This is a genomic window from Streptomyces sp. NPDC093149, from assembly GCF_044754145.1.
Classification (GTDB): domain Bacteria; phylum Actinomycetota; class Actinomycetes; order Streptomycetales; family Streptomycetaceae; genus Streptomyces.
Genome location: NZ_JBIVON010000002.1, coordinates 678185 through 791676, shown reverse-complemented (window position 1 = coordinate 791676; position 113492 = coordinate 678185). Strand labels below are relative to the sequence as shown.

Annotated in this window: 104 protein-coding genes, 4 tRNA genes, 3 pseudogenes and 1 riboswitch (1 of these 112 cut by a window edge); of the genes and pseudogenes, 67 read left to right on the top strand and 44 right to left on the bottom strand. The window is 71.0% G+C overall.

The window, feature by feature from the left end; all coding sequences use genetic code 11:
* Nucleotides 1-86: 86 nt before the first annotated feature.
* The 3 genes from ACIQCZ_RS10070 (at nt 87) to ACIQCZ_RS10060 (ending at nt 2779) form a co-directional block, all read left to right on the top strand.
* The gene (locus ACIQCZ_RS10070) at nt 87-539 is read left to right on the top strand and encodes a hypothetical protein (protein WP_402281146.1); all 453 of its coding nucleotides are present in this window, start codon (nt 87-89) and stop codon (nt 537-539) included.
* 327 nt (nt 540-866) lie between these two features.
* Nucleotides 867-1466 (top strand): ArsR/SmtB family transcription factor, encoded by a 600-nt coding sequence (locus tag ACIQCZ_RS10065; protein ID WP_402281144.1) that lies wholly within the window; start codon nt 867-869, stop codon nt 1464-1466.
* On the top strand, nt 1463-2779 hold the full coding sequence (locus tag ACIQCZ_RS10060; RefSeq protein ID WP_402281142.1) for an MFS transporter: 1317 nt from the start codon (nt 1463-1465) through the stop codon (nt 2777-2779). The genes ACIQCZ_RS10065 and ACIQCZ_RS10060 overlap by 4 nt, the downstream gene beginning before the upstream one ends.
* A 311-nt stretch (nt 2780-3090) precedes the next feature.
* Here the strand turns inward: ACIQCZ_RS10060 and ACIQCZ_RS10055 are convergent, their stop codons facing one another.
* Nucleotides 3091-3324, bottom strand: a complete 234-nt coding sequence (locus tag ACIQCZ_RS10055; protein WP_402281140.1) for a ferredoxin — start codon at nt 3322-3324, stop codon at nt 3091-3093.
* Nucleotides 3324-4784 carry an aldehyde dehydrogenase gene (locus ACIQCZ_RS10050; protein WP_402281139.1) on the bottom strand — a complete coding sequence of 487 codons (1461 nt, stop codon included), beginning with the start codon at nt 4782-4784 and terminating at the stop codon, nt 3324-3326. Before ACIQCZ_RS10050 ends, ACIQCZ_RS10055 begins: the two co-directional genes overlap by 1 nt.
* Nucleotides 4785-5100: 316 nt before the next feature.
* On the opposite strand from ACIQCZ_RS10050, the gene ACIQCZ_RS10045 reads away from it, so the two are divergent.
* The 9 genes from ACIQCZ_RS10045 (at nt 5101) to ACIQCZ_RS10005 (ending at nt 14122) form a co-directional block, all read left to right on the top strand.
* The gene (locus ACIQCZ_RS10045) at nt 5101-5526 is read left to right on the top strand and encodes a lipocalin-like domain-containing protein (RefSeq protein ID WP_402281137.1); all 426 of its coding nucleotides are present in this window, start codon (nt 5101-5103) and stop codon (nt 5524-5526) included.
* Nucleotides 5527-5809: 283 nt separating this feature from the next.
* Nucleotides 5810-6865 (top strand): MBL fold metallo-hydrolase, encoded by a 1056-nt coding sequence (locus tag ACIQCZ_RS10040; RefSeq protein ID WP_402281136.1) that lies wholly within the window; start codon nt 5810-5812, stop codon nt 6863-6865.
* A gap of 174 nt (nt 6866-7039) precedes the next feature.
* A riboswitch (cobalamin riboswitch) is annotated at nt 7040-7175 on the top strand.
* Between the two features lie 107 nt (nt 7176-7282).
* Entirely contained in the window at nt 7283-8557 is a 1275-nt protein-coding gene (locus ACIQCZ_RS10035; protein ID WP_402281134.1) for a prenyltransferase/squalene oxidase repeat-containing protein, read from the top strand.
* Entirely contained in the window at nt 8554-9228 is a 675-nt protein-coding gene (locus tag ACIQCZ_RS10030; RefSeq protein WP_402281132.1) for an SCO2322 family protein, read from the top strand. Before ACIQCZ_RS10035 ends, ACIQCZ_RS10030 begins: the two co-directional genes overlap by 4 nt.
* Nucleotides 9225-10400, top strand: coding sequence for an energy-coupling factor transporter transmembrane component T (locus tag ACIQCZ_RS10025; protein ID WP_402281130.1), 1176 nt, complete (start codon nt 9225-9227; stop codon nt 10398-10400). Before ACIQCZ_RS10030 ends, ACIQCZ_RS10025 begins: the two co-directional genes overlap by 4 nt.
* Nucleotides 10397-12118: an ABC transporter ATP-binding protein gene (locus ACIQCZ_RS10020; RefSeq protein ID WP_402281128.1), complete on the top strand. Its 1722-nt coding sequence runs from the start codon at nt 10397-10399 to the stop codon at nt 12116-12118. Before ACIQCZ_RS10025 ends, ACIQCZ_RS10020 begins: the two co-directional genes overlap by 4 nt.
* Entirely contained in the window at nt 12115-12966 is an 852-nt protein-coding gene (locus tag ACIQCZ_RS10015) for an ECF transporter S component (RefSeq protein ID WP_402281127.1), read from the top strand. Before ACIQCZ_RS10020 ends, ACIQCZ_RS10015 begins: the two co-directional genes overlap by 4 nt.
* 39 nt (nt 12967-13005) lie before the next feature.
* On the top strand, nt 13006-13272 hold the full coding sequence (locus ACIQCZ_RS10010) for a hypothetical protein (protein WP_402281125.1): 267 nt from the start codon (nt 13006-13008) through the stop codon (nt 13270-13272).
* A gap of 244 nt (nt 13273-13516) precedes the next feature.
* Nucleotides 13517-14122, top strand: a complete 606-nt coding sequence (locus tag ACIQCZ_RS10005; protein WP_402281124.1) for a hypothetical protein — start codon at nt 13517-13519, stop codon at nt 14120-14122.
* Between the two features lie 76 nt (nt 14123-14198).
* Here ACIQCZ_RS10005 and ACIQCZ_RS10000 read toward each other — a convergent pair whose 3' ends face one another.
* Together ACIQCZ_RS10000 and ACIQCZ_RS09995 are read right to left on the bottom strand one after the other, a co-directional pair.
* Nucleotides 14199-15482 (bottom strand): alpha/beta hydrolase, encoded by a 1284-nt coding sequence (locus ACIQCZ_RS10000; protein ID WP_402281123.1) that lies wholly within the window; start codon nt 15480-15482, stop codon nt 14199-14201.
* A 141-nt stretch (nt 15483-15623) separates the two neighbouring features.
* A complete protein-coding gene (locus tag ACIQCZ_RS09995; protein ID WP_351086656.1) occupies nt 15624-16793 on the bottom strand; it encodes a steroid 3-ketoacyl-CoA thiolase in 1170 nt (389 codons plus the stop codon).
* Nucleotides 16794-17074: 281 nt separating this feature from the next.
* Here ACIQCZ_RS09995 and ACIQCZ_RS09990 point away from each other — a divergent pair, with 281 nt between their 5' ends.
* Together ACIQCZ_RS09990 and ACIQCZ_RS09985 are read left to right on the top strand one after the other, a co-directional pair.
* Entirely contained in the window at nt 17075-18352 is a 1278-nt protein-coding gene (locus ACIQCZ_RS09990) for a cytochrome P450 (RefSeq protein ID WP_402281121.1), read from the top strand.
* A gap of 134 nt (nt 18353-18486) precedes the next feature.
* A complete protein-coding gene (locus ACIQCZ_RS09985; RefSeq protein ID WP_402281120.1) occupies nt 18487-19497 on the top strand; it encodes an AEC family transporter in 1011 nt (336 codons plus the stop codon).
* A 374-nt stretch (nt 19498-19871) separates the two neighbouring features.
* Here ACIQCZ_RS09985 and ACIQCZ_RS09980 read toward each other — a convergent pair whose 3' ends face one another.
* Nucleotides 19872-21857, bottom strand: coding sequence for a bifunctional glycosyltransferase 87/phosphatase PAP2 family protein (locus tag ACIQCZ_RS09980; protein WP_402281277.1), 1986 nt, complete (start codon nt 21855-21857; stop codon nt 19872-19874).
* 374 nt (nt 21858-22231) lie between these two features.
* On the opposite strand from ACIQCZ_RS09980, the gene ACIQCZ_RS09975 reads away from it, so the two are divergent.
* Both ACIQCZ_RS09975 and ACIQCZ_RS09970 read left to right on the top strand, forming a co-directional pair.
* Complete coding sequence (locus ACIQCZ_RS09975) at nt 22232-23323, top strand: DUF2330 domain-containing protein (RefSeq protein ID WP_402281275.1); 1092 nt, start codon at nt 22232-22234, stop codon at nt 23321-23323.
* 209 nt (nt 23324-23532) lie between these two features.
* On the top strand, nt 23533-24027 hold the full coding sequence (locus ACIQCZ_RS09970) for a GNAT family N-acetyltransferase (protein WP_402281119.1): 495 nt from the start codon (nt 23533-23535) through the stop codon (nt 24025-24027).
* 63 nt (nt 24028-24090) lie between these two features.
* Here the strand turns inward: ACIQCZ_RS09970 and ACIQCZ_RS09965 are convergent, their stop codons facing one another.
* The gene (locus tag ACIQCZ_RS09965) at nt 24091-26157 is read right to left on the bottom strand and encodes an MDR family MFS transporter (protein WP_402281117.1); all 2067 of its coding nucleotides are present in this window, start codon (nt 26155-26157) and stop codon (nt 24091-24093) included.
* 280 nt (nt 26158-26437) lie between these two features.
* Here ACIQCZ_RS09965 and ACIQCZ_RS09960 point away from each other — a divergent pair, with 280 nt between their 5' ends.
* From ACIQCZ_RS09960 to ACIQCZ_RS09950, 3 genes are all read left to right on the top strand, one after another.
* The gene (locus ACIQCZ_RS09960) at nt 26438-27580 is read left to right on the top strand and encodes a peptidoglycan-binding protein (protein ID WP_402281116.1); all 1143 of its coding nucleotides are present in this window, start codon (nt 26438-26440) and stop codon (nt 27578-27580) included.
* A gap of 933 nt (nt 27581-28513) precedes the next feature.
* A complete protein-coding gene (locus tag ACIQCZ_RS09955; protein WP_402281115.1) occupies nt 28514-29164 on the top strand; it encodes a hypothetical protein in 651 nt (216 codons plus the stop codon).
* Complete coding sequence (locus tag ACIQCZ_RS09950) at nt 29139-29807, top strand: HAD-IA family hydrolase (protein ID WP_402281113.1); 669 nt, start codon at nt 29139-29141, stop codon at nt 29805-29807. Before ACIQCZ_RS09955 ends, ACIQCZ_RS09950 begins: the two co-directional genes overlap by 26 nt.
* Nucleotides 29808-29824: 17 nt before the next feature.
* Here the strand turns inward: ACIQCZ_RS09950 and ACIQCZ_RS09945 are convergent, their stop codons facing one another.
* Nucleotides 29825-30559 carry an ABC transporter permease gene (locus tag ACIQCZ_RS09945; RefSeq protein WP_402281111.1) on the bottom strand — a complete coding sequence of 245 codons (735 nt, stop codon included), beginning with the start codon at nt 30557-30559 and terminating at the stop codon, nt 29825-29827.
* Between the two features lie 352 nt (nt 30560-30911).
* On the opposite strand from ACIQCZ_RS09945, the gene ACIQCZ_RS09940 reads away from it, so the two are divergent.
* The 3 genes from ACIQCZ_RS09940 to ACIQCZ_RS09930 all read left to right on the top strand — a co-directional run bounded on the left by ACIQCZ_RS09940 (nt 30912) and on the right by ACIQCZ_RS09930 (nt 34383).
* A complete protein-coding gene (locus tag ACIQCZ_RS09940) occupies nt 30912-31556 on the top strand; it encodes an HNH endonuclease family protein (protein WP_402281110.1) in 645 nt (214 codons plus the stop codon).
* 1294 nt (nt 31557-32850) lie between these two features.
* Nucleotides 32851-33306, top strand: coding sequence for a DoxX family protein (locus ACIQCZ_RS09935; RefSeq protein ID WP_402281108.1), 456 nt, complete (start codon nt 32851-32853; stop codon nt 33304-33306).
* Between the two features lie 390 nt (nt 33307-33696).
* Complete coding sequence (locus tag ACIQCZ_RS09930; protein WP_402281106.1) at nt 33697-34383, top strand: DedA family protein; 687 nt, start codon at nt 33697-33699, stop codon at nt 34381-34383.
* Here ACIQCZ_RS09930 and ACIQCZ_RS09925 read toward each other — a convergent pair.
* The 3 genes from ACIQCZ_RS09925 to ACIQCZ_RS09915 all read right to left on the bottom strand — a co-directional run bounded on the left by ACIQCZ_RS09925 (nt 34364) and on the right by ACIQCZ_RS09915 (nt 36746).
* Nucleotides 34364-34594, bottom strand: coding sequence for a DUF2277 domain-containing protein (locus ACIQCZ_RS09925; RefSeq protein ID WP_351075848.1), 231 nt, complete (start codon nt 34592-34594; stop codon nt 34364-34366). The genes ACIQCZ_RS09930 and ACIQCZ_RS09925 overlap by 20 nt on opposite strands.
* Before the next feature lie 117 nt (nt 34595-34711).
* Complete coding sequence (locus ACIQCZ_RS09920; RefSeq protein ID WP_402281104.1) at nt 34712-36085, bottom strand: DUF1254 domain-containing protein; 1374 nt, start codon at nt 36083-36085, stop codon at nt 34712-34714.
* Nucleotides 36086-36311: 226 nt separating this feature from the next.
* Complete coding sequence (locus ACIQCZ_RS09915) at nt 36312-36746, bottom strand: hypothetical protein (protein WP_402281102.1); 435 nt, start codon at nt 36744-36746, stop codon at nt 36312-36314.
* A 332-nt stretch (nt 36747-37078) separates the two neighbouring features.
* Here ACIQCZ_RS09915 and ACIQCZ_RS09910 point away from each other — a divergent pair, with 332 nt between their 5' ends.
* From ACIQCZ_RS09910 to ACIQCZ_RS09895, 4 genes are all read left to right on the top strand, one after another.
* Nucleotides 37079-38074 (top strand): MerR family transcriptional regulator, encoded by a 996-nt coding sequence (locus ACIQCZ_RS09910; RefSeq protein ID WP_402281101.1) that lies wholly within the window; start codon nt 37079-37081, stop codon nt 38072-38074.
* A gap of 39 nt (nt 38075-38113) precedes the next feature.
* Nucleotides 38114-38188: a 50S ribosomal protein bL37 gene (locus tag ACIQCZ_RS09905; protein WP_373302405.1), complete on the top strand. Its 75-nt coding sequence runs from the start codon at nt 38114-38116 to the stop codon at nt 38186-38188.
* Nucleotides 38189-38308: 120 nt separating this feature from the next.
* Nucleotides 38309-39733 (top strand): sensor histidine kinase, encoded by a 1425-nt coding sequence (locus ACIQCZ_RS09900; protein ID WP_402281099.1) that lies wholly within the window; start codon nt 38309-38311, stop codon nt 39731-39733.
* Nucleotides 39734-39767: 34 nt separating this feature from the next.
* Nucleotides 39768-40454 (top strand): response regulator, encoded by a 687-nt coding sequence (locus tag ACIQCZ_RS09895; protein ID WP_402281097.1) that lies wholly within the window; start codon nt 39768-39770, stop codon nt 40452-40454.
* 87 nt (nt 40455-40541) lie between these two features.
* Here ACIQCZ_RS09895 and ACIQCZ_RS09890 read toward each other — a convergent pair.
* Nucleotides 40542-40760 (bottom strand): annotated as a pseudogene (locus ACIQCZ_RS09890) (phosphatase PAP2 family protein); the annotation flags it as partial.
* A 52-nt stretch (nt 40761-40812) separates the two neighbouring features.
* Between ACIQCZ_RS09890 and ACIQCZ_RS09885 the strand changes: the two are divergent.
* The 5 genes and pseudogenes from ACIQCZ_RS09885 (at nt 40813) to ACIQCZ_RS09865 (ending at nt 43679) form a co-directional block, all read left to right on the top strand.
* Complete coding sequence (locus ACIQCZ_RS09885) at nt 40813-40980, top strand: hypothetical protein (RefSeq protein WP_402281289.1); 168 nt, start codon at nt 40813-40815, stop codon at nt 40978-40980.
* 417 nt (nt 40981-41397) lie between these two features.
* Entirely contained in the window at nt 41398-41673 is a 276-nt protein-coding gene (locus ACIQCZ_RS09880) for a hypothetical protein (RefSeq protein ID WP_402281095.1), read from the top strand.
* Nucleotides 41674-41951: 278 nt separating this feature from the next.
* On the top strand, nt 41952-42458 hold the full coding sequence (locus tag ACIQCZ_RS09875; protein ID WP_402281093.1) for an RICIN domain-containing protein: 507 nt from the start codon (nt 41952-41954) through the stop codon (nt 42456-42458).
* Nucleotides 42459-42568: 110 nt separating this feature from the next.
* Nucleotides 42569-43190 (top strand): annotated as a pseudogene (locus ACIQCZ_RS09870) (hypothetical protein); the annotation flags it as partial.
* Nucleotides 43191-43382: 192 nt separating this feature from the next.
* On the top strand, nt 43383-43679 hold the full coding sequence (locus ACIQCZ_RS09865) for a GYD domain-containing protein (RefSeq protein WP_402281091.1): 297 nt from the start codon (nt 43383-43385) through the stop codon (nt 43677-43679).
* Nucleotides 43680-43846: 167 nt separating this feature from the next.
* Here ACIQCZ_RS09865 and ACIQCZ_RS09860 read toward each other — a convergent pair.
* Nucleotides 43847-43921 (bottom strand) — tRNA-Val (locus tag ACIQCZ_RS09860).
* A 230-nt stretch (nt 43922-44151) separates the two neighbouring features.
* Here ACIQCZ_RS09860 and ACIQCZ_RS09855 point away from each other — a divergent pair.
* From ACIQCZ_RS09855 to ACIQCZ_RS09840, 4 genes are all read left to right on the top strand, one after another.
* A complete protein-coding gene (locus ACIQCZ_RS09855; RefSeq protein ID WP_402281273.1) occupies nt 44152-44922 on the top strand; it encodes a DUF4097 family beta strand repeat-containing protein in 771 nt (256 codons plus the stop codon).
* Between the two features lie 71 nt (nt 44923-44993).
* The gene (locus ACIQCZ_RS09850; protein ID WP_402281089.1) at nt 44994-46481 is read left to right on the top strand and encodes a hypothetical protein; all 1488 of its coding nucleotides are present in this window, start codon (nt 44994-44996) and stop codon (nt 46479-46481) included.
* 123 nt (nt 46482-46604) lie between these two features.
* Entirely contained in the window at nt 46605-47195 is a 591-nt protein-coding gene (locus ACIQCZ_RS09845; protein ID WP_402281087.1) for a DUF4383 domain-containing protein, read from the top strand.
* Between the two features lie 65 nt (nt 47196-47260).
* Nucleotides 47261-47491, top strand: a complete 231-nt coding sequence (locus ACIQCZ_RS09840) for a zinc ribbon domain-containing protein (protein WP_351075827.1) — start codon at nt 47261-47263, stop codon at nt 47489-47491.
* 141 nt (nt 47492-47632) lie between these two features.
* On the opposite strand, the gene ACIQCZ_RS09835 is transcribed toward ACIQCZ_RS09840, so the two are convergent.
* The 4 genes from ACIQCZ_RS09835 to ACIQCZ_RS09820 all read right to left on the bottom strand — a co-directional run bounded on the left by ACIQCZ_RS09835 (nt 47633) and on the right by ACIQCZ_RS09820 (nt 53414).
* Complete coding sequence (locus ACIQCZ_RS09835; protein ID WP_402281085.1) at nt 47633-48292, bottom strand: O-methyltransferase; 660 nt, start codon at nt 48290-48292, stop codon at nt 47633-47635.
* A gap of 259 nt (nt 48293-48551) precedes the next feature.
* Nucleotides 48552-49415: an HAD family hydrolase gene (locus ACIQCZ_RS09830; protein ID WP_402281083.1), complete on the bottom strand. Its 864-nt coding sequence runs from the start codon at nt 49413-49415 to the stop codon at nt 48552-48554.
* On the bottom strand, nt 49412-52150 hold the full coding sequence (locus tag ACIQCZ_RS09825; protein WP_402281082.1) for a phosphoribosyltransferase: 2739 nt from the start codon (nt 52148-52150) through the stop codon (nt 49412-49414). Before ACIQCZ_RS09825 ends, ACIQCZ_RS09830 begins: the two co-directional genes overlap by 4 nt.
* A gap of 100 nt (nt 52151-52250) precedes the next feature.
* Nucleotides 52251-53414: an HpcH/HpaI aldolase/citrate lyase family protein gene (locus ACIQCZ_RS09820; protein WP_402281080.1), complete on the bottom strand. Its 1164-nt coding sequence runs from the start codon at nt 53412-53414 to the stop codon at nt 52251-52253.
* A gap of 219 nt (nt 53415-53633) precedes the next feature.
* Here ACIQCZ_RS09820 and ACIQCZ_RS09815 point away from each other — a divergent pair, with 219 nt between their 5' ends.
* Nucleotides 53634-54536 (top strand): TerD family protein, encoded by a 903-nt coding sequence (locus ACIQCZ_RS09815; protein WP_402281078.1) that lies wholly within the window; start codon nt 53634-53636, stop codon nt 54534-54536.
* 103 nt (nt 54537-54639) lie between these two features.
* On the opposite strand, the gene ACIQCZ_RS09810 is transcribed toward ACIQCZ_RS09815, so the two are convergent.
* The 6 genes from ACIQCZ_RS09810 to ACIQCZ_RS09785 all read right to left on the bottom strand — a co-directional run bounded on the left by ACIQCZ_RS09810 (nt 54640) and on the right by ACIQCZ_RS09785 (nt 59580).
* The gene (locus tag ACIQCZ_RS09810; RefSeq protein ID WP_402281076.1) at nt 54640-55374 is read right to left on the bottom strand and encodes a Tellurium resistance; all 735 of its coding nucleotides are present in this window, start codon (nt 55372-55374) and stop codon (nt 54640-54642) included.
* A gap of 203 nt (nt 55375-55577) precedes the next feature.
* Nucleotides 55578-56717 carry a DUF475 domain-containing protein gene (locus tag ACIQCZ_RS09805; RefSeq protein WP_402281074.1) on the bottom strand — a complete coding sequence of 380 codons (1140 nt, stop codon included), beginning with the start codon at nt 56715-56717 and terminating at the stop codon, nt 55578-55580.
* A 71-nt stretch (nt 56718-56788) separates the two neighbouring features.
* Complete coding sequence (locus ACIQCZ_RS09800; RefSeq protein ID WP_402281072.1) at nt 56789-57364, bottom strand: TerD family protein; 576 nt, start codon at nt 57362-57364, stop codon at nt 56789-56791.
* Nucleotides 57365-57680: 316 nt separating this feature from the next.
* Nucleotides 57681-58256: a TerD family protein gene (locus tag ACIQCZ_RS09795; protein WP_351075881.1), complete on the bottom strand. Its 576-nt coding sequence runs from the start codon at nt 58254-58256 to the stop codon at nt 57681-57683.
* Nucleotides 58257-58403: 147 nt separating this feature from the next.
* Nucleotides 58404-58862, bottom strand: coding sequence for a peroxiredoxin (locus tag ACIQCZ_RS09790; protein WP_072483486.1), 459 nt, complete (start codon nt 58860-58862; stop codon nt 58404-58406).
* A 280-nt stretch (nt 58863-59142) separates the two neighbouring features.
* On the bottom strand, nt 59143-59580 hold the full coding sequence (locus ACIQCZ_RS09785; RefSeq protein ID WP_351075805.1) for a DUF3052 domain-containing protein: 438 nt from the start codon (nt 59578-59580) through the stop codon (nt 59143-59145).
* A 469-nt stretch (nt 59581-60049) separates the two neighbouring features.
* On the opposite strand from ACIQCZ_RS09785, the gene aceE reads away from it, so the two are divergent.
* Nucleotides 60050-62791 (top strand): pyruvate dehydrogenase (acetyl-transferring), homodimeric type, encoded by a 2742-nt coding sequence (aceE, locus tag ACIQCZ_RS09780; protein ID WP_402281070.1) that lies wholly within the window; start codon nt 60050-60052, stop codon nt 62789-62791.
* Between the two features lie 65 nt (nt 62792-62856).
* On the opposite strand, the gene ACIQCZ_RS09775 is transcribed toward aceE, so the two are convergent.
* Nucleotides 62857-63273, bottom strand: a complete 417-nt coding sequence (locus ACIQCZ_RS09775) for a peptidase inhibitor family I36 protein (RefSeq protein WP_402281068.1) — start codon at nt 63271-63273, stop codon at nt 62857-62859.
* A gap of 175 nt (nt 63274-63448) precedes the next feature.
* Entirely contained in the window at nt 63449-64936 is a 1488-nt protein-coding gene (locus ACIQCZ_RS09770) for an MFS transporter (RefSeq protein WP_402281271.1), read from the bottom strand.
* A gap of 240 nt (nt 64937-65176) precedes the next feature.
* Between ACIQCZ_RS09770 and ACIQCZ_RS09765 the strand changes: the two genes are divergently transcribed.
* From ACIQCZ_RS09765 to ACIQCZ_RS09735, 7 genes are all read left to right on the top strand, one after another.
* On the top strand, nt 65177-65869 hold the full coding sequence (locus ACIQCZ_RS09765; RefSeq protein WP_402281066.1) for a TetR/AcrR family transcriptional regulator: 693 nt from the start codon (nt 65177-65179) through the stop codon (nt 65867-65869).
* A gap of 232 nt (nt 65870-66101) precedes the next feature.
* Complete coding sequence (locus ACIQCZ_RS09760) at nt 66102-67325, top strand: alpha/beta hydrolase (protein WP_402281064.1); 1224 nt, start codon at nt 66102-66104, stop codon at nt 67323-67325.
* A gap of 83 nt (nt 67326-67408) precedes the next feature.
* The gene (locus ACIQCZ_RS09755) at nt 67409-68395 is read left to right on the top strand and encodes a DUF4429 domain-containing protein (protein ID WP_402281062.1); all 987 of its coding nucleotides are present in this window, start codon (nt 67409-67411) and stop codon (nt 68393-68395) included.
* A gap of 117 nt (nt 68396-68512) precedes the next feature.
* Nucleotides 68513-69859: a sensor histidine kinase gene (locus tag ACIQCZ_RS09750; protein WP_402281061.1), complete on the top strand. Its 1347-nt coding sequence runs from the start codon at nt 68513-68515 to the stop codon at nt 69857-69859.
* Nucleotides 69856-70539 carry a response regulator gene (locus ACIQCZ_RS09745; RefSeq protein ID WP_402281060.1) on the top strand — a complete coding sequence of 228 codons (684 nt, stop codon included), beginning with the start codon at nt 69856-69858 and terminating at the stop codon, nt 70537-70539. The genes ACIQCZ_RS09750 and ACIQCZ_RS09745 overlap by 4 nt, the downstream gene beginning before the upstream one ends.
* Before the next feature lie 173 nt (nt 70540-70712).
* Complete coding sequence (locus ACIQCZ_RS09740) at nt 70713-71759, top strand: alpha/beta hydrolase (protein WP_402281058.1); 1047 nt, start codon at nt 70713-70715, stop codon at nt 71757-71759.
* Nucleotides 71756-72964 carry an acyltransferase gene (locus tag ACIQCZ_RS09735; RefSeq protein ID WP_402281056.1) on the top strand — a complete coding sequence of 403 codons (1209 nt, stop codon included), beginning with the start codon at nt 71756-71758 and terminating at the stop codon, nt 72962-72964. Before ACIQCZ_RS09740 ends, ACIQCZ_RS09735 begins: the two co-directional genes overlap by 4 nt.
* 209 nt (nt 72965-73173) lie before the next feature.
* Here the strand turns inward: ACIQCZ_RS09735 and ACIQCZ_RS09730 are convergent, their stop codons facing one another.
* Together ACIQCZ_RS09730 and ACIQCZ_RS09725 are read right to left on the bottom strand one after the other, a co-directional pair.
* A complete protein-coding gene (locus ACIQCZ_RS09730) occupies nt 73174-74190 on the bottom strand; it encodes an aldo/keto reductase (protein ID WP_402281055.1) in 1017 nt (338 codons plus the stop codon).
* The gene (locus tag ACIQCZ_RS09725) at nt 74190-74651 is read right to left on the bottom strand and encodes a MerR family transcriptional regulator (protein ID WP_402281053.1); all 462 of its coding nucleotides are present in this window, start codon (nt 74649-74651) and stop codon (nt 74190-74192) included. Before ACIQCZ_RS09725 ends, ACIQCZ_RS09730 begins: the two co-directional genes overlap by 1 nt.
* A 117-nt stretch (nt 74652-74768) precedes the next feature.
* Between ACIQCZ_RS09725 and ACIQCZ_RS09720 the strand changes: the two genes are divergently transcribed.
* Nucleotides 74769-75590 (top strand): serine hydrolase domain-containing protein, encoded by an 822-nt coding sequence (locus tag ACIQCZ_RS09720; RefSeq protein ID WP_402281052.1) that lies wholly within the window; start codon nt 74769-74771, stop codon nt 75588-75590.
* 6 nt (nt 75591-75596) lie between these two features.
* Here the strand turns inward: ACIQCZ_RS09720 and ACIQCZ_RS09715 are convergent, their stop codons facing one another.
* Nucleotides 75597-76034, bottom strand: coding sequence for an ATP-binding protein (locus ACIQCZ_RS09715; protein WP_402281050.1), 438 nt, complete (start codon nt 76032-76034; stop codon nt 75597-75599).
* Nucleotides 76035-76121: 87 nt separating this feature from the next.
* Here ACIQCZ_RS09715 and ACIQCZ_RS09710 point away from each other — a divergent pair, with 87 nt between their 5' ends.
* Nucleotides 76122-76946: a helix-turn-helix transcriptional regulator gene (locus ACIQCZ_RS09710; RefSeq protein WP_402281048.1), complete on the top strand. Its 825-nt coding sequence runs from the start codon at nt 76122-76124 to the stop codon at nt 76944-76946.
* Nucleotides 76930-77196, top strand: a complete 267-nt coding sequence (locus ACIQCZ_RS09705; RefSeq protein WP_402281047.1) for a DUF397 domain-containing protein — start codon at nt 76930-76932, stop codon at nt 77194-77196. The genes ACIQCZ_RS09710 and ACIQCZ_RS09705 overlap by 17 nt, the downstream gene beginning before the upstream one ends.
* Nucleotides 77197-77279: 83 nt before the next feature.
* Here the strand turns inward: ACIQCZ_RS09705 and ACIQCZ_RS09700 are convergent, their stop codons facing one another.
* The gene (locus ACIQCZ_RS09700) at nt 77280-77789 is read right to left on the bottom strand and encodes a signal peptidase II (protein ID WP_402281045.1); all 510 of its coding nucleotides are present in this window, start codon (nt 77787-77789) and stop codon (nt 77280-77282) included.
* A 128-nt stretch (nt 77790-77917) separates the two neighbouring features.
* Here ACIQCZ_RS09700 and ACIQCZ_RS09695 point away from each other — a divergent pair, with 128 nt between their 5' ends.
* Nucleotides 77918-78508, top strand: a complete 591-nt coding sequence (locus ACIQCZ_RS09695) for a GNAT family N-acetyltransferase (protein WP_402281043.1) — start codon at nt 77918-77920, stop codon at nt 78506-78508.
* Between the two features lie 173 nt (nt 78509-78681).
* Here the strand turns inward: ACIQCZ_RS09695 and ACIQCZ_RS09690 are convergent, their stop codons facing one another.
* A complete protein-coding gene (locus tag ACIQCZ_RS09690; protein WP_402281041.1) occupies nt 78682-79326 on the bottom strand; it encodes a dihydrofolate reductase family protein in 645 nt (214 codons plus the stop codon).
* 110 nt (nt 79327-79436) lie between these two features.
* Entirely contained in the window at nt 79437-80093 is a 657-nt protein-coding gene (locus tag ACIQCZ_RS09685; protein WP_402281040.1) for a pirin family protein, read from the bottom strand.
* A gap of 149 nt (nt 80094-80242) precedes the next feature.
* Between ACIQCZ_RS09685 and ACIQCZ_RS09680 the strand changes: the two genes are divergently transcribed.
* From ACIQCZ_RS09680 to fabF, 5 genes are all read left to right on the top strand, one after another.
* Nucleotides 80243-81442, top strand: coding sequence for a helix-turn-helix domain-containing protein (locus tag ACIQCZ_RS09680; RefSeq protein ID WP_351075729.1), 1200 nt, complete (start codon nt 80243-80245; stop codon nt 81440-81442).
* Nucleotides 81443-81531: 89 nt separating this feature from the next.
* Nucleotides 81532-82446 (top strand): ACP S-malonyltransferase, encoded by a 915-nt coding sequence (locus ACIQCZ_RS09675; protein ID WP_402281039.1) that lies wholly within the window; start codon nt 81532-81534, stop codon nt 82444-82446.
* Between the two features lie 13 nt (nt 82447-82459).
* On the top strand, nt 82460-83491 hold the full coding sequence (locus ACIQCZ_RS09670) for a ketoacyl-ACP synthase III (protein ID WP_402281037.1): 1032 nt from the start codon (nt 82460-82462) through the stop codon (nt 83489-83491).
* A 65-nt stretch (nt 83492-83556) separates the two neighbouring features.
* On the top strand, nt 83557-83805 hold the full coding sequence (locus tag ACIQCZ_RS09665; protein WP_351075721.1) for an acyl carrier protein: 249 nt from the start codon (nt 83557-83559) through the stop codon (nt 83803-83805).
* A 76-nt stretch (nt 83806-83881) separates the two neighbouring features.
* A complete protein-coding gene (gene fabF, locus ACIQCZ_RS09660) occupies nt 83882-85144 on the top strand; it encodes a beta-ketoacyl-ACP synthase II (protein WP_402281036.1) in 1263 nt (420 codons plus the stop codon).
* Nucleotides 85145-85283: 139 nt separating this feature from the next.
* Here fabF and ACIQCZ_RS09655 read toward each other — a convergent pair whose 3' ends face one another.
* Nucleotides 85284-85778: a DUF3145 domain-containing protein gene (locus ACIQCZ_RS09655; protein ID WP_402281034.1), complete on the bottom strand. Its 495-nt coding sequence runs from the start codon at nt 85776-85778 to the stop codon at nt 85284-85286.
* Between the two features lie 351 nt (nt 85779-86129).
* Here ACIQCZ_RS09655 and ACIQCZ_RS09650 point away from each other — a divergent pair, with 351 nt between their 5' ends.
* Entirely contained in the window at nt 86130-87050 is a 921-nt protein-coding gene (locus tag ACIQCZ_RS09650; protein WP_402281033.1) for an SGNH/GDSL hydrolase family protein, read from the top strand.
* 11 nt (nt 87051-87061) lie between these two features.
* Nucleotides 87062-88060 carry an aldose epimerase family protein gene (locus ACIQCZ_RS09645; protein WP_402281031.1) on the top strand — a complete coding sequence of 333 codons (999 nt, stop codon included), beginning with the start codon at nt 87062-87064 and terminating at the stop codon, nt 88058-88060.
* Between the two features lie 65 nt (nt 88061-88125).
* On the opposite strand, the gene ACIQCZ_RS09640 is transcribed toward ACIQCZ_RS09645, so the two are convergent.
* On the bottom strand, nt 88126-90597 hold the full coding sequence (locus tag ACIQCZ_RS09640; RefSeq protein WP_402281030.1) for a glycoside hydrolase family 3 protein: 2472 nt from the start codon (nt 90595-90597) through the stop codon (nt 88126-88128).
* A 153-nt stretch (nt 90598-90750) separates the two neighbouring features.
* Between ACIQCZ_RS09640 and ACIQCZ_RS09635 the strand changes: the two genes are divergently transcribed.
* Together ACIQCZ_RS09635 and ACIQCZ_RS09630 are read left to right on the top strand one after the other, a co-directional pair.
* Nucleotides 90751-91347, top strand: a complete 597-nt coding sequence (locus tag ACIQCZ_RS09635; RefSeq protein WP_402281028.1) for a TetR/AcrR family transcriptional regulator — start codon at nt 90751-90753, stop codon at nt 91345-91347.
* Between the two features lie 119 nt (nt 91348-91466).
* The gene (locus ACIQCZ_RS09630) at nt 91467-93419 is read left to right on the top strand and encodes a flavin monoamine oxidase family protein (RefSeq protein ID WP_402281026.1); all 1953 of its coding nucleotides are present in this window, start codon (nt 91467-91469) and stop codon (nt 93417-93419) included.
* 21 nt (nt 93420-93440) lie between these two features.
* On the opposite strand, the gene ACIQCZ_RS09625 is transcribed toward ACIQCZ_RS09630, so the two are convergent.
* The 4 genes from ACIQCZ_RS09625 to ACIQCZ_RS09610 all read right to left on the bottom strand — a co-directional run bounded on the left by ACIQCZ_RS09625 (nt 93441) and on the right by ACIQCZ_RS09610 (nt 96703).
* Complete coding sequence (locus tag ACIQCZ_RS09625; protein WP_402281025.1) at nt 93441-94049, bottom strand: LysE family transporter; 609 nt, start codon at nt 94047-94049, stop codon at nt 93441-93443.
* Nucleotides 94050-94263: 214 nt separating this feature from the next.
* On the bottom strand, nt 94264-95058 hold the full coding sequence (locus ACIQCZ_RS09620; protein WP_402281023.1) for an EI24 domain-containing protein: 795 nt from the start codon (nt 95056-95058) through the stop codon (nt 94264-94266).
* A gap of 106 nt (nt 95059-95164) precedes the next feature.
* Nucleotides 95165-95593 (bottom strand): organic hydroperoxide resistance protein, encoded by a 429-nt coding sequence (locus ACIQCZ_RS09615; protein WP_402281021.1) that lies wholly within the window; start codon nt 95591-95593, stop codon nt 95165-95167.
* A 90-nt stretch (nt 95594-95683) separates the two neighbouring features.
* Nucleotides 95684-96703, bottom strand: a complete 1020-nt coding sequence (locus ACIQCZ_RS09610) for an NADP-dependent oxidoreductase (protein WP_402281019.1) — start codon at nt 96701-96703, stop codon at nt 95684-95686.
* A 150-nt stretch (nt 96704-96853) separates the two neighbouring features.
* Between ACIQCZ_RS09610 and ACIQCZ_RS09605 the strand changes: the two genes are divergently transcribed.
* The gene (locus tag ACIQCZ_RS09605; protein ID WP_402281017.1) at nt 96854-97297 is read left to right on the top strand and encodes a MarR family winged helix-turn-helix transcriptional regulator; all 444 of its coding nucleotides are present in this window, start codon (nt 96854-96856) and stop codon (nt 97295-97297) included.
* A gap of 148 nt (nt 97298-97445) precedes the next feature.
* Here the strand turns inward: ACIQCZ_RS09605 and ACIQCZ_RS09600 are convergent, their stop codons facing one another.
* The gene (locus tag ACIQCZ_RS09600; protein ID WP_402281015.1) at nt 97446-98246 is read right to left on the bottom strand and encodes a hypothetical protein; all 801 of its coding nucleotides are present in this window, start codon (nt 98244-98246) and stop codon (nt 97446-97448) included.
* Between the two features lie 78 nt (nt 98247-98324).
* On the opposite strand from ACIQCZ_RS09600, the gene ACIQCZ_RS09595 reads away from it, so the two are divergent.
* From ACIQCZ_RS09595 to ACIQCZ_RS09585, 3 genes are all read left to right on the top strand, one after another.
* Complete coding sequence (locus tag ACIQCZ_RS09595) at nt 98325-98891, top strand: hypothetical protein (RefSeq protein ID WP_402281013.1); 567 nt, start codon at nt 98325-98327, stop codon at nt 98889-98891.
* A gap of 147 nt (nt 98892-99038) precedes the next feature.
* The gene (locus ACIQCZ_RS09590; RefSeq protein WP_402281011.1) at nt 99039-100076 is read left to right on the top strand and encodes a rod shape-determining protein; all 1038 of its coding nucleotides are present in this window, start codon (nt 99039-99041) and stop codon (nt 100074-100076) included.
* A 21-nt stretch (nt 100077-100097) separates the two neighbouring features.
* On the top strand, nt 100098-101708 hold the full coding sequence (locus ACIQCZ_RS09585) for a GAF domain-containing protein (RefSeq protein ID WP_402281009.1): 1611 nt from the start codon (nt 100098-100100) through the stop codon (nt 101706-101708).
* Here ACIQCZ_RS09585 and ACIQCZ_RS09580 read toward each other — a convergent pair.
* Nucleotides 101686-102117 (bottom strand): Lrp/AsnC family transcriptional regulator, encoded by a 432-nt coding sequence (locus ACIQCZ_RS09580; protein WP_351075681.1) that lies wholly within the window; start codon nt 102115-102117, stop codon nt 101686-101688. The two genes, ACIQCZ_RS09585 and ACIQCZ_RS09580, sit on opposite strands and share 23 nt — an antisense overlap.
* A gap of 75 nt (nt 102118-102192) precedes the next feature.
* Here ACIQCZ_RS09580 and ACIQCZ_RS09575 point away from each other — a divergent pair.
* The 3 genes and pseudogenes from ACIQCZ_RS09575 to ACIQCZ_RS09565 form a co-directional block, all read left to right on the top strand.
* Nucleotides 102193-102477, top strand: a pseudogene (locus ACIQCZ_RS09575) (hypothetical protein); the annotation flags it as partial.
* Between the two features lies 1 nt (nt 102478).
* Nucleotides 102479-103939: an acyl-CoA synthetase gene (locus ACIQCZ_RS09570; protein ID WP_402281008.1), complete on the top strand. Its 1461-nt coding sequence runs from the start codon at nt 102479-102481 to the stop codon at nt 103937-103939.
* Nucleotides 103932-105293 carry a carboxyl transferase domain-containing protein gene (locus ACIQCZ_RS09565; protein WP_402281007.1) on the top strand — a complete coding sequence of 454 codons (1362 nt, stop codon included), beginning with the start codon at nt 103932-103934 and terminating at the stop codon, nt 105291-105293. The genes ACIQCZ_RS09570 and ACIQCZ_RS09565 overlap by 8 nt, the downstream gene beginning before the upstream one ends.
* 232 nt (nt 105294-105525) lie before the next feature.
* On the opposite strand, the gene ACIQCZ_RS09560 is transcribed toward ACIQCZ_RS09565, so the two are convergent.
* From ACIQCZ_RS09560 to ACIQCZ_RS09535, 6 genes are all read right to left on the bottom strand, one after another.
* A complete protein-coding gene (locus ACIQCZ_RS09560; protein ID WP_402281005.1) occupies nt 105526-106800 on the bottom strand; it encodes an MFS transporter in 1275 nt (424 codons plus the stop codon).
* A gap of 111 nt (nt 106801-106911) precedes the next feature.
* Nucleotides 106912-108795, bottom strand: coding sequence for an ABC transporter ATP-binding protein (locus ACIQCZ_RS09555; protein WP_402281003.1), 1884 nt, complete (start codon nt 108793-108795; stop codon nt 106912-106914).
* Nucleotides 108796-108922: 127 nt separating this feature from the next.
* Nucleotides 108923-109111 carry a hypothetical protein gene (locus tag ACIQCZ_RS09550; protein WP_402281002.1) on the bottom strand — a complete coding sequence of 63 codons (189 nt, stop codon included), beginning with the start codon at nt 109109-109111 and terminating at the stop codon, nt 108923-108925.
* Nucleotides 109112-109544: 433 nt separating this feature from the next.
* Nucleotides 109545-109618 (bottom strand) — tRNA-Ile (locus tag ACIQCZ_RS09545).
* 233 nt (nt 109619-109851) lie between these two features.
* Nucleotides 109852-109924 (bottom strand) — tRNA-Asn (locus tag ACIQCZ_RS09540).
* Nucleotides 109925-109929: 5 nt separating this feature from the next.
* Nucleotides 109930-110002 (bottom strand) — tRNA-Asn (locus ACIQCZ_RS09535).
* A gap of 193 nt (nt 110003-110195) precedes the next feature.
* Between ACIQCZ_RS09535 and ACIQCZ_RS09530 the strand changes: the two genes are divergently transcribed.
* The 3 genes from ACIQCZ_RS09530 to ACIQCZ_RS09520 form a co-directional block, all read left to right on the top strand.
* Nucleotides 110196-110495: a YtxH domain-containing protein gene (locus ACIQCZ_RS09530; protein WP_376216979.1), complete on the top strand. Its 300-nt coding sequence runs from the start codon at nt 110196-110198 to the stop codon at nt 110493-110495.
* 125 nt (nt 110496-110620) lie between these two features.
* Nucleotides 110621-112066 (top strand): FGGY family carbohydrate kinase, encoded by a 1446-nt coding sequence (locus ACIQCZ_RS09525; protein WP_402281000.1) that lies wholly within the window; start codon nt 110621-110623, stop codon nt 112064-112066.
* Between the two features lie 169 nt (nt 112067-112235).
* On the top strand, nt 112236-113492 hold the 5' portion of the coding sequence (locus tag ACIQCZ_RS09520; protein WP_351075662.1) for an ABC transporter ATP-binding protein. The gene runs 477 nt beyond the window's last position; 1257 of the gene's 1734 nt are visible here — the first part of the coding sequence; its start codon is at nt 112236-112238; its stop codon lies beyond the right edge, outside the window.

Below are 113492 nucleotides of genomic sequence, written 5' to 3'. Positions count from 1 at the left end.
GTGCCGGGATCCACGGCCCCCCACATTCGGCTTGTTTTGCGTTTATTCATGTTCGTGTGCGCCATGGTGCGTGACACCCTTGGGCGGTGCTGCTCACGGATCAGGAACACCGCATCGAATTGCGCCCGCTGCGCTATCAGTTCCCGGTGGTCGTCGGCGACCGGTACGACGACAACTGGTTGGTCGTCGAGGGCGAGGTGACCACGCCCGAGGCCAGTTGGTCCTTCACCGACCCGTGCCTGCTGACCGGCGAGGCGCGTCAGATCTCGCCGTGGCTGCGCGCGGCCGGTGGCGAGACGCTGACGGGCACGCTGCCGGATCTCGCCTTCCTGGAGCCCGTTCTGTCCTTCAGTCACGCCGCGGGGGGCCACGGCGCCGGGGCGGTCCGCGTGCACCTCTGCTACGAGGCGTCGCCCGTGTGGCGGGAAGGCGACAAGGGAGAGGACGAGTTCGTCATCGAGATCAGGACCAGCACCGAGGAGCTGCGCCGGGCCGCGGACGAATGGGACCGCCGCCTGGCTCCCTTCCCCTCCCGCTGACCCGGGCGCGCCCGCCCGGTTCCGGGCCGGCTCGCAGGCCGTTTCCCGCAATGCCCCTCGGACGACGTCGAGTCGGGTGCACGGACGGACCGGGTCCCCGGATGCCTTCGTGCACCCGGGCGACGGCACGACGACCGCGGGCCCGGCGTCTCCCCCCGGAGACCGGATCGCCGTCCGGGGCGAGGTGCCGGGCCGGGGAGGGGACGGGGTGAAGTGCCGGGCCGGGGAGGGACGGGGTGCGGTGCCGGGCCGGGGAGGGACGGTGAGCGTACGCACATTCAATGTGAGAGTTGACTCTCACATTTTATGAGAGGACACTCTCACGTCATGGATTCCAGGAATCGGCTGGGCGATGTCGAGATCACCGATCCGCAGGCGATGCGGGCGTTGGCACATCCGGTGAGGCTGGCGATCCTCGACCGCCTCCACCGGCACGGGCCGGCGACGGCCACGCAACTCGCGCCCCATGTCGGAGCGACTCCCTCGGTGACCAGTTGGCATCTGCGGCACCTGGCAGGCTTCGGACTGGTCCGGGATGCCGAGGCCGGGGCGGACCGTCGGCAACGGCGGTGGGAGGCGGCAGCGCGCGGTTTCCGGTTCGAGGCGCCGGAGGGCGAGGAGGGCAGGTCGGCCGCGCGGGCGTTGTCCCGGGAGATGTTTGTGCGCTACGGAGATCTGCCGAGCAGGTGGGTGGCCGAAGTCGAGCCCGGCCTGGACCCGTTGTGGCAGAGGGCTGCCGGTCTGGCCAACACCCGTGTGGTCGTTTCGGCGGAGGAGCTTGCGGCGATCCAGGACGCCATCGAGCAGGTGCTCGCGCCTTACGTGACACGCAACCCTGCCGAGCGTCCGGCCGGAAGCCGCGGTGTCCAGCTGATGCGCTATGCCCTGCCGGAGCAGGACGAGGAGCAGGCCGGCGGGACACCGTGAGCGCCCCGGCGGCGGGCGCCCCGATATCCCTGTGGCGTGACCGGCGCTTTCGCCGGTTCTGGGCGGGGCAGTCGATCTCGGAGTTCGGCGACCGGATCACCGAACTGGCACTGCCGCTGATCGCCGTGACAGCGCTGAGCGCCTCGGCCAACCAGGTGGCGTGGCTGACCGCGCTCGTCTGGACTCCGAATCTGCTCGCGATCGTTCTGGGGGCTTGGGTCGACCGCCGGGTCCACAAGCGCCGCCTGATGGTCTTCGCCGATCTGGTGCGCGGCGCGGTGCTGCTCAGCCTCCCCGTCGCATACCTGCTCGACGCGGTGAGCCTCGGTCAGTTGTATGCCGTGGCGGTGTCGACCGGCACCGCGGCGGTGCTCTTCAACACCGCCTATCCGCCCTTCTTCGCTCATCTCGTGCCCCGCTCGTCCTACGTCGAGGCGAACAGCAGGCTCAGTGCCAGCCGGTCGGTGTCGCACGTGGTCGGCCCGGCGGTCGGCGGCGGTCTCGTTCAAGCGTTGACCGCACCCTTTGCTGTCGTCGTCGATGCCTTGTCGTATGTGGCGTCCGCGTTCCTGATAGGGCGGATCCCGCTCGATGAATCGCCCGCCGGCACCGACGAGGCAGCGGTTCCTTCACTGCTACGACGTGCCCGGGAGGGGATGACCTTCGTCACGCGGCACCCGGTGCTGCGCGCCGGGCTCTGCTGCGCGATGACTGTCAACTTCTTCACCTTTGTCGCAGGCAGCGGGCTGATGGTCCTGTTCGCCAGCCGCGTCCTGGGGCTGTCCGCCGGAGTGATCGGACTGGCCCTGGGGGTCGGTTCGACCGGCGCCTTCCTCGGCGCCGTCCTCGCCCCGAGGATCTCGCGACGTATCGGAGTGGGGCGCAGCATCGTCGTGGGAGCCGTGCTGTTTCCGGCGCCCATCGCCGTCGCGGCCGGCGCGGGAGGCCCGCTCTGGGCCCGCGCCGGAGCACTGGCCGCGGCGGAGTTCCTCTCCGGGATCGGCGTCATGCTCTTCGACGTCAACCTCAACTCCCTCCAGACCAGCGTGATCCCTGATGGCATGCGCAGCCGTGTGGCGGGCGCGTTCAGCACCGTCAACTACGGCATACGTCCCCTCGGAGCCGTCGTCGGCGGGTTGCTCGCCACCACCTTCGGCCTGCGGACGACACTCCTCATCGGCGCCGCCGGGGGAACGCTGTCCGTGCTCTGGCTACTGGCTTCACCGATACCGCGCATCCACTCCCTGACTCCGGATGACATGGCCGCTCCGAGCGGCGACGCCGGACCGGACCATCGCCCGACGCCGTGCTGACCCGTTGACCATTCCGGCCGGCGAGCGCGGGCGGGCCGTCCCACAGCGGCCGGTGCGCATCGGGTACGCCCGCACCTCGACCGCCCGCCGGGAACCGTCGAGCCCGAAGCCCTCAATTGCTGACAAGTACCTTTGCCAAGGGCTGTCCCGTAACCCCTGGTGGAGAGCGCGCGGCGTCGGATGCGGTGCATCGCGAGGCGGAGGGACGTCCGCATACCGGATGTATGCGGTTGTTCCGACAACGCGGCGAGGTGCCGTAGCTGTCGTCGTGCGCCCGCCAGGGGTTACGGGACAGCCCTTGGAACACCATTTCAGTCCTCCGGCGGGAAGACGACCTCCCCCGAGCCGATCAGCGTGATCGTGATCGCCTCGACCGGGCATCCCTCGGCCGCCGCGAGCACCTGCTCGTTGGCATCGGTCTCCGGGGCCGACGGACGGGACTGCCGGGCGGAATCCAGCGCGAACCCTCCCGGGGCGTGGTTCACACACATTCCGGAACCGATGCAGACCCCGCGGTCGACCTCCACGGCCCAGCGGTCCCCCATCACGCCCCCTCGTATCCGGCCGGCAGATGAATCATCTTGTGCTCGAAGTACTCGGCGTACCCCTCGGGCCCGAACTCCCGCCCCAGACCGGAGTTCTTGTACCCGCCGAAGGGACCGAGCATGTCGAGGCTGAAGGTGTTGACGCTGTACGTGCCCGTTCTGACCCGGCGCGCGATGTCGATGCCGCGCTCGGTGTCGGCGGTCCAGACGCTGCCGCTGAGGCCGTACTCGGAGTCGTTGGCGATCCGTACGGCCTCGTCCTCGTCACCGTACGGCAGGAGGCAGATGACGGGACCGAAGATCTCCTCGCGGGCGACGCGCATGGAGTTGTCGACGTCACCGAAGAGGGTCGGCTCCACGTACCAGCCCCGGTCCTGGGACGCCGGACGTCCGCCGCCCGTGAGGATCTTGGCGCCCTCGTCCTGGCCGATCCTGATGTAGTCGAGCGACCGCTGCTGCTGGCGCCGCGCGACGAGGGGGCCGAGTTCGGTGGCGGGGTCGAGCGGGTCGCCGACCTGCAGCGCGCTCGCGGCGGCGGCGAACGCCTCGGCCGTCTCGTCGTAGCGGGAGCGCGGGACGAGGATGCGGGTCTGGGCGACGCACGCCTGGCCGTTGATCATCCAGGCGAAGGGAACGATCCCGGCGACGGCCGTCTCCAGATCGGCGTCCGGGAGGATCACGGCGGCGGACTTGCCGCCCAGTTCCAGTGTGACCCGGGTGAGGTTGCGGGAGGCGACCTCCATCACCCGTCGCCCGGCGGCCACGGACCCGGTGAACGACACCTTGTCGACGCCGGGGTGCCCCACCAGGTACTCGCTGACCTCGCGGTCGGCGGGCAGGATCGACAGCACCCCCTCCGGCAGCCCGGCCCCGGCCACGATGTCGGCCAGGACGTAGGCGTCCAGCGGGGATTCGGGCGAGACCTTGAGCACGGCGGAGCAGCCGGCCAGCAGCGCGGGCGCGAGCTTCGCGGCGGCGGTGAACTGCGGAACGTTCCACGGCACCACGGCCGCGACCACCCCGACCGGCTCCCGGCGCACCAGCAGCGGCCCGAGAGCCCCGTCCCGGCGCTCCTCGTACGGGAAGGTGCGGGCGACGGTGATCGCCGCGTCCCACACCATCATCGCGGCGAGCGCCTGCACCATGACGCTCGATGTGTACGGGGTGCCGTTCTGCGAGCTGACGACCCGGGCGATCTCCTCGTACCGCACGGCGAACGCGTCCTTGATCCGGGTGATCACCACGATCCGCTCGTCCAGGGTCATCCGCGGCCAGGGCCCCTCGTCGAACGCCCGCCGGGCGGCGGCGACGGCCCGGTCCACATCCCCCTCGCAGGCGTGCGGCACCCGGCCGATGACCTGTTCGGTGTGGGGCGACACGACCTCGATGACATCCCGGCCCAGCGGATCGACCAACTCCCCGCCGATGAACAGTTTTCCGTGTTCGACAAGCTCGGTCATGGCTGCTGCCTCCCGCGACCCGGCACGTTACCTGACTCCGTGTCAGAACTGATACCAGTTCCAGTTCCAGGAGTCCACGGCTTCGACGACGCGCGCGGCCGGACGGCCGCCGTCGCACCACCCGGGCTTTCGCGGCACGCCCCTCGCTTCCACGGTGTGCCGCACGGGTAGGGACGAGAACGACCCCGTCCCCCACGCACCCGCTCCAGAGGTTCCGAATTCCGCCGGCTCAGAAGGGAAACACGTGCGCACCCCATCCCGCACCGAACCGAATCACCCATCCACCCCGGGGCCAGGCACCTGGGAACACCCCCTCGTGGGTGCCTGGTTGCTGAGCACCTTCGCCATCATGGACGCCTCCGGCGACACGCTCGAACACCCCCTCGGGCAGAGTCCGACAGGACTGATCACCTACACCGCCGACGGCCACATGTCGGTGAGCGTGCTGAACCCGGACCCCGAGCCCTCCCCGGAGGAGGGGACGGCCGGACCGGTCGACACCGCGACCCTGTTCAGGACTTCTCCGTACCTGGGATACGCGGGCACCTACGAGGTGACGGGCGACCTGGTCGTCCACCATCTGCGGATAGCGTCCTTGCGCCCATGGGTCGGCACCACGCAGGAGCGCCGGTGGCGGGTGGAGGGGGACCGATTAACCCTGCTCCCCCCGACCGAGGGAGCCGGCGACGGCGCGCGCGCCCCGCGACTCGTGTGGCACCGGCCGGCCGCGGACGCCGCATGAGCGACGAGTGATCCGGGTCACCGGCCGCCCGGCCGGTGACCCGGCCCCACCGCCCGGCGCGGGGCTCCGGCCGTACGGACCGCCCCGCGCCCGGTACCCACCGGCACGGCCGTCCCGTGATCCCGTGCACCCCGAACTCCCCGGGCACGCCGGGCAGATGGACGTACCGACAGATGGTCGACCGGGGCTACTACTGTAACAAGTTCTCGTTACAGTGGGCGCGGTGCGCCGCACGCCGTACGTCCGGTGCGCCGACCAGGCCTCGAAGAGAGATGGGGAGCCCATGACGCAGGTGACCGACCATGGCGGGGGCGTGCACAGCATCAAGGTCCCCATCCCTGACAATCCGCTCGGCCACACCCTCGTCCATGTCCTCGACACCGATCGCGGGCCGGTCCTGATCGACACGGGCTGGGACGATCCGGAGGCGTGGGACACCCTCACCGCGGGGCTCGACGCCATCGGTACGGGCATCGGCGACATCCACGGTGTGGTCATCACCCATCACCACCCCGACCACCACGGCCTCTCCGGCCAGGTGCGCGAGGCGTCCGGGGCCTGGATCGCCATGCACGCGGCGGACGCCGCGATCGTGCGCCGCACCCGTGAGGCCCGGCCCAGCACCTGGCTGTCGTACCTCTTGACGAAGCTCACGGCGGTCGGTGCGCCCCAGGAGCATCTCGCGCCGCTGCGGGCCGCGGTCGAGGGCGGCCGGATGCGCACGCTGCCGGGGCTGCGGTCCGCGCTCCCGGACCGGGAGATCGTTCCGGGTGAGCTCCTCGGCCTGGCGGGCCGCCGACTGCGGGCGATCTGGACTCCGGGGCACACGCCCGGTCATGTCTGTCTGCATCTGGAGGAGGAGCATCCGCGGAATCTGCCGGGCCGGGGGCGGCTGTTCTCCGGGGATCATCTGCTGCCGGGGATCAGCCCGCACATCGGGCTGTACGAGGACCCGGACGCCGCGCCGGGCACCGCCCCGTCCGCCGGGGGAGACCCCATCGGTGACTACCTCGGCTCGCTGGAGCACATCGGCCGGCTCGGCGTGGCGGAGGTGCTGCCCGCCCACCAGTACGCGTTCACGGACGCCGCGGGGCGCGTACGGGAACTCCTGGACCATCACGAGGAACGGCTGACCGGACTGCTCAAGCTGCTGGCCACCCCGCTCACGCCGTGGGAGCTGGCCGAGCGGATGGAGTGGAACCGGCCGTGGGAGCAGATCTCGCACGGTTCGCGGAACATCGCCGTCTCGGAGGCCGAGGCGCATCTGCGGCGTCTGGTCAGGCTGGGGCGCGCACAGGCGGTGGCGGGGAGCGAGCCGGTGACGTACATCGCGGTGTGAAGGGCGCGGCGGGCCGTCGGGCAGGGGGCTCGTTTCGCCCTCTCCCGGCCACCCGGGCACCGGCACGGGCCGGACTTCCGGCGAGCGCGGTGCGACGTCGCCCGTCGGGCCCCCGGGGCCGCGCCCGTCCCGTGGGGGACGAGCCCCCGGACGGCCCCGGAACCCGTCCGACCCCGCCCGGTAGAGTGTGCGGGTCGTCATCATGCCCGTTCAGGGGGAAGCCGGTGCGAATCCGGCGCTGACCACGCAGCCGTGAACCGTCGTCGCAGACGGTGAGCCGGAATGCCCTGTCCGCGGTCGTGACCGGCTCGCGACCTCCGGAACCCCGGTGGTCGGCACCGTCGAGGTATACGGAGCCGGAGCCTGGTGCCTGAGCGTGCCTGTGCCCGGTTCCCCGCAGGAGAGGCCCCGCCCGCCATGACCGTACGCCGCAGCGCGGCAACGCTCGCCGCCATCGCCACCGTGCTCTGTGCGGCCGCTGCCCCGGTCGCGGTGGCGGCGCCGTCCCCCACCCCTTCGCCGTCCATCGCCCTGCCGTCCGGGCTGTACGGCACGAAGGACCCGACCTACGACGGTGTCTGGCGGCAGTCGCTGGCCTTCCTCGCCCAGCGGCTGGAGGGCGTCACGCCCGCCACGGAGTCGGTGGACTGGCTGATCGCCCAGCAGTGCGAGAACGGCGCCTACGCCGCGTACCGGCCCGACGTGTCCCGGCCCTGCACCGGGAAGACGGTGCTGGACACCAATGCCACCGCGGTCGCCGTGCAGGCGTTCGTCGAGGTGGGCGGGCACCGGGACACCGTGAACAACTCGGTCCGCTGGCTGAAGTCCGTACAGAACGAGGACGGCGGCTGGGGCTACACCGCCGGCGCGCCCAGCGACGCCAACTCCACCTCGCTGGTGATCGGCGCCCTCGCCCGGCAGGGCCAGCGGCTCGCGGACATCACCACCCCGAACGGCAAGACCCCCTACTCCCCGCTGCTCGCGCTCGCGATCCCGTGCGGCGGCAAGGACGGCGGCGCCTTCGCCTACCAGCCCGACAAGGCCGGCAAGCTCGCCGCCAACGCGGACGCCACCGCCGCCGCCGTGCTCGGCACGATGGGCAAGGCCCTGGCCGTCGGGAACAACGCCGCAGCCAAGGGGACCAGCTGCCACCCGGGGTCCGGTCTCACGCCCGAGCAGGCCGCCCAGAACGGCGCCCACTACCTCGCGAACGCCCTCGCCACGAGCGGCCACCTCGACCTGGCCCCGATGCCCGGCGCCACCGACACCACCCCGCAGCCCGACTTCGGCAACACCGCGGACGCGGTCGTCGCCCTGTCCGCCGCGGGCCACCAGGACAAGGCCGCCAAGGCCGTGGCCTGGCTGAAGAAGAACGCCGGCCCCTGGGCCGAGCAGAACGGTCCCGCCGCCTACGCCCAGCTGGTCCTGGCCGCGCACGCGACCGGCTCCGACGCCCGCGACTTCAACGGCGTCAACCTGGTCGACCGGCTGAACGCGACCGGTCCCGCGCCCGCAGCCGTCACGACGCCCGACCCGTCCGCCGACACCGGGTACGAGGCCACGGAGAAGGACCAGGTGCACAGCGGCGACGACGTGATCGGTGGCGTGTGGTGGTTCATCGGCATCGGTCTCGTCGTCGCCGCTGCCGCGGCCTTCCTGATCAGCGGCCGGCGCAAGAACCGGCAGCTGTGAGGCGGGCGGGAAGGGCCACCGCGCTGCTGGTGGCCCTGGCTGCCGTCCTGGCCGTGCTCGGCGCGGGGACGGCCCAGGCGGCCGGGTACCGGTACTGGTCGTTCTGGGAGGGTTCCGGCACCGGCTGGACGTACGCCACCCAGGGCCCGTCCCTGGTCCGGCCGGACGACGGCACGGTGCAGGGCTTCCGGTTCTCGGTCAGCGAGGACTCCCAGGACTCGGCGAAGCCGCGCCGCTCCCCCGACTTCGCGAAGATCTGCGCGGACACCCCGGCCCAGGGCGGCACCAAGCGGGTCGCGCTGGTCATCGACCCGGGCACGGCGGCGGACGCCCCGGCCGGCGAGACGCCGCCCGCGCCGCGTACCGCGTGCGCGCGGGTCGCCCCGGACGCGAGCACCGCCGAGGCGCTCGCCTCGGTGGCCAAACCCTTGCGTTACAGCGGCGACGCGCTGCTCTGTGCCATCTCCGGCTATCCGGGCTCGGGCTGCGGCGAACAGGTCTCGGGCGACGGGCACGCGACGCCTTCGGCGACGGTGTCCCCGGGCGCCGCCGCCTCCGCCGGTTCGGGCGGCTCCGGCGGCGGGCCGTCCGCCGGGGTGCTCGTCGGCGTCGGCGCCGTTCTCCTCCTCGGCATCGCCGCAGTCGTGCAGGCCCGCCGCCGCCGCGGATGACCGCCCCGACCAGCGGCCCGGTGACCGGCGCCACCGGCACCGTCCGGCCGCGCCGGCCGCTGCGCGCCCCCGGGGCGACCCGGAGCAACGCCCTGCCCGCCGGGGCCTGGTGGCTGTGGGCGCTCGGTCTCGCCACCGCCGCGTCCCGGACCACCAATCCACTGCTGCTCGGGCTGCTGGTCGGGGTCGCCGGCTACGTGGTCGCGGCGCGCCGCACGGACGCGCCGTGGGCCCGTTCGTACGGGGCGTTCATCAGGATCGGGCTGTTCGTCGTCGGTGTGCGGCTGGTCTTCTCGGTCCTTCTCGGTTCGCCGATCCCCGGGACGCATCCGGTGTTCACGCTCCCCGAGGTGCCGCTGCCCGACTGGGCGAAGGGCGTCAGGATCGGTGGCCGCGTCACCGCCGAGCAACTGGTCTTCGCGCTGTACGACGGGGCGAAGCTGGCGACCCTGCTGATCTGTCTCGGTGCGGCGAACTCGCTCGCCAACCCGGCCCGGCTGCTGAAGTCGCTGCCGGGTGCGCTGTACGAGGCGGGGGTCGCCGTCGTCGTCGCCATGACGTTCGCGCCGAACATGGTCGCCGATGTGGTGCGGCTGCGCACCGCACGGCGGCTGCGGGGCCGTCCGACCGGCGGCGTCAAGGCGGTGCTCCAGATCGGACTGCCGGTCCTGGAGGGCGCGTTGGAGCGCTCGGTCGCGGTGGCGGCCTCGATGGACGCGCGCGGATACGGGCGCACGGCCCAGGTCCCGCCCGCCGTCCGGCACACCACGAACGTCCTCACGCTCGGCGGGCTGCTCGGGGTGTGCGCGGGCACGTACGGGCTGCTGGCCGCGCAGGGCGCGGTGTACGGGCTGCCGCTGCTGATCGCCGGGCTGGTCGCCGCGATGGCCGGGCTGCGGCTCGGCGGGGCCCGCTCGGTCCGTACCCGCTACCGGCCCGACCGGTGGGGTGGGCGGGCCTGGCTGGTGGCGGGTTCGGGGGTCGCCGTGGCCGTGGCGATGGTCTGGGCGGGCGGTGTCGACGCGGAGGCACTGCGGCCGGGCGTCGTACCGCTGGCCGCTCCCGTGCTTCCGCTGTGGCCCGCGGCGGCGGTGCTGATCGGGCTGTTGCCCGCCGTGGTGGCGCCCGTGCCGCCCCCGGTGGGCGCCCCGCATTCCAAGGAGAGCCAGTGATCCGGTTCGAGCATGTCTCGGTGCGCTACGAGGGCACCGGGCGCCCCACCCTGTCCGGGGTCGATCTGACCGTTCCGGAGGGCGAGTTGGTGCTGATCGTCGGCCCGTCCGGGGTCGGCAAGTCGACGCTGCTGGGTGCCGTCTGCGGTCTGGTGCCGCACTTCACCGGCGGCACGCTCAGCGGCCGGGTCACGGTCGACGGGCGCGACACCCGTACGCACAAGCCGCGCGAACTCGCCGATCTGGTCGGCACGGTGGGTCAGGACCCGCTCTCCCACTTCGTCACCGACACGGTCGAGGACGAGCTGGCGTACGGGATGGAGTCGCTGGGCCTGCCCCCCGACGTGATGCGGCGGCGGGTCGAGGAGACCCTCGACCTGCTGGGCCTGGCCGGGCTGCGCGACCGGCCGATCGCCACGCTCTCCGGCGGCCAGCAGCAGCGGGTCGCGATCGGCTCGGTGCTCACCCCGCACCCGAAGGTCCTGGTCCTCGACGAGCCGACGTCCGCCCTGGACCCGGCGGCGGCCGAGGAGGTCCTCGCCGTGCTCCAGCGGCTGGTGCACGACCTCGGTACGACGGTCCTGATGGCGGAGCACCGGCTGGAGCGGGTGGTGCAGTACGCGGACCAGGTCGTCCTGCTGCCGTCACCGGGCGCGGCACCGGTCATGGGCGCGCCGGCGGACGTCATGGCCGTCTCCCCGGTCCACCCGCCGGTCGTCGCGCTGGGCCGGCTGGCGGGCTGGGAACCGCTGCCGCTCTCGGTCCGCGATGCCCGGCGCCGCGCGGCCGGTCTGCGCGAGCGGCTGGCGTCGGCACGGCCGCCCGCCGCGCCGTCCGGACCGGCCGGGGCCATGGTGGCCCAGCTGCCCGCAGTCCCGGCACCGGCGCGGCGCGGCGCCCTCGCCCGGCTGCTGGGCCGCGGCGCCCCGACCACCGCCGCTCCCGGTCCTATGGGCGACATCCCGGCCCGGGTCGAGCGGCTCGGCGTACGGCGAGGGCGCGTCGAGGCGCTGCACGGGGTGACGTTCACCGTCGCCCCCGGCGAGACGGTCGCCCTGATGGGCCGCAACGGTGCGGGCAAATCCACCCTGCTGGCCACGCTCGTGGGCATGGTCGAGCCCACCACCGGCACCGTCCTCGTCGGCGGCCGGACCCCGCACCGCACGCAGCCGCGCGAGATGGTGCGCCGGGTCGGGCTCGTACCGCAGGAGCCGCGCGATCTGCTGTACGCGGACACGGTCGCCGCCGAGTGCGCCGCGGCCGACGCCGACGCGGGCGCCGCGGCGGGCACCTGCCGGGCCCTGGTCTCCGAGCTGCTGCCCGGTGTGCCGGACGACACCCACCCCCGTGATCTCTCCGAGGGCCAGCGGCTCGCGCTCGCCCTGGCCGTCGTGCTCACCGCGAGGCCCCCACTGCTGCTCCTGGACGAGCCGACCCGTGGCCTGGACTACGCGGCGAAGGCCCGGCTGGTCACGGTTCTGCGCGCGCTCGCGGCCGAGGGCCACGCGATCGTCCTAGCCACGCACGATGTGGAGCTCGCCGCCGAGCTGGCACACCGCGTGGTGATACTCGCCGACGGGGAGATCGTCGCGGACGGGGAGACCCGGCAGGTGGTGGTCTCCTCCCCGGCGTTCGCTCCGCAGACCGCGAAGATCCTCGCCCCGCAGGAGTGGCTGACCGTGACACAGGTGCGTCGCGCACTGGGAGCCGGGGCATGAGCGGAAGGACCGGCGGGAGGGGCCGCGCCGCGGACCGGCGCCCGGTACGGCCGATACGTCTGGGGCCGCGCGCGATCGCCGCGCTCGTCCTCATCAGCGCGATCGGCGTGGTCGCGTTCGGCTGGCCGCTGCTGGCCGGCTCGGGTTCCGGTCTGGCGCACTCCCAGGACGCGCCGTGGCTGTTCGCCGCGCTGCTGCCGCTGCTGGTCGGCGTGGTCGTCGCGATGATCGCGGACTCCGGTCTCGACGCGAAGGCGGTGGCGATGCTGGGGGTGCTGGCGGCGGTCGGCGCCGCGCTGCGTCCACTGGGCGCGGGCACGGCGGGGCTGGAGCCGATGTTCTTCCTGATGGTGCTGAGCGGCCGGGTGCTCGGGCCCGGCTTCGGTTTCGTGCTGGGCTCGGTGACGATGTTCGCGTCCGCGCTGCTCACCGGTGGAGTGGGGCCGTGGATGCCGTTCCAGATGCTGTCGATGGGCTGGTTCACGATGGGCGCGGGCCTGCTGCCGGGGCCGGACCGGCTGCGCGGGCGGGCCGAGCCGCTGATGCTCGCGGCGTACGGGTTCGTGGCGGCGTTCGCGTACGGCACGGTGATGAACCTGTACGGCTGGACGATCGTGCCCGGTCTCGGTTCGGGGATCTCGTTCCACGCGGGTGACCCGTTGGCGGAGAACCTGGTCCGTTTCCTCGCGTACTGCACGACGACCTCGCTCGGCTGGGACCTGGGCCGGGCCGTACTCACCGTGGTGCTGACCCTCACCATCGGCCCGACGCTGCTGAAGGCGCTGCGCCGGGCCACACGCCGGGCCGCCTTCGAGGCCCGGGTCGCGTTCGACGCCTCCGGTGAGTGAGGACTCCCACAGGGCGTCGGTCCTCCACGATGCCGGGCAGTGGCCGCGCAGTTCCGGTGCTTCAGCGACATCGTCCGGCGCGAGAGCGGCTGGAACCCCGGTGCGACCGACGCCTCGTCCGGCGTGTACGGCCTCGCCTTGGCCCTGCCCGGTTCGAAGACGGCCTCCGCGGGCGCCGACCGGAGGACCGGCCCCACGACCCGGATCAGGTGGGGCATGGACTGCATGAAGTCGCGCTGCGGCAGCCCGTGCGCCGCCTGGTCGTTCCGGCAGGTCAACCACTGGTTCCGAGCCGACGGCTCCTGAGCCCGCCCGAAGGCCCCGCCCACCGGTCGGGGCCTTCGCCACGCCGCAAGACCCTTCAGGACTTGAAAAATATTCAAGTTCATATAACTTGGCGAGATTAATTACTCGTTGGTCCATCTAGGCGCATTTTGCTCGGCCGTCCGTTCCCGATGGCCGCGGGAGCGTTGTCACCTACGTGGAACCTCGTGAATTCTGGGATCGGAACACCGTCCTGGCGGAAGCTTTCTGTGCCAGTGACGAACGCATGCGTCAGGCACAGGCGTTGCTGGACGAGGCGCAGGCCGAGCGCAGCAGGACTCTCGCGGCATTCGCCGTCACGGTCGGCGACGACGGCTCGATCGCGGACTTGATGGGCCTCAACGAACGCGAGGTGCGATTAGCACGTCGCACGGTGGGCCGCACCGACGCGCGCTCCCTCGCCGAGGAGCTCCTGAGGCGGCCCCCGCAGGTGGTGCCGGAGCCGATCGAAGAACCCCCCGTCGTACCCGAGATCCCGTTGCCGCACCCGCGTGAGGAAACGGTCGTCCCGCCGCCGGACATGGCACCGCCCGCCCCTGCCGCGGCAGCGCCCGTCGAGGTGGAGAACACGGTGTTCTGGTCGCCCAGCATGGACTCCGTGCTGCTGTGGAGCTGGGAGTCCGGCCTCGACCTGCAGACGGTCGCCGCCGAACTCGGCCTGGAGGTGAGGACACTGCTGATGCGCGTGCAGGAACTCGCCAACGACGGGCTGCTCACGCTCGCGACCCCGGTCGCCGAGGTGAGCCGGTCCGGGCGGCACCGCCGCCACGAGGACGGGTACGCGACACTGTTCAGCCCCACGGCCACCTTCCCCACCCACGTGCCGTACTGAGCGGGCGTCCTTGCCCGCCGCCCCACGGCGCGGAGCCGGCCGGGATCCGGCCGGCTCCGCCCCGCCGGTACCGGGTTCAGTGCCGCGCGGCGACCGTGTCGAACCAGCGCACGACTTGGGGCCCCGACTTCATGTACGTGGCGTTGTGGCCGGTCGTCCCCTGGTCGACCACCCGGGCCCTGACACCGTGCTCCGCCAGGTCGGCCGCGCAGTTGCGGGCGTTGGCGATCGGCACATCGGTGTCGCCCGACGAGGAGTACAGGCGCACGGGCACGTCCGGCTTCCAGGCGCAGTTGCCGTCCTGGGCGCGCACCGCGGCCAGCAGGGCACCGGTGGGGTGCTGGACCTGCCGGTAGTAGTCGTCGGTGAGCAGTCCCTTCAGAGTGCCGGGCAGCGCCGGGATGATCTGCTCCTCGACGTGGTTGGTGTCGAACAGGTCGTCGACGATTCCCGCGTACGGCTCCCGGAACGCTTCGGAGGGGTCCTTGTAGAGCGGGTGGATCCTGTTCTGCGCGGTGAGGAAGTACGTCATGTAGAAGATGCCGCTGATGTCGTTGACCCGGCCGTCGAACAGGGCGGGCATCTCGGCGTGCTCGATGTCGTACGGCCCCGAGACGGGGGCGAGGGCGCGGAGTTTGAAGTGCCGGTCGGCGCCGTTGTCGAGGGCTCTGCCCAGGGCCATCGCGACCTGGCCGCCCTGGGAGAAGCCGCTCGCGTACACATCACCGGTGAGCGGGCGGTTCAGCCGCTGCGCGGCGGTGCGGGAGGCCCGCAGCATGTCGACGGCGGCGGTGACGGAGGACTTGGTGTCCATGTACGGGTGGCGGCCCGGTCCCTTGCCGAGTCCGAGGTAGTCGGGGGCGGCGACGGCACGGCCCGCCGAGGCGTGGAGATAGGGGGCGAAGCGGCCGAAGTCCTCGCTGACGGAGGGCGCGTAGTCGCGGTGGGCCATCGTGCCGTGGGTGTCGGAGACCAGGTCCAGTCGGTGCGGGCCGCCCTTGGGGAGGACGAGGAGTCCGGTGGCGGTGGTGGGGGCGCCCTGCGGGGTGACGGTGCGGTAGGTGAGGCGGTAGGCCCGCAGGCCGTGGCGGACGGTGTCGGTCGCCATCCCCCCGGAGGCGAGGAAACGGGCCACGTCGGCGCGGCCGAGGTCGGCCACGGGGGTGAGGGACAGGAGGTCCCCCCTGTCTCGCGCCGCGAGCGTGTGGGAGGACTCGGCCGCACCGACGGGCTGCTGGGCGACGGCGGGCGCGGTGCCGAGTGCGGCCAGGACCACCACGGTGGCGGCGGCCAGTCCACGGCGGGCGGTGCGGCGTCGCTTGTTCCGAGTCGACTGGTTCGTAGCGCTGTTCTTTTCCATGCCCATGACGCTATGCAGCCGGGCACGGCACGGGTATCGGCCTGGACACCCGACCGGAGGTACACCTGACGACACCCCGGCCAGGGGTCTTTCCCGTGGGTGCGGTGCCAGAGCCGCCGAATCCTGCCCGCCGACCCGCCGTCAGAGCCGCTGGATGATGGTGCCCGTCGCCAGCGCGCCACCCGCGCACATGGTGATCAGCGCGAACTCCTTGTCCCGGCGTTCCAGTTCGTGCAGCGCCGTGGTGATCAGACGGGCACCGGTGGCGCCCACCGGGTGGCCGAGTGCGATGGCCCCGCCGTTGACATTGACCTTTTCGAGGTCCTGCCCGAAGACCTGGGCCCAGCTCAGCACCACCGAGGCGAAGGCCTCGTTGATCTCGACGATGTCGATGTCCTTGAGTGACATGCCGGCCTTGCCGAGCACCGCGCGGGTCGCGTCGATCGGTCCGTCGAGGTGGAAGTGCGGGTCGGAGCCGACGAGCGCCTGGGCGACGATCCGGGCGCGCGGCTTGAGCTTGAGCGCGCGTGCCATCCGCTTGGACGCCCACATGATCGCGCAGGCACCGTCGGATATCTGTGAGGAGTTGCCCGCGGTGTGGATCGCGGTGGGCATGACCGGCTTGAGCCGGCCGAGGCCCTCCATCGTGGTGTCCCGCAGCCCCTCGTCCCGGTCGACCAGGCGCCACATCCCCTCACCGGCCGCCTGCTCCTCCTCGGTGGTCGGCACCTGGACCGCGTACGTCTCCCGTTTGAACCGTTCCTCGGCCCAGGCGACGGCGGCCCGCTCCTGCGAGATCAGCCCGAGCGAGTCGACGTTCTCCCGGGTCAGGCCGCGGTTGCGCGCGATGCGCTCGGCCGCCTCGAACTGGTTGGGCAGGTCGACGTTCCACTCGTCGGGCCAGGGCTTTCCCGGTCCGTGCTTGGAGCCGCTGCCCAGCGGCACCCGCGACATGGCCTCGACACCACAGCTGATGCCGATGTCGATCACTCCGGCCGCGACCATGTTGGCGACCATGTGCGAGGCCTGCTGCGAGGAGCCGCACTGGCAGTCCACGGTGGTGGCGGCGGTCTCGTACGGAAGGCCCACGGTGAGCCAGGCGTTGCGGGCCGGGTTCATGGACTGTTCGCCGGCGTGGGTGACCGTGCCGCCGACGATCTGTTCGACGCAGTCGGCGTGGATGCCGGTGCGACCGAGGAGTTCCCGGTAGGTCTCACCCAGCAGATAGGCGGGATGCAGATTGGCGAGCGCGCCTCCGCGCTTGCCGATGGGGGTGCGTACGGCTTCGACGATGACGGGTTCCGCGGCCATGAGCTCGTCCTCTCCTCGCCCTTCCGCAGGGGCGTCCCGGCGCCCGCGGAGGTAACTAGTACGCGTTCTAGTTCTTCGAGCAGTCTTGTGGGGCTTACCCCGGGTACGCAAGGGTCTTGCACGCACCTTGCGCCCGCTTCATGCCTGCCTCACCCACTCTCCACGCAACAGATCGGGCCACCCCTCTTGCCAGTTGTAGAACTCGTTACTACGTTTCGGGCAACTTCTGATGGGTCGTCAGACATCGTTCGGGCGGCTCTCGGACCGACCTGGAGTTGCCGATGCCCTGCCCCCATCTGCCCGAAGGGTTCGACTTCACCGACCCCGACCTGCTCCAAGCCCGCATTCCGCACCCGGAGTTCGCACAGATGCGGCAGACCGCGCCGGTCTGGTGGTGCACCCAGCCGGCCGGTATCTCCGGTTTCGACGACGAGGGCTACTGGGTCGTCACCCGGCACGCGGACGTCAAGTACGTCTCCACCCACCCCGAACTGTTCTCCTCGCACACCAATACGGCGGTCATCCGCTTCAACGAGTCGATCAGCCGCGACCAGATCGACGTCCAGAAGCTGATCATGCTGAACATGGACCCGCCCGAGCACACCCGGGTCCGCCAGATCGTCCAGCGGGGCTTCACCCCCCGGGCGATCCGCTCCCTGGAGCAGGCCCTGCGCAGCCGGGCCCGCTCGATCGTCGAGACGGCTCTCGCCTCCGCCGACGACGACGGTTCGTTCGACTTCGTCACCAACATCGCCGTCGAACTGCCGCTCCAGGCCATCGCCGAACTCATCGGCGTACCGCAGGAGGACCGGTCCAAGATCTTCGACTGGTCCAACAAGATGGCCGCGTACGACGATCCCGAGTACGCGATCACCGAGGAGGTCGGCACCGAGGCGGCCATGGAGATCGTCTCGTACTCGATGAACCTGGCGGCCGCCCGCAAGGAGTGTCCGGCCAAGGACATCGTCTCCCAGCTGGTCGCCGCGGAGGGTCAGGGAAATCTCTCCTCCGACGAGTTCGGCTTCTTCGTGATCCTGCTCGCCGTCGCCGGGAACGAGACCACCCGTAACGCCATCAGCCACGGCATGCACGCCTTCCTCACCTACCCCGACGAGTGGGAGCTGTACAAGCGCGAGCGGCCCGAGACCACCGCCGAGGAGATCGTCCGCTGGGCCACTCCCGTGGTCTCCTTCCAGCGGACCGCCACCCAGGACCTCGAACTCGGCGGGCAGCACATCAAGAAGGGCGACAGGGTCGGGCTGTTCTACTCCTCGGCCAACAACGACCCCGAGGTCTTCGAGAACCCGGAGACCTTCGACATCTCCCGCGATCCCAACCCCCACCTCGGCTTCGGCGGCGGCGGTCCGCACTTCTGCCTCGGCAAGTCGCTCGCGGTGATGGAGATCGACCTGATCTTCAACGCGATCGCCGACGTGCTGCCGGACCTGCGACTGGTCGGCGACCCGCGACGGCTGCGCTCGGCCTGGCTCAACGGGATCAAGCAGCTGCAGGTCAGCACCGCCGCACGCGGTGCGGGCGTCGGTACCGCCGGGGACTGACGGCCCCGCGTCGGCTTCGGACGGCGGGGGCCGTCTCCCTCACGCCCCGGCCCCCGCCACCCGTACCGGCAGCCCCGGCTCCCGCCCGAACCCCCGTGCGAAATGAGCACATCGGCGCGTGGATCATGGCGGGAATGCACGCTCTGCTCTCCGCCTTCTCCCCCATCTGGATCCTCACCGCCATCGGCTGCGCGGCGGGCCGCTGCGGCCTCCTCGGCGCCCAGGCGGAAGCGGTGCTCGGCCGCTTCGTCTTCCATGTGGCCATGCCGGCGGCCCTGTTCGCCATGGTCTCCGGGGCGCGGCCGGCCGACTTCGCCAACGCGTCGATGGTGGCCTTCGCGGCGGGTACGACGCTGGTCTGCGGTCTCGGCTTCGTGGCGGCCGGCCGGTTCTTCGGCCGGGGCACGGCCGACCGCGCGATCGGCAGCATGACGGCCGGCTACGTCAACTCCGCCAATCTCGGCATCCCGGTGGCGGTCCAGGTGCTCGGTGACGCGTCGTTCGTCGCCCAGATCATCCTGTTCCAGGTGCTGTTGGTCTCGCCCGTGATCCTGACGCTGCTGGACGCGGGCACCGGGCAGGGGCCGGGGACGGGCACCCGAAAGGGCGTCGTGTTCCGGCGGATGCTGACCATGCCGGTCCGCAACCCGGTCATCATGGCCTCGCTGCTGGGTGTCGTCGTCTCCGCGCTCGGACTCCGGCTGCCGCACGCCCTCGCCCACTCCTGCGACCTGCTCGGTGCCGCCGCGGTGCCGACGGCCCTGATCACGCTGGGCCTCTCCCTGAACGGCCGTCCGGCGACCGACGGTCCGGCCACGGAACCCGCGAAGGGCGGTGCGCGCGAAGGAGGAGCGGGGCGTACGGGGCACACACGGCGCGCGGAGGTCGTGGTGGCGGTTGCCCTCAAGACGCTGGTCCAGCCCCTGATCGCGTTCACCGTCGGTGGCCCGCTGCTGGGTCTGCCGGACCATCAGCTGCTGGCCGTCGTGCTCTGCTCGGCGCTGCCGACCGCTCAGAACGCCTTCATCTACGCCCAGCAGTACGGCCTGGACACCCGGGTGGCCCGCAACTCGGTGGTGGCCTCGACAGTGGTGTCCATGGCCACGCTGTCCCTCGCCGCCTGGGCCCTGGGGTCGGCCCCCTGAGAGCCTGTCGGGCGACCTCTGATCGGGCGGCCACGGCGTGGCACGCACTCCCCCAAGGCCTTGAGAGCCGGGGCCCCCTCCGGCGTTGCCGAAATGCCCTGGCAGCTCCTTCCCCGAGCTCTCAAGGCGCAGGGAAGACCCCGTCCGAGGCCGTCCCGGCGCCTTGGAATCGCACGCACCACGCCGCGTCCGCTCTCCGATCGAACGTCACCCGACAGGTTCTGAGCCGTTCGAGTGGCGGACCGGAGCGGATGGACGGATGCTGGTCGAGCGACGATCCATGCCGAAGGGGTGCGGGGAACGACGAGTTCGGCCCCCGCACCCCTTCGGCGCCTCCGGGTTCCGTCCCCGGACGGCACTCCTCGCGGACATGGTCACCTGCGTTTGCCGCCCACCGCGTCGCCGGTCGGCCTCGCGGCCGGACGGGGAGCCGGAACCGCCAGGTCGTCCAGGGGTTTTGCCGCCGCCGGAACGGTCGGCGACCGCAGTTTCCGGGGCCCTGACAGCACGTAGGTCAGTCCGAAGCCGAGCGCCACGACGACCGCGCCACCCACCGCGTCCAGCACCCAGTGATTGGCCGTGGCCACGATCGCGGAGACCGTGAACAGCGGGTGCAGCACCCCCAGCGCCTTCATCCACGTCTTCGGGGCCAGCATGACGACGACCACTCCGCACCAGAGCGACCAGCCGAAATGCAGCGAGGGCATCGCCGCGTACTGATTGGTCATCGAGGTCAGCGTTCCGTAGTCCGGCTTCGCGAAGTCCTGGACGCCATGGACCGTGTCGATGAAACCGAGCCCCGGCATCAGCCGTGGAGGGGCCAGCGGGTAGAGCCAGAAGCCGACCAGCGCGAGGAGTGTGGCGAAGCCGATGGAGCTGCGGGCCCAGCGGTAGTCCGCGGGACGCCGTACGTACAGCACGCCGAGGACGGTCAGCGGCACGATGAAGTGGAACGTCGAGTAGTAGAAGTCGAAGAAGTCCCTCAGCCGGACGACCTCGACGACCGCGTGGTTGGCCCAGTGCTCGATGTCGATGTGGAGCCACTGCTCCAGGGAGTGGATCTGGCGGCCGTGGTGTTCGGCGGTGCCGCGACCGGCCGTCGCCGCGAGCCTGACCTCCCCGTACGCGGAGTACACGACCCTGATCAGCAGCAGTTCCAGCAGCAGGTTGGGGCGGCTGAGCACCCGCCGCCAGAACGGCAGCAGGGGGACGCCGCTCCAGCGGGCCGGGGCCGGGACGGCGTGGTTCGCGGGCATCGGCTGCTGCCAGTACGGCGAGGTGCGCGACAGGAACGGCGCGGCACAGGCCGCACCGAGCGCCGCGAGCAGCAGGGCGTTGTCGCGTACGGGGGAGAGCACTGCCATGCCCGGCAGCAGCATCTGCGCCGGCAGCGTGCTCACCAGCACCACGACCGCAGGCCACATCAGCCGGTCGGAGGCCCGTTTGCCGACCCGGCCGACCACGGCGAGCAGCAGCCAGAGCAGCTGGTGCTGCCAGGCGGTCGGGGAGACGGCGACGGCGACGCAGCCGGTCACGGCGACGGCGAGGAGCAGCTGCCCGTCGTGCGCGTACCGTACGGCGCGGCGCAGTCCGAGACAGCAGACGGCGGCGGCGAGCACCACGAACAGCACGATCTCGATCGGTCCCGTCAGTCCGAAGCGGAGCAGCGCGCCGTGCAGGGACTGGTTGGCGAGGCTGTCGGGGTCGTCGCCGAGCCCGGCGCCGGCGACATGGTGCACCCAGTAGGTCCATGAGTCGCGTGGCATCGCGGCCCAGGCCAGCGCGGTGCAGGCGGCGAACGCGGCGCCGCCGGTCACGGCCGCCCGCCTGCGGCCGGTGAGCCGGAACAGGACCGCGAAGAGCAGCACGGTCGGCTGGAGCGCGGCCGCGAGGCCGATCAACAGACCGGAGGCGCGTTCTCCGCGCACCGTGAAACAGGCCAGCAGCACCAGCAGGACCGGCAGGATGCTGGTCTGCCCCAGGTGGAACGCGTCACGGACCGGCAGGGAGAGCATCAGCAGGCTGATCGCGACAGGGGCGGCCAGCAGAGCGGTGCGGCGGGTGACCGGGCCCGGCAGCGCGCGGGCCGCGATGATGCCCAGGGCGGCGACGAGCAGCAGCGAACCGAAGGTCCAGGCGACGCCCAGGCCCTGTTCCGCCGCCCTGGCCAGCGGCTTCAGCACCAACCCGGCGAACGGCGTGCCGGTGAACCGGTCGGTGTCGTACAGCGAGCCCGTGACATGCAGGACACCGTTCTCACCGATCCAGGTCTCCAGGTCGGTGAGCCGCTCGCCCGGCGGCTGCCGCAGCACCACCGCCATCTGCCGTACGGCCAGTGCGGCCACAACAATCCAGAGCAGGGCCCGAGCAGCCCTGATCCTCGCCCCCGTCGCCGCGTCTGTGCTCACACTGTGCTCCGCATTCGCCACGCTGCGCCGACCCTCCCGTCGTTCCGTACCCGTCCCTCGACCTGGGCGTGCTGTGAAACCTTCGCATTGCGCAATGAAGTAGACACAATCCACCCCCTCTTCGCCTGTCCTCCTTTTTCGCAAGAACGTCCGGAAGGACATATCGGTCGGGCGACCGGGCCGGAACCGGGCCGGTGGTTCCCACGTCCTCCCCCGTGTTCGTCGATCACGGGGGAGGAAGACCGGACATGCGGTGCGCAGACGGGAAGCGGAGAGCCGGGGACGAGGGGCGCCCATGGGCGGTGCGTGCGCTGTCGCTGGTGCTGATGCTGGTGTCGCTGCAGCTGGGATCGCTGATCAGCCCGGCGTACGCGTGCGGCTGCGGGGCGATGGTCCCGAGCAGGACGACGCAGGTCTCGGTCGACCGGGAGACATCGGTGGTGGACTGGGACGGCCGTACCGAGCAGATCGTCATGCGGCTCACGGTGCGCGGGAACGCCCCCGAGGCGGCCTGGATCATGCCGGTGCCGCACCGGGCGAGCGTGGAGCTCGGTGATCCGTCGCTCTTCTCCGAGCTGACCACCCTGACCGCGCCGGTTCGGGCGACCAGGCACTACTTCTGGCCGCGCTCCGGCGACTGGCCGTTCGCCGATCCGGGCGACGGCGCCCGGGTGGGCGGCCCTTCGGCGGGCGCCCCGCCGGTCCAGGTGGTAGGCCGGGAACGGCTCGGCCCCTTCGATGTGGCACGACTGGCCGCGACCGACCCCGAGGCGCTGCAGAAATGGCTGAAGGACAACGGCTTCGAGCTGCCCGACCGGCTGGCGACGGCGCTCACGCCCTATGTCGACCAGAAGTGGGAGTACGTCGCGATCCGCCTGGCCCCCCGGGACGGGAAGAGCCCGCTCGTCGGCGACCTCGATCCGCTGCGGCTGCGCTTCGCCAGCGACCGGCTGGTGTACCCGATGCGGCTCTCGAAGCTCGCCTCGACGCCGCAGCGGCTGGGCCTGTACGTCCTGGCCGCGCATCGCATGGAGCCGCGCGGCGCGATCGGCGGCGATGCGCCGCAGGTGACGTACGCGGGCAGGCTCGACACCCGGTCGGCAGGGGGCGACACCGGGGCGCTGGAGGCGATGACGGGCGGCAAGCCGGTGTTCCTCACCGCGATCGAGCAGTCGTTCCCGTACCCGGAACGGATCGACGGCGACCACGAACTGCGCGCGGCCGGGGCCGACACCCCGTACCGGACCATGGTGTACACCGACAGGCTGCTGACCGTGGGCGGCATCCCCGTCTGGGTGCTGTCGCTGCTCGGGGCCGTACTGGTGGCGGCCGGAGCGGCGCTGCTGGTGCTGCGGGTCCGACGGCGGCGGCCGGTGGCGCCTCCGCCTCCGGTCGTGGTTCCGCCGCCACTGGGGTGAGTGCCCGCTCACCATCCGAACGCTTGCATGAGGGGTGAAACGCCGCCTCCACCGATCCGTCCCGTCGTCGATCCGGTCGCCGTCGGCCGTGTCTCCTCGTGGATCCCGTCCCGCTCACGGCCCGGTGCACGGCAGGGGCCCGCTCGCTGCCGTGCACCAGGCCGTCATCCGTTCGATCCCGTGTTCCCACCCGCGTCACAATGACCGGCATGACCTGGACCACGGCCCCCGAACCCTTCGACTCCCCCGATGCCGCGCTGCTGCGTCGTGACTACTACGACGAGGTCGCCGGCCGCTACTGGGGGCGGCCCGCTACCGCCGAGGAGATCGACGAGGGGCTCACCGACGACGGCGCCGACCGGCTCGTCCCGCCCACCGGGCAGTTCGTCGTCGGCCGGTTCTGCGGGAAGCCCGCGGCCTGCGCCGGACTTTTGGTGGTGGACGCGGACATCGCGGAGCTGACCCGGGTGTTCGTGCGCCCGGAGTTCCGCGGCACGGGCGGTGGCGGACTGCTCCTGGCGGCCGTCGAGAGCGCGGCGCGCGGCTTCGGCGTACGCACGGTCAGGCTCGACACCCGCAACGACCTCGTCGAGGCACGGGGGCTCTACGCCAAGCACGGCTATCGGGAGGTCCCGGCGTTCCACCGGCGCCAGTACGCGGAGCACTGGTTCGCCAAGGACCTCCGGCTCCAGGACGGGCCGTAGCGGCTCACGCACGCCACACGGGCCACACGGGCCACACGGGCCGCACCGGCCGGGAGAAGCGGCTCAGACAGGCCACGCGGGTCCGGCCGCGTGGTCCCGTCTCGGCTCGGGGCTGTGGGGCCGTTCCCTGCTCGACCCGTTCGTCTCGGCGGTCAGTTCCGCCACGAGTCCGACCAGGTCGGTCGGCCGGTCCGGCCCCCACCAGTCGCCCAGCAGCTCGGCCATCGACTCCTCACGGGCCGTCGCGAGCTTCACCACCGCTTCCGCGCCGGTCTCGGTGAGCACCAGTTGCACGCCTTCGCGGCGGACCAGTCCACGCACCTCCAGTTGCCGCGCCGCCTCGTTGATCACCCGTAGCGGCACCGGGGCGGCCTCGGCGAGCGCGGCCGGCTCGACCGTGCCGTGACGCTTTATGCGCAGCAGCATCCAGCTCGCCGCGGGCAGCAGGTCGTACCCCGCCCTCGCGGTGATCTTCTCGTAGACCTTGCGACGCCCTTCGCGGGTGGCGAGCACGGAGAGGGCTCGGGCGCATTCGTCGTACGAGGACCGCTCGACCGGATTCGACGCCAGGGTCTCGCTGGGCTCCGGGGCGGTCACCGAACCGCGCAGCCTGTCCTCCTTGAGGAACCAGGCGAAGACGAAGGCGACCAGGACGACGGGTGCCGCGTACAGGAACACGTCGGTGATGGAGGTCGAGTACGCGTGCAGGACCGCCGGCCGCAGCGCGGGCGGCAGCCGGCCGATGGCGCGCGGGTCGGCGGCCAGCCCCTGGGCACCGGCCCCGGTGGGCAGGGTGCGGCCGGCCAGCGCCGCGGTCAGTTCGGCGGTGAGCCGGTTGGTGAAGATCGTGCCGAAGACGGCGACACCGAACGAGGCGCCGATGGAGCGGAAGAAGGTGGCACCGGACGTGGCGACACCGAGGTCCTCGTACGTGACGGCGTTCTGCACGACCAGGACGAGAACCTGCATCACCAGACCGAGGCCGGCTCCGAAGACGAAGAAGTAGACGCTCATCTCCAAGGTGCTGCTGGTCTCCGTGAGCCGGTGCAGGAGCTGCAGGCCGATCGCGGTGACGCCGGTGCCCGCGATCGGGAAGACCTTCCAGCGGCCCGTGCGGCTGACGATCTGCCCGGACACGGTCGAGGTGAGAAGCAGACCGAACACCATCGGGAGCATGTGCACCCCGGACATCGTCGGCGTGATGTCGTGCACCACCTGCAGGAACGTCGGCAGATAGGTCATCGCGCCGAACATCGCGAAGCCGACGACGAAGCTGATGACGGCGACGAGGCTGAAGGTCCTGATCCGGAACAGCTTCAGCGGGATGACGGGCTCCGCGGCGCGGCGTTCCACGTACACGAAGGCGATCAGCAGCAGCACGCTCAGAGCGGCGAGGGCGACGATCTGCGCCGAGCCCCACGCCCAGGTGGTGCCGCCGAGCGAGGCGACGAGGACCAGGCAGGTGGCGACGGAGGCGATGAGGAAGGTGCCGAGGTAGTCGATGGCGTGCCGCTTGCGGTGGACCGGGATGTGCAGCACGGCGGCGATCACGAGGAGTGCGACGACGCCGATCGGCAGGTTGATGTAGAAGACCCAGCGCCAGCTGAGATGTTCGGTGAAGAACCCGCCGAGAAGCGGCCCGAGGACGCTCGTCGTACCGAAGACCGCACCGAACAGACCCTGGTACTTGCCTCGTTCGCGCGGCGCGACGATGTCGCCGACGATCGCCATCGAGAGCACGATCAGGCCGCCGCCGCCGAGACCCTGAAGGGCCCGGAAGACGATGAGCTGTGGCATGTTCTGGGCGATGCCGCAGAGCGCCGAGCCGATGAGGAAGATGACGATCGCGGTCTGGAAGAGCTTCTTGCGCCCGTACTGGTCGCCGAGCTTGCCCCAGAGCGGAGTCGCGGCGGTCGACGCCAGCAGATAGGCCGTGACCACCCAGGAGAGATGTTCCAGACCGCCGAGGTCGCTCACGATGGTCGGCAGCGCGGTGGAGACGATGGTCTGATCGAGTGCGGCCAGGAGCATTCCGAGGAGCAGCGCACCTATGGCCACCATGACCGACCGCGTGGAACGGCCTTCACCGGGGGCCGGGGCCGCGGCCTGGGGGCTCAGGTGCTGGGCCATAGAACATCTCCTCGGGTCCACTACCTCCCCATCCTGGCCGTTCTGTGCGGTTATGGCCTGCCGAGCAGTACCTGAGAGGAACGGCCTGGGGGACCGGGACCGGCCGGGACGGCCCCGCGGGGAAACGGCAGGACGGATCGGGGGCGAGCGCCACGGTGCGACATGGACCGGATACCGCATTTCGGTACGGCATTGGGCATCTCGGCGGCGGGCTGCATAATCGCAGGCAGTTCAAGGGGAGGGGCCCACAATGACCGGACATATGTGCCCGGAGTGCGGTATGGACAGAAGACCGCCGGACGAGGGACGGAGACCCGGCGGGGAACCGACCGGAAGACCCGGGTCCGGACAGCGCTGCAGGTGCGGGGAGCAGGGGACGCGGCGCGACGACGAGCTGCGCGGAGCCGCCGAGCAGCAACGGATCGCCGAGCGGTCGGCGGCCGACAGGGCAGAGATCGCGGCGGCGGAGGACTTCGATCCGCTACGGATCCGGCCGTACGTGACACTGGGGGTCGACGAGACTCCGGCCGCCGACGACGAGCCGCAGCGGCAGGACTCGCACCGCCACCCGGCGGGAGACGCGGCCACGACGATGCCGCTCCTTCTCGGCCGGCAGCCGGCGGGGCCACCGCAGGACGCCGCCGAAACGGCCGAAGCGGGCGGCGCGACGGCCGCCCTGCGGCCCCTCGCGCCGAACTCCGCGCACTGTCCCGCGCCGCCCTTCGCCCCGACCCCCGCCGCGGGGGCCGCATCGGCCCCGGGACCGCCCCCCGCCGCACCCTTCGCGCCCGACGCCGATCCCGTTCGGCCTCGCCGGCGACGGCCCTTCGCGGCACTCGCCGTGGGTACGGCCGTGATCGCGGTGGTGGGCACGGCGGCGTTCGCAGGGGGCCTGTTCGACGGAAGCGACAACGGGGACGCAGACCGGGAAACGGCCCTGCCGACCACGGTGGCGAGCATCCCCGGGGCGAGCACCCCTGCGGAGGAGTCGGCAACGGCCTCCGTGTCGCCCTCGCCCTCCGGAACGGCGTCCACGTCACCGTCCGCGCCCGCCTCCGCATCCCCCTCGGCGAGCACCTCACCGTCATCGTCCACGTCCGCCACCTCGCAACCCGCCACGACCGCGCCCCCGGCGTCCACGCCGTCCGCGAGCCGTCCGGCGTCGGTCGCACCGCCCGCGCCACCGGCAGGCCCCACGCTGCGCCTCGGCGACCAGGGACCCGAGGTGGCCGAGCTGCAACGTCGACTGGAGGAGATCTGGCTGTTCCACGGACGGGACGACGGCGACTACACGGGGCAGGTCGAGCACGCCGTGAGCGTCTACCAGTCGTACAAGGCGATCGAGGGTGATCAGCCCGGGGTGTACGGACCCCGCACGCGCCGCGCGCTGGAGGCGGAGACGACGGGACGGGGCCGCTCCTGAGCGCCGTACCGAAAGACCCCGTCCGGCGCGGAATTGGCTTTCGGGGACAGCTTTTTGTATCGTGATGGAACAAAGTAGCCTCCGCCCGCCACCCCCTGACCGGCGGGCGAGGCTGCTTGTTCTCTTCACCTGCGTTCTCACCCCCGGGCTCGACGCCGCCGAGTCCGAGCAGTCCGAGGCGACCGCGCCGGAACCGCTCACACGGGCCGGGGCCGTCATCACGGCCACGAAGACCGGGCACCGATCCCTGGACATGGACGGACACGGCGGCGAAGGCGGAAGTCGCGGCGATCCCCGCCGAGACCGGCGCCCGACCCCGGCGACACCCGCCCCCCTGCAAGCCGAAGGGGGCCGCTCCTCCGGAAGAGCGGCCCCCAACTGTCTTTGATTACTTGATAGTTGAGTCTGACTCGATGGGCGCTACGCCCGCAATATGGCAAATAGTCTCAGCGGCAGGAACGTTGTGTGCCGATTCGCATCCCCGGTCGACAGCGAGGATGCCGGTAATGACATAAAAAGCGACGGCTGCGGTGGATGCGGCAACGGCCGCTACAACCTTGACACGGCGGCCCCAGCTCGGCGCCCCGCGGTTCACACAGGTAGTGGATTCGGAAACGATGGTCGAAAGGTCAAACTCTGCTAGCGGCGCAGCGCCATTGGTACTTCGCTCATGTGACTGACGGCATATCTTATTTTCTCCTTATGGATGGAAAAGTTGCCGAGCTTCGTGCTAGGCAACTCCAGCGTACGCACCGGATCAGGGTACGCAAGGGTGGTCTACGGGCGTAGATGTTCCGTTACCGTTCCGTTGTCTTCAGTTCAACTGAACATACGGATGACCCCAGTTGACGCCTAAAAGGTTGGGACTCCAACCACCTCTGGGGAAGGTGGCTACGCACCGATCCATCCGGCCCGGTCGAGGACCCGGCCCGGATGGATCGGAGCCCGGTCGACGATCGGGCCGCCGGTACGCGGGATCTGCACGCCGCCGCCGAGGCAAGCCAACTCGACGTCACTGCACGGCAACTGACGGACGAATACGACTCACCACAGCGGACCGGGCGAAAGCTCTCCGCAGTGCAGGCACTGAGACGCTCCGCTCAGGACGTGGTCGACGAACTCGGCCGGGCCGCGAGCCTTGAGGTGTTCGAGGTGACCGCCGAGGCGTACGACGCGGGTCACCGTGCCGAAGTCGCCGAACTCGGCGCACCGTCAGACGACACCTGCCGGCCGGTCGACGACATCACCCCGCAGGCACAAGTCGTCCACCGCCTCGCGCAGGAGACCGCAGACCGTGTCACCGCCGCCCACCGCACCGTCCCGCGCGCCGCCATCGACCGCTTCCGGGCGATCGTCGGGCAGGTGGCCGCGATTGCCGATCCTCGGTACCAAGACGCGCCGCCAGGCCGTACAGGCCGCCATGCAGACGTTCGCGGGCAGGGCATCACGGCCTTTCGCGACCGGTCCGGCCGGCGGCCCGCATCCCTGGATTGGCCAGAGCGGCATCCTTCTTTGTATCGTGGCGAAACAAATACGCCACACGTAGAGGACGGCCCCCTTGCCCAGGTCAGAGACCATTGGTGATTTCAAGGCGTTGCTCCTGGACATGGACGGCACCCTCGTGAACTCCGACGCCGTCGTGGAGCGCTGCTGGCGGCGCTGGGCGCTGCGGGAGGGGCTCGACCCGGAGGCGGCGCTCAAGGTGGTTCACGGACGGCAGGGGTACGCCACCATGGCGGCGCTCCTCCCGGACCGTCCGATGGAGCAGAACTACGCGGACAACCGGGTGATGCTCGCAGAGGAGACCGCCGACACCGACGGCGTCGTCCCCGTTGCCGGCGCCCCCGCCTTCATGGACGCGATCGCCGCGCTTCCGCACGCCCTGGTCACCTCGGCCGACGCGGCGCTGGCCCGGACCCGGATGACCGCGTCCGGCCTGCGGATGCCGGCCGTCCGCGTCACCGCCGAGTGCGTCGGCGCCAGCAAGCCGGACCCCGAGGGTTTCCTGAAGGGAGCGGCCGAGCTGGGCTTCGCCCCGGCGGACTGTGTCGTCTTCGAGGACTCGGAGGCGGGCATCGCGGCCGGCCGGGCGGCGGGCATGCGCGTGGTGGGCGTCGGCCCTCGGGCCGCGGCGCTTTCGCCCGACGCGCACATCGATGATCTGACACAGCTCCGGGTGGAGGCGGCGGCCGACGGATCGATCCGGCTGCACATCAGCGCGCGATGACCCCTGCCCGGCGGACGTCAGTCCCGGTGCAGCCGTCCTCGCGCCACCAGTTCGAGCACGACCGTGACGGCCACCGCCTGCACGGCCATCAGCGCGACCAGCACGAACAGTTGCACGGCCCCCGCCTGGACCGGTGAGGCGCCGCCCAGCAGCATGCCCACGAAGGCGCCCGGCAAGGTGACGAGCCCGACCGTCCGCGTCTGATCGAGCCCCGGCAGCAGCGCGTCCGCCGCGGCGGGCCGGGCGATCTCCAGCCTCGCATCACGGTCGAGCAGCCCGAGCGCCATCGCGGCCTCGACCTCCCCGCGCCGGGTCGTCAGCTCGTCCAGCGCCCGCCGACCGCCGAGCACGGTCGCGGTGAGAGCACCCCCGATGAGGATGCCGGTCACCGGGATCAGCGCGATGCCCCGGACCGGGACGAGTCCGGTGGACAGCAACAGGGCGATCATCGGCGCGACCCCCGCCCCGATCGGCAGAGCCGCCCACCACCAGGTCCGATTGCGGGTGACCCGGCGTCCCGCGGTCACCGTCGCCACGGCGTACATCAGCGCCACGAACCCGAGCAGTGGCGGCAGCGAACCGACCACCCAGCCGATGAGCAGGGAAACCGCTGCGAGTTGGACCGCGGCCCGCAGCCCGGCCAGCAGGATCTCCCGCGACCGGCCGAGCGAGGCCAGTGCGGCGACGCCGGCCGCCGCCGCCAGCAACAGGGCGAGGACGACCCCGAGCGTGATGTCGACGTGTAGCAGCACGCCGTAACCCTATGACCGGGCCGGTTCGACCGGTAGCAGCACGCCGTAGCCCTATGACCGAGCAGGTTCGACCGGCAGCAGCACGCCGTAGCCCTGTGACCGAGCAGGTTCGACCGGCAGCCATCAACCGGCACTCGCCACCGGCCGGTTGCCGATGCGTCAGCACATACGCCCGCGCAGATGCGGACGTACGCCCCCATTGCGTCGGCATCGTTCGTCAGAACTCTTGATGTGACGTGCCCATGTCGCCACTCTGTTACCTGGCGCCCACCCCACGGAAACCCGGCGCCGTCACGATGGCCGGGCCCCACAGGTCACCCGTCCAAGGTCCCCCCACGCACAAGGAGTTCGCATGTCAGGTGTCTACGCGCGTCGCATCGCCGTCCTCGCCGCATCCGCCGCCCTCGCCGCAACGACCGGCCTGCTCACCGCCCCCACCGCCCAGGCGGCCATGCCCACCCCGGTCTCGGCGTCGACCGCCCGCACGTATCTGAGCCAGTTGACCGTCTCCGCAGAGGGCTCGTCGACCGGCTACAGCCGCGACAAGTTCCCGCACTGGATCACCCAGTCGGGCACCTGCAACACGCGTGAGGTCGTCCTCAAGCGGGACGGAACGAACGTGACGCAGGACGCCAGTTGCGCGGCTGTCAGCGGCAGTTGGTACTCGGAGTACGACGGCGCCACCTGGACCGCCGCCTCCGATCTGGACATCGACCACATGGTCCCGCTCGCCGAGGCCTGGCGATCGGGTGCCAGCAGCTGGACCACCGCCCAACGGCAGGCATTCGCCAACGACTTGACGCGCCCGCAGCTCATCGCCGTCACGGACAACGTCAACCAGTCCAAGGGCGACAAGGACCCGGCCGGCTGGCTGCCCCCGCTCACCTCGTACCGCTGCACCTACGTGCGCGCCTGGGTGCATGTGAAGCACTACTACAACCTGAGCGTCGACTCGGCCGAGAAGAGCGCCCTGCAGTCCGTCCTCAACAACTGCTGAACACGGCGGCGTTGAACAGCCCCTGAACACTGCGGCGGGCGCCGCGCCGGACACCGCACCGAGCAGGTCGGCGAACAGGCCGGTCAACGGAGCGGCGAACGGAGCGGCAGGGGGCGCGAAGCCGAACAGCCCGCCTCTCCCCCGTCGTTCGTGGCCGGCCAGGGAGCCGTGCACACCGCACGGCTCCCTACCCGTGCGCGGTAACGGCGCGAGAGCACGACGCAGCGGCCGGGACCGGCCGGGACCACCGCCTCGGGTACGTCACCCACCGGGCGGGCCGGCCGGGGGGCGGGGCCGGCCGGGGGGCGCTTTGCGCGGAAGCGCGCCGACCGTGTCGGCCGCGCCGGGACGCCGCTCCACTCCGTCGCGGAGCCGGATGCGCGGCGGCGCGCACGCACTGGAACCACCGGAGTGTTTTCGGCCGAGTACGACTGCCGACGAGGTCTCCTCTCGCGGCCCGCACGCTCGACGAGCGGCGGCCATCGGCACTCGACGCCGACGCGGCCCACCGGGCGCGCGAGGAGACCTCCGCCGGCCCCGGTTCCTGCCGCCATCCCTTGATCGACACCTCGCACCGCATCCCCGCTGTCGACGCCCGCCCACGATGCTGCGCAGCGGAACGCCGCGCAGCATCGTGGGCGAGCGCCGCGGACCCGAGGGAAGCCGGACCGGCCCCGGCGGGAAGCCGTGCCGGCGCTCCCACCTGGAACATCGGACGCTCTTCCCCCGGCTCCTTCCAGGAACCGGGGGAGCCGGTCCGGCGACGGGACCGGGAGGCCGCCCTGCCTTGCGGCGGTTTGCGCACTGTCAGGTGATGTGCACCATGCGTACACCACGGGCCCCCGCGCTCCCTGGGCATCCGATGGCACCCTCGACGCACGCGCCCGTCGCCTGACCTGCCCCCTCACGCACCACTCGACCCCCCGGGACCCCTGGAACCACCTCCGCCCCGACCGACAGCCGTCCGTCCGGCGCTTCGGGCGGCCCGCAGCACGACACGGGCGGGCGGGCGCGGTTCCGGCACACCCCCGCAGGGCGGCGCACCCCGGTTCGAAGATCTCCTCATGCCACTCGTCCCGCGTGGCCGGAAAGTTGCGCCGACATTGGTTCAGGCCAAGGCGACGCAGGAAGGTGCGCAGCTGGAGACGGTGCCGACGCAAGCATCGATCAACAACCGCAGGGCAACTTTCAGCCAGTCGACAGAATGTTGAACTTGCAAGCATTGGTGAGGTTTCCCTAATCTTTAGCACTCAATCGGTTCACGTCCCCACCAGACCGAAGGAGCCCACCCCCCATGCACGCACGTTTGAATCAGGCCCAGCCCTACGCTCTCGGCCTGTTCCGGATCGTCGTAGGTCTGCTCTTCGCCTGCCATGGCGCCTCCTCGCTCTTCGGCGTCCTCGGCGGCGCGATGGGCGGCGGCTCCATACCCGCCGGGACCTGGCCCGGCTGGTACGCGGCAGTCATCCAGCTCGTCGGCGGCGGCCTGGTGGTGCTCGGCCTGGGCACCCGTGTCGCCGCGCTGATCTCGTCCGGCTCCATGGCCTACGCGTACTTCAAGGTCCACCAGCCCGAGGCGCTCTTCCCGCTGCAGAACGGCGGCGAGCCCTCGGCCGTCTACTGCTGGGCGTTCCTCCTGCTGGTCTTCACCGGCCCCGGCGCGCTGGCACTCGACCGGCTGTTCGGCCGGGGCGGCGCGGAGCGCGGGGAGGAGCGCGCGCACGAGCAGGCGCCGGCCGTAACCGTCTGACGCAAGGGAAGCCGGAGCCTGCGACAGCCGGCAGACCGCCGCAACGGCCAAGCGGGCCACGGCAGCCGTGACGGGCCGATCCGTGCGGGCCCGGCCCCACCGCCCGGGGGCCGTTCCGCACGGTCGCCCCCTACGTTCGCGAGCGGCTCCGCACACGACGGATCCCGCGCGCGGGCCGCTCCGAGGACGGCACAGCCCGCAGCCGGTGGGCAGCGGCGCACGTACGCCCGGAACCAGAGCTTCCCATTTCCGGGCGTACGTGACCTTCCCAACATCGCGCGTATTTGTAGATCACCGGATGAGCGTCAGGCGTACGCTGTACAGCTGGCCCTGCCGCTCCTGCCGCTCCCCTGCGACGTCGCGGCGTTGTTCCGGATCGGGGAGTAGTAGGTGCTTGAGAGTGTGGGCGCGCTGACCGGCAGCCCATGGATCTACGCCGTGGTCGCCCTCTCGGTGCTCCTGGACGTCTTCCTGCCCGTGCTGCCCAGCGGGGTTCTGGTGATCACCGCTGCCACGGCCGCCGCCGCCGGTTCGACGACCGTCGCCGGGGCGACCTCCGCGGCACGCGCCGCCGAGCAGGTGCCCCAGGTCCCCTCGCTCCTCGCGCTGATCCTGTGCGCTGCCTCCGCCTCGGTCCTCGGCGACCTCGTCGCGTATCGGCTGGCCTGGCGCGGCGGCGAGCGTCTGGACCGGGCCATAGCCCGCTCCCGCCGCCTCACCTCCGCGCAGGAACGCCTCGGCGCCGCCCTCGCCCGGGGCGGCGGCATCCTCGTCATCATCGCCCGCTTCGCCCCGGCCGGGCGCTCCGTCGTCTCCCTGGGCGCGGGCGCCGCGCATCGCAAGGCGACGGAATTCCTGCCCTGGTCGGCCCTGGCGGGCGTGGCCTGGGCCGGTTACAGCGTCGGCCTCGGCTACTTCGGCGGCCAGTGGCTCGGCGCGACCTGGGTGGGCACGGCCGTCTCGGTCCTCGCCCTGTTCGTGGCGGGAGCCCTGGCCGCGTACGTCATGCGCCGCCCGGCAGCGGCGGCCGCCCAGGCATCGGCGGCTGCAACGGCGACTACGGCGTCGGCGTCCTGACCGCACCCCGTATCTCCAGACCGTCCAGCAGCCTGGCGGTCGCCTCGGCGATCTCGTCGACGGCCCGGTCGAACACCTCCTGATTGTGCGCGGCCGGAGCGCGGAAGCCGGACACCTTGCGTACGAACTGCAGGGCGGCGGCCCGGATCTCCTCCTCGGTGGCCTCTTCGGGCAGGACGGGCGGGCGAAGGGTCTTGATGCTGCGGCACATGCCCCCAGTGTGGACCGGGCCACTGACAACGGCCGGGACGGGCATCGGCCCGACGGCCGGGACGGGCAGGGGTTCGACGGCCGGGACGCGCGTCGGCCCGACACCTTCGTCCCCGCCTCATCGCTCCGTTCGCCGTGAGCCGTCCCCTCCCCAGGTCCGTTCGATGGCGGGGATCTCGTACCCGCCGTCGAGGATCTCCCGCCCCGGCTCGTAGAGCGCGAGCACCGGCCGGAAGTCCCCGGCCGGCGCGGGCAGCCAGTTCGCCACCGCGGCCAGGTCGTCCGGCCGCTCCCGCCGGATGTGGATCGTCAGCGAACCGTCCTCGCCGTGCACGAGGCCCGGGGTGCGGTCACCGATCGAGTACCTCCCGAGCGGATTCCCGACGAGGCGGTGGTCCGGCACGTCGTACATCGTCATGGACCAGAACGCCCCGACCGGAGGCTGCCGGTCGAAGCGCAGCACGTAGGAGCGGGCCCCGTTCAGCCGCTCGCCCTCGGCGTCGCGCAGGGTGTGGGCGTACACCGCCTCGTAGCCGTGGACACCCCACAGCCGGGTCCGTGCCGCCACCGCCCTGGTCAGGTAGGAGCTCTCCCGGTCCTCGATCCGCCATTCCGGCGAGTCGAGGGCCCCGACACCGTATTGGTCCAGGTTGTAGTCGAAGAGGTGCGGATCCATCTCCCAGCCCCCGCCCGCCGCCTGGGACCGGCCCGCCTCCTCCACCCACGCCCTGCCCCGGACCAGGCCCTCGGTCAGCGCGTGCACGAGAGCGGGATCGGCGGACACGTACGGCGACGGCCCTTCCTCCAACAGCCCCAGCGGCTGGAACCGGTCCTGGTACGCCCGGTCGGCCGCGGACGGCGGAAAGTCGGCCATCCAGACCCTGAGCTGTTCGAAGAACCGCAGCGGCTCGGGTACATCGGGGTCGGGTGCCGGGAGGCCCGTGCGGTGGGTGCCCGGTTCGAGATGGGTGAGGGTGAGCTGTGCCTGGAGCGCGCGGACCCGGCCCAGGTCGTCCGGGCCGTCGCAGACGTTGCGGCCGATGACGGAGACGACGGAGGTCGGAGCGTCGATCACGCCGCGCACCGAGCCGGGCACGCCGCCCGACCAGCCGGGCGGCGCGACGAGCCAGTCCCCGGCCTCCGTGCCGGTGGCGCGGTGGCCGACGTACGCGAAGTTGTTGGTCCAGGCGTCCACGAACTGCAGCACGTAGTACGCGCCGTGCGTGTCGGGGACATGGAGCAGCACCGGCCCGCCTGAGAGGTCGAGATGGGCGACGGAGTGGACCGTGTCGTGGTCGACGGTCACGCAAGCTGTTCCGGGGGACGCCTGTTGTTCGGAGTGGGCGAAGTGGTTGAACGGGGTGGGCGGCAGCAGCCCGATACCCGTCTGCATGAAGTCCTCGACCGTCGACAGGCCATGGACCAGCGGACAGCCGTAGACATACGCCTCGGTGGCGAGGGCGACGAGTTCTTCCGTGCTCTGCTCCGGCATCGCGGTCCTCCCCTCACCCGTTCAGGACGCGGGTCGCGACGGAGCGGCGGGGCGTCCCGGAACACATCCCGGAGCACGTCCTGGAGCACGTCCTGGAACAGCGGGCCGCCATGCGTCGACCGCCGTGCGCGCGGACCGGGTCGGACCCGTACGCCCGGACGGCGGCGCTGAGGAGCCGTCCGGGCAGGGGCAGTCGGCACCGGGTGGTACCGCGATCGGCACCCACTCAGATGACCGCCTTCGCGTCCTCCGTGCACAGGGCCCAGATCACGAATGTGTCGATGGCGATGGAGATGATCGCCCAGATCGGCTGGTACGGAAGCCACATGAAGTTGAGGACAAGGCTGATGGCGGCGATCACCACACCCGTGGCCCGGGCCCAGGTGGCGCCCTTGAGGATGCCCCAACCGACGAATCCGAGCACTATGCCGAGAACGAGATGGATCCATCCCCACGCGGTCACGTCGAACCTGAACGTGTAGTTGCTCATGCGCGCGTAGACCTCATCGGACGCGATCCCGCTGATGCCCTTGATCACTCCGAAGACGCCGTCGACGAGCAGCAGCACACCGGCGAACATGATTCCGCCGGCCGCCCAGGGGTTGATGTCCTCCTGGTCCGCGGAACGGGTCGGGCCGGGCGTGGACGCTGAGTGTGCCATGGGGACTCCTTGGCCGAAGCGGGACTGCGGATCAGAACCGACCCTGCGGGGCCCTCCGCGGCAGGACCACTCGGACGCACCCGTACGGGTGACGCCTCGGACGCGCGACGGTCGCGCGGCGGCGGCCGTACGGCGCGCGGAAGCCGTACGGATGCGTCCGGGACCACGACGCCGGGATCCGCCACGACTTCACCACCCTGCGGATGGGCCTGCCCGGGAACTCGCCCACCTGTACGACTCGACCCCCAGGGGCCGGGTGCGAAGGTGAGGGGGACACGTAATGACGTACCGGGCTTGAGTCTCCCGTGGGGGGAGATGTGAGGGTGGGGGACATGGACGGCGACGCGCTCCACTCGATCGGCGATCTGGCCCGGCGGACCGGACTGACGGTCAAGACCGTCCGGTTCTACGCCGACCGCGGGATCGTGCCGCCGACCGACCGCAGCCCGGCCGGCTACCGCCGCTACGACACCGAGGCCGTCGCACGTCTGGAACTGGTGCGGACGCTGCGCGAGCTGGGGCTGGATCTCACCACGATCCGCAAGGTCATGGACCGGGAGCTCTCGCTCCCCGAGGTCGCCGCAGCTCACGCCGAGGCACTGACGACGCTGATCGGCACGCTGCGCACGCGGCACGCGGTGCTCACCGCGGTGGCCAGGCGCGGGTCCACACCCGAGGAAATGGATCTCATGCACAGACTGGCCACGCTCTCCGAGGACCAGCGCCGAAACCTGATGGGCGAGTTCCTCGACGCCGCGTTCGGCGGTCTCGACACCGACGCCGCGTTCACCGGAATCATGCGCTCGATGACCCCGGAGCTGCCCGACGACGCCGGCACCGAACAGGTCGAGGCCTGGATCGAGTTGGCCGAACTGTCCCAGGACCCCGATTTTCGCGCCGTCGTGCGCCGCCTGGTCGGATACCACGCGGCCATGCGCGCCCAAGGCGATTCGACCGGTCCGCGCCGCGACCCGGCGGCGACGGTCCGCGACCACGTCGCGCCGGCTCTGGCGGCCGGCATCGCGCCGGCGTCGCCCGGGGCGGACCCGGTCGTCGAGGCCGTCATGACCCGCTGCGCGCACGATCTCCGCCACCCGGACGACACCGACCTGCGCCGTCGGCTGCTGACCGTGCTGGAGACCGCGAACGACCCCCGTCGCCTGCGGTACGCACAACTGCTCGCGGTGATCAACGCCTGGCCTCCCCCGGACGACCCGACAGCGGCCTTCACCTGGTTCGCCGAGGCGTTGCGCGCCCGGCTGCCGGACGTGGGCGCGCCACGCCCACCGCACCTCCGGTGCAGTCGCACCGGGCCGATCCTAGACTGACGAAAGCCCGAAAAGTCCCGAATGAGGGAGATGTACAGCATGGCCAAACGAGGAAACAAGCGCCGCGGCCGCAAGAAGAAGAACGCCAACCACGGCAAGCGTCCCAACGCCTGAGCAGGCCGAACGGGCAGCCGGGGGGCGCGGTCTCCGCGCCCCCCGGGTAGGGGTTCGAGCGGGCGAAGAGGTTACTTTCGGCAGTACCGGGCCGCCCGTGGGCCGCATACCGTCGTCCGGGTGTACAGAACGATGATCAGCGGCGCGGTCCGGCGGGCCGTCGACCTGGGGAGTCTGCTGACCGTTGCGGCGGCATGCTGTGTCGGGCTGAGCGCCGTCAGCATGTGGTGGGCCCTGCCCGCGGCCGTGTCGGCCTTCTTCGCCGGCCGGGAACCCGGAAGAACCGGGCCCACGGTACTCGCGCTCATGGCGGTCGTCGCGGGCGGAGTGGTGGCGGTGGCGCTGGTGCCGTCCTGGCTGCTGATGGCCGGGCGGTTCGTCGCCGTCGTGGTGATGGCCGCGATGCTGCCCTGGTTCGCCGGGCGCTTCTGGCGCCAGTACCAGGAACTCGTACGGGCGGGCTGGGAGCGCGCCGCCCGGCTGGAGCGCGAACAGCGGCTCGTCGCCGAGCAGGCGCGGTCCCGGGAACGGGCCCGGATCGCCCAGGACATGCACGATGTCCTCGGCCACGACCTCAGCCTCATCGCCCTGTCCGCGGGCGCCCTCAAGCTCGCCCCCGGACTCGACGAGGCCCAGCGGACGGCGGCCGGGGAGATCCGGGCACGGGCGGCGGCTTCGGTGGAGCGGCTCGGCGAGGTGATCGGCATCCTGCGCGAGGAGGCGGACGACGAGACGCCCCACCCGCCCGGCACGGGCATCCCCCGGCTGGTCGACGAGGCCGCGGACGCCGGTCTCGCCGTGCACCTGCGGATCGAGGGCGACGCCGACGAGGTGCCGCCGACGGTCGCGCGGGCCGCCCACCGGGTCGTACAGGAATCGTTGACCAACGCCGCCAAGCACGCGCCGCACGCGCCAGTGCGTGTGCGGGTGACCCACACGGCCGCGGAGACGACGATCCGGGTACGGAACGGACCCTCGCCCGCCCGAGGACGGCCCGAGGACGTACCGGGCACCGGGAGCGGGCTGATCGGACTCGATGAACGGGTGCGGCTGGCGGGCGGTACCTTCGAGCACGGCCCGTACGCGGGTGGCTTCGCGGTCGCCGCCCGGATACCGCACACGCCCTCCGCCCGCCGTCCGGCCGCACCGTCCCGGACACCGGCCCCGGCGTTGCCCCCGGAACACCGGCACGCCCGCAGCCGCGCCCGCCGGGCGCTGGCCACCGCGGTCGTACTGCCCCTGGTGGCGTGGGCGGTGCTGAGTGCCGCCCTCATGGGCTGGGACATCCGCTCGGCACGGCAGTCCGTACTGGACCCGGGTGACTACGCACGGCTGCGGGTGGGACAGGATCGGGACGAGGTGCGGCGGCTGCTGCCCGAGCGACAGACCACCCAGCGCACGGCGGCCGGGGAACCGAAGGGGGAAGGCACCACGTGCGAGTACTACGCGATGACGGCGGACCGCTTCGACGACCGTTCCGGGGACTTCTACCGGCTCTGCTTCCGCGAGGGCAGGCTGATGTCCAAGGAGGCCCTGACCACATGATCCCGCTTTATGGGGAAGGGACGGTGAGCGGCCGGTGATCCGGGTGCTGATCGCCGACGACGAGCCGATGATCCGCAAGGGTGTGTGCTCCGTTCTGGCCACCGACCCGGGCATCGACGTCGTCGCCGAGGCCGGCGACGGGCACGACGCCGTGGAACTGGTCCGCCGTCACCGCCCGGCCGTCGCCGTGCTAGACATCCGGATGCCCGGGATGAACGGCATCGAGGCGGCGGCCGAGATCCGGCGCACCACGCCCGAAACGGGCGTCGTGATGCTCACGACGTTCGGTGAGGACGACTACATCCTCCAGGCGCTCGGAGGCGGCGCCGCCGGATTCCTGATCAAGTCGGGCGAACCCGAGGAGCTCATCGCGGGGGTACGCGCGGTGGCCGACGGCGCCGCCTATCTGTCACCGAAGGTCGCGGCGCGGGTCGTGGCCCACCTCTCGGCGACGGGCGCGGGCGCTCTGGCCGGCCGTCGCTCCGCGGCCCGGGAACGGGTCGGTGCGCTGACCGGCCGGGAACGCGACGTGCTGGCCTTCCTCGGCAGCGGGCTGTCCAACGGGCAGATCGCCCGGCGGCTCCATGTGGTGGAGGGGACGGTCAAGGCGCACGTGAGTTCCATCCTGGCCCGGCTGGGAGTCGACAACCGCGCGGCCGCGGCGGTCGTCGCCCACGAGGCCGGCATCGTCGCGCCCACGCAGCCGTCTCCCGAGCGCTGACGCCGCTGTCCGGGCAAGGGGCAGGAACGCGAGCAGTACGGCCGCGACCACGGCGCCCCCGAGGACCGCGCCCGCCAGCACGTCGTGCGGGTAGTGCACTCCCACCATGACGCGCAGCGCTGCCGCGGCTCCGGCCAGCGGCAGGGCGACGACGGCGAGACGGGGTCGCAGCACGGCCAGGCCCACGGCGAGGCCGGCGGCCAGGGTGGCGTGGTTGCTCGGGAAGGACCAGTCGCCCGGGGGCGGGCATGCGGCAACGGCCTCCGCGCCGCCGTGCAGGACCCGGCAGGGGCGTGCCTCGTCCACCACCGTCTTCACGGTCTCGCTGATGCCGTAGGCCAGTACGGTGCCGAAGCCGGTGAGCACGGTTCCGGCGGACAGCCGGGTGTCGCCGTGCCGCACGGCACCCCACCAGACCCACACCAGCAGCAGCCCGAGCGCCACCAGGGTGCCCTCGGTGGCCAGCTCCAGCAACGACCGTGCCCAGGAAGGGGCGTCGGCGACCACCCCGGTCACCGAACGGTAGGCGGATGCCGAGGCGCCCGCCGTCACCTCCACGGCGCCGGCCCTGCCCCGTCCGCCCGGAGCGAGCCCCATGACGGCGACCGCCCCGGCCCCCAGGACGGCACAGGCGAGCAACGGCCGCCCGTTCCCGGTCCGGTTACTTCCGGTTTCTCGTTTCATGAGAAGCGAACCTAGGAGCGGAGAGAGCGGAAGACCCGGGTCGAAGGACACGGGCCCACCCCTGACGATCGTCGGGGGTGGGCCGGGCCCACGATGAACACCGCGGTCGCGGGCGCCGCCCGTCGCTTACCACTGCGAGCCCCGAGCCGTCGGCCAGGGCTTCTTCCATGCCTCCAAGCCGAGTGCGACCAACATCGTTTGCCTTACGCTCACTTGGGATCGCAGTCTCAGTCGAATTTCCTTCGTCAGGAGATCAGATATGTCCGTTCCGGAAGGCGCCTACGCCGTTCACTTCACGTTCACGGCCTACGCAGACGGTGTCGAGATCGGCACCAGCTTCGAGATCCCGTTCAGCGCATCCCTGTCGCAGCTGCCGCACGAGGACGCTGCTGCACAGGCCGCCGCCGAGGCCTACAAGGCCGCCATTGCTGCCGCCTATCCGGGGGTGACGGTGTACGCGGACCGCGTATACCTGTGCCGTCGGCGCGGCGACGCCTGGCCGGCGGCTTCCGCAGAAGGCACAGCTTCCGCCTGACCACATCCGCCGGAGGTCTCGCGGGAGGGGAAGCCCACCTTCCGGGCACTCTCGCGGGAGCCCCTGCCCGACCAGAGCGGGAGCCCCTGCCCGACCAGAGCCGGAACAGGGGGCGTGGTTCATGGGCGGCGATTGCCGCTGCTGGGGGCTGCCTGATCGGACGAGTCGAGTCACCCCCATCGTTGCGGTGCGTTGGCGGGGGACCTCCAAGCCAACGCTATACATTGCGTAATCAATCGGACACGCAATGTGACCGCTTTGAAGTGGAGGAGTCCTTCATGCGCATTCGATCTGCTTGCGCCGTGCTCGCCGTAACGCTGAGTGCGACCGTATTTGGGGTGGGCACCGCCGACGCGACCGGGCCGCTGAGCGGCACCAAGGTCCGCAACTGGCAGTCCGGCTTCGTCCTCGGCGTTGCCGGTGGCTCGACGGTCGGCGGCGCCCAGGTCCAGTACGAGGTCGACACGGACAATTTGGCTCAGAAGTGGGCCATCGACCCGGTCACCAGCAGCACCTTCATGCTTCGCAATCTCAACAGTGACATGTGCGTCACCGCAGTGGGTGGAGGCGACGCTGAAGCCCTCCAGCAGCGTCCGTGTGACGCCCGGTGGGACGAGCAGATCTTCAGCATGGAGCTCTCCAGCAAGGCCAATCGATACCAGCTGAAGAACCAGGCCCATAGCAAGTGCATGAACCCCGGCACTGTCAACGCCCCCGCCTACGCCCGAGTTATCGCCTGTAACGCCACCAACAACTACAACACCCACTCGTTCGACGTCCGCTGACGGCTTCAGGACGATCGGGCTCACCGATACGAAGCAGCATCACGAAAGCCCCCTGCCCGGCTTCACTTCCGTTCTAGTGGTCGTTACAACACCCCAGCTCAAGGGGTGCGATGGACTTCAGGATTCGCGAGAGCCGTAAGGAACAAGGGGCCCGCAAGCTGAGCCGGGAACGGGAGGAATACTTCCGGCTCATGCGGCTTGGGTTCAGTAACGGTGAAGCGTGCAGACGTGTCGGGATCAATCCCCGGACCGGCCGTGAGCGGCGCAACGGCCGGCCCGAGGGCGGCAAGAAACCTCCGAGGCCACCCGCCATCGCGCGGGTGGCCTCGGGGCCGTCCCGGTATCTGACGGAGGACGAGCGGTTGCACATCGCTGACCGGCTGCGGGAGAAGGCAACGATCCGGGCCATCGCCGGCGAACTGGGGTCGGCGAAGCTCTCCGAGTGGCTGCCGTACTGGCTGGACAGCATCATCAAGCCGCGCCGCAAGTGCACGACGTACGCGAAGTGCGAGACGCACATCCGGCTCCATCTCGTGCCCCTGCTCGGGTCCAAGCGCCTCGAATCACTGAGCGTCTCTGACGTCCGACGCTTCCTCGTCCGCCTGGAGAAGCAGACCACCGGGGCCACCACCAAGGAATCCCACCGCGTCCTGCGCACCGCTCTGACCGCCGCCTGCCGTGAGGAACTGGTCATGCGCAACGTGGCCACCCTGGTGGAACCTCCGCCCGCCGCGCCCCGGGACCTCTCCCCCTGGTCCGCAGAGAACCGCGGCGACCGTCGGTGTCCGCTGTCGTCGATGTCGGCCTGCCCCTCGATACCTGTGGTCGCTCGTGTTGCTCGTTCGGGTGCATATCTCGTGCGGGTTCCAGCCCAGATGTCCAGGCTTGACCTCACGATGTGTCTCCTCGTGAAGGTGAAAGAACATGCCGACGTACGTCACCTTGCTGAGCTGGACCGACCAAGGGGCCCGAAACTACAAGGACACCGCAAAGCGCTCCGAGGCCTTCGGGTCAGCGGTGCAGAAGCTCGGGGCGAAGCTCCTGAGTATCTACTGGACCGTCGGTCCGTACGACCTCGTGGCCGTCGTCGAGGCGCCCGACGACGAAACTGCCACGGCAGCACTCCTGCAGCTCGGTGGGGTGGGCAACGTCCGTTCCACGACTCTGCGGGCCTTCGGCCCAGAGGAGATGGAGCGCATCATCGCCAAGACGGCTGGCTGACGACCCACGTCGTCCAGGACACCCAGCGCGAGGCAGTGAGTCACCTGGACCGCATGCTCAAGCGGCGTCCCGGCCGTGAATGACCACGCCCATGGCTGACCGCACCCGTTGACGTCAGAAGTGGATGTCAAAGGCCCCCAACCATGATCGGTTGGGGGCCTTTGTGCTGGTGGGCGCGGACGGTTTCGAACCGCCGACATCTGCTTTGTAAGAGCAGCGCTCTACCCCTGAGCTACGCACCCGTGGATGAGGCAACAGCGTACATGGCCCACGGCCCACGGGCACAAACGGTTCGGAGGGGTGGGGGGGCAGGGCGGCACGGTCCCTGGGGCGGCGCGGGCGGGCCTGGTGGGTTTCCGGGGGATATCCCCACCCTTTTTCCGGTAGCCGGCCGGATTCTGGCGGGTGAGCCCGTCTCCGTACGGTGAAGCCACACCGTCGGGAACCACCCGTCGTACAACCTGGGGGAAAGATCACCGTGGCACTCCGTAGCCGCACTCTCATCGCGTCCGGCGGGGCCGCGCTGCTCGGGCTGGTCCTCACCGGCTGCGGCAGTTCGGACACCGCCGACGCGCCCGCCGAGCACAAGTCGTTCGCGCTCAGCGGGAAGACGCTGACCATCCGCTCCGGGAACACGTCCCTGGAGCTCGTGCCCGCCGATGTGCGAAAGGTCGAGGTGACACGCCGTGCCGACGGCTGGGTGGTCTTCGGGAACGGCCCCGATCCCCAGTGGTCGATGCAGGACGACACGCTCACGCTGCGAGTGAAGTGCAGGGCGATCATCAGCGACTGTTCCGCGCAGCACCAGGTGAAGGTGCCGCGCGGGGTGGCCGTGGTCGTCAAGGGGGACAACGGAAAGGTCGTCGCGTCCGGCTTCGATACGCCCCTCGACCTGCACGCCGACAACGGGAAGGTGACCGTCCGGGATTCCAGCGGGCCGCTCAAGCTGGAGAGCGGCAACGGTTCCATCGCCGCCGAAGGGATCTCGGCCACATCCGTGTCGGCGCGGTCCGACAACGGCAGGGTGCAACTGGGGTTCACCGCCGTGCCGGATCTCGTGGAGGCCAAGAGCGACAACGGAAGGATCTCCATCGATCTGCCCGCCGGGTCCGTGAGGTACGCGGTGAGCGCCACGGCCCGTAACGGAAGAATCTCGGTGGACGCGCCGCGCAGCGATGACAGCCCCCACGTCGTGAAGGCCCACAGCAACAACGGCCGGGTCACGGTGCGAAGCGTGAACTGACCGGCCCGTGTGTTCGTCCTTACCTGGTGGGAGAATGTTCCGGGCAGGGCGAATCGGCACGGGAGAGGGATGTGACGGCGACACACGCGCGGCCGCGGGCGAGAGCGGGTGGGAGTTCCGCCGCCAGGAATGCCACTGCCAGGGATGTCGCCGCCAGGGATGTCCGAGGCCTCAGGGGGGCCAGGGATGTCCGAGGCCTCAGGGGAGCCAGGGGTGCCCGAGGCCTCAAGGGTGCCAGGGGTGTCGGGGACGCCCTCCTGCTGATGTTGCTGCCTGTGCCGCTGCTCGCCGCCACGTTGCCGGCCGCGTTCGCCGGTGGCGGTACACGGCGCTGGTTCGGCGGGCGCGGGGAGAGTCAGCGCGCCGAGGCACAGGCCGCGAAGGACGCTGCCGCGGCCGCTTTCTACGAGCTGGACACGGCTCAGCGCGATCTTCGGATCTCGATCGAGACGATCACCGCTGTGGACAGTTCGCCCGGTGCGCGCAAGGCCGTGGACGACTTCGCCGCTCTCGGGCGGCGGATCGACGAGGCCAGTCATGCGTACATCACCGCGGTCGATGCGCACGACCTGGACCGGGACGATCTGGAACCGGCGGTCGCGGTTCAGGCCAGAACCGAGCTGACCAGGTCCAAGGACGAGCTGGTACGGGTCAAGGGCGAGCTCGACCGGTTCGCTCAGGGCCTCGGGCCGCTGCTGGGCAACGCGGAGACGCAGCTCGCCCGGCTCGCGCCCGCCGTGGAGCGAGCCCGGCAGGCGCTCCTCGGCGCGAGCAACGCTCTCGACGCGGTGCGGGCGTCCGGGCTGCGGGCGGACGATCTCGCCGCGCGGCTGGCAGCCCTCGCTCCTGAGCTGACCAAGCTCAACCAGGGCGCCGGCCGGCACGGTGTTCCGGAGACCTTGCAGCGCGCCGACCGCGTACTGCGCGATGCCGAGGCGGTACGTGCGGAGGCCGCTCAGCTGCCCGAGCGGGCCGCCGAGATCGATCACCGGCTGGTGTCGCTGCGGACCCGCGCGCAGGCGCTGACGACCCGGGCCGACTCGGTGGAGCCGGTGCTGAGCGAGCTGAGGCGGCGCTTCTCGGCGGCCTGCTGGCAGGACCTGCAGCCGGTGCCGGAGCAGGCGGCCACCAATGTGCGGCAGGCCGAGGAGAAGCTGAAGGAAGCGGCCAGGGCACGGGACGAGCAGCGGTGGGCCGATGCGACGTCCCGGCTGAGCACGGTCCGCGCCCTGCTGAACGCCACCGACGAGGCGGTGTCCGCGGCCGGCGACCGGCTGCACCGGCTCAACGACGTGGCCAAGGACCCTCAGCAGGAGATCCAGCGGACCCGATTCACGCTCCGGGACGCCCAGCGCCTGGCCATGGCCGGGCGCAACACTCCCGACCCCCGCCATGCCCGGCCGCTGGACGACGGCGTGGCCCGGCTGGAGCGTGCCATCGCCGGACTGGAGGGGCGCCACCCGGACTACTGGCACTTTCTGACCGAGACCGAAGCCGTGCGTCGAACAGCTGCGCGGGTGGTCTCCGAGATCCGTGAGGAGCGCGGGACGGGCGGCTGATGTGCGGGCGGGACGGCCGGGGCGCCACGATGCGCCGGGCCGGTCTCCGCGGCCCTTCTGATGTGCGGGGGCGAGGTCGCGGGCGGATCCTGGTAGTACGCCCGCCGGAGACCGGAGACCGACATGGCCAGCCATGTACTGCACGCCACCGGACGACACACTTCCCGACGCCCTCGTAGGGCCACCCCGCTCGACAGGCACCTGCCGATCGATCACCGGCTCAGCAGGGTCTACCGGGTCGGGGCAGGGCTGATGGGGCTGGTGCTGCTGGCCTTCGGGATCCTGGGAGTGATCGACGAGATCGGTTTCTTCAGCACCGGCGGCGCCACCGTCGCGGGCCTCAACACCAACGGCGCCCTCAGCGTCCTGTCCATCTGCGTCGGCCTGCTGCTGTTCATCGGGATGGTGATCGGCGGCAACTTCGCCTCGACGCTCAACATGGTTCTGGGCATCGCCTTCATCCTCAGCGGCTTCGTCAACCTCGCGCTGCTCGACACCAACTACAACTTCCTCGCCTTCCACCTCCAGAACGTGCTCTTCAGCTTCGTGGTCGGCCTGATGCTGATGGTCTTCGGGATGTACGGGCGGGTGAGCGGCGGCCTTCCCCACGACAACCCGTACTGGCGGGCCCGCCACCCCGAAGAGGTCGAGCGGGAACTGCGGATGGGCCGGAAGGCGACGAACGCGGCGATGCCGGTCGTTCGCCGTCGCTGACCCGGTCGCCCGCCCTTTCGCCCGGCTCCCGGCCTCCTCCGGCCGGTGCCGGATAGCCTGGGCACATGCCTCGTTACGAGTACCGCTGCCGCTCCTGCGGAGACACGTTCGAACTCAGCCGCCCGATGGCCCAGTCCTCGGATCCGGCCTCCTGTCCCGCCGGGCACGCCGACACCGTGAAACTGCTGTCCACCGTGGCCGTGGGTGGTTCGTCGGCCAAGTCCGCGCCCGCCGCACCGTCGGCAGGTGGCGCAGGGGGCGGTGGCGGCTGCTGCGGCGGAGGTTGCTGCGGCTGAGAGCCGACAGGCGCTGAGAGCCGACAGGCGCTGAGAGCCGACAGGCGCTGAGAGCCGGGGCGGGACGTGGGGAAGGTCGCGCCTGCCGACCCGTGTGTCCGGAGTTCTCCGAACCGCCCGGTCCCCGCCCACGAGCTCTTCTCAGCGCTTGCGGGACAGCGTCAGCCCGTCCGACACGGTGAGCAGCACGCTGTCCATCCGCTGATCGGCGGCCACGTGATCGTTGAACTCCTTGATCGCCGCCGCTCCGCCGGTCGCCCGCGGGTCGGTCACCCCGCCGTGGAAGAGCACGTTGTCCGTGACGACGAGACTGCCCTGCCGCATGCGGGGCACCAGCTCTTCCCAGTACGGGATGTAGTTGCCCTTGTCCGCGTCGAGATAGGCGAGATCGATGTGCGGCTCGGCCGGCATCGCCCGCAGGGTGTCGAGCGCGGGGGCGATGCGCAGCTCGATCCGGTCGGCGACGCCCGCCTTCTCCCATGCCTGCCGACCATAGGCGGTCCACTCCTCCGAGATGTCGCAGGCGATCAGTCGCCCGTCGGCGGGCAGCGCCTGGGCCATCGACAGGGCGGAGAAGCCGGTGAACGTCCCGACCTCCACGATGTGCCGGGCCCCGGTCAACCGGACGAGGAAGGCGAGCAGTGGTCCCTGTTCCTCGGCCGACTGCATGCCCGCGTGCTCGGGCAGGCGGGCATACGTGGTCTCGACGAGCTCGCGCTGCACCGCGTCGAGCGGCGGATTGTGCGCCAGCATGTACGCGTACAGCTCGTCCGTGATCTTGGTTTCGTTGCCCTTGGTCATCACATGCTCCTCATCGGTCCTGCCGGGGCCGCGCCGCCCGTCCCCGCAGGCCGCGGGGCGTGCGGGCGAGAACGCGGTGACTGTAGTCGCTGATCATCACCGGTCACGCAAGGTCGGGCGCGCGTCGGGCACCCGGTCACGCGAGGTCGGCGCGTGCCGGGCGTCGGGCGTCGGGCCCGCTTCGGGCGTCGGGCTCAAGGCGTCGAGCGCGTGTCGGATCCGGAGCGGTCGCGGATCCGGCGCGCGTCCGTGGGAGGTGTCAGAACGCCTGTCCCCGGCCCGAAGCCCGCAGGAGGTGCCGCAGAATTTCCTCTCCCGCCACCACACCGCGCCCGGCCGTCGTCTCGACGTGCGGGGCGCTCCAGCCGGTGTCGGCGAGTTCGCCGTGGGCCGGACGCCAGGCGCGGTCGGCGGCGAGGAGCAGATCGGCGTCGAGGAGGCTGTCACCGGCGGCGAGGGTGCGTGTGGCGCCGGTGCGCCGGGCGACCTCGTTCATGGCGGCACTCTTGGTCAGCGGGCCCGGTACGGCGTAGATCTTGCGGCCCTGGAGGGAAACCGTCCAGCCGCGGGTCTTCGCCCACTCGCCCAGTTCCTCCACCCAGCCCTCGGGCAACAGCGGGCGTTCGACGACGAGGTAGGCGAAGAGGTCCTCGGCGATGCGCTCCTTGAGCAGCCAGGCGGGGTCGGCCGCCGCCAGGAGATGGGCGCGGACCTCGGCGAGCGAGGCGCATTCGTCGGCGAGCCTGCGGGAGACCCGCGCGTGCCAGTCGCGGTCGGATTCACCGTTGACGAGCAGGTGTCCGCCGTTGGCGCAGATCGCGAACCGTGGTGCGGGGCCGGGGAGACGGATACGCCCGTACTGCTCGCGGGTGCGGGTGGTCGTCGGGACGAACACCGTGGAGCGGGCGAGTGCGTCGAGCAGTGTCGCGGCCGCCTCGGTCAGGTAGGAGAGCGGTTTGTGGTCGTACACCTCCACGCAGAGCAGCCGGGGGGCCTCGGCGTCCGGCATGGGGAGCTGGAGCGCCGCCGTCGAATAGATGAGAGTACGGTCGAGGTCGCTGGCGACCAGTGTCAGGGGGGCGGGCGAAGTGGCGGGGGCGGGCGGCGTGGCCGGGCTCGTCACTTCGACTCCACCGCCTTGCCGTCCGCACCCGTCGCGCCTCTGGTGTACTTCGGGTGGATCAGACCGACACAGGTGTAAGGGAGTGAGTCGACCTCCTCGACCGGGACGCCCCGCTGTTCGGCCAGCAGGCGGATGTGCTCGAGGTCCGCGCCCGCATCGCGCTTGGCGAGGATCTTCCACGGGACGCGGCGCAGCAGCACGCGGGTCGTCTCGCCGACGCCCGGCTTGACCAGGTTCACATCGTGGATTCCGTACTCCTCGCTGATGCGCTCCACGGCGGCCCAGCCCTCCCAGGTCGGGGCGCGGTCGGCCGCGAGCAGCTCCTTCACCTCGGCGTCCACGGCGTCGACGACCTCGTCGAAGTGGGCGGCGACGGTGTCCAGGAAGTGGCCGGACACATCGCTGTCCGCGAGCTCCCGGTAGAACTTCGCGCCGTGGAAGTCGTCGGGTCCGACCAGGTCGGAACGGAGGACGGTCCGCGAGATCAGCCCGGAAACGGTGGAGTTGAGGCAGGCGGACGGGATGAGGAAGTCCTCACGGGTGCCGTAGGTGCGGACGCAGCCGCCCGGGTCGGCCAGGACCGCGATCTCGGGGTTGAATCCGTCGAACTCGGCGAGCGCGGCGGACAGTTCACGCGTGATCGCCCCCTTGCCGGTCCAGCCGTCGACGAAGACGACGTCCGCCGGATCGTGGTGGGCGGCCAGCCAGCGCAGGGCGTTGGCGTCGATGCCGCGGCCCCGCACGATGGAGACGGCGTAGTGCGGCAGGTCGAGTCCGTGCCGGTGCCGGGCCCAGCGGCGCATGAGCACGCCGACGGGGGTGCCGGCCCTGGCGAGGGAGACCAGGACGGGGCGGGGAGTCCGCTCGGCGAGAACCGTCTCGGTGACGGTGCCGACGGCGCGGGCGACGCGGGCGGCCGACAGCTCCAGCGCCGCCTTGAACAGGCCCTGGTACTGGGCGGACGGCTGGTACTCGACCGGCAGCGACTCGGCGTAGTGCGCGCCACCGCTCTGTATCGCCTCCTCGCGCTCCTCGGTGGGCGCCTCCAGTTCGACGTCCGAGAGGTCCTGGAGCAGCCAGCCGACGTCGTCCGGTGCGTAGGAGGAGAAGGCGGGGCCGCGGAGGGGCTCGGGCAGCATGGGGGGTTCCTGCCGTTCGGAGGCGTACGCGGGGAGGCCCGACGCGGTGCGCGGGGCGGCGCACGACGGGACGTACGAGGGGACGACGACGAGCAGCACGCGGTCGGCGTGCGCGCCGAGCTGCGCCAACAGGCCGCCGGGTGAGTGGAGTTCGGGAGTGTCGGCGGTGGAGTCGACGGCCACGACGACGGCGTCGAAGCCGGCGCCCGCGACGTTGTACGCGTACCGGTCACCGGGTCCGTCGGCCGGGTTGTCATGGGCCGGGAAGACCAGCCGGGTCCGTATCGCATAGCCGGGGTCGTCCACCGCGAGGACGGGGGAACGTGTGGTGGTGGAGTACCGCACCTCGGCGTCGGTGTGGTCCTCCAGGGCCGTGCCCAGGCGGAGAGGGGCGTACATCAGCTCCTCGAAGCCGAGGACGAGCACGCGTCGGGCGTCGCCCAGTGCTGCGGCGATCCGGGCGGCCATGGCCGGAAGGACCGGCTCAAGGGCGGCCCGGTGGGCGGGGGTGAAGCCGTGCCGTCCACCGTCGGGCACACCGGCGGGCCACTGGAGGTCCACCCGGGTACAGAACCCGCGCCCGGGGGCGACACCCGCCTCCGCGGCGGCGGAACCGGCTGCTGAAGGAACGGCGGAACCCGTTGCGACGTCGGCCTCCGCGGCGGCGGAACCGGTTGTCCGCGGCCTTGCGGAGGCCGTCTCATCGGAGGCCGCTTCCTTCGGGCTCGGTGGACCGGCCGCTCCCGGCCGCGCGGAGCGTGCCTCCTCCTGAGCGGCCACCAGCGCCTGCCCCTTCTCCAGAACGCCCTCGGGAAGGGTGACGGTGCCCGAGCTCCTCGTCACCAGGTCGACGCGTGCGCCGATCTCCGCGGCGAACTCGGTCAGCCGCCCGTGGTCGGCCGTCGACCGCATGTCCACCAGGGCGACGACGACGTACCGGCTCCGCGGGTACCGCTCGTGCAGCGCGCGGATGGTGTTGAGCACGGTGTTGCCCGTGGAGAACTCGTCGTCCACGAGCACCAGCGGCGCACCGGCGTCGGCGCCCGGACCCGCGCCAGCGCCCGCGCGCACCTGCGTGCCTGTGTCTGCGTCTGCGTCCGTCGGGTCGTGATCGCCCGCCAGCAGGGCCGGGTTCTCCGGGAGCAGGAGATGGGAGGTGGCGTGCGAGTGCGACTCCTCGAAGCCTCCCGCCCGCTCCACGCCCTCGACGGGGCGGCGCGTCGAGTGGAGGTACGGCGCCACCCCGAGCCCGTCGGCGACCGCGTGCCCGAGACCGGTGGCCGTCTCCGCATAGCCGAGCACGACCGCCCGCCGCGCCGCGGCGTCACCGAGGAGTTCGCGCACCCGTCGGCCGAGCTCGAAGCCTGCGGCGTACACCACGGAGGGCTTCTGCGGCACGTGCTTGCCGAGCACGTTCGACACGAGCAGATGGGCCCGCTTGGGGTTGCGGCGCAGGGCGAGGCCGAGCAGATCCCTCAGCTCCTTGTCGCCGTCGGGGCTCCCGTCGCCGACGAGCTCGACGCCCAGTCGCTCCGCCACCCAGCTGCCCGACCACACCACGTTCGCCGCCTCTTTCCCTGCTGCGCGCTCGCTCATCGAGACACACCCGTTCCGCGGAGCCCGCTCATCCCATGGCGTCGCCCCACCCGGCGGGGCCCTCGCACCTCTTGAAACCCGTTCGATCCCCGAGCCGCGCTCATTCCGCGAGGCCTGCGGCCAGCAGTTCCACGAAGCCGACATCCTCCCTCGCGACGCCGAAGACCTCGGCCCGCTGCAGGGTCCGCTCGGCCCAGGCGCGGTGCGGCTTCACTTCATTCATCTTGTTCGTGTACGCCGACCGCATCACGCCGCCGCCGTCACGCTCCGGCCGCAGGATGTCCTGTGCGTCGCTGAACTCTTCATGACTGACCACGGACAGTGCATGCACGGGTGCGACGTGCGACGGATGGATACAGGTCTTGCCGAGCAGGCCGTTGGCCCGGTCGAGCTCGATCTCGCGCAGCAGGCCGTCGAGGTCGTGCTCGATCAGTGCCGTACGCAGTTCCTCGGCCCGCCCCTCCAGGAAGGGACTGCGGCGCAGCTGCGGTTTGAACATGCGCTCCTGGAGCCGGAAGTACTCCCACACCGGCCCGGTGATCGTGAAGCCGGTACCGTCCGCCCGGCCCAGGACGTTGACCACGTCGCCGATGACGGCGGCAACGATCTGTACGTCGTAGGCCGTCATGTCGGGCGCCCTGCGGAGCCCGTACGCCGAGCAGAAGTCGGTGACGCCGAGCCGCAGCGCGAGGACCCGCTCGCGGTACTTGTCGACGGTGCGGGCTATTCCCCGGAGCGCTTCGCCACGGGTCTCCAGATGCAGCAGCTCGGGCGATTCGAGAACGGGCATCGCGAACAGGCGCTGCCCGCACGCCTTCTCGGCATTGGCGAGTGCCTCCAGGTACGGCACGCCGCACTCTTCGGTGAATTTCGGAAGTACAAAACCAGACAACAACCGGACGGTGCGACCGAGCCGGCCCACCAGGTCCGCTATCTGGCCGGGCTCCCGGACCCGTATGAAGAGCAGGGGCACATCGACACCGCGCGCGTCGAGGTCGGCGAACTGTCTGACCAGGTTCTCCTCGGCACCGACGACCTCGGAGTCGTCGATCGAATCCTCCAGGCACAGCACCATCGAGACGACACCGCGCCCGACCTGCTTGATGACGTCGTCAGCAAGCCTCGGCCTGGTGGCAGGGCTGTACAGGGTCGCTCCCAGGGCGGCCGAAAGCACGCGGGCCGGCGAGCCGGCGCCGAATTCGCACGGCTCCTGGAAGAACAGACCCTCTCTCGCAGCGGGCGCGATATGCCCGAAATGACGCATGTGATTCCCCGAACTGCCTGACCGGCCGGACGACGTATGGCCGGTAATAGTACGTACGGACGGGTGTCAACAGTTCCCCGCAGGCATGAACTCCAGGTAACTCGTCCATTTCCCGACGGGTCGCCGCACCGCGGACGACGTGGTTCCGACGCACCGCCGAGACACCCGGTACGACCCCCGCGTTGTCCACGCGGGTGGCCAGCAGGCAGGATGACGGGCATGACGCACGCGATGGTGAAAGGCTCGAACGTCCCTCTGAACGCCTTGGCCGTACGGGCCGTTCTGCGCTGGACCCCGGGGGCCGGGGTTCCGGATGTGGACGCCTCGGCCCTGTTGCTCGGAGCCGGTGGCCGCGTGCGCTCGGACGAGGACTTCGTCTTCTACAACCAGCCCCGTCACCCCTCCGGCCTGGTACGACGGCTGCCGAAGCGCAGCGTGCCCGAAGGGCTCACGGACAGCATCGAGGCGGACCTCAACGCGCTGGACGCCTCGGTCGAGCAGGTGGTCGTCGCCGCGTCCTCCGACGGAGCCGCATTCGCTCAGGTGCACGATCTGCGCATCCTGCTGTACGACGCGGCATCGGCGGGCGGGGATCCGCTCGCCGTCTTCGACGTGCGGCCGGAGACCGGCGAGGAGACGGCGATCATCTGCGGCGAGCTCTACCGGCGCGGCGATGGCTGGAAATTCCGGGCCGTGGCACAGGGCTATCCCACCGGTCTGGTGGGTCTGGCGACCGCCTTCGGCATCTCGGTGGACGAGTCGGAGGCCGCGGCGGAACCCGGCCCGTCTCCCTCGTCCGTGACATCTCCCTCTCCCGTGGCCGCACCCCCGTCGGCGGCGCCGCCCGCGTTTCCGCCGCCCGCGCCCCCGTTCCCGCCCGCACCGGTCTTCGGCAACGACTCCCAGGTCACGGTCCAGCACCAGCAGCCGACCTACGGGTACCCGCAGCCCGCGGCGGCCCAGCCGGCTCCCCAGTACGCTCCCCAGCCCGCGTACGGGTATCCGCAGCCGACCACCGCTCAGCCCGCCTACGGCTATCCACAGCCCGCCCCGGCCGCCGCGCCCGCCCCCGACCCGAATTTCGTGCTGCCACCGCAGGGGCCGCAGTTCATACGGTCCTGAGGCGGTCCCGCACCGGCCGAGCGGGCGCCCCGCGGCGGTCGAGGGGCGGCCATCGGCCGCCCGAGCCACCCATGATCACGGCCCCGCCACCGCCGACGGGCCCTCAGGCCCGGGACTTGTAGCCGCGTCCCCACTGCATGCCCCAGCCGTACAGCCGGTCCAGCTCCGACTGGAATCCGTACACGAACTTCACCTCGCGCCGCACGATCAGCTCGTTCTTGACGTTCTCCACCGTGAACACGGCGCAGGAGCGGGCCTCCGGGGCGTGCTCGTCGAGTTCGATCTCGATCCGCGGGCCGTTGCCCGGGTAGAGCGTCACCTTGGCGTGCGTACGGTCGAAGGCGGGCGTCTGGTCGTAGATGTAGACGAAGAACAGCAGCCGCTTGAACTGTTCGTGCTGGTCGAGATTGACGTAGACGGTCTCGCCGGACGGCGCCCCGAAGCGGTCGTCACCGCTGAGCCGGATGTACGGCGGTGCGTTGAGGTCGCCGAGAAGGTTGCCCAGCGGCTGGACCACGCCCTTGGTGCCGTCCTTCAGCTCGTACATGCAACCCAGGTCCAGGTCGACGTTGACCATGCCCTGAGTGTGCGCCTGGACCACGTCGGGTTTGAAGAGCTTCATGGGCCGCAGCAGCCGGCCGCTCTGCCGCGACCTGCCCTCGATGTCCGACGTACGCATCCGCCAGGAGAGGTTGACCCGCAGATTGCCGGTCAGCGCGCCCTGCTTGTTGAGCGAGACCGTGGCGTGCCGCTTGGAGAGCACGATGGAGTTGGTCGACGCGTTGCCCGACTCGAACTGTGCCTCACGTCGTGGCCACAAGCTGTCCCAGAACGCCATCCCCAACCCCCACACGTATCGGTAGAAAAAGTTCCCCGGCCCGGTGGCCGTCCCATGCGTCGCACGGGTCACCCACATCACTGCGGGGCGGCCGCCGGGCCGGGTCCCGGTGATACCGGAGAACCGTCGCCGTGCGGACCGCCCCGCTGAGAGCGTTCCTCAATTCCCCCCGGGTCACACCCCGGGCGGACATTACCGCCGGGTCACACCCCGGACGGAACCTCTTCCCTGGAATCCGCGTCGTCGCCCGCGGCCTCCAGCGCCTTGTTGCGCCGGACCGAGGACCAGAAGGACCAGGCGATCAGCACGACGCCGACAAGCCCGGTGATGATCTCGTTGATCTGGTACTGGACGGTGACGAGGAGAATGACGGCCAGCGCGCCGATGGCGTAGTGGGCGCCGTGCTCCAGGTAGACGTAGTCGTCGAGCGTGCCCTGACGGACCAGGTAGACCGTCAGCGAACGGACGTACATGGCACCGATACCGAGGCCGAGGGCCATCAGCACGATCTCGTTGGAGATGGCGAAGGCGCCGATGACACCGTCGAACGAGAAGGAGGCGTCGAGCACTTCCAGGTAGAGGAACATGAAGAACGCGGCCTTGCCGGAAAGCGCGATCGCGGAGATCTTCTTGCCGCTCTTCCTGGCCTCCTCCTCGGCCTCGGCCTCCCGCTCCTCCTCTTCCTCCAGCTTGTTCTCGAAGAAGCCGGAGAGCCCACCGACGATGAGGTACGTGATCAGACCCGCGACTCCGGCGAGCAGGACGGTCTCCGCCTTGTCCGCGTGGCCGCCGCCGTGCTGGTGCGCGTTCGTCGCGAAGGTCAGGGCCGTGATCAGCAGCACGATCAGCGCGATGCAGACCGACAGCATGTCGACCTTGCCGAGCTTGGCGAGCGGGCGCTCGATCCAGCGCAGCCACTGGATGTCACGCTCCTCGAAGATGAAGTCGAGGAAGATCATCAGAAGGAACATGCCACCGAAGGCGGCGATCGCCGGGTGGGCGTCCGTGACCAGTTCCTGATAGCGATCGGGCTGACTGAACGAAAGATCAATTGCTTCGATCGGGCCCATCTTGGCGGTGATGGCCACGATCACGACGGGGAACACCAGCCGCATGCCGAAGACCGCGATGAGCACGCCGACCGTGAGGAAGATCTTCTGCCAGAAGGCATTCATCTTCTTCAGGATTCCGGCGTTGACCACCGCGTTGTCGAAGGACAGCGAGATCTCGAGGACGGAAAGGATCGCGACTACGCCGAAGGCTTCCCACCCGCCGTAGATCACCGCTGCGACCAGGCCGAGCGCGGTAATCGCGAACGACCAGCCGAAGGTTTTCAGAAGCACTGGCTACCCCATCGTGTGTGTAACGGGTCTCCCCCGGGTGTGTGCGGGGCTCCCCCGCGCCGTGCGCGGCTTTACGAAACGTTGACCCCAAAGTCTAGAGCGATACCGCGCAGTCCCGACGCGTACCCCTGTCCCACTGCACGGAACTTCCACTCGCCGTTGTACCGATAGAGCTCGCCGAAGATCATCGCGGTTTCCGTCGACGCGTCCTCGGTGAGGTCGTAACGCGCGAGTTCCTGGCCGTCCGCCTGGTTCACCACGCGGATGAACGCATTGCCGACCTGGCCGAAGGTCTGCCCCCGGTTGTCCGCGTCATGGATCGAGACCGGAAAAATGATCTTGTCGCAGTGCGCGGGCACCTGCGTGAGGTTCACGATGACCGACTCGTCGTCGCCCTCGCCCTCACCCGTGAGGTTGTCACCGGTGTGCTCCACGGAGCCGTCGGGGCTCGTGAGGTTGTTGTAGAACACGAACCAGTCGTCGCCGAGCACCCGGCCCGACCGGCACAGCAGCGCGCTGGCGTCGAGGTCGAAGTCGGCGCCCGTGGTGGATCGTGCGTCCCAGCCGAGCCCGACCAGCACCTGGGTGAGGTTGGGTGCAGCCTTGGAGAGGGAGACGTTGCCTCCCTTGGCGAGTGTGACGCCCATGGTGTGTCCTCCCCGAGTCGATGAACCGTCTGTTGAGCCGGTGAGCCGGTGAGCCGGCTGTTGAGCGCGTCCGGCGCCGCACGAGGTGCGGCGCCGGACGGAATGCGTGACCCGGGCCGCCCCTCGACGGCTCGGCCCGGTCGCGCTTTCTCAGAGCCTGTCGGGCGACCTCTGATCGGGCAGCCACGGCGTGGCACGCACACTTCCGGCGTTGCCGAAATGCCCTCGTAGCTCCGCTACGAGGCCATCCCGGCGCCTTGGAATCGCACCCGCCACGCCGCGTCCGCTCTCCGATCGAAGGTCACCCGACAGACTCTCAGACGTTGACGCCGAAGTCCTGCGCGATGCCGCGCAGCCCCGAGGCGTAACCCTGGCCGATGGCGCGGAACTTCCACTCCGCCCCGTTGCGGTACAGCTCGCCGAAGACCATGGCGGTCTCCGTCGAGGCGTCCTCGCTCAGGTCGTAGCGCGCCAGCTCGCTGTTGTCGGCCTGGTTGACGACGCGGATGTACGCGTTGCGCACCTGGCCGAAGCTCTGCTGGCGGGTCTCGGCCTCGTAGATCGAGACCGGGAAGACGATCTTGTCGACGTCGGCGGGAACGCCGGACAGGTTCACCTTGATGACCTCGTCGTCGCCCTCGCCCTCACCGGTGAGGTTGTCACCGGTGTGCTCGACGGAGCCGTCGGGGCTCTTGAGGTTGTTGAAGAAGACGAAGTTGCCGTCGTTGCCGACCTTGCCCTCCGCGTTCGTCAGCAGGGCGCTGGCGTCGAGGTCGAAGTCACCACCAGTGGTGGTGCGGGCGTCCCAGCCCAGACCGACGGTGACCGCGGTCAGGTTGGGCGCGGCCTTGGTCAGCGAGACGTTGCCGCCCTTGCTGAGGCTGACTCCCACGAGTCCTCCCATTGGTTTCCTTGGGGGCCGGCGGGCGCCGGCGCCTCCACGTTGCGTTGGCATCCGAATCAACGAGTGGATCCTAGTGACCGGTTCCCGGCCAAAGCAGGCTTTTGTTCAGGACGCCCGCAGATCCGCCGCTCGCGGTCAGAGCGCGTCGAGCGCCTTGACGTAGTCGTTGAGGTCCCGCGCGTCGGGCAGGCCGTTGACGACGGTCCAGCGCACCACGCCCTCCTTGTCGATGATGAAGGTGCCGCGCACCGCGCAGCCCTTCTCCTCGTCGAAGACGCCGTACGCCCGCGAGGTCTCGCCGTGCGGCCAGAAGTCCGAGACCAGCGGGTACTCGAGACCTTCCTGCTCGGCGAAGACACGCAGGGTGTGGATGGAGTCGTTGGAGACGGCGAGCAGCTGCGTGTCGTCGTTCTCGAACTTCGGCAGCTCGTCCCGCAGCGCGCAGAGCTCACCCGTGCACACGCCGGTGAAGGCGAACGGGTAGAACAGCAGCACGACATTCTTCTCGCCGCGGAAGTCGGAGAGCTTCACGGTCCGGCCGTGGTTGTCCTTCAGCTCGAAGTCCGGGGCCTTGGTACCGACCTCGATCGCCATGAGACGCGTCCCTTCGCTACGTTCACCGGGCTGGGCTGTCCGGGTGGCTCCCACCCTACGCAGGGCCCGCAGCGGGCCGCGCAGCACCCGCACGGGGCGTCCTGCGCCTCCGCCAGGCCCGCACGGACGCGGGGCCTCGCCCCGCGTGGGCCGGCGCGGCGTGCACGGGCGGGCCCCGCCGGCCGTACCACGCGGCAGGACTCCGCTCACGCGGAAGGCCCCCGGCAGCACGTGCTCATGCCGTCGGGGGCCTTCGGGGCGGGTGCGTGGCGAAAGCCGTTCAGCGCTTGGCCCGGGCCGCCTTCGGTGTGACCAGACGGCTGCCCGTCCAGTCCTTGCCCGCATTGATGCTCTTGGTCTGGGAGAGACCGGCGGTCTGCGCAGACTCGTTGATGTCGCTCGGTTCGACGTATCCGTCACGGCCGGTCTTCGGCGTCATCAGCCAGACCGCGCCGCCGTCCTCGATCAGACCAATGGCATCCACCAGCGCGTCCGTAAGGTCGCCGTCCTCGTCGCGGAACCACAGCAGGACGACGTCTGCGACGTCGTCGTAGTCCTCGTCGACGAGTTCCTGGCCGATAGTGGCCTCAATGCCCTCACGGAGCTCCTGCTCGACGTCGTCGTCGTAGCCGATCTCCTGGACCACCTGTCCGGGCTCGAACCCCAGGCGTGCTGCCGGGTTGGTCCGCTCCTCCGCGTGGTCCGCGGTCGCGCTCACGGGTTGCCTCCTGATCATGTTTCGGAAAATGCTTCAGCCACGCGCGTGCGCGGGGCGTTGGCCGTAGTCCACACGGGAGCGGCGGATCGCGCAAGTACCCAGCGTCCGAGACCGCCTAAACGGTGACGTTCCCTGCCACGTCGCCGCCCTGTCGGCAGGTCCCCTGCGGGGGCCGCGCCACCGTCCACACCCTTTACGTCCTTCCACAGCTTATGCCGTTTCGGTCCGCCATTCGGAGTCGAACATCCTTTGGGAACGCTTGGACGGGTTGGGCGTATGGTTGCGGTTTGGACCAGCCCATCCCCGCGCTCCGGACGTGATGTCTCGCAACACGGCGGTTACCCCTCGGTAGAGATGACGTTTACGCCCTCGCGGTACACGATGGTGATGGCGTACATGCATACACCTCGGGGGCATGTCCTCCCGTGGCCAGGCCCTGTAGAGCAGCACCGAACAGCGAAGGAACAGCGTGGCTTCCGGATCCGATCGCAACCCGATCATCATTGGCGGCCTGCCGAGCCAGGTCCCGGACTTCGATCCCGAAGAGACCCAGGAATGGCTCGACTCGCTCGACGCCGCGGTCGACGAGCGAGGCCGTGAGCGGGCCCGTTACCTGATGCTCCGGCTGATCGAGCGTGCGCGCGAGAAGCGCGTCGCCGTGCCGGAGATGCGCAGCACGGACTACGTGAACACGATCGCCACGAAGGACGAGCCGTTCTTCCCCGGCGACGAGGAGATCGAGCGCAAGATCCTCAACGCGACCCGCTGGAACGCGGCCGTGATGGTGTCGCGCGCCCAGCGTCCGGGGATCGGTGTCGGCGGTCACATCGCCACCTTCGCCTCCTCGGCCTCGCTGTACGACGTGGGCTTCAACCACTTCTTCCGGGGCAAGGACGACGGTCTGGGCGGCGACCAGATCTTCTTCCAGGGGCACGCGTCCCCGGGCATCTACGCCCGCGCCTTCCTGCTCGACCGGCTGAGCGAGGCGCAGCTCGACGCCTTCCGCCAGGAGAAGTCGAAGGCGCCGAACGGTCTGTCCAGCTACCCGCACCCGCGGCTGATGCCGGACTTCTGGGAGTTCCCGACGGTCTCGATGGGCCTCGGCCCGCTCGGCGCGATCTACCAGGCCCGGATGAACCGCTACATGGAGGCGCGCGGCATCGCCGACACCTCCGCGTCCCATGTCTGGGCCTACCTGGGCGACGGCGAGATGGACGAGCCCGAGTCGCTCGGCCAGCTCTCCATCGCCGCCCGTGAGGGCCTGGACAACCTGACCTTCGTGGTCAACTGCAACCTGCAGCGCCTCGACGGCCCAGTGCGCGGCAACGGCAAGATCATCCAGGAGCTGGAGTCGCAGTTCCGGGGTGCCGGATGGAACGTCATCAAGCTGGTCTGGGACCGCTCCTGGGACCCGCTGCTCGCGCAGGACCGCACGGGCATCCTGGTCAACAAGCTGAACACCACGCCGGACGGCCAGTTCCAGACGTACGCCACCGAGTCCGGCGCGTACATCCGTCAGCACTTCTTCGGGGACGACCCGCGGCTGCGCGACATGGTCAAGGACATGACCGACGACCAGATCCTGCACCTCGGCCGCGGCGGTCACGACCACAGGAAGGTCTACGCGGCCTACGCGGCGGCCAAGGCCCACAAGGGCCAGCCGACGGTGATCCTGGCGCAGACCGTCAAGGGCTGGACGCTGGGGCCGAACTTCGAGGGCCGCAACGCGACCCACCAGATGAAGAAGCTCACGGTCGAGGACCTCAAGCGGTTCCGCGACCGGCTGCACATCCCGATCACGGACAAGCAGCTGGACGAGGGCTACCCGCCCTACTACCACCCGGGCCGTGACTCGGAGGAGATCCAGTACATGCACGACCGCCGCAAGGGCCTGGGCGGTTACGTCCCGACCCGTGTGGTGCGCGCGAAGCCGCTGGTTCTCCCCGAGGACAAGACCTACGCGACCGCGAAGAAGGGTTCGGGGCAGCAGTCGATCGCCACCACCATGGCGTTCGTCCGCATCCTGAAGGACCTCATGCGGGACAAGGAGATCGGCAAGCGTTTCGTACTGATCGCACCCGACGAGTACCGCACCTTCGGCATGGACGCGTTCTTCCCGAGCGCGAAGATCTACAACCCGCTCGGCCAGCAGTACGAGGCGGTCGACCGCGATCTGCTGCTCGCGTACAAGGAGTCGCCGACCGGTCAGATGCTGCACGACGGCATCTCCGAGGCCGGCTGCACGGCCTCGCTGATCGCCGCCGGTTCCGCGTACGCCACGCACGGCGAGCCGCTGATCCCGGTGTACGTCTTCTACTCGATGTTCGGTTTCCAGCGCACCGGCGACCAGTTCTGGCAGATGGCCGACCAGCTCGCGCGCGGCTTCGTGCTGGGTGCGACCGCCGGTCGTACGACGCTGACCGGTGAGGGTCTCCAGCACGCGGACGGCCACTCGCAGCTGCTCGCCTCGACCAACCCGGGCTGCGTCGCGTACGACCCGGCGTTCAGCTATGAGATCGCGCACATCGTCAAGGACGGTCTGCGTCGGATGTACGGCGGGACCCCCGAGGAGAACGAGGACGTCTTCTACTACCTCACCGTCTACAACGAGCCGATCCAGCACCCGGCCGAGCCCGAGAACGTGGATGTCGAAGGCATCCTCAAGGGCGTGTACCGCTACAAGGCCGCCGAGCGGGGCGAGATCCCGGCCCAGATCATGGCGTCCGGTGTGGCCGTCCCGTGGGCGGTCGAGGCGCAGCGGATCCTCGCCGACGAGTGGAACGTGCGGGCGGACGTCTGGTCGGCGACCTCCTGGAACGAGCTGCGCCGCGAGGCCGTGGACGTGGAGCGGTACAACCTGCTGCACCCGGAGGAGGAGCAGCGCGTCCCGTACGTCACGCAGAAGCTCTCCGGCTCGGAGGGACCGTTCGTGGCGGTCTCGGACTGGATGCGTTCCGTGCCGGACCAGATCGCACGCTGGGTGCCCGGTGCGTACCAGTCGCTGGGTGCGGACGGTTTCGGCTTCGCCGACACCCGTGGCGCGGCCCGCCGGTTCTTCCACATCGACGCGCAGTCGATCGTCCTCGCGGTGCTCACCGAGCTCGCGAAGGAGAACCGGATCGACCGTTCGCTGCTGAAGCAGGCGATCGACCGGTACGAGCTGCTGGATGTGACCGCGGCCGACCCGGGCGCGGCCGGCGGCGACGCGTAAGCACGGCGGATCATGGCCGAAGGGCGGCGGAACCCTTGTTCCGCCGCCCTTCGGCGTGTCCGGCGTCAGTTCTCCCAGACCTTGAAGGCCCTGATCTGGTACGGGGACCGGGGCACCCAGGTGCCACCGCCCGGGTAGGTCTCGAACTCACCGGTCTCGGCGCACTCCGCCGACTGGTACGTGGTGACCGGCCGGCCGGTGCGGTTGACGAGCGCCTGGGCCTTGCCGCCCTTCGGCAGCGGGACGCAGCTGTCGATGTCGACCGTGGACAGCTCATGGATCTGCCGGGCTCCGGTGAAGTCCGGCTTCGCCCAGAGGCAGAGCTCCCCGCTTCCGCAGGCACCGGGGCGGGCGGGCGCCGAGTAGGTCACGGCCCGCGGCATCGCGGAGTGGGCGGTGGCCCGCGGCATCGCGGAGTGGGCCGCGGTCTGCGGGATCAGGGCGGTTGCGGCCAGGGCGGCGGCAAGAACGGTCATGCGCATGAAAATCGACCCCCGTGGTGATGCGAATCAGTTGCTCGCACCCTGACCTGCGGGGCAGCGTCCGGGGAAGGGGCCGCGGACCACACCACCCGGATAGGCGACAGCCCCGCCGGAACGGTCCGGCGGGGCTGTCGTACGCGCTGTGTTGACGCCCTGGCGGCGTCGTGACGGGCGATCAGATGTGACCGGCGCCCGCGCCCGCCCCGGCATTCGCACCGCGCTTGGTGAGCGTGGCGACCAGTGCGGCGACCACCGCGACAATGCCCGCGACCATGAACGCCGTGCTCATGCCTGACACGAACGTGTCGTGGGCGACGCCCGCGATCTTCCCCGCGACCTCCGGCGGCACGTTCCCGCCCACCGGCGGGATGCCGACCTCGACGGCCGAGGACGCCTGGTCCAACTGCTGCGGGCTGAGCGGCGGAAGCTCCGCGGCCTTCCAGTTGTCGGGCAGCTTCGAGCTGACCTGCGAGGCCATGACCGCGCCCAGCACCGCCGTACCGAGGCTGCCGCCGACCTGCATGGCGGCCTGCTGCAGGCCGCCCGCGACGCCGGAGAGCTCCATCGGGGCGTTGCCGACGATGACCTCGGTGGCGCCGACCATCACCGGGGCGAGGCCGAGACCGAGCAGACCGAACCAGATCGACATGGTCAGGGTGCCGGTGCCGGTGTCCAGCTGGGACATGCCGAACATGGCGACCGCCGTGCACACCATGCCGCCGACCAGCGGGACCCGCGGGCCGAACTTGGTGATCATGGCGCCGGCGAGCGGCGAGGCGACGATCATCATCCCGGTCAGCGGCAGCAGGTGCAGACCGCTGTCGACCGGGCTCAGACCGTGCACGTTCTGGAGGTAGAAGGTGACGAAGAACAGCCCGCCCATGAAGGCGAAGGCCATCAGGACCATCAGGACCACACCCGCCGAAAGCGGCACGGACCGGAACATCGCCAGCGGGATCAGCGGCTCCCTGACGTTCTTCTGGGAGAGGGCGAAGACCACGAACAGGACCACTGCGCCGCCCAGGAAGCCGACCGTCCGGTAGTCGCCCCAGCCCCACTCCGAGCCCTTGATGAGGGCCCAGATCAGGCAGAACATCGCCTGCGACAACAGCACGATGCCGCCGATGTCGAAGGAGCGCGGCGCGTTCTCGGCGCGGTGGTCCTTGAGGATCACCAGGCCCAGCAGGAGGGCGATCACACCGACCGGCACATTGATGAAGAAGACGGACTGCCAGCTGACGTGCTCGACGAGCACCCCGCCGAGGATCGGTCCGCCCGCGGTCGAGGCACCGATCACCATGCCCCAGATGCCGATCGCCATGTTCAGCTTCTCGGCCGGGAAGGTGGCGCGCAGCAGGCCGAGCGCGGCGGGCATCAGCAGGGCACCGAAGAGGCCCTGGAGCACCCGGAACACGATCACCAGCGCGACGCTGTGGGAGAGGCCGATGGCCCCCGACGCCGCCGCGAAGCCCACGACACCGATGAGGAAGGTCTGACGGTGGCCGAACCGGTCACCGAGCTTGCCCGCGGTGATCAGGGAGACCGCGAGGGCGAGCATGTAGCCGTTGGTGATCCACTGGACATCGGCGAGCGATGCCCCCAGGTCCTTCTGGATGGCGGGGTTGGCGATCGCGACGATCGTGCCGTCGAGCGCGACCATCATCACGCCGATGGCCACGGAGAAGAGCGTCAGCCAAGGGTGGCCGCGCAGCCCCTTGGCAGGTGCGGGCACGGCGCTGTTCTGCGGCTCCCGCGACGCCTTCTCGACGGTGGTCTGACTAGTCATGCCCGGGAGATTAGTGTCAGCCTCTGACAGTTGACAAACCATTTCACAAGTCAGTAACTGTCACGTAGCTCACAGATACGCTGAGCTGGGAAAAGCGGGAGAAGGAGGACCACTTCAGTGACCGATGGGCAGCGGGCCGCGCATCCGACCGGACGGTGCGTACGGCCGACCGGGCTGCGTGAACGGAAGAAACGACACACCCGGGACGCCCTGCTGCACGCCGCCCTCGATCTTTTCATCACCCAGGGGTACGAGGAGACCACCGTCGACCAGATCGTCGACGCGGTCGAGGTCTCCCAGCGCACCTTCTTCCGCTACTTCGCCAGCAAGGAGGAGGTCGCCTTCGCCCTCCAGGAGATGGTGGAGTCGCGCTTCCTCTCGGAGCTGCGCCGGCGCCCCGCCGCGGAGGCCCCGTTCGAGGCGATGCGCCGCGCGGCGCTCTGCGCCTGGAGCAGCATCGCCGAGGCGATCGAGGCGATCGTCACGGTCGAACTTCACATGCGTACGTACCAAATGATCGAGTCGACGCCGTCGCTGCTCGCCACCCACCTGCGGCGCAGCATCGATCTGGAGAACCAGGTCGCCCTGCTGATCGCCGAGCGCGAGGGGCTCGACGTGGAGACGGACCCCCGGCCGAGGGTCGCCGTGGCCGCGTTCAGCGGGGTGATGCGGGTGACCGGACAGCTCTGGGGGCAGGGGCACGACGCCAGCGTGGACTCGCTGCGCGCGCTGACCGAGGTGTACCTGGACCAACTCGTACCGGCGCTGGCCGGGAACTGGCGGGCGGGATCCGGCGCCGGGCCCGGGTGACGCCATGGAAGCTCCGTCCGATGTGCTGTACGCCTCAGTGTCATGACATGACCGACTTCACAACAGCCGTGCCCCGGCGGCCATATGCGACGCTCCGAGGGCGCTCCGCGCGCCTGAGTGTGCGTGCCGCACCAACACAGCGTGAAACAAACGACCTTGAATTCCCGACAGCCGGGTGATGTGCGTCACCCTCTTCACGGCATCCGCCGCGCGTCTCCTAATGTGGGCCGGAGTGACTTCCTTCGACTCCTCTCCCACGCTCACCGCATGGCGCGCGCTGCTCGCCGTCGCGGTCGTGTTCGTGATGCTGGCGACCACGGGCTGGACCGCCGTGCGTCACCAGCGCACCGACGAGCCGCGCACCCTCGCACTCGCCGCCTGGGCACGGGGCCACGTGGCCGGGCACGCGCTGCCCGACGTCGACGCGCCGCCGTACCGCCTGGCACAGTTCTTCGCCTCGCTGACGGCCGCGCAGCGCACCGCCCTGGCCGACAAGTACCCCTTGGTCGTCGGCAATCTGAACGGTGCCCCGGTCACCCTGCGCTATCACGCCAACCAGCGGGCCCTGGTGGCGGCACGGACGGTCGAGCGGAAGCGCATGCACGACTCCAGGCTCTCCCCGGACGGCCGCGCCGAGGCGCTCCGCCGGATGGACCGCTTCGACTCCATGCTCGACCGCGGCCGGCACATCCTCGCGTTCGACCCGTCCGGAAAGGGCCGCGCCGCGGAGGTGTTCGGCGATCTCGACCGGGCCCAGCGAATCTCCGTGATCGTCCCCGGCGTCGACACCAATCTGCTGACGCTGGAGCGGTCCGCGCCCAAGGTGAACGCCGCCCCCGTCGGCATGGCGAAGTCGCTGTACGCGGCGGAGCGCGCGGCGCGCCCCGGCACCCGGACCGCCGTCATCGCGTGGGCCGACTACACCACGCCCGCCGGGATCGGTGTGGACGCGGCCCTGGGGAATCTCGCCGAGCGCGGGGCGGTCCGGCTGAACGCCCTGGTGGGCGCGTTGCCCGGCACCGCGCCGGTCTCCCTGTTCTGCCACAGCTACGGCTCGGTGCTGTGCGGTGTCGCCGCGCATGAACTGCCGTCCAGGGTCACCGACATCGCGGTCGCGGGCAGCCCCGGCATGCGCGTGGAGAACGCCGGGCAGCTGCGCACCCGAGCCAGGGTGTGGGCGACGCGGGACCACGGCGACTGGATCGAGGATGTTCCGAACCTGGAGCTCGGCGGGCTCGGTCACGGAGCCGACCCGGTCGACCCGGGCTTCGGCGCGCGCGTCGTCTCGGCGGGCGACGCGGTCGGGCACAGCGGCTATTTCGAGCCGGGCACCGGGAGCCTCAGCAACTTCGCCGCCATCGGCGTGGGGGCCTACGACTCGGTGAGCTGTGCGAGCTCCGACAGCACCTGCCACGAACAAATCACCGGCAGCCAGGAGCCCGTCCTGAAGATCTGAGGGCTCAGCCGCCGCAGCCGACCGGAAATTGCGGTCTACGCCGAAGGGGGACGTGCGGGCAAGTGCCGCATACGATGAGGCACATGGGTGATGTGCTGGCCGGAATTCATGCCACCTGGGAGTTCGACACCGACTCCGTGCTCATCCGCTTCGAACGGGGTATACGCACACCGAAGCTCTTCCAGAGCCTGCGTGAACGCCGCGTCCCGCACGTGGCGCTGTCGTCGGTGACGCTGACCCCGGGCAAGCGGGGCACGGTGGTGCTGCACGCGGTGCCGAGACCCGGTGCCGACCCGTTGCTGGAGGCCGCGGCCGGACAGCTCAAGGACGGCTGCGATCCGTACCGACTGGTGCTGCCCGCCGAGCGCGAGACGCTCGCCGAGTACTACGCGGACGAACTGCGCGCCCTGCTCCCTCCCGACGCCGCGGAGCCCGCCGAGCGGTTCCTGGTCGCGGCCCCCGAGGCGCCGATGCAGTTCAAGGCGTACGACGGCCGGGCCAGCTTCGACGGGGACCGGATCTCGTTCCGCTGGTTCTGGACGGGCGCCTCCACGGCGAAGTGGAAGGCCGGTGACCAGACGTTCGCGGTGACGGAGCTGAGCGGCGTCGAGTGGCGCTCGCCGGAGGCCTTCGACGGCTATCTGCGGCTGGTTCCGAGAGGTCTGGAGGGTGCGGCTCCGGGGCCGGGCGGCGGCCTCGCCACGACCGCCGGCCCCGGCATGACCGCGGGCGCGGAGACGGGCGCGGGGCTCGGCACGGGAACGGTGAGCAGCGCGCAGCCGACGGCTCCCCACCCCACCCGGGCCGACCAGGACCCGGCGGCGGTGATCTTCGGCCTCGGCTACGGCCCGGTGCACGAGTCGCTGCCGTTCGCCGCGGCCGTACTGGAGTCCGTACGCAGGAAGCAGCCGGCGCCCGCCGCGCAGGCCGCCGTCCTGGCGGGCGCGGGACGGCGCGATCCCGCGGACATCGCGGAGCGGATCCGGCACCTCGGGGAACTGCACCGGGCGGGGCTGGTGACGGACGACGAGTTCAGCGCGAAGAAGGCCCAGCTGCTCGCCGAGCTCTAGTGCCGTGACGACCGGGCTCCGGCCCGCCGGTAGTACTCCCGTACGAGAAGCGCGGCGGTGGACCGGGACCCCGGTATGACGCCCGCCGGGCCGCGCCGCGCCTACGCTGATCGGGCCATGTCCACTTCCCCGCCGCCCATGCCGTCCACGCCGCCCCGGACGCCCCCGCCGCCCGTCGACGGCCTGCTGAGCGCCGCCCGGCGCAATCTGCGCGAGCTCGCCCACGGGCTGTCCCACCCGTCCCATCCCGCGACCCCCCTCCTGGCGAACGCGCCGAGGCGGTGGCAGCGACTGCTGCCGTACGTCGTCGTCCTCGCCCTCTTCGCGATCTTCGTCCCGGTCACGATCAATGTCCTGATCCATGGGTACGGCGTGAACGGAGGACTGGCGGGCGCCCTGGCCGTCGCGCAGGCGGCGCCGCTCCTGATGCTGGCGCACCGGCCGCTGCAGGCCTGGTGGATCGTCTTCCCCGCCGACATCCTGGGTGCGGTCGCGTTGCTCGGGCATCCGGTCGGCACGTTCCACATCTGGCCGTGGCCCCCGCCCACCCTGATCGGCTACCTCTTCCTGCTGCTCGCGCTGGCCCTGCGCGAGACCCGGCGGACCCTGGTCGCGGTCTGGGTGGCGACGGGCGCGGCGAGCCTGGTCCTGCACCTGATCTCGCCGGCGCGCAGCAACGGCAGCGCGCTGTTGCTCGTGATCCTCGGCGCGGTGGTCCTGGTGATCGGCGCGGCGCTGCGGGAACGGGGCGACGCCCAGCGCCGGCTGGCCGAGCAGGAGACCATCAGCGAGGCCGAGCGGGCGCAGCGGACGCTGCTGGAGGAGCGCACCAGGATCGCCCGTGAGCTGCACGACGTGGTCGCGCACCACATGTCCGTCATCACGGTCCAGGCCGATTCCGCGCCCTACCGGATCAGCGGGCTGCCCGGGGAGGCGGTCGAGGAGTTCGGTGCGATCGCGGCGAGCGCGCGGGAATCGCTCACGGAGATGCGACGGCTGCTGACGGTGCTGCGCAGCGAGGGCACGGAGGGCGAGCGGGCGCCGCAGCCGGGGCTCGACCGGCTGCAGCAGCTGGTGGAGGCGACCGTGCGGGCGGGGCTGCCGGCCGAACTGTCGCTGGCCGCCGATGTGTCGGACGTACCGCAGGCGGTGGATCTGTCGGCGTACCGGATCGTGCAGGAGGCCCTGGCGAACGTGGTCCGGCACGCGCCCGGTGCGCGGACCCGGGTGTCGGTCACGTCCGACGGCGCGCATCTGACCGTGCTGGTGGTCAACGACCGGGCGGAGAAGCCCGGTTCGCCGCTGGAGACGACCGGGACCGGGCACGGTCTGGTCGGTATGCGGGAACGCGTACGGTTGACGGGCGGCACGCTGGACACCGGACCGCTGCCCGACGGCGGCTTCCGGGTGGCTGCGCGGCTGCCGCTCGCCCCGGTTCCGCCCCCGACCTCGGAGGACTCTTGACCATCCGCGTGATCATCGTCGACGACCAGGCCATGGTGCGGGCGGGTTTCGCGGCACTGCTCGCGGCACAGAGCGACATCGACGTGGTCGGTGAGGCGCCGGACGGGCGCCAGGGCATCGACGTCAGCCGGCGGGTCCACCCGGACGTGGTCCTGATGGATGTCCGGATGCCCGAGATGGACGGCCTGGCGGCGGCCCGCGAGCTGCTGAACCCACCCGCGGGCGTGGTGCACCTGCCCAAGGTGCTGATGCTCACCACGTTCGACGTGGACGACTACGTGTACGAGGCGCTGCGCGCCGGGGCGTCCGGCTTCCTGCTGAAGGACGCGCCGCCCGCGGACCTGATCTCGGCGGTACGGGTGGTCGCGGCGGGCGAGGCGCTGCTGGCGCCGTCCGTGACCCGGCGGCTGATCGCCGACTTCGCCCGGCAGGGCCCGTCCGGGGCGGCCCGGAGCGGGCAGGCACTGCGGCTGAACGCGCTGACTCCGCGCGAGCGGGAGGTGCTGGAGCTGATCGCGCGGGGCCTGTCCAACCAGGAGATCGCCGGGCGGCTGGTGCTGGCCGAGCAGACGGTGAAGACCCACATCGGGCGGGTGCTGACGAAGCTGGATCTGCGGGATCGCGCGCAGGCGGTGATCTTCGCCTACGAGGCGGGCGTGGTGGTACCCGGGGAGCAGTAGGGGGGTCTTCCCCCGCCCGCGCCTGCGGCAGGCCCCCAGTACACCCCCTACCCCGGTAGCACCTCGCACTTGGCTCCCTGGTGCGATGCCCCCGCACCCACCGCCTTCCTACCTTCCTCTCCGTCGCGCCGAACGGCGTGCGGGAGCCGGGTCAGCCGGAGAGGGAGGGCGGGATGCGCCGTTACGCAAGGACTCTGGTCGCGGTCGCGCTGGCGACCACCATGGTGGTCGGGACGGCCGGCTGGGCGTCCGGGAACGCGCAGCACGCCCTGACCGGGCCACCGCCCGGGACCGCGGCCTGGCGCGCGGATCAGGTGCTGGGGCGCGAGCTGCCGGACCCGGAGCGGACCACCCCCGCCGAAGTGAGCCGATTCTTCCGGGGGTTGACGGCAGCACAGCAGAAGACCCTGGTCGTACGGCATCCGCTCGTCGTCGGAAATCTGGACGGCGTGCCCGTCGCACTGCGCTACCGGGCCAACGCCCGTTCCCTGCGGGCCGGTCACGACCCCCGATACACCCATCTCACCGGATCGGGACACCGCCAGATCCTCGCCTTCGACCCGCGCGGACGCGGCCAGGTGGCCGAGGTCTTCGGGGACTTGAGCACCGCGCGCCATGTGGCGGTCGTGGTGCCGGGTTCGGACATCGACGCCGGGACCTTCGACCGTACGAACGATGTGTACGGCACTCCGGCGGGCATGGCGAAGTCCCTGTACGCGGAGACCGGACGCGGCAGCGCGGTCGTCGCCTGGGCCGGCTACACCACTCCCGTCGGCATCGGCATCGATGCCGCGACGGGCTCGCTCGCCGAGGCGGGCGCCGACCGGCTGACCCGGTTCACGGACGGGCTGGCCGCCGACGGCGTGCCCGCGCCCGCCGTGTTCTGCCACAGCTACGGCTCCGTCGTGTGCGGACTCGCCGCGTCCCGGCTGCGCGCCACGGACCTGGTCGTCCTCGGCTCGCCCGGGATGCGCGCCGACGACGTCGGGGATCTGCACACCACCGCCCGGGTCTGGGCGGCCAAGGACGCCACGGACTGGATCGACGACGTGCCGAACGTCGAGGTGGCGGGCCTGGGACACGGCCCCGATCCGACCGGCCCGGAGTTCGGCGCACGCCGTGTGCCGACCCATGACGCCCACGGGCACACCGGCTACTTCGCCCCCGGCACGGACTCGCTCCGCGCCTTCGCCTCGATCACGGAGGGGGAGGCCCGATGAGCCTCACCACGCTCGCCGAGCGCATCGACGCCCGTACCCCCGCCCATCGCGACCGCGCCGTCGACGGCCTGCGCGCCCTCGCCCTGCTCGCCGTCCCGACCGGCCACTGGCTGCTCGGCGGCTTCCGCCTCGACGGCGACGGCGCGCTGCACAACGCCAGCCCGCTCTCCACGTTCGGCGGCCTCGCCCCGGTGAGCTGGGTGCTTCAGATGCTGGGCATCTTCTTCCTGGTCGGCGGGTACGCCTCCGTGCTCTCGTACCACCGGAGGAAGTCCACCACCGGGGCCTGGCTGCGCGGGCGCGTCGCCCGCCTGGGCAGGCCGGTGCTCGGGGTGACCGCCGTCTGGGCGGCGATGATCCCGGTGCTGAGCACGCTCGGCGTGCCCGGAGACACCCTGCGGACCGGGTCGACGCTGGTGATCCAGCCGTTGTGGTTCGTCGGGGTGTACACGGTGGTCACGGCGCTCACCCCGTACTGCGTCAAGGCCGCACGGAAATCGGGCGGCTGGGCCGCCGTGCCGCTGCTGGGCTCGGTCGCCGTCGTCGACTTCCTGCGGTACGGGCCGTTCGCCGACGCCATGCCGTCCTGGCTGAGCGTGCTGAACATCCTTCCGGGCTGGCTCTTCGCGTACCAGCTCGGCGTCTCCTGGGGCGAGGGCCGGATCGGCCGTCGGGGCGCCCGGCTGTTGCTGATCGGCGGGACGGTGTTGTTCGCCGCGCTGCTGCTCGCCTTCCACTACCCGGCGTCGATGGTCGGCGTACCGGGCGAGGCGCGGACGAACTCGCACCCGCCGTCGCTGCTCGTCCTGGCGCTGGCCGCCGCGCAGAGCGGTGCGGCGATCCTGCTGCGGGACCGGATCGGCCGGCTGCTGCGCAAGCCGCTGCTGTGGGCGCCGGTCGTCGTCATCAATCTGTCCGCGATGACGATCCTGTGCTGGCACCAGACGGCGATGCTGGCCGCGGCGGTCCCGGCGTCGTTCGCCGGTGCGGTGCCGGGGCTGACGACCGGACCCGACACGGTCGGCTGGATCCTGGCCAGGATGGCGTGGATGCCGTTGTTCGCGGGGCTGCTGGTGCTGATCGCCCGGTATGCGCGCCGGTTCGAGGCCCCGTGGCAGACCGGTACGCGCGCGGCGAACGCCCGCCGGGCGGTGGCGGGTCTGCTGGCGACGGGGTTCGCGGTGTACGCGCTGGGGCTGGCCTAAGGGCTGTCCCGTAACCCCCGGCGGGCACGCGACGACAGCTACGGCACCTCGCCGCGTTGTCGGAACGTCCACATACATCCAGTATGCGGACGCCCCTCCGCCTTACGATGCACCGCATCTGACGCCGCGCGCTGATCCACCGCGGATTACGGGACAGCCCTTAGGGGTGCGGGCCGGGAGACCCGGCCCCGCACCCGAACCGGGAACGACTACTCGCGCGCGGCGGAGGTGGAGCTCATGTCCGGGTACCGGTCCCCCGCCACCTGTCCCGCGATCGGCTCCAGCAGCGCCAGCTCCTGGTCCGTCAGCGTGATCCGGGTGGCGGCCACGTTCTCCAGCAGCCGGCTGCTCCTGCGGGTGCCCGGGATCGGCACCACGGTCAGGCCGTGCACCCGGGCCCGCTGCTGCACCCAGGCGAGCGCCACCTGCGCGGCCGACACCCCGTGCGCCGCCGCGATCTTGTGGACGGGCTCCAGCAGGGCGGCGTTCACCTTCGCGTTGTCGCCCGTGAAGCGCGGCTGGAACTGTCGGAAGTCGCCCTTCGGCAGGTCCTTGGCCGCGTCCGTGAACGCCCCGGTCAGAAAGCCGCGGCCGAGCGGCGAGTACGGCACGAACGTCACCCCGAGCTCGACGGCGGCGGGCACGGCGCTGCGCTCGACGTCCCGGCTGAAGAGCGACCACTCGGACTGCAGGGCGGCGATCGGATGCACGGCGTACGCCTCGCGCAGCTCCGCGCCGGTCACCTCGCTCAGCCCGAGCTGCTTCACCTTGCCCTGCCGCACCAGCTCGGCCATCGCGCCGACGGACTCGGCCAGCGGGACGGCCGGGTCGCGGCGGTGCATGTAGTACAGGTCGATGACGTCGGTGTTCAGTCGGCGCAGGCTGTTCTCGACGGCCTGGCGGATGTACGCGGGGTCGTTGCGCACGCCTCGGTAGTGCGGGTCGTCGCGCCTGCGCTCTATGGCGAACTTCGTGGCGAGCGTGATCTCGTCCCGGTGTGCCCCGACGAACGGGGCGAGGAACTCCTCGTTGGCGCCGAGACCGTACACATCCGCGGTGTCGAAGAGCGTGACGCCCGCCGCCAGCGCCGTCTCCAGCGTCTCGCGCGCCGAGGGCTCGTCGGTGTCCCCGTAGAACTCGCTCATGCCCATGCAGCCGAGTCCCTGCACACCGACCTGCGGGCCGCCGTTGCCGAGCTCCACCGTGGCGATCTTGTTGTCAGTCATCAGGCACAGGGCCTTTCCGGCGCCCGTCGGGCACCCGCATAGAAGTCGATCTTGTGGTCGAGGACGGCGAGGGTGTCCTGGAGCTCCGCGATCCGCGTCTTCACGTCGCGGCGGGTCGCCTCCAGCAGCTCCTGCCGTTCCTCGAAGGTGTGCTCGCCCTCGCGCAGCAGCTCCGCGTACCGGACCATGTCGGCGACCGGCATCCCCGTCAGCCGCAGCTTGCCGACGAACGCCAGCCAGTCCAGGTCACGGTTGGTGAAGCGGCGCTGCCCGGTGTGCGACCGGTCGACATGCGGCATCAGCCCGATCCGCTCGTACCAGCGCAGGGTGTGCGCGGTGAGCCCGGTGAAGGCGACGACCTCGCTGATGGTGTAGCGGTCCTGCCCCTCGGGGCGCGGATGCGCCCTGGGCGGCGCCGCGCATACGTCCGTCCTTGCGGAAGAGCTCTCCATCACCGTCATGACCTCCACGCTAGAACCTTGGAGTGCACTCGAAGCAAGCGCAATCGGGGACGGGTTTCGGCGGCGGCCGGGCCACCCCCTCCGAGCCGTCCCGGACGGCCCTCTACGCTCGTATGCATGCAAAGCCTGGCGATGATCGACAACTGGCCCGTCCCCACCGCGGCTGCGGCCGTCGTACGAGCGGACGGCACGGTCGTCGGTACGCACGGCCCGACCGCGCACCGTTTCCCGCTCGCCTCCGTCACCAAGCCGATCGCGGCCTATGCGGCGCTCGTGGCGTACGAGGAGGGCGCGGTCGAGCTCGACGAACCGGCCGGGCCCGAGGGCTCCACCGTCCGGCATCTGCTCGCGCACACCAGTGGCCTCGCCTTCGACGAGCACCGGACGACGGCCGCACCCGGCACCCGGCGGCTCTACTCCAACGCGGGCTTCGAGGTCCTCGGCGACCACATCGCCAAGGCCACCGACATCCCGTTCCCGGAGTACGTGCGCCAGGCGGTGCTGGAGCCGCTGGGGATGACGGCGACGGCGGTCGACGGCTCGCCCGCCAAGGACGGCGTCTCGACCGTCGACGATCTCATACGGTTCGCGGCGGAGGTACAGGCGCCGCGACTGCTCGACCCGCGTACGGTGCTCGCCGCGCAGACCGTCGTACACCCCGGCCTGAAGGGCGTGCTGCCCGGCTACGGCCACCAGAACCCCAACGACTGGGGGCTCGGCTTCGAGATCCGGGACCACAAGTCGCCGCACTGGACGGGCGGTTCCTCGTCCCCGGCGACCTTCGGGCACTTCGGCCAGTCCGGGACGTTCCTGTGGATCGACCCGGTCGCGGGCGCGGCCTGCGTCGCGCTGACCGACCGCGCCTTCGGCCCGTGGGCGGTGGAGGTGTGGCCGTCGTTCACGGACGCGGTGCTCGCGGAGCTCCGCTCCGGCCGCTGAAAGGCGTCACCCGTCAGCCGCTTTCGTGGCCAGACACTCGAACCACACCGTCTTGCCACGGCCGTCGCGGCGCGGTTCCGCGCCCCAGCGGTCGGTGACGGCGTCGACGAGGACCAGCCCCCTCCCGCCCTCGTCGAGCACATCACCCATGACCGCGCGGGGCAGTTCCGGGCAGCCGTCCGCGACCTCGACGCGCACGCCCCGGACCGGGAGCAGGAAGATGAGCGTCTGGCAGCGACGGCCGGGGACGTGCCGTACGACATTGGCGATCAGTTCGGTGAGCGCCAACTCCGCCGCGTCGGCCACATCGAGGAGATCCCAGCCGGTGAGGTAGAGCCGCAGGATGCGGCGCAGATGCCGGGCCGAGTGCTCACCGATCGCGAAGTCGGCGCGGTAGGTCGCCTCCACCGCATCTCCAGCGCTCGGATCAATTACGTGATTCATGTCACCAGCGTGCAGTGGGTTGATTACGCTCGGCTACGTACGGAAACGAACGCCGTGAGGCGTTGAACGCCGGAGGTGCCCCCCGCCGTGGCCAACATCCAGACTCTCGATCCCAGCGCTTCCCCGTTGGACTACTACGGCTGGGAACTGCGCCGCCAGAGAGAGGCCCACAACCTCAAACAGGGGCAGCTCGGCGACATCATCTTCTGCACCGGCTCCCTGATCGGTCAGATCGAGACGACGAGGAAGCTACCCACCCGCGACTTCTCCGAGCGGGTGGACGCGGCACTCGGCACGGGCGGTGTGTTCTCGCGCCTCGTCGGCCTGGTCCTGCGCAGCCAGCTGCCGACCTGGTTCCAGCCGTACGCGGACATGGAGGCCCGCGCGGCATACATCTCCACGTACCAGGCACAGTTGGTGTACGGGCTGCTGCAGACGGAGGGGTATGCGCGGGCCCTCCTCGGTGTCGATCACCCGAGCAGGGTCGACGAGATGGTGGCGGCCCGGCTGGAACGCCAGCGGATCCTGACGGGCGAGACTTCTCCCGCCTTGTGGGTCGTCCTGAGCGAAGCCGCGTTGCTCCAAGAGGTCGGCGGGCATGACGTCATGCGCGAGCAACTGGCACGTCTGTTGGACTTCCGCGACAACCCCTGGGTACAGATCCAGGTGCTTCCGTTCTCCGTCGGCCAGCACACGGGAATGATGGGCTCGTTCACCCTGCTCAGGTTCGAGGACGACCCCGACCTGTTCTACGTGGAGAGCTACGACCAGGGGCACATGACCGCCAATCCGCAGGTGATCAAGGAACGTTCGGTCGGCTACGCTCGCTTGCAAGCCACAGCCCTCTCCCCCGAGGACTCGGCGACACTGATCGCTCGTGTGATGGAGGAACGCTATGGGGACCAGTCATGACCTGACCGGAGCACAGTGGCGGAAGTCGACCTACAGCGGCACCAACGGCGGCGAATGCGTCGAGTGCACCGTCACCGGCGGCGCGGCCTGGCGCAAGTCCAGCTACAGCGGAAGCACCGGCGGTGACTGCGTCGAGGTGGCCGACGGCCTCCCCTGCGCCGTCCCCGTCCGCGACAGCAAGAACCCCGACGGCCCCGTCCTGACCGTCGGGGCCGACGCCTGGCAGAGCTTCGTGGACGGGCTCCGCTGACGTCACCGAAGCCCTGCGCGACGGAAGGGGGCCCGGGACGACCATCCGTGGTCGTCCCGGGCCCCCTTCCGCTCCCCCCGTGATCAGGCGGATTCTTCGCTCGGCACCTTGGCGAGCTCCACACCACGCAGGCTGAGCAGCACCACCGCGACGCACCCGCAGGCGAGCGCGATGTCGGCGACGTTACCCACGAACGGGCCGTAGTCGATGAAGTCCACAACATGCCCGCGGGCCACCCCGGGCTCGCGGAAGAGTCGGTCGCCCAGGTGGGACACCGCACCGCCGAGCAGCGCGCCCAGCACGAGCGCCCAGCCCGCGGAGGCCAGTCGGCGTGCGGTGTAGAGGATGCCGACCACTGCCGCTGCCGCCGCCAAGGTGAACACCCATGTCGCCCCCGTGCCGATGGAGAACGCGGCGCCAGGGTTGTACAGCAGTCGGAAGTGGATCAGAGGGGGGATCACGGCGACGCGCTCGCTGTCGGACAGCGCGGAGACCGCCCACATCTTGGTGAGCTGGTCCACGAGCAGGACCACCGCCGCCAGCATGAGCATCATGCCGTACAGCCGGCCTGAACCCCGCTCCAACCGCATCATCAGGGCCTCCGTGCTTAGCGATGTCCGAACCAGGATTCCCTGAGCCTATCGGCCCCTCCCGAGTCGTCTTCCAGCATTCCCGGACGAAGCCCCGTCGGACTGTCCGGGAACCGCTACTCTCCTCGGCCATGGCCGACACAGTCCGCGCTACCGCCTCCGACGTTCCGACGCTCGCCTCCGTACTCGCCAGTGCCTACGCCGAGGACCCCGTCTGGTCCTGGCTGATGCCGCACGACCGGGACCGGCGGCTGCGGCTGCTGTTCACCGCGCATCTGGCGCAGCAGGTCCCGGCGGGCCGGGTGTGGACCGATCCGGACCGCACGGTGGCGGCGGTGTGGGCGGAACCCGGGAAGTGGAAGCTGCCGGTGGGCTATCTGCTGCGCAACGCGGGCACGCTCCTGCGGGCGGGGCGGGCCCAACTGCCCCGGACCGCAATGCGGTTGCTCGCGCTGGAGCACCGCCACCCGGCCGAGCCCGCGCACTGGTACGTCGAGTACATCGGCACCCACGCGGACGCGCGCGGCACAGGGCGCGGATCGCAGGTGCTGGGCGGGCTGCTGGAGCAGGCGGACGCGGACGGGCGGCCGGTGTTCCTGGAGTCGAGCAACCGCCGCAACCTGACCTTCTACCAACGGCACGGCTTCACCGTGCGGGAGGAGATGTCGTTCCGGGCCGGGCCGCCGATGTGGTCGATGTGGCGCCGGGAAACGGACCGGTAGCGCCTCGCCGACGCGCGGGCCCGCCGCCCGCGGCTGTGCGGTGGTTGCGGACGGGACACCAGGACGAGCGCGGCCGACCCGTCCCGGTGTCCCGCCCGCAACCACGCGGTCATTCGGCGTCTTTCACCGGAACGCCCTCGCGGGTCGCTCCGGCATTCCCGAACGGGCTCTCGTCACTTCCGCCAGAACAGGTGGTGCGTCACGCCGCTCGGGCTGGGCACCACGTCCAGGTGGTACCGGTCGAGCAGCTCGTCGGGGGACTCCCAGAGCCGTACTCCGGATCCGAGCTTCACCGGCGAGACCGCCACGTGCAGGGTGTCGACGAGGCCGGCGTCGAGGAACTGCCGGATGGTGGTGACTCCGCCGCCGAGTCGGACGTCCTTGCCCTGTGCCGCTTCCCGCGCCTGCTCAAGGACCGTGGCCGGATCCCCGTCGACGAAGTGGAACGTGGTGTCGGACAGTGTGTACGAAGGACGTGTGTGGTGGGTCATGACGAACACCGGGGTGCGGAACGGGGGCTCGTCGCCCCACCAGCCGCGCCACTCGTGGTCGTTCCAGGGCCCGCGCTGGGGCCCGAACTTGTTGCGGCCCATGATCTCGGCGCCGATGTTGCGCGCGTAGTCCCGCGTGAAGTAGTCGTCGAGGCCCCGGCTCCCCCCGGGGTCGGTGCGCATCGGCCAGCTCGCCGTGGCACCGGCCCAGGAGAACAGCCTCTCCGGATCGGGAAGGCCGAACGGGCTCTCGAAGCTCTGGTCCTCACCGGCCCCGATTCCGTCACTGGAGACATTGAAATTCTGGACTCTCAGTAGCTGGGTCACGCGTTCCTCCTGCGTCGTCGGTAACAGTGATCAGACTCTTCGGGCCGGCAGAACTCATCGCCGCGCCGCGACCGATCCGAATGCGGGCTGCCCGAGGTCCCGACAGGCTCTCAGGCCGACAGTTCCCAGATCAGCACCTCGGCCGCGTCGGCCGCCACCAGCTCCAGGCCCTGTTCCCCCGTGATCCGCGCCGCGTCGCCCGGTCCCAGCTCCTCGTCGCCGATCCCCACACGCCCGGCCACCACGTGGACATACGCCCGCGGCGCGTCCGGCACCGCCGTGCGTTCCCCCGCGGCCGGTCTGCGTACATGCAGCATCGCACCGGCCGCCGGGAGGGCGTACGGGGTGGAGTCGGCGATGCCGGGAACGATCGTGTACGCGGGCTCACCGCCCGGTTCGAGCGGGGCCAGCCACATCTGAAGGAACGTCAGCGGACCGTCGCCGTCGTTGCGCTCGACGTGACGGACGCCCGCGGCGGCGCTGAGGTGCTGGAGGTCCCCGGCCCGTACGACCGTGGCGTGACCGGTGGAATCGCGGTGGGTCAGCTCGCCCTCGACGACCCAGGTGACGATCTCCGTGTGGCTGTGCGGGTGTTCGTCGAAGCCCGCGCCGGGGGCGAGCCGCTCCTCGTTGCAGGCAAGCATCGCGCCGAAGCGGAGGTTGTCCGGATCGTAGAAGCCGCCGAAGGAGAAGGCGTGCAGGGACTCGATGCCGGCGGCCTCGTCCCCGCCCGTGAAACGGTCGTCGGAGCGCTGAACGGATATCACCCGACCACGGTAGCCCGGCGCGGGCCGCCCGGGACCGCCCCCCGCGGGCCCGCGCGCCCCTCCTCGGGCCCCCGTCCGCTACCCGGCAGTACGACCCGCGACAGCCCCGGCTCTCCGTGCACGTGGTCCGATGAGGCAGTCTTGTGTTCGTGCCCCGACCCGATCCTGAGCAGCCCGCTGCGAACGACGCCCACCTGCATGCCGCGACCCTGAAACGGCTGGAGCAGTCCTCCGGCCGCCTGGCCGCCAACGCGATCGCCCGCATGGACGAGACGCTGCCGTGGTACCGGGCGATGCCGCCGGAGAACCGTTCCTGGATCGGCCTGGTGGCCCAGGCCGGGATCGCGGCGTTCACCGAGTGGTTCCGGCATCCGGAGACCCCGCAGGCCATCTCCACCGATGTGTTCGGCACGGCTCCGCGCGAGCTGACCCGGGCGATCACGCTGCGGCAGACCGTCGAGATGGTGCGTACGACGATCGAGGTCATGGAGGCCGCGATCGAGGAGGTCGCCGCGCCCGGTGACGAGTCGGTGCTGCGAGAGGCGCTGCTGGTCTACGCGCGGGAGATCGCCTTCGCGACCGCCCAGGTGTACGCGCAGGCCGCCGAGGCCCGCGGCGCCTGGGACGCCCGGCTGGAATCGCTGGTCGTGAACGCGGTGCTGTCCGGCGAGGCCGACGAAGGTGCCGTGTCGCGTGCCGCGGCGCTCGGCTGGAACTCCCCCGAACACGTCTGCGTGGTGCTCGGTACGGCCCCGGACGGCGACAGCGAACTGACCGTGGAGGCGATCCGCCGGGCCGCCCGGCACGCGAAGCTCCAGGTCCTGACCGGGGTGCTCGGCAACCGACTGGTCGTCATCGCGGGCGGCAGCGACAACCCGCTGCACGTCGCGAAGGCGCTGATCGGCCCGTACGCGGCGGGCCCCGTCGTCGCCGGGCCCGTGGTGCCCGACCTGCTGGCGGCCACCCGGTCCGCGCAGGCCGCCGCCGCCGGGCTGAAGGCGTGCGGTGCCTGGCAGGACGCCCCGCGGCCGGTGCTGGCCGACGATCTGCTGCCGGAGCGCGCGATGGCGGGAGATCCCGCCGCACGGGACCAATTGGTGGAGGAGATCTACAGACCGCTGGAAGAAGCGGGTTCCGCGCTCCTGGAAACACTGAGTGTGTATCTGGAACAGGCGAGCAGCCTGGAAGGCGCGGCGAGGATGCTCTTCGTCCACCCCAACACCGTGCGCTACCGGCTCCGACGTGTGACAGACGTCACCGGATGGTCACCCTCCGATGTCCGCTCGGCGTTCACTCTGCGAATCGCCCTGATTCTGGGGCGCCTGGCCGCCAGGGATCCGCAGTCCTAAACTTTTGTCGGACATCAACAATTCCCCATACGGTTCTTCGTCCCTGTCCCCACGGGCGTTCCGGACCGTTCACAAGAGAGAGTGTGAGGGTGCTCGTACTCGTCGCTCCCGGCCAAGGCGCTCAGACGCCCGGCTTCCTGACTCCCTGGCTCGACCTTCCCGGTGCCACCGACCGCATCGCGGCCTGGTCCGACGCCATCGGGCTCGACCTCGCCCGCTACGGCACCAAGGCCGACGCGGAGGAGATCCGTGACACCGCGGTGGCGCAGCCGCTGCTGGTCGCCGCCGGTCTGCTGTCCGCCGCCGCACTCAACGCATCGCCTGACATCGTCGCAGGTCACAGCGTTGGTGAGATCACCGCAGCCGCCCTCGCCGGAGTCATCGGCGACGAGGCCGCGCTGCGTCTCGTCCGTACCCGTGGGCTCGCCATGGCCGACGCCGCCGCCGTCACCGAGACCGGCATGGCCGCGTTGCTGGGCGGCGACCCCGAGGTGACGGTCCCTCATCTGGAGAAGCTCGGGCTGACTCCGGCGAACGTCAACGGGGGCGGCCAGATCGTCGCCGCCGGTACCGCCGCGCAGATCGCCGCACTGACCGAGGACATGCCCGAGGGCGTGCGTCGCGTGGTGCCCCTCAAGGTCGCCGGTGCCTTCCACACGCACCACATGGCACCCGCCGTCGACCGGCTGCGCGAGGCCGCGATGGCGCTGAAGATCGCCGACCCGACCGTGACGTACGTCTCGAACGCCGACGGGAAGGCCATCGCCATCGGCGACGAGGTCATCTCGCGGCTGGTCGGCCAGGTGGCCAACCCGGTCCGCTGGGACCTGTGCATGGAGACGTTCAAGGAAATGGGCGTCACGGCTCTCATCGAGGCGTGCCCCGGTGGCACCCTCACGGGTCTCGCCAAGCGCGCGCTGCCCGGTGTGCAGACGCTCGCGCTGAAGACCCCCGACGACCTCGACGCCGCCCGCGCGCTCGTCATCGAGCACGCGGGCGCCTAAGGAGCCCGAGAGCATGTCGAAGATCAAGCCCAGCAAGGGCGCCCCGTACGCACGCATCATGGGTGTCGGCGGCTACCGTCCGACCCGGGTCGTGCCCAACGAGGTGATCCTCGAAACGATCGACTCGTCCGACGAGTGGATCCGCTCGCGCTCCGGCATCGCCACCCGCCACTGGGCGAACGACGAGGAGACCGTCGCCGCGATGTCGATCGAGGCGTCCGGCAAGGCCATCGCCGACGCCGGAATAAGCCCCGACCGGATCGGCGCCGTGGTCGTCTCCACCGTCTCGCACTTCGCGCAGACGCCCGCCATCGCCACCGAGATCGCCGACAAGCTGGGCACCGACAAGGCCGCCGCGTTCGACATCTCGGCCGGCTGCGCCGGCTTCGGGTACGGACTGACCCTCGCCAAGGGCATGATCGTCGAGGGCTCGGCGGAGTACGTCCTGGTCATCGGCGTGGAACGGCTGTCGGACCTGACCGACCTGGAGGACCGGACGACGGCCTTCCTGTTCGGTGACGGCGCCGGTGCCGTCGTGGTCGGCCCGTCCGAGGAGCCCGCGATCGGCCCGACCGTGTGGGGTTCCGAGGGCGACAAGGCCGCCACGATCAAGCAGACCGTGTCCTGGGACAAGTTCCGCAGCGGCGACGTGTCGCAGCTGCCGCTCGACTCCCGGGGCAACGTCAAGTTCCCGGCCATCACGCAGGAGGGCCAGGCGGTCTTCCGCTGGGCCGTCTTCGAGATGGCGAAGGTCGCCCAGCAGGCGCTGGACGCGGCCGGGATCGCCCCGGAAGACCTGGACGTCTTCATTCCGCACCAGGCCAACATGCGGATCATCGACTCGATGGTGAAGACCCTGAAGCTGCCGGAGAGCGTCACGGTCGCCCGTGACGTGGAGACCACCGGCAACACCTCCGCCGCCTCGATTCCGCTCGCCATGGAGCGGCTCCTGGCGACCGGTCAGGCGAAGAGCGGCGACACCGCGCTCGTCATCGGCTTCGGGGCGGGTCTCGTCTACGCCGCGACGGTCGTTACCCTCCCCTAGGCACACCAGGCCTTTTTCGGCCCGGACGCCAGAACCCAGCAGATAAACATCGAAGGAGCGCCAACATGGCCGCCACTCAGGAAGAGATCGTCAAGGGTCTCGCCGAGATCGTCAACGAGATCGCCGGCATCCCGGTCGAGGACGTCCAGCTGGACAAGTCCTTCACCGACGACCTGGACGTCGACTCGCTGTCCATGGTCGAGGTCGTCGTCGCCGCCGAGGAGCGTTTCGACGTCAAGATCCCCGACGAGGACGTCAAGAACCTCAAGACGGTCGGCGACGCCGCCGAGTACATCCTCAAGCACCAGGCCTGATCAGGCCGGCTCTGTGTCGCCACCCGGCGGTGGCGCCGCTGATTCACGACCCTCTACACGTGGAGAAGATTTTCCAGTGAACTCGACCAATCGCACCGTGGTCGTCACCGGTATCGGCGCAACCACTCCGCTGGGTGGCGACTCGGCGTCGACCTGGGAAGGTCTGATGGCCGGTCGTTCCGGCGTCAAGCCTCTTGAGGGCGAACGTTTCGCCGAGTTGCCCGTCAAGATCGCCGCGCTCGCGGCGGTCGACCCGGGCGACGTCCTGCCCCGTCCGCTCGCCCGCAAGCTGGACCGCTCGGCGCAGTTCGCGCTGATCGCGGCCCGCGAGGCCTGGGCGGACGCCGGTTTCACCGGCAAGGCCGGTGAGGACGACGCGGTCCGGCCCGAGCGGCTGGGCTCGGTCATCGCCTCCGGTATCGGTGGCGTGATCACCCTGCTCGACCAGTACGACGTGCTCAAGGAGAAGGGCGTACGCCGCGTCTCCCCGCACACCGTGCCCATGCTCATGCCCAACGGCCCGGCCGCCAACGTCGGCCTGGAGGTCAACGCCCAGGCCGGTGTGCACACTCCGGTCTCCGCCTGCGCCTCGGGCGCCGAGGCGATCGGATACGCCGTCGAGATGATCCGCACCGGCCGCGCCGATGTGGTCCTCGCCGGTGGCACCGAGGCGGCGATCCACCCGCTGCCGATCGCCGCGTTCGCCAACATGATGGCGATGTCCAAGAACAACGACGAGCCCGAGAAGGCCTCCCGTCCGTACGACACCGGCCGTGACGGCTTCGTGCTCGGCGAGGGTGCCGGCGTCGTCGTGCTGGAGTCCGCGGAGCACGCCGCCGCGCGTGGTGCCAGGGTCTACTGCGAGGTGCTGGGCCAGGGGCTGTCCGCCGACGCCCACCACATCGCGCAGCCCGAGCCGACGGGTCGCGGTATCGCCGCCGCGCTGCAGAACCTGCTGGACCAGACGGACCTCAAGCCGTCCGAGGTCGTGCACCTGAACGCGCACGCCACCTCGACGCCGCAGGGCGACGTCGCGGAGCTGAAGGCGCTGCGCAAGGTTCTGGGCGACGACCTCGACCATGTCGCGATCTCCGCGACGAAGTCGATGACCGGTCATCTCCTCGGTGGCGCCGGCGGCATCGAGACCGTCGCGACGGTCCTGGCGCTGCACCACCGGATGGCTCCGCCGACGATCAACGTGGAACACCTCGACGAGGAGGTGGAGGCGGACATCGTGCGCGACACGCCTCGGCCGCTGCCGGAGGGGCCGATCGCCGCGATCAACAACTCGTTCGGGTTCGGCGGGCACAACGTCGTCCTGGCGTTCCGCAGCGTCTGACCTGCGGTCCGCGCCCCGGTACACCGAAACCCGTCTCTCCAGCCGGAGAGGCGGGTTTCGTCCGTTGCACGGGCGGCTTCGGGGGCTCCGCCCCCGGACCCCCGCTCCTCGCTCGCCGGAGGGGCTGGATTCCGCGCCCTCACACCACCTGGTGGAGCCACCGCACGGGTGCGCCCTCGCCCGCGTGACGGAAGGGCTCCAGTTCGTCGTCCCACGGCTTGCCGAGCAGCTTGGCGATCTCGGCCTCCAGGTCGGTCTCGCCCTGGACGGAGCGCGCCAGCGCGGCCCGCAGCCGGTCCTCGGGCACCAGGATGTCGCCGTGCATGCCGGTGACGGCGTGAAAGATGCCCAGTTCGGGCGTGGAGCTGTAGCGCTCGCCCTCCGTGGTGGGGCTCGGCTCCGCCGTCACCTCGAAGCGCAGCAGATCCCAGCCGCGCAGCGCGGAGGCCAGTTTCGACGCCGTGCCGGGGCGGGCCTGCCACGAGAACTCGGACCGCCAGGTGCCGGGCGCGGCCGGCTGTCTGATCCAGTCGAGCTGGACGCGCACACCGAGGACGCCCGCCACCGCCCATTCGACATGGGGGCAGAGCGCGCGCGGTGCGGAGTGAACGTACAGAACTCCACGTGTCGTCACCGGGACCTCCAGTGTGGGACGAAGTTCGCCTTCCCCAGCGGCCTCGCGCCCGTACCGTCGCTTCTCGGCCGGCTCCCGAGGTTGTCATCAGTAAACAGCATCGGGGTGAATCTCCTGAAAAGGGGCAGTACGTGACGTGGTGTGATTTACAGAAAGCCACCCGAGTGGAGCCGGGCGAGGGTATGCGCCGCTGGTTCGACGAGGAAAAGCTACCGCGCGGCGGCGGTCGAGGTGTGACGTACGGTCGGTCCTGGGCACTTCATTCGCTGAGCTTTCACCCTGCGGGGCACCCGGGTCGTACACCTGGTGCCGCAAAGGATTGCCGGGGGCATAAACGAGGGGAACCAAGGGATGCAGGATCGTTCCGCCCGTCACCGTTCGCGCATCGCGACCGCTGTCCTGGCGGCGGTGGTCTCGCTGCTCGGCGTCGCCGTACTGACCGGCTGCGACGCCGACCGGGACGGGACGACGAAGGGGTCGGCCTCCGGGCAGCGGCACCCGTCCGCGAGGCCCGGTCCGGTCTGGGACCGCAGTCCGGGGTCGGTGGCCGCCGTCGGCGACTCCATCACCCGCGGCTTCGACGCCTGTTCGGTGCTGGCCGACTGCCCGGAGGTGTCCTGGGCGACCGGCACGGACAGCGAGGTGCGCAGTCTCGCCGTGCGGCTGCTCGGTGAGTCGGGGGCCGCCGCACGCAGCTGGAACCACGCCGCGACGGGGGCAAGGATCGCTCAGCTGCCGGAGCAGATGGCGCTGGCCGCGAAGGAGAGGCCGGATCTGGTGACGGTGATGATCGGCGCCAATGACGCCTGCCGGGACTCGGCACGGATCATGACGCCGGTGGCGGATTTCCGGTCGTCCTTCGAGGCGGCGATGCGTCAGTTGCGCGCCGGGGCACCGAAGGCGCAGGTGTACGTGTCGAGCGTGCCCGATCTCATGCGGCTCTGGCAGACGGGGCGCGGCAACGCGCTGGGCAAGCAGATCTGGAAGCTGGGGATCTGTCAGTCGATGCTGGGCGACGCGGACGACATGGGCGCGCAGGCGGTGGCCCGGCGCGCCTCGGTGCAGGAGCGGGTCGTGGCGTACAACGGGGTGCTGCGGGACGTCTGTGCGAAGGATCTGCGTTGCCGTTACGACGGCGGTGAGGTCTACGACTACCGGTTCACCGGCAAGCAGCTCAGCCAGTGGGACTGGTTCCATCCGGGGCGCAACGGACAGGCGCGGCTGGCGGAGATCGCCTACCGCAATGTCACCGCGGCCCGGCCGCCCGCGTAGGCTCCGTGATCATGGACACGGGTTCGAGCACAGTGCTGCGTACGGAAGAGTTCGGCACCCTCGCGGACGGTGCCGTCGTGCACCGCTGGACGCTGGAGCGGGACGGCACACGCGTGCGCGTCCTGACGTACGGCGGCATCGTGCAGTCGGTCGAGGTGCCGGGCCGGGACGGGGCGCGGGCGGATGTCGCGCTCGGGCTGCCGGACCTCGCCGGGTACGAGACGTTCTCCGGCCCCTACTTCGGGGCGCTGGTCGGCCGGTACGCGAACCGGATCGGCGGTGCCTGTTTCGAGCTGGACGGGCACACGCACCGGTTGACGCGGAACGAGGGGCGCAACCATGTGCACGGCGGGGCCAGGGGCTTCGACAAGCGCGTGTGGCGGGCGCGTGGGGTGGCCGACGGCGTCGAGCTGTCCCTGGTCTCCGAGGACGGCGAGGAGGGCTTCCCGGGGCGTCTGTCGGTGTCGGCGACGTACACCCTGGACGAGGGCGGGGCGCTGCGGATCGCGTACCGGGCGACGACCAACGCCCCGACGGTGCTGAACCTGACGAATCACACGTACTGGAATCTCGCGGGCGCCGACAGCGGCAGCGCGCTCGGGCAGGTGCTGCGGATCGCGGCCGGGCAGATCACTCCGGCGGACGCCGAGTCGCTGCCGACGGGCGAGTTCCTGCCGGTGGACGGGACCCGGTTCGACTTCCGTGAGCCGAAGCCGGTGGCGGCGGGCTACGACCACAACTTCGTGCTGGACGGGACCGGGGCGGGGCCCGCGGCCGAGCTGTACGACGCGGCGTCGGGGCGGGTCCTGACCGTCACCACGACGGAACCGGGCATGCAGCTGTACACGGCGGACCACCTCGACGGCCGGCCGTTCGGCCCGTGCGCCGGGATCGCGCTGGAGACCCAGCACTTCCCGGACTCCCCGAACCGGCCCGGGTTCCCGAGCACGGTGCTGCGGCCGGGCGAGGAGTACGTCTCGACGACGGTGTACGGATTCGCGGTGCGCTGAGCGGGGAAGGGCCCCGCAGCGGCCTCGGATGCCGCTGCGGGGCCCTTCCGTTCCTCCGTGGCCCGCTACTCCTTGACCTCCACGGCCGCGGTCAGACGTACGTCACCGAGCGAGCGGGCCGCCTGCACCTCGTACGTGCCGGGGACGAGAGTCCAGTCGTACGCCGTCTCGTCCCAGATCTCGTACGCGCGCCGCTCCAGTGCGATCACCGCTTCGGCGCTCTCGCCGGGCGCCGCCTCGACCCGCGCGAAACCGGCCAGCCAGCGGACCGGGCGTTCGGCGGTGTCGTCCCGGGGGGCCAGGTAGAGCTGGACGGTCTCGGCGCCCGGCCGGGGACCGGTGTTGCGGAGGCGGACGGTGGCGGAGTCGGGGCCGGCCGTCAGGCTCTCGTACTCCCAGGTGGTGTAGCCGAGTCCGTGGCCGAAGGGGTACGCGGGCGCGGTGCCTGCCTTCTCCCAGGCCCGGTAGCCGACGAAGACGCCCTCCTCGTAGCGGAGTTCGCCGTCGGTGGGCGTGGTGTTCGAGACCGGGACGTCGGCGAGCGCGACCGGCCAGGTGGTGGGGAGGCGGCCGCCGGGCTCCTCGGCGCCGAGCAGGACGTCGGCCAGCGCGTGGCCGGCCTCCTGGCCGGGGAACCAGCTGAGCAGGACCGCGGAGACCTCCTCGCGCCACGGAAGCTCCACCGGGGAACCGGAGTTCACGATCACGACGGTGTTCGGGTTGACGGCGGCGACGGCCCTGACCAGGTCGTCCTGGTGGCCGGGGAGCCGGAGGTCGGTGCGGTCGAAGCCTTCCGACTCCACGCGTTCGGTCGTGCCGACGACGACGATCGCGGTGTCCGCGCCACGCGCCGCCTCGACCGCCTCGGCAATCAGTTCGCCGGGGTCGCGGCGCGGCCCGAGGTGGCACAAGGCGAACGAGACGCCGGAGATCGGCGCGTCCTCGCCCAGGGTGTCGGGGATCTGCCGCAGCGACACCTCGACGGGTTCGCCCGCGGCGAGGGTGATCCGGCCGCGCTCCAGGGGGTTGCCGAAGAACGCCTCGCCGGGGTCGGTGGAGCCGGTGACCCGGTGGATCCCGTCGTACAGGGTCTCGCCCGCGACGGTGAGGGTGAGCGCTCCGGTGCCGCGGGTGCCGAAGACGTGCTCGCCGTCGTCGCGCGGGACGAAGGTGCCGGTGATCTCGACGCTGTGCAGCGTCTCGGGGCTCACGCCCGCGGGGAAGTCGGTGCCGGTCCACTGGAGGGTGCCGCCACGCAGCGGGGCCGAGCCGATGACGGTGCCGGAGGCGTCGTGGCAGACGGCCCTCAGCTCGAAGCCCTGCTCGGCGGGGGCGAGTTCGTTGTTCGGGTCGGCGCCGACCCGGTAGTCGAGCACGCCCTCGGGGAGGGCGGCGGTGAGGCCGTCCAGCGGCGAGACGATGTGGTGCGGGAAGACCTGGGCGGAGCCGCCGCCGAGGACCCGGGCGTCCCGGGCGAGCGCCCCGCTGAGCCCGACCTTGCGCACGGCGGCCGGGTCGACGGGGAGCGCGGCGCGTTCGTTGCGCACGAGGACGAAGGAGCGGCGGGCGATCTCGCGGGCCAGCGCGTCGCCGTCGACGGTCGCGGGGTGCGCCGCCTCGTCGACGACGGGCGGGGCGCCGTCCAGGACGCCGACGCGGGCGGCGAGCCGCAGCACGTTCCGCACGGCCCCGTCGACGACGGACTCCTCGACCTCACCGGCGCGCACGGCGTCGGCGAGCGCCTTGCCGTAGACGGTCTTCGGGCCCGGCATGGCGACGTCGAGGCCGCCGTTCGCGGCGGCGACGGTGGAGCGGGCGGCCAGCCAGTCGGAGACGATGTAGCCGTCGAAGCCCCATTCGCCGCGCAGCACCGCGTTCTGCAGATAGCGGTGCTCGGTCATGGTGGAGCCGTTGACCCGGTTGTAGGCGGCCATGATGCCCCAGGGGTGGGCGTTCTTGACGATGCGTTCGAACGGGGCGAGGTAGATCTCGCGCAGGGTCCGCGGGGCGACGAGGTTGTCGACGGTGAAGCGTTCGGTCTCGGCGTCGTTGGCGACGAAGTGCTTGACGGTGGTGCCGACACCGCCGTCCTGCACACCGCGCACATAGCCGGTGCCGATCTCGCCGGTGAGGTACGGGTCCTCGCTGTACGTCTCGAAGTGGCGCCCGCCGAGCGGGGAACGGTGGAGGTTCACGGTCGGGGCGAGGAGGACGTGCACTCCCTTGCGGCGGGCCTCCTGGGCCAGCAGCCGGCCGGCCCGGCGGGCCAGGTCCGGGTCCCAGGTCGCGGCGAGCGCGGTGGGCGAGGGCAGCGCCACGGAGGGGTCGTCGGCGTTCCAGGCGACCCCGCGGACGCCGATCGGCCCGTCGGACATCACCAGGGAGCGCAGTCCGACGGCGGGCAGCGCGGGCAGCGACCACATGTCCTGCCCGGCCAGCAGCCGCGTCTTGTCGTCGAGCCCGAGCGCGGACAGCGCCGCTTCGACCGCGGCGTCGCGGGCCGCATCGGGGTGGGTGGGGGTGGACGCGCCTGCCACGGCCGTACCTCCTCGTCGGTGTCCTGCACTGAATGTCTCCATAGTGACCGCATGACCGGTAAAGCAGTAGGCTTCGTTATCAGTCTGTGATTTATCGGGATGGCGTACGGTCCTCGGTGCGGGACCGATGGAGCACCGAAAGGGGCCGGGGCGATGGCGCGGGCCAGAAGCGCGGAGCGGCGGGCGGAGATTCTCCGCGCCGCTCTCGAAGTGATCGCCGAGCGCGGCTACCGGGGCGCCTCGCTGAGCGCCGTCGCCGAGCGGGTCGGCCTCAGCCAGCAGGGCCTCCTGCACTACTTCCCGACCAAGGAGGCGCTGCTCGTCGCCGTGCTGGAGCAGCGCGACCAGTGGGACACCGGCGGCGGGACCCGGAGCGACGGCAGATGGCGGACCGATCTGCTGGCCTCGCTCGTCGAGTACAACGCGATGCGCCCCGGCATCGTCCAGACGTTCTCGGCGCTGCTCGGCGAGAGTGTGACGGAGGGTCACCCCGCGCGGGAGTTCTTCACCCACCGCTACACCCAGGTCCGGGCGAGCATGGCGACGACGCTGCGCGCGGAGTACGGCGAGCGGCTGCCGGGCGGCCTGACGCCGGAGCGCGCGGCGCCGCTGCTGGTGGCGGTGATGGACGGGCTTCAGTACCAGTGGCTGCTGGACCCGGACTCGGTGGACATGTCCGCGGCGTTCCAGGATTTCCTGACGCTGCTGGGCTCTCCGCAACCGCACGATCCGGAGAACCCCCCAGCATGACACGGCCTGCGACGATTCCGGTACGGCAGGATCGATGAACGTCACCTCCGGGTGATTTCCGGGTGATCTACGCGCGTCCGGGCACAAGGCGCCGTCCGGGGCGCCCCAGGGTGGGGCGCATGACTTCCCAGACCGCCGGACCTTCCTCCGGCCCGCCCTCCCGACGCACCGTGCTCACGGGCGCCGCCGCCGGTGCCGCCGCCCTTGCCTCGACCGCCGTCGGCACCGCAAGTGCCGCCGCCCCCGCTGCCCTTGACGGCGCCGCATCCGGCACCGCGCTCGCCCCGGCGGCCGCCGGATCGGACTGGGCGGCCTGCCTGACCATCGCCCGCGCCATCCTCGTACGCGACGAGCAGGACCAGCCGCTGGTCCCCCACTACCGCGACATCCTGCTGTCCAAGGGCCTGCCGCGCAGCCGCAATGCCCCCAAGAAGGTGCTGGTCGTCGGCGCGGGCCCGGCCGGGCTCACCGCCGCCCATCTGCTCCGCAGCGCCGGGCACACCGTCACCGTGATCGAGGCCAACGGCAACCGCGTCGGCGGCCGGATCAAGACCTTCCGCAAGGGCGGCCACGAGAACGCGAAGGCGCCGTTCGCGGACCCGCATCAGTACGCCGAGGCCGGCGCCATGCGGATCCCCGACAGCCACCCGCTGGTCACCGGACTCATCGACGCCTTCGACCTGAAGCGCCGCCGCTTCTACCTGGTCGATGTCGACGCCGAAGGCCGGCCCGTCAACCGCACCTGGATCCACGTCAACGGCGTCCGGATGCGCAAGGCCGACTACGCGGCGAAGCCGCAGGCGGTCAACCGCTCGTTCGGCGTCCCCGCGGAGTTCGAGAACAAGACCGCCGCGACGATCGTGCGCGAGGCCTTCGCACCCGTGCGCAAGGAATTCGAGGGCAAGGAGGGCAGCGAGCTCGTCAAGGGCTGGGCGCGGGTGATCCAGCGGTACGGACACTGGTCGATGTACCGCTTCCTGACCGAGGCCGCCAAACTCGACGAGCGGACGATCGACCTCATCGGCACGGTCGAGAACCTGACCTCCCGGCTCCATCTCGCCTTTGTGCACAGCTTCATCGGTGCCTCGCTGATCAGCCCGGACACCGCGTTCTTCGAACTGCCGGGCGGCACGGCCACGCTCGCCGACGCGATGTACGAGCGGGTCAAGGACATCGTGCGGCTGGACCGCCGGGCCACCAGGATCAGCCACGGCGCGGGCGGCGTCCGGGTCGAGACGGTGTCCGAGGGCCGCGACGGCAAGCCGCTCGTGCGCGAGACGTTCACCGGCGACCGGGCGATCATCACCGTGCCGTTCTCCGGACTGCGCCACATCCCGGTCGCTCCTGCGCTCTCGTACGGCAAGCGGCGCGCGATCACCGAGATCCACTACGACGCGGCGACCAAGGTGCTGCTCGAATTCAGCCGCCGCTGGTGGGAGTTCGAGGAGAAGGACTGGAGGACCGAGCTGGAGAGGATCAGGCCCGGCCTGTACGACGCCTACCGTCGGGGCAAGGCACCGGCCGACGGCTCACTGCTGGGCGCCCACCCCTCCGTACCCCCCGGGCACCTCCCGCCCAACCAGCGCGTGCACTACGCGGCGTACCGCGCCGACGCCCGCAACCAGCCCGAGGCGGCACACGTCATCGGCGGCGGATCGGTCACCGACAACCCCAACCGCTTCATGTTCCAGCCGTCCCACCCGGTCGAGAAGAGCGCGGGCGGCGTGGTCCTCGCCTCCTACAGCTGGGCCGACGACGCGTTGAAGTGGGACTCGCTGGACGACGACGAGCGCTATCCGCACGCCCTGGGCGGGGTGCAGGACGTGTACGGGCAGCGCGTCGAGGTCTTCTACACCGGCGTCGGCGCCACCCAGTCGTGGATGCGCGATCCGTACGCGTACGGCGAGGCGTCGGTCCTGCTGCCGGGCCAGCACACCGAGCTGTTCGCCGACGTGCGGTCGGTCGAGGGGCCGCTGCACTTCGCGGGCTGCCACACCTCGGTCAAACCGGCCTGGATCGAAGGGGCGTTGGAGTCCGCGGTCCGGTCCGCGCTGGAGGTGCACACCAGCTGACCCCGGTCGGGCGGGCGTCGCTCAGCGGGCCAGGCCCAGGGTGACGCCCAGTCCGACGAGCACCGTTCCGATGACCCGGTTGAGGGCCTTCTGCCACCGCAGCATCGCGGTACGCAGCCGCGCGTTCGAGAAGAACAGCGCGACCAGGCCGAACCAGCCGAGATGGGCGACGGACATGAACAACCCGTAACCTGCCTGCTCCCACAGGCCGGTCGTGGGCCCGACGACCTGGGTGAAGGTCGACACGACGAAGAGCGTGGTCTTGGGATTCAGTGCGTTGGTGAGGAAACCGGTGCGCAGGGCCGCGAGCCGGGTCAGCCGCGGCTTCGAGTCCAGGTCGATTCCGAGATCGTCGCGGGCGAGGAAGGTCCGTACCCCGATATGGACGAGATAGGCCGCGCCGACCAGCTTGATCGCGGTGAACAGGGCGGTCGACGAGGCGATCAGCAGCCCGACGCCGAGCATCGTGTACGTGACGTGGACGAGCACACCCGCGGCGACTCCGACGGCACCCAGCAGTCCCGTCGTACGGCCGTACAGGCAGCTGTTGCGGACGACCATCGCGAAGTCCGCGCCCGGACTGATGACAGCGAGGACGGTGATGACGGCGACGGCGACGATCTCGGTCATGGGGACGGATCCCTTCAGGGCCTGTCGGGTGGCCTCGGACCGGATGGCGGGCGTGGTCCGGTGCGTGCGGTTCCGAGGCGGAGGAGGGGATCGGATGGGGTCTCGCCTGCTCGAACGCGGCTGAGAGCTGGAAGGAGCGTCGGCGACCGACGACGACGCGGGAAGCGTGCGTGCCAGGGCGTGGCCGCCCGGTCGGAGACCACCCGACAGGCTCTCAGCCCTTGTCGAGGGTGTACGGGGCGGGGGCCGCGCCCTCGTCGGGCGCCACCGGGTCCCGCGCGACCAGGTCCCGGGCCAGCAGCGTGGCCCCGGCGACGGCGCCCGGCATCAGGAAGACGGCCACGAACGGGACCAGGAAGGCGAGCCCCAGCGGTACGCCGAAGCCGAGGGTCAGCAGGCGGCGGCCGCGCAGCAGGCGGAGGCGGTCCTTCAGGACCATGCCGCGGCGCTGGAGCGCGACGGCGGTGAGCTCCTCGGAGAGGAAGTAGCCCGTGACGCAGAAGCCGATCACGGGGACGACGGTCTGGCCGACGACCGGTATGAACCCGAGGGCGAAGAGCAGCACCGAGTACAGCCCCACCCGTACCAGGATGCGGATGCTGTCGCGGGCGGAGATCCACAGCTCGCGCCAGAGCGGCAGCCCGGACTCGGGGACCTCGCCGCCCTCCGTACGGTCGACCTGCTCGGACAGCGACTCGTAGAAGGGCTGGCCGACCAGCAGCGTCACCGCGGTGAACGTGATCACCGCGAGAAAGAGCCCGAGGGCGAAGACCAGCACGGTCAGGGTGGTGCGGAGCAGACCGGCCCAGGGCGAGGACCAGTCGTCGGCGAAGGGCGTCGCCCAGGCCACCAGATCGTCGGCGCCGTAGCCGAGGCCGACGAGCGCCGCCACGTACAGCACGAGGGTGATGAGGCCGGGCAGCAGCCCGAAGCCGAACCAGCGGCCGTGCCGGCCCACCCAGCGCTGTCCGCTTATCAAGTAGCCGAAGCCCGCCCCTAGATCACGCATGGCGTCAGCGTACTGGGGGCCGGGGGCCGCTCCCGTATCGGTGCGGCCTGTGCACGGCCGAGGGCCGCACCCCGGCGGGGTGCGGCCCTCGGCCGGCGGTGAGCGGTCAGACGACCGACAGCTCGACCTTGATGTTGCCGCGCGTGGCGTTCGAGTACGGGCACACCTGGTGGGCCTTCTCGACGAGCGACTGCGCGGTGGCGGCGTCGACGTTCGGGATGGTGGCGCTGATCGCGACCTCCAGGCCGAAACCGCCCTCGGCGGTCTTGCCGATGGAGACCGCGGCGGTCACCGTGGAGCCGGAGATGTCGGCCTTCTCCTGACGGGCCACGACCCCGAGGGCGCCCTGGAAGCAGGCGCTGTAACCGGCCGCGAAGAGCTGCTCCGGGTTGGTGCCGGCGCCGCTGCCGCCCATGGCCTTGGGCGGGTTGACGATGACATCGAGGTTGCCGTCGTCGGACGAGACGCGGCCGTCACGGCCGTTCTCGGCGGTGGCGACGGCGGTGTAGGCAACGGTGATGTCCTGAAGAGCCATATCGAAAATATCCTTCTGCTGTGCGCCGCGACTCGCGCCCACGATCGCGACGGCCTGTGGATGAGCCTAACGCCTGCGCCGAAGCGGCTGTCAGGCGAGGGAAACGATCATCTTCCCGGTGTTCTCGCCGCGCAGCAGACCGAGGAAGGCGTCGAAGCCGTTCTCGATGCCCTCGACGAAGGTCTCGCGGTACTTCAGCTCGCCCGAGGCCAGCCAGCCGGCGACCTCCTGGACGAACTGCGACTGGAGCGCGGCGTGATCGGCGACGAGCATGCCCTGGATGCGCAGCCGCTTGCCGATGACCAGGGCGAGGTTGCGCGGGCCGGGGGTCGGCTCGGTGGCGTTGTACTGGGCGATCATTCCGCAGACGGTGACGCGGCCGTGCACATGGAGCGAGGAGATCGCCGCTTCGAGGTGCTCGCCACCGACATTGTCGAAGTAGACGTCGATGCCGTCGGGGGCGGCTGCGCGCAGCTGCTCGGCGACCGGGCCGTTCTTGTAGTTGAAGGCCGCGTCGAAGCCGTACTCCTCCACAAGGAGCTTGACCTTCTCGTCGGAACCGGCCGAGCCGATGACCCGCGAGGCGCCCTTGAGCTTCGCCATCTGGCCGACCTGGCTGCCGACCGCACCGGCCGCGCCGGAGACGAAGACGGCGTCGCCCTCCTTGAACGAGGCGACCTCGAACAGCCCCGCGTAGGCGGTGAGTCCGGTCATGCCGAGCACGCCGAGATAGGCGGAGAGCGGGGCGAGCGACGGATCGACCTTCACGGCGCGCGCGGCCGGGACCTCCGCGTACTCGCGCCAGCCGAGGCCGTGCAGGACGTGGTCGCCGACCGCGATGCCCTCCGCGTTCGAGGCGATGACCTCGCCGACCGCGCCGCCGTCCATGGGGCGGTCGAGCTCGAAGGGCGGGGTGTACGACTTCACGTCGTTCATCCTTCCCCTCATGTAGGGGTCGACCGAGAAGTGCAGATTGCGAACCAGGACGCGCCCCTCGCCGGGAGCGGTGACCGGGGCCTCACGCAGCGCGAAGTCCTCGGCCTTCGGCCAGCCGTGGGGGCGGGCGACCAGATGCCATTCACGGCCGGACGTGGGAAGTGCTGCAGACATGGGCTCAGGGTCTCCTCAATGCCTCACGGGGTGGGGGGAGGCTTCGCCGGCCTGCCGGGGCCGACCGGGAAACCAATAATGCTTCATGATGTGAAACAACCATGCTCCTCAATATTTCATATTGTCAAGTAACTGGTTATCCTGGATGTCATGGCCACTCCCCGGACAGACCCTCTGACCCTCGAAGTCGTCGAACTCATCGGCACCGTCGTGGCGCGCTACTACGAGGAGTACGACGAGGCCGCCGCGGCCCATTCGCTCACCGGCGCGCAGGCGCGCGTCCTGGGGCTGCTCTCCCTGGAGCCGATGCCCATGCGCAGGATCGCCAAGAAGCTGAAGTGCGAGCCGTCGAACGTCACCGGGATCGTCGACCGGCTGGAGTCGCGCGGACTGGTCGAGCGCAGGCCGGATCCGGCCGACCGGCGGGTGAAGCTGGCCGCCCCGACGGAGAAGGGTGCCCGCACGGCGCAGCAGCTGCGCGATTCGCTCACCTTCGCCCGGGAGCCCCTGGCCGAACTGTCGGACGAGGACCGGACCGTGCTGCGGGACCTGCTGCGGCGGATGCTGGGCGAGCCGGGCCCGTCCGGCGGCTGAGGCCCGTTCGGCAACTGAGGCCCGCTCGGCGGCTGAGGACAATGGCGCGGCCTCGGGCCACGCGACCGGACGGACCACTGCGGACCACTACGGACCGCTATAGATCACCGTGGACCACTACGGACCACTGCGGACCGCTATGGACCGCTCACGAACAGAAGAAGAGGAACCAGCACGTCTCGGACCGGGTCGGTGCCGGGGTGGGGCTGGGGCTGGGCGACGTCGCAGGTGCCGGCCGGGTCGGGCCGTCGTCGGGCCGTGCGGTGTCCGACGGGTCGGCGAGCGTTTCCTCGTCGGTGCCGGGGTCGGGGTCGGGCGACGGATCGTCCGTGGCACCCGGGGGCGCGGCGGAGGCCGGGCCGGGCTCGGCGCCGGAGCCCTCGGGGCGGGCGTCGCCGGTCGCCGTGCCCGCGCCCGTGGCGTCGGCGGGATGTGAATCGGTGACCGGGAGCACGGAGGGACCGTCGACCGGGCCGGGCCGCTCGGGCGCGTCGCTCGCCGAAGGGTCCGGGGCCGGTTCGGACGTGACCTCGGTCGATTCGCGTACGTAGTCCGAGGCGCGGTCGTCGCCGTTCGGCTCGATGGCCAGCTGGGCCAGGCTCAGCACCCCGGCGGCGAGCACCACGCCGAGGACGGCGAACAGGGCCGTCCGGCCGCGGCGGCGGTGCGCGCGCCGGCCGCGCCCCTCCCGGGCGGCGGGCTCCTCTCCCCCGCCCCGTCGGTCCGCCCCGCGGGATCCGCGGGTGGCGCGCGCGGGCCGGTCGGCACCGTGCTCCCGACGACGCCGGCCGCCGGGACGGGGCGGTGCGGGCGTCTCGTGCACCGCGTCCGGCTCGCGTGCGGAGAACGCGGGCGTGACGTACGGGCTCAGCGCCTCGACGGGGGTTCCGCATCCGGCACAGGCCAGGGCACCGTTGAGATGCCGCTGACACGGGTGGCAATAATCCATGGCGCCCGCAGATTAGATGCCAAAAGGACAACCAAGAAAGCCGCTCGTGTGAGGGTTCTGTGTGGAAGTGTTGATTCCGTGACCGCGAACCCGCCTTTCGGCCCTCGTGAGTTCCAGCTCGTCCTGCTGCGACGGATGGCCGACCACCAACCGGATCTCGTCGCCGACGCCCGGCAGGAGCTGAGCGCCTCGCTCGCCGAGATGCGCGAGGCCAACCGCCGCTGGCAGGCCATGGTGCGGGCGCCCCGCGGACGGGGCGCCCTGCGCCGCTACCGTTCGGTGCTCGGCGAGCCCGCATCGTCCACGCACCGCACGATCGGCGATCTGGAGTGCGACGCGCTGCTGTGGCCGGTGCCCCTCTGGCCGGATCTCTGCTTCGAGGTGATGGTCGCGCCGGGCGGGGCCGTATGGAACGAATGGCTGGTCCGGACGCCGGGGAGGGCGGGTCCCGAGCTGCGCTCGGTCGAGGATCTGCGTCCCTGGTCGGCCACGGTGGACGAGGTCGCACGGGCCTTCGCACCGGCCCGCCCGATGGAGGGCAGCGCGCCGACCCGGTGGGCACTCGCGATCACCGCGCCCGGAACGGGTGAATGCCATGTCGCGGAATTCACCTGGGGGCTGTTCCAGCGACTGCTGCCCGGCTGACCTCCGTGTACGCCGCTCCGCTGTCACCCCGTCAGCCCCGTCCCTCCTACGGCTCACCCCGACGCGCGCGATGACTCCGAACGGCGCACGATGCCAGGAGAGCCGGCTGCCGCCGGTACCTCATCCGCGCTCCCGGGAGAACCCGCCGTGACCGTCAGCCTTGAGCAATTGCGCCGTTGCCATGTCGCCGTCGACCTCGGGGCCGCCCGGACCCGTGTGTACGTCAAGGGGCCCGGACTCGTCGTCGACGAACCGAGCGCCGCCGCCGTGAACACCCGTACCGGCTCCCTCATCGCCGTCGGTGAACTCGCCGAACAGATGACGGGCCGCACCCCCGACTACATCCGGGTGGTCCGGCCGGTGACCGGCGGAACGGTCATCGACATCGAGATGGCCCAGCGCATGCTGCGCCAGCTGCTCGGCGAGAAGCTCCGCCGCCAGCTGCGCCGCAAGCCCCGGCTGCGGGCCGCCGCCTGCACCCCGCACGACAGCGATCCGCTCGCCCAGCGGGCCACCGTCGAGACCCTGGTGGGGCTCGGCGCCCGGCGGGTCGAGCTGGTCGACACGCTGATCGCGGCGGCCGTCGGCTGCGGGCTCCCCGTCGAGCAGCCGACCGCCTCCATGATCATGGTGTGCGGGGCGGCGACCACCCAGATCGCCGTGCTCTCCCTCGGCTCGATCGTGACCGCCGTACGCATCCCGATCGGCGGCGACGCCATCGACCACGCGGTGATCCAGCATCTGCGCCAGCACCACGAGCTGATGCTGCCGAGCCAGTCCGTACGCCCGCTGCAACTGGCGCTCAGCGGCAGCGGTCTGACCGCGCGCGGTCCCGCCACGACCGAGATCCACGGCCGTGACGTGGCGACCGGTTTGGCCCGCTCGGTGCACGTCGACACCGCGGCCTTGCGCCAGGCCATCCATGCCCCGCTGACCGCGGTGCTCGACGGTCTCGGCAAGATCCTGCGGGACTGCCCGCCCGACCTGGTCGCCGACATCGCCGACTGCGGAATCATGATGGTCGGCGGCAGCGCGCTGCTGCCCGGTCTCGATCACATGCTGCGGGAGGCCACGGGTGTGCCCGTACAGATCGCGGAGCGGCCCGACGTGTGCTCCGTGCTGGGACTCGGCGCGATGCTGGACGGTCAGATCCAGCCGCTGGTCCTCGACCCGCTCGCCTGCTGAACACCTCGGGGGGTGCGGCGCATGACCGACGACGCGGCGAACACGGCCGCGGAGCCCTCGGACGAGGGAACGACCGCCCCGTCCGGCACCGGCCCGTCGCCCCGGCTGCCGGTGCTCCTGGAAGCGGTGCTGAGCGTCGGCACCGCTCTCGAACTGCGGGCCACTCTCCAGCAGCTCGTGGACACCGCCACCGCGCTGATCGGCGCCCGGTACGGCGCGCTCGGCGTGCTCGATCCCGAACTCGGCACCATCGGCGAGCTTTTCACCTCCGGCCTCGACGACGCGGGACGTCGGCGCATCGGCCGCCTCCCGGACGGACACACAGGGATGCTCGGCGTCCTCATCGACGAGGGGCAGCCGCTGCGTTGCGACGACCTGTCCGCCGACCCGCGCTCCTGCGGGGTGCCGCCCGGCCATCCGCCCGCGCACTCCTTCCTCGGGGCGCCGATCCGGGTGCAGAGCCAGGTCTTCGGGAATCTCTACCTCACCGAGAAACGCACCGGCCGCTTCACCGACACGGACATGGCGCTGCTGCGGGTGCTGGCCTCGCAGGCCGGAATCGCGATCGGCAACGCCCGGCTGTACGAGGCGGCCCGGCAGCGGGAGCGCTGGATCGAGGGGGCGGCCGCCGTCACCACCACCCTGCTGACGGGCGGGAACGCGGCCGACGCGCTGATGACCGTCGCCGAAGCGGCCAGAACGCTCGCCGACGCCAGTGCCGGGGTGATCCTCCAGCCGAACGAGGAGGGCGGGATGGAGATCGTCACCGCGTCCACGCTCGACGACCCGGCCGGGATCGTCGGCACGACCATCGAGCCCGGCTCCGCCGTTCTGGTCCAACTTCTCGGCGGGGAGCCGGTGTTCATCGATGACTCGGCGACCGACCCTCGGATGACGACGCATGTGCGGTCGCGGTTCGGTCCCAGCATGATGCTGCCGCTGCAGAGCGGCGGGCGACTGATCGGCACTCTCGCCCTGCCCCGGCGGCGCGGTGCCCGCCCGTACACGGCCGTGGACCGGCAGCTGGCCTCGCAGTTCGCCTCGCAGGCCGCGCTCGCCCTGGTCCTGGCGGACGCCCAGCACAACCGGGAGCAGCTCGCGGTGTACGAGGACCGGGACCGGATCGCCCGGGATCTGCACGACCTGGTCGTCCAGCGGCTGTTCGCGACCGAGATGATGCTGGAGTCGACCCGTCGCAGGGCCGCCGCCCCGGAGACCGACGAGCTGCTCGGCAGGGCCGTCGACGAGCTGGACTCGACCATTCAGGAAGTACGGACGGCGATCTTCGCCCTCCAGCAGCCGCCCGCCGAGTCCCCCGCCACCTTCCGCGGACTGGTGCTGCGGGAGACCGGGGGCGCCGCGGCCGTCCTCGGCTTCCAGCCCTCGGTGCACTTCAACGGGGCGGTCGACGCCCTGGTCCGGGAGCCCGTGGACCGGCAGCTCCTCGCCGCGCTGCGCGGCGCGCTCGCCGCCGCGCACCGGCGGGCGGGGGTGTCGGCCATCGAGGTGGAGGTGGACGCGACGACGGTGCTGCCGGACGGGCGGCCCGCGGTACGGCTGGCCGTGGCCGACGACGGCCGCGACGAGGACGGCTCGCGCTCGCCGACCGTCATCTGGCAGGCGCCGCTCTGAGCGCGATGCGGGTGTTGGAGTGGGCGACACCGGCTTCCCGCTTCAGCCTGCGCAGCAGTCCGTCCAGGGCCGCGGTGTCGGCGACGGTGGCCCGCACGAGATAGTCGTGGCCGCCGGTCACATGGATCACCTCGGTGATGCCGGGCAGGGCGAGCACCGACCGTTCGAACACCTCGTTCGTCGTGTCGATCCGCAGTGTCACATCGATGAAGACGACCAGGCCCGTACGGGTGTCGGCGGCCGGATCGATGATCACGGTGAAGCCGCGGATGACCCCGTCGCGCCGCAGCCGCCGCACCCGGTCGGCCGCGGCGTTCGCGCTGAGTCCGACCCGCACACCCAGATCGCGGTACGAGATCCGGGCATCCTCCTGCAGGATGCCGAGGATCTCCCTGTCCAGCCGGTCCATACCGCGATTGTCGCAGCTTTGTCCGGTTCGTGGCTTCGCACGTAGCGCCCGGAACGGGTCCGAGGGCGGCTGGCGCCGCAGGCGAACGCGGGCAGCGTGACGGGGATCGTCGGTGCGACGGGGGGCCTGGGCGGCTTCGTACCACCGCCTGTGATGGGGGCGATCCACAGCGCGAAGGGGTCGTACTCGATCGGTTTCATGCTGCTGTCGGATCCGGCGCCGGCGGGGTGTGCGTACGCGTACGGGCGCATGCGGGGGCTCCAGCGGGAGCAGGGCGCGGCCCCACGGCGGATGCGGGCCCCCACAGCGCGGTCACGGGGCGCCCGAAGCCCACTCCCCGTCGTGGGGGCAGGCCGTTAGGGTGCGGTGGGTGACTCCTCTCCTGTGCGTACCGGCCGACGCTTCCGTCCGGGAGGCCATCCGGTTCGGCGAACACTCGATGACGTACGCCCGGCTGGCCACCGCCTCCACCGCGCTCGCCGCCCGGCTGACCGGCGCGGGCAGGGTCGCCGTCTGGGCCACTCCCACGCCCGGGACCGTGGTCGCCGTCGTGGCGGCGCTGCGGGCCGGGGTGCCGGCGGTGCCGCTGAACCCGAGGACGGGGACGCGCGAGCTCGGGCACATCGTGGCCGACAGCGAACCGGGCGTGGTGCTGGCCGGGGCGGGGGACGTGCTCCCGCCCGCGCTGGCCGCCCTGGACCGCATCGACGTCGACACCGCCCCGGACGGCCGGGAGGGCGCCGCGCTTCCCGAGCCCTCCCCCGAGTCCCCCGCACTGATCGTCTACACCTCCGGGACCACGGGCCCGCCCAAGGGGGCGGTCCTGCCGCGCCGGGCCGTCGCCGCGTCGCTGGACGCGCTGGAGGACGCCTGGCAGTGGACCGGCGACGACGTGCTCGTCCACGCCCTGCCGCTGTTCCATGTGCACGGTCTGATCCTGGGCGTGCTCGGGCCGCTGCGCCGTGGCGGTTCGGTGCGGCACCTGGGCGGGTTCTCCACCGACGGGGTGGCCCGGGAGCTGTCGTCCGGCGGCACGATGCTCTTCGGCGTGCCGACCATGTACCACCGGCTGGCCGAGGCCCTCGACGCTTCCGGCCCCGGCGCGGCCGGGCTGGCGAAGGCACTGGCCGGGGCCCGGCTGCTGGTGTCCGGGTCGGCCGCGCTGCCGGTCCACGACCACGAGCGGATCGCGGCGGCGACCGGCCGCCGGGTCATCGAGCGGTACGGCATGACGGAGACCCTGATGAACACCGGCGTCCGGGCCGACGGCGAGCCGCGCCCCGGCACGGTCGGCGCGCCCCTGCGCGGGGTGGAACTCCGTCTGGTCGAGGAGGACGGCACCGTCCTCACCGGCCCCGACGCCATCGGCGAGATCCAGGTGCGCGGCCCGAACCTCTTCACCGGCTATCTCAACCGCCCCGACGCCACGGCCGCCGCGCTCACCGGGGACGGCTGGTTCCGGACGGGGGACATGGCCACCCGTGACCCCGACGGCTACGTACGGATCGTCGGCCGGAAGGCCACCGATCTGATCAAGAGCGGCGGGTACAAGATCGGCGCCGGTGAGATCGAGAACGCGCTCCTCGACCACCCGGGCGTCCGCGAGGCCGCCGTCACCGGCGAGCCGGATCCGGATCTGGGCGAGCGGATCGTCGCCTGGGTGGTGCCGGCCGACCCTGCCGCGCCTCCGGCCGGGGACGAACTCGCGGACCATGTGGCCGCCCAGCTGGCCCCGCACAAGCGCCCGCGTACAGTCCGCTACCTGGAGGCGCTGCCCCGCAACGACCTGGGCAAGATCATGAAGCGGTCGCTCGGTGTCTGAGCGGCTGACGGCGCGGGCGGCGATCGCGGCCGTCACCACCGAGTTCGAGGAGCTCACCGCATCCGCCGCCCCCGGCCCCGACACCGCCGGGGACGGCCCCCTCTCCTGGGCCGGGTACGCGGACTCCCTGGCCCGCGCCGCCGCCCGTACCGGCGAGGCGGAGTCGGTCGTCCACGGCCTGGCCTCCGTGGACGGCATGCGCTGTGTCCTGGTCTCGTTCGAGTTCGGTTTCCTGGGCGGCTCGCTGGGCCGGTGCACCGGGGACCGGCTGGAGGCCGCCTACGAGGCCGCCCGGACCTCGGGGCTTCCGCTGGTCTCGCTGATCGCGACGGGCGGCAGCCGGATGCAGGAGGGCATGGTCGCCCTGACGCAGCTGCACCGCGTGGCCCGCGCCTCGGCACGGCTGCGGGCGGCCGGTCCCGCGCAGCTCGCGGTCCTGCGCGACCCGACGACGGGCGGCGGCTGGGCCACGCTGGGGGCCGGCGCCGATGTGATCCTGGCGCTGCCGGGCGCCCAGGTCGGGTTCGCCGGTTCGCGGGTGCGGCCCGTGGGCGCGGATCCGCACGCCTACACCGCCGAGGGGCAGCTGGCCGCGGGCCAGATAGACGCGATCGTCCCCCGGGCGGAGCTCGCGCGGACGGTGGCCGACTGGCTGCGGGCACTCCACACCGACGGTTCCCGGGCCCCCGGGCCCGCTCCCGTGCCGGACGCCCTCTGCGCCACGGACCTCCCGGTGACCGGCTGGGACGCGGTCCGGCAGGCCCGCGCCTCCTCCCGGCCCCGCGCCGAGGCGTATCTGGACGCGTACTTCGACCAGTTGCTGCCGCTCAGCGGCGACCGCTGCGGTGGTACGGATCCGGGGCTGCGCTGCGGTTTCGGGCGGCGCGACGGGCGGACGATCGCGTACGTCGCCCAGTGCGGCACCGCGACCCGTCCGGCCGGATACCGCACGGCGGCCCGGGTGATCCGGCTGGCCGACCGGCTCGGCGTTCCCGTGCTCACCCTGATCGACACCCCTGGCGCGGCGAACGACGCCGAAGCGGAACGGGCCGGCGCGGGCGCGGCCATCGCGGACGCCTTCGCGGCGATCGCCGGGGCCGGGGTCCCGGTCACGACCCTGGTGATCGGCGAGGGCGGTTCGGGCGGCGCGCTGGCGCTCGCGTCACCGGGGAACACCCATGTCACCCGGGACAGCTATTTCTCGGTCATCGCCCCGGAACTGGCGGCGGCGATCCTGAAGCGTGGTCCGGACGAGGTGCGTGCCACCGCCGACCAACTGCGGCTTCGCCCCCAGGACCTGGTGGAACTGGGCATCGCCCGGAGCGTCGTGGGACCGCGGCCGTCGCGGGACTGAGCCTCACGGCCTGTCGGGCGACCTCTGATCGGGCGGCCACGGCATGACACGCACTCCCCCAAGGCCTTGAGGGTCAGGGGGGACGCCCTCCGGCGTTGCCGAAATGCCCTGGCAGCTCCTTCCCCGAGCTCTCAAGGAGCAGAGGAGACCCCGTCCGAGGCCGTCCCGGCTCCTTGGAATCGCACGCACCACGCCGCGTCCGCTCTCCGATCGAAGGTCACCCGACAGGCTCTCAGGGCTGCGGGTTCTTCGCGTCGTACCGCGCGAACCCGCGCCACCGCAGCCCCAGCAGTGACACGGCGACGACACACGCGATCCCGCCGCCGGTCACCGCCATGCCGGGCGTGGTCAGATCGGCGACCGATCCGGCCACGAAGTCCCCCAGCCTCGGTCCGCCCGCCACGACGACGATGAACACGCCCTGCAGCCGTCCTCGCATCTCGTCCGGAACGGCCGCCTGGAGCATGGTGTTCCGGAAGACCATCGAGGTGTTGTCCGCGCATCCGGCGAGCGCCAGGAGGATCAGCCCGAGCCAGAGCTGACGGGTCAGACCGAAGACCGCGACGGCGGTGCCCCAGCAGGCGACGGCGATGAGCACGGCGAGTCCGTGGCGGCGGACGCGTCCCAGCCAGCCGGAGAAGACCCCGCCGAGCAGCGCCCCCAGCGCCGGAGCGGCGACCAGCAGCCCGGTGGTCTTCGCGTCCCCGCCGAACCAGACGACGGCGACCACGGGGAACAGCGCCCGGGGATGGGCCAGCACCATGGCACACAGGTCGGTGAGGTAGGTCATCCGCAGATTGGGCCTGGCCGCCAGGAACCGCAGCCCGTCCGCGACGGACGCCCGCTTGTCGCCCGCGCCCTCCTCGCGCTGCGGGAGCATCGAGGGCAGCCGCCACATCGCGTACAGCGAGGCGGTGAAGGTGATGGCGTCGACGGTGTACGCGGCCCGGTACCCCCACCAGCCGACGACGAGCCCGCCGAGCATCGGTCCGACCAGTGTTCCGGTGGTGCTGGTCATGGAGGTGAGCGCGTTGGCAGCGGGCAGCTGCTCGGCCGGCAGCAGCCGGGCGATCATCGAGCTGCGGGCCGGGGCGTTGAGCGCGAAGCAGGCCGCCTGCAGGGCGACGACCGCGTACAGCAGCCCCACCTGTTCCACCCCGGCGACGGTGGCGGCGACCAGTGCGACGGAGAGCACGAACGACCCCGCGGAGCTGGCCAGCCCCAGCTTGCGCCGGTCGATGGTGTCGGCGACCGCACCGCCGTACAGCCCGAAGACGACCATCGGCAGGAACGAACAGAACCCGATGAGCCCCACCGAGAAGGCGGACCCGGTGATGTCGTAGACCTGGAGCGACACGGCGAGCGCCGTCATCCCCTGCCCGATCCAGGAGACCGTGTTCCCGAACCAGAGCCGCCGGTAGTCGGCGGAGGTCCGCAGGGGCGTCAGGTCGGCGAGTATGCGTGCGCGGCGCAGGGGTTCTTCGGCTGTCTCGGCTGTTTCGGTCACAGCGGATGGTAACGACCAGCGGTCCGGTCACCATCGGGTACCGGCCGTCCCTGACCGTCCTTCCCGTCAGGAGACGCGGCCGCCCACGCGGTTCGAGCCGCTCCGCTCCGGCTACCGCCAGTGGATTCCCGTCGGGCGGACGGGCTGGTACACCGTGCCGTTCGCAGGTTGGGCACGGCGCTCGAACAGAGTGGCGTACAGCCCCTTCCGGCCCAGGAGTTGGGTGTGCGTGCCCGACTCCACCAGGCGTCCCTCGTCCAGCACCAGGATGCGGTCGGCGTCCGCGGCGAGGGCCAGATCGTGTGTGATCACGATGGTGGTGCGCCCTTCGGCGAGACGCCGCAGCGGGGCCACGATCCGCTGCGCGGCCAGTCTGTCCAGTCCGGTGGTGGGTTCGTCCAGGAGGAGGACGGGTGCGTCGCGCAGCATGGCGCGGGCGATCGCGATGCGCTGCAGCTGGCCCCCGGACAGCCGTGAGGTGCCCGTGGAGATGACTGTGTCATATCCCTCCGGCAAGGTGCGGATGAACTCGTGGGCGTCGGCCGCCTTCGCGGCCTCCACGACGTCACGGTGGCTCACATCGGTACGCCCGCAACCGATGTTCTCCTCGATGGTGTCGTGCAGGACGAGCGTGTCCTGGGGCAGCAGCGTGATGTTGCGGCGCAGGTGGGTCAGCGGCAGCCGGTCCACCGGCACACCGTCCAGCCGGATGCTGCCGGAGTCCGGGTCGTAGAACCTCAGCAGCAGGGCCGCCAGGGTGGACTTACCCGCTCCGCTGGGACCGGTGATGACCAGCAGCTCCCCCGGGCTCGCGGTGAACGAGACGTCCCGGAGCACCGGTTCGGTGCTGTCGGGGTAGTGGAAGAGGACCTCTCTCACCTCCACCTCGCCGAGTGCGCGACTGCGGGGCGGGGCGGGCACGGAGGCGGCCGGATCGGTGACGGCGGGCCGGGCGTCGAGGATCTCCAGCAGCCGTTCGGCTCCCGCGGTCGCGGCGGTGGCCGTCAGACCGAACTGGCCCAGGGAGCGGATCGGCGGATAGAGGTAGCCGATGAAGGCGGCGAAGGCCAGGAGCTGCCCGAGGGTCATCCGTCCTGCGGCGATCTCCCACGCCCCCAGGCCGATGATGGTCAGGACGCACAACGTTTCGAGAACTTCGACCAGTTGCTCGTAGAACTCGGTGAGGCGGACGGCCTTCACCGCCGTCTTCAGCCGGATACGCGCCTTGCCGAGGAGCCGCGCCTCCTCGTCCTGCTGCCGGTTGTACGCCTGGGTCATGACGACGTTGACCAAGGTCTCCTCGACCACCGCCGTGATGGCACCGTCCGCCGCGCGGCCCCGTCGGGAGACCGCGCGCAGCGGGCCGGCGAATCGACGGGTCGTGAACCAGAAGAGCGGCACCATCACGAAGGTGGCGAGAGCCAGGTCCCAGCGCAGCCACAGAGCGGCGGCGGCGTAGAAGAGCGTGCTGAACAGGGCCGAGGCCGCCCCGACGATGCCGGAGACCACGAGTGCCTCGATGGCCTCCACGTCACCCGTCAGCCGCTCCACCAGGTCACCCCGGCGATTGCGTTGGTAGAAGTGCGGCGGGAGCGTCTGGAGATGGCCGAAGACACGGGCCCGCAGGCGCAGCACGAACCGTTCGGCGACCCAGGCCGCGACCGAGTGGCCCAGATATCCCACCACCGCGCCGATGACCGCCACGGCGAGCCACTGACCGGCGGGTTTCCAGAAGGCGCTGACCGAGCCCTTCTGCAGAGCGGAGTCGGTGAGTTCGGCAAAGAGCAGAACGGTGATGGTCTCGGCGATGGCCGCCAGGACGGCACACAGGAGGATGAGAACGAGCCAGCGCCGGTCACCCCTGGTCAGAGGCCAGAAGCGCCGGAACGCCACCAGAACGCTGATGGGGTCGGTGCGGATCGGTACGTCCGTCACCGACTCCTGAGAAGTCTCCTCGGGGGGCACTGGGCCCGGGAGCGAGCTGCGCAGGCGCATGGGCGTCACGTCACAGAGGTGCTCGGACTATGGACCATCTCCATAGGCGTGGACCCCAAACTGCGGGGCCGACCCGCGCCCGGGCACGGGTCGGCCCCATTTGGGGGTTGGAGTCAGGGGTGTCGGGTCAGTAGTAGCCCCCGCCGTAGCCGCCGTAGCCGCCACCGCGTCCGCCGCGTCCGCCGCGTCCGAAGTCGCCGCGTCCGAAGAAGCCACGTCCGCCGCGGCCGCCGCGTCCGAAGTCGCCGCGTCCGCCACGTCCGCCGCGTCCGCCGCGGCCCCTGCCACCGTGGTCGAAGATGTTGCGAACCTTCATCTTCGCCTCCTTTGGAGGATGTCGCTGTGCCGCTCCTTGTTCCTGCTGCGGCACTTCCGACATTACGACGACCCTCAACGGCCAACAAGTCGTACAAGCCGCAATCCGGATAAAACTCACGAAATACCGCAAACCTCCGGAGCGTTGTCATGAGTGACTACACGGACATCTCGCCAGAAGGAGGGCAGATTCCTCGTGTGACGGATGCGGGCGACGGGGCCGCGGCGATGCCTTGCGTCCATGCCCGTCGCACACAATCGAGGCCGCCCGCACACGTCCTGACGGCGTGAGGGGCCGGGCTGACGACCCGCCGGGACGCGGCACGGCCACTTGATGCCGCTCCAGGGCCATGATGAGGGCCCCCATGGAATCCATGAGGGCCCGATCCCCTGCGTACGCGCAGGTCATAACGTTTCTGCCGGATCAGCGGCAGTGGGGCGGGTGGGACTCGAACCCACGGCCGACGGATTATGAGTCCGCTGCTCTAACCGGCTGAGCTACCGCCCCTTTTCGGCGTGGCGCGTACAAGTGTGCGCGCCGTCTGCCGCAGCATAGCCGGTCATACGATCTCTCGCTGCGGATGGTCGGCTTCACCTGACCATGAAGACCGCATCGCCCCCTGCCCGGTTCCGGATGGCGCGAAGTACACGCGAAAGAGTCACGTGAACCCCACCCGCACCACGGAGACGGGCAGCCGCGGGCACGCGAAAAAGGACCCCGCAGGGTCCTCTTCCGTTCCGCTCCCCCGACTGGACTCGAACCAGTAACCCTCCGGTTAACAGCCGAATGCTCTGCCAATTGAGCTACAGGGGATCGCGCTCCCCCGACTGGACTCGAACCAGTAACCTGCCGGTTAACAGCCGGCTGCTCTGCCAATTGAGCTACAGGGGATTGCTGCGTTTGCAACGAACACTACCTGCCTGGCTCTGCCGGGCGGCGCGCGTTCGCTGCGACACATACATTAGCGCAAGCAGGGGGGTGCTTTGCCAATCGGTATCGCCCGGGGGTGATCCCGGGTGCCCGCGGGCAGGCGGGCAGCACACGTCAGACTGAGCGTCGCACTGAGCAAGGAAGGGTGGCAGCCATGCGGTACCGGCTCACGTTCATCGCCGGACTGGCTCTCGGATACGTGATCGGCACGCGGGCCGGGCGCGAGCGCTACGAACAGATGAAGAAGTCCGCACGTCAGTTCGCCCAGAATCCGGCCGTGCGCAACACCGCCGAGTCCGCGGCACAGAGCAGCCGTGACCTGGCCGGCAAGGCGTACCGCGCGGTGAGCGACAAGGTCGGCGAGAAGGTGCCCGCCTCGGTGACCGACCGGATGCGCTCCCTGCGGGACCGCGGCCGCAACGGCGAGGACGACTGGGGCACCAGCAACACATAGGACCTCCTCCGGATCCTGCCGGGCCCACGGGCCCGGCACCGCGCCCCGCCGGGACGCCGGACCCGTCCGCCCACTGCCGCACCACCGGTACGGAAAAGCTCCGGCGGTGCGGCAGAATCTTGGGCATGGGCATAGTCGCCGGCTTGGACAGTTCTTCCGCCTTCACCCACATCGTGGTCTGCGATACGGACACGGGCGCCGTGCTGCGCCGGGGGTACGCCGCACACCCCGTCGAGGCGAAGGCCACCGAGGTCGACCCGCAGGCATGGCTGCTCTCGCTGGGTGAGGCCGCCACCGACGGGCTGCTCGAAGGCGTGCAGGCCATCGGCGTCTCCGCGCAGCAGCACGGTCTGGTGCCGCTCGACCACCAGGGCAATCTCGTACGTCCGGCGCTGCTGGGCAACGACAAGCGGGCCCAGGCCGCCGCCGCCGACCTGATCGACGCGCTCGGCGGGCGGCAGCCCTGGGCCGAGGCGGTCGGCGCGGTGCCGCAGGCCGCGCAGCCGGTGTCGAAGCTGCGCTGGCTGGCGCGGACCGAGCCGGAGGCGGCCCGGCGCGTGGCCTCGGTGCTGCAGCCGCACGACTGGCTGGTGTGGCAGTTGCTGGGGCGGCCGGTCCGGCGGACCACCGACCGGGGTGCCGCGTCCGGCACCGGTTACTGGTCGGCGGACAGCGGCGCCTACCGGCCCGACCTGGTGGAGCTCGCACTCGGCCACCAGGCCGCGCTGCCCGAGGTGCTCGGCCCCTCCGACACGGCCGGGACGACGCCCGAGGGGCTGCTGATCTCCGCGGGGACCGGCGAGACGATGGCGGCGGCTTTCGGGCTGGGGGTCGGCGTCGGCGACGCGGTGGTGTCGCTGGGCGCTTCGGGTTCGGTCATGGCGGTGCACCACGAGGCGCTCTCCGATCCGAACGGAATGATCACCTCGTTCGCGGACGCGACCGGGATGCATCTGCCGGTGGTGCACACGTCGAACGCGGTGCGCGCGCTGCGCGGGACCGCCGAGATGCTGGGTGCGGAGGGGCTGGAGGAGCTGTCCGCGCTGGCGCTGAAGTCGACGCCGGGCGCCTCCGGGCTCGTGCTCCTGCCGTATCTGGAGGGCGAGCGCACCCCGCACCTGCCGCACGCGGCCGGGACGCTGTGCGGGCTGCGGCGCGAGTCGATGAAGCCGGAGCATCTGGCGCGGGCGGCGTTCGAGGGGATGCTGTGCTCGCTGGCCGACGCGCTCGATGTGCTGCGCGGACGCGGCGTGGAGGTGCGGCGGGTGTTCCTGCTGGGAGCGGCGGCCGAGCTGCCCGCCGCGCAGGGGCTCGCGCCCGCACTGTTCGGCACGCAGGTGGTCGTGCCGCAGCCCGCCGAGTACGCGGCGCTGGGCGCGGCCCGGCAGGCGGCGTGGGCGCTGGGGGTCTCGCAGGGGACGGCCGATCCGCACACTCCCCCGGCCTGGCAGGGGGCCGCGGCGCAGGTCCTGGAGCCGGGCGAGGAGCTGGCGGTCGGGCAGGCGGTGCGCCAGCAGTACGTGGCGACACGCGACCAGATCCATCCGGGGGCGTTCGACTCCGCGCCCTGATCCGCACACCCTGGGTGACCCGACCGGGTACGCCTGACGGAGGCCGCTCCGCAGCACATGTACTCGGTCTGTTTTTTTACTCGGTCTTGAATAAAAACGTTCGCGGTCGCAGCGTGCGGTGCCGGAAAATGGGTCGACTCCCGACCTCTGCCGACTCCGAGAGACACGCGTGCTCATAAAACTACTGCGGGCCTATCTCGGTCCGTACAAGAAACCCATCCTGCTGCTCGTCCTCCTCCAACTCCTGCAGACCTGCGCCACCCTCTATCTGCCCACCCTGAACGCCGACATCATCGACAACGGTGTCGTCAAGGGGGACACGGGGTACATCCTCGAGTTCGGCGGCATCATGATCGCCGTCAGCATCGCCCAGGTGCTCTGCAACATCGGGGCCGTCTACTACGGCGCCCGCACCGCCTCCGCCCTCGGCCGTGATGTCCGGGCGTCGGTCTTCGACCGGGTGCAGTCGTTCTCGGCACGTGAGGTCGGACGGTTCGGCGCTCCCTCGCTGATCACGCGGACGACCAATGACGTCCAGCAGATCCAGATGCTGGTGCTGATGACGTTCACGCTGATGGTGTCGGCGCCGATCATGTGTGTCGGCGGCATCATCATGGCGCTCGGCCAGGACGTCCAGCTGTCGGCGGTACTGCTCGCGGTGGTACCGGTGCTCGGCATCGCGGTGAGCCTGATCGTCAAGCGGATGCGGCCGCTGTTCCGCACCATGCAGGAGCGGGTCGACACCGTGAACCGGGTGCTGCGCGAGCAGATCACCGGCAACCGGGTCATCCGCGCGTTCGTCCGCGACCGCTACGAGGAGGAACGCTTCCGCGGCGCCAACAACGAGCTGACCGATGTGGCGCTGTCCACCGGCCGGCTGATGGCGCTGATGTTCCCCACCGTGATGACGGTCGTGAACGTGTCGTCGATCGCCGTGGTCTGGTTCGGCGCCCACCGCATCGACAGCGGCGGCATGGAGATCGGCGCACTGACCGCGTTCCTCGCCTACCTGATGCAGATCGTCATGTCGGTCATGATGGCCACCTTCATGTTCATGATGGTGCCGCGCGCCGAGGTCTGCGCCGAGCGCGTCCAGGAGGTCCTGGAGACCGAGTCGAGCGTGGTTCCGCCCGTCGAGCCGGTCCGCGAACTGCGCGCCCACGGCCATCTGGAGGTCCGCGGCGCGGACTTCCGCTACCCGGGCGCCGAGGAGCCGGTGCTGCGGTCGGTGGACCTGGTGGCCCGTCCCGGCGAGACCACCGCGATCATCGGGTCGACGGGCAGCGGGAAGTCGACACTGCTCGGGCTCGTACCGCGCCTGTTCGACGTGACGGACGGTCAGGTGCTGGTCGACGGCACGGACGTACGGACGCTGGACCCGGCGCTGCTGGCGAAGACCGTGAGTCTCGTTCCGCAGAAGCCGTAT

Excerpts from the sequence above, each read along its gene's own strand:
- ACIQCZ_RS10065 (WP_402281144.1), top strand. The coding sequence starts at position 867 with ATGGATTCCAGGAATCGGCTGGGCGATGTCGAGATCACCGATCCGCAG.
- ACIQCZ_RS10055 (WP_402281140.1), bottom strand. The coding sequence starts at position 3,324 with ATGGGGGACCGCTGGGCCGTGGAGGTCGACCGCGGGGTCTGCATCGGT.
- ACIQCZ_RS10050 (WP_402281139.1), bottom strand. The coding sequence starts at position 4,784 with ATGACCGAGCTTGTCGAACACGGAAAACTGTTCATCGGCGGGGAGTTG.
- ACIQCZ_RS10040 (WP_402281136.1), top strand. The coding sequence starts at position 5,810 with ATGACGCAGGTGACCGACCATGGCGGGGGCGTGCACAGCATCAAGGTC.
- ACIQCZ_RS10035 (WP_402281134.1), top strand. The coding sequence starts at position 7,283 with ATGACCGTACGCCGCAGCGCGGCAACGCTCGCCGCCATCGCCACCGTG.
- ACIQCZ_RS10025 (WP_402281130.1), top strand. The coding sequence starts at position 9,225 with ATGACCGCCCCGACCAGCGGCCCGGTGACCGGCGCCACCGGCACCGTC.
- ACIQCZ_RS10015 (WP_402281127.1), top strand. The coding sequence starts at position 12,115 with ATGAGCGGAAGGACCGGCGGGAGGGGCCGCGCCGCGGACCGGCGCCCG.
- ACIQCZ_RS10005 (WP_402281124.1), top strand. The coding sequence starts at position 13,517 with ATGCGTCAGGCACAGGCGTTGCTGGACGAGGCGCAGGCCGAGCGCAGC.
- ACIQCZ_RS10000 (WP_402281123.1), bottom strand. The coding sequence starts at position 15,482 with ATGGAAAAGAACAGCGCTACGAACCAGTCGACTCGGAACAAGCGACGC.
- ACIQCZ_RS09995 (WP_351086656.1), bottom strand. The coding sequence starts at position 16,793 with ATGGCCGCGGAACCCGTCATCGTCGAAGCCGTACGCACCCCCATCGGC.
- ACIQCZ_RS09990 (WP_402281121.1), top strand. The coding sequence starts at position 17,075 with ATGCCCTGCCCCCATCTGCCCGAAGGGTTCGACTTCACCGACCCCGAC.
- ACIQCZ_RS09985 (WP_402281120.1), top strand. The coding sequence starts at position 18,487 with ATGCACGCTCTGCTCTCCGCCTTCTCCCCCATCTGGATCCTCACCGCC.
- ACIQCZ_RS09975 (WP_402281275.1), top strand. The coding sequence starts at position 22,232 with ATGCTGGTGTCGCTGCAGCTGGGATCGCTGATCAGCCCGGCGTACGCG.
- ACIQCZ_RS09970 (WP_402281119.1), top strand. The coding sequence starts at position 23,533 with ATGACCTGGACCACGGCCCCCGAACCCTTCGACTCCCCCGATGCCGCG.
- ACIQCZ_RS09965 (WP_402281117.1), bottom strand. The coding sequence starts at position 26,157 with ATGGCCCAGCACCTGAGCCCCCAGGCCGCGGCCCCGGCCCCCGGTGAA.
- ACIQCZ_RS09960 (WP_402281116.1), top strand. The coding sequence starts at position 26,438 with ATGGACAGAAGACCGCCGGACGAGGGACGGAGACCCGGCGGGGAACCG.
- ACIQCZ_RS09955 (WP_402281115.1), top strand. The coding sequence starts at position 28,514 with ATGGATCGGAGCCCGGTCGACGATCGGGCCGCCGGTACGCGGGATCTG.
- ACIQCZ_RS09940 (WP_402281110.1), top strand. The coding sequence starts at position 30,912 with ATGTCAGGTGTCTACGCGCGTCGCATCGCCGTCCTCGCCGCATCCGCC.
- ACIQCZ_RS09935 (WP_402281108.1), top strand. The coding sequence starts at position 32,851 with ATGCACGCACGTTTGAATCAGGCCCAGCCCTACGCTCTCGGCCTGTTC.
- ACIQCZ_RS09925 (WP_351075848.1), bottom strand. The coding sequence starts at position 34,594 with ATGTGCCGCAGCATCAAGACCCTTCGCCCGCCCGTCCTGCCCGAAGAG.
- ACIQCZ_RS09920 (WP_402281104.1), bottom strand. The coding sequence starts at position 36,085 with ATGCCGGAGCAGAGCACGGAAGAACTCGTCGCCCTCGCCACCGAGGCG.
- ACIQCZ_RS09915 (WP_402281102.1), bottom strand. The coding sequence starts at position 36,746 with ATGGCACACTCAGCGTCCACGCCCGGCCCGACCCGTTCCGCGGACCAG.
- ACIQCZ_RS09910 (WP_402281101.1), top strand. The coding sequence starts at position 37,079 with ATGGACGGCGACGCGCTCCACTCGATCGGCGATCTGGCCCGGCGGACC.
- ACIQCZ_RS09880 (WP_402281095.1), top strand. The coding sequence starts at position 41,398 with ATGTCCGTTCCGGAAGGCGCCTACGCCGTTCACTTCACGTTCACGGCC.
- ACIQCZ_RS09875 (WP_402281093.1), top strand. The coding sequence starts at position 41,952 with ATGCGCATTCGATCTGCTTGCGCCGTGCTCGCCGTAACGCTGAGTGCG.
- ACIQCZ_RS09865 (WP_402281091.1), top strand. The coding sequence starts at position 43,383 with ATGCCGACGTACGTCACCTTGCTGAGCTGGACCGACCAAGGGGCCCGA.
- ACIQCZ_RS09845 (WP_402281087.1), top strand. The coding sequence starts at position 46,605 with ATGGCCAGCCATGTACTGCACGCCACCGGACGACACACTTCCCGACGC.
- ACIQCZ_RS09840 (WP_351075827.1), top strand. The coding sequence starts at position 47,261 with ATGCCTCGTTACGAGTACCGCTGCCGCTCCTGCGGAGACACGTTCGAA.
- ACIQCZ_RS09835 (WP_402281085.1), bottom strand. The coding sequence starts at position 48,292 with ATGACCAAGGGCAACGAAACCAAGATCACGGACGAGCTGTACGCGTAC.
- ACIQCZ_RS09825 (WP_402281082.1), bottom strand. The coding sequence starts at position 52,150 with ATGAGCGAGCGCGCAGCAGGGAAAGAGGCGGCGAACGTGGTGTGGTCG.
- ACIQCZ_RS09820 (WP_402281080.1), bottom strand. The coding sequence starts at position 53,414 with ATGCGTCATTTCGGGCATATCGCGCCCGCTGCGAGAGAGGGTCTGTTC.
- ACIQCZ_RS09815 (WP_402281078.1), top strand. The coding sequence starts at position 53,634 with ATGACGCACGCGATGGTGAAAGGCTCGAACGTCCCTCTGAACGCCTTG.
- ACIQCZ_RS09810 (WP_402281076.1), bottom strand. The coding sequence starts at position 55,374 with ATGGCGTTCTGGGACAGCTTGTGGCCACGACGTGAGGCACAGTTCGAG.
- ACIQCZ_RS09800 (WP_402281072.1), bottom strand. The coding sequence starts at position 57,364 with ATGGGCGTCACACTCGCCAAGGGAGGCAACGTCTCCCTCTCCAAGGCT.
- ACIQCZ_RS09790 (WP_072483486.1), bottom strand. The coding sequence starts at position 58,862 with ATGGCGATCGAGGTCGGTACCAAGGCCCCGGACTTCGAGCTGAAGGAC.
- ACIQCZ_RS09775 (WP_402281068.1), bottom strand. The coding sequence starts at position 63,273 with ATGCGCATGACCGTTCTTGCCGCCGCCCTGGCCGCAACCGCCCTGATC.
- ACIQCZ_RS09770 (WP_402281271.1), bottom strand. The coding sequence starts at position 64,936 with ATGATGGTCGCGCTCGACGGCACGATCGTCGCGATCGCCAACCCCGCC.
- ACIQCZ_RS09755 (WP_402281062.1), top strand. The coding sequence starts at position 67,409 with ATGGGTGATGTGCTGGCCGGAATTCATGCCACCTGGGAGTTCGACACC.
- ACIQCZ_RS09750 (WP_402281061.1), top strand. The coding sequence starts at position 68,513 with ATGTCCACTTCCCCGCCGCCCATGCCGTCCACGCCGCCCCGGACGCCC.
- ACIQCZ_RS09740 (WP_402281058.1), top strand. The coding sequence starts at position 70,713 with ATGCGCCGTTACGCAAGGACTCTGGTCGCGGTCGCGCTGGCGACCACC.
- ACIQCZ_RS09735 (WP_402281056.1), top strand. The coding sequence starts at position 71,756 with ATGAGCCTCACCACGCTCGCCGAGCGCATCGACGCCCGTACCCCCGCC.
- ACIQCZ_RS09730 (WP_402281055.1), bottom strand. The coding sequence starts at position 74,190 with ATGACTGACAACAAGATCGCCACGGTGGAGCTCGGCAACGGCGGCCCG.
- ACIQCZ_RS09725 (WP_402281053.1), bottom strand. The coding sequence starts at position 74,651 with ATGACGGTGATGGAGAGCTCTTCCGCAAGGACGGACGTATGCGCGGCG.
- ACIQCZ_RS09720 (WP_402281052.1), top strand. The coding sequence starts at position 74,769 with ATGCAAAGCCTGGCGATGATCGACAACTGGCCCGTCCCCACCGCGGCT.
- ACIQCZ_RS09715 (WP_402281050.1), bottom strand. The coding sequence starts at position 76,034 with ATGAATCACGTAATTGATCCGAGCGCTGGAGATGCGGTGGAGGCGACC.
- ACIQCZ_RS09705 (WP_402281047.1), top strand. The coding sequence starts at position 76,930 with ATGGGGACCAGTCATGACCTGACCGGAGCACAGTGGCGGAAGTCGACC.
- ACIQCZ_RS09700 (WP_402281045.1), bottom strand. The coding sequence starts at position 77,789 with ATGATGCGGTTGGAGCGGGGTTCAGGCCGGCTGTACGGCATGATGCTC.
- ACIQCZ_RS09695 (WP_402281043.1), top strand. The coding sequence starts at position 77,918 with ATGGCCGACACAGTCCGCGCTACCGCCTCCGACGTTCCGACGCTCGCC.
- ACIQCZ_RS09670 (WP_402281037.1), top strand. The coding sequence starts at position 82,460 with ATGTCGAAGATCAAGCCCAGCAAGGGCGCCCCGTACGCACGCATCATG.
- ACIQCZ_RS09665 (WP_351075721.1), top strand. The coding sequence starts at position 83,557 with ATGGCCGCCACTCAGGAAGAGATCGTCAAGGGTCTCGCCGAGATCGTC.
- ACIQCZ_RS09650 (WP_402281033.1), top strand. The coding sequence starts at position 86,130 with ATGCAGGATCGTTCCGCCCGTCACCGTTCGCGCATCGCGACCGCTGTC.
- ACIQCZ_RS09645 (WP_402281031.1), top strand. The coding sequence starts at position 87,062 with ATGGACACGGGTTCGAGCACAGTGCTGCGTACGGAAGAGTTCGGCACC.
- ACIQCZ_RS09635 (WP_402281028.1), top strand. The coding sequence starts at position 90,751 with ATGGCGCGGGCCAGAAGCGCGGAGCGGCGGGCGGAGATTCTCCGCGCC.
- ACIQCZ_RS09630 (WP_402281026.1), top strand. The coding sequence starts at position 91,467 with ATGACTTCCCAGACCGCCGGACCTTCCTCCGGCCCGCCCTCCCGACGC.
- ACIQCZ_RS09625 (WP_402281025.1), bottom strand. The coding sequence starts at position 94,049 with ATGACCGAGATCGTCGCCGTCGCCGTCATCACCGTCCTCGCTGTCATC.
- ACIQCZ_RS09620 (WP_402281023.1), bottom strand. The coding sequence starts at position 95,058 with ATGCGTGATCTAGGGGCGGGCTTCGGCTACTTGATAAGCGGACAGCGC.
- ACIQCZ_RS09615 (WP_402281021.1), bottom strand. The coding sequence starts at position 95,593 with ATGGCTCTTCAGGACATCACCGTTGCCTACACCGCCGTCGCCACCGCC.
- ACIQCZ_RS09610 (WP_402281019.1), bottom strand. The coding sequence starts at position 96,703 with ATGTCTGCAGCACTTCCCACGTCCGGCCGTGAATGGCATCTGGTCGCC.
- ACIQCZ_RS09605 (WP_402281017.1), top strand. The coding sequence starts at position 96,854 with ATGGCCACTCCCCGGACAGACCCTCTGACCCTCGAAGTCGTCGAACTC.
- ACIQCZ_RS09600 (WP_402281015.1), bottom strand. The coding sequence starts at position 98,246 with ATGGATTATTGCCACCCGTGTCAGCGGCATCTCAACGGTGCCCTGGCC.
- ACIQCZ_RS09585 (WP_402281009.1), top strand. The coding sequence starts at position 100,098 with ATGACCGACGACGCGGCGAACACGGCCGCGGAGCCCTCGGACGAGGGA.
- ACIQCZ_RS09580 (WP_351075681.1), bottom strand. The coding sequence starts at position 102,117 with ATGGACCGGCTGGACAGGGAGATCCTCGGCATCCTGCAGGAGGATGCC.
- ACIQCZ_RS09555 (WP_402281003.1), bottom strand. The coding sequence starts at position 108,795 with ATGCGCCTGCGCAGCTCGCTCCCGGGCCCAGTGCCCCCCGAGGAGACT.
- ACIQCZ_RS09550 (WP_402281002.1), bottom strand. The coding sequence starts at position 109,111 with ATGAAGGTTCGCAACATCTTCGACCACGGTGGCAGGGGCCGCGGCGGA.
- ACIQCZ_RS09530 (WP_376216979.1), top strand. The coding sequence starts at position 110,196 with ATGCGGTACCGGCTCACGTTCATCGCCGGACTGGCTCTCGGATACGTG.
- ACIQCZ_RS09525 (WP_402281000.1), top strand. The coding sequence starts at position 110,621 with ATGGGCATAGTCGCCGGCTTGGACAGTTCTTCCGCCTTCACCCACATC.